Origin of the sequence: Sporosarcina aquimarina, assembly GCF_033253705.1 — a bacterium.
Taxonomy (GTDB): Bacteria; Bacillota; Bacilli; order Bacillales_A; family Planococcaceae; genus Sporosarcina; species Sporosarcina aquimarina.
Genome location: NZ_JAUBDH010000005.1, coordinates 113,156 through 228,498 on the forward strand (window position 1 = coordinate 113,156; position 115,343 = coordinate 228,498).

Sequence of the window (115,343 nt, forward strand, 5' to 3'; positions counted from 1 at the left end):
CCAATGGAGTTCCGGGTTTTACACCCGCATGAATGAAAATCGTTTCTTCTTCTTCAATATAATAAGGAAGCTGTTGAACGAAGGTTAAATGTTGATCCAGCTTTTCGGAGTGCAAAGAAGGTTTGATGAATTCTTCTTCGTCCGAGAACAAAAAGGATTCAGGACGAAAGCCATAGCTCTTCAATGTACAATCCCCGCCGTTACGGCCTGTCCAATTTCGCCATGATCGTTCATTGCCATCCACTAATGATTTAACCATCATATCTTCATGATTGCCTCTAAGTGCTATTGCACCACCATCCACCAATCCCATGACTCTATCGAGCGTTGCTTTGGAATCGGGTCCCCGGTCTATGTAATCTCCGAGCAAAAAAAGTCGATCTGATTCTGCATTGTAATTTGCTTTATTCAATAGGTCATTCAGCATTTGGAGTTCTCCGTGGATGTCACTAATGACTAGTGTACGTCTCATATCTCTCTTCCTTTCGTCTGGATGTCTAATTTAAGACTACGTCATCTATATCGATAAATCAATTTCAGATAATTGTAACGAAAAGGTAATTGGGACGTCTGATTTAGTTAAATGGAGGAGGCGGAAGAGATGAATAGAATAACACTATTTCTTTCGATGTTTTTATTGATGGGAATGATGGTTCCAAGTAATGAAGTGAAAGCGTGTTCGTGCATCGAAGCACCCCCTGTATCAGAAGCAGTTGACCAATCGGATGCCGTTTTCCTAGGAACTGTCACTTCAATTAAAGAACTAGTATCCAATCGGGAAGTGACAATTGAAGTCAAAGAATCTTGGAAAGGGGTAGAGTCGAAAACACTTACTGTCTATACCGGGTTCAACAGTGCGGATTGTGGACTGACTATCGACACCGGTGAGAAATATCTTTTCTATGCAAATAAGTCGAGTGAAGATACTGGTGATCCGATTTTGACGAGTTCGTTTTGCAGCCGCACAGCAACAGAACTCAATGCATCAGAAGATTTAAAAGTGCTGGGTGCTGGGCAAAAAGAGTTTACCGAGACAAAAGCAAGTACACCTTCTGAAGAAGATTCTAATTCTAAGAGATTGTGGGTAGTGGCAATAGGAATTGGCGTACTTGGTATTATCTTTATAGGCTCATGGATAATTCGATCTAAACGCAACTAACTTCGTATTATAAGAAAGGGACGAAACGTTGGAGGGGACTGTTTCCGGGAATCAGGCGCTCGATATCTTTTAATGAAATCGGAAAGTACGGAAACCCCCAAACATACGCAGTGATTTCATATAATTGGAAGTAGATGACGAGAGAAGAGTCAGCTAGATAGAAGTCTTGGTCTTTTCTAATTTCAGCAAATGGCGGATCGAGGAGTTCCACATCCCAATCAGCAATCTTTTTTCTGATGTGATCAGATATCGGCTTTTCAAAGTCTTGCGAGCCCATTAGGTCATAAAGTGAATATTTCTTACCAGTGAACGTGTCAAACGTCAAAGCTCTCACAACGGTCATGCCATGAGCTCCACCTGCAAAAGAATAGGCGACGAGTGTAAGACTTAATAAATTCCGTTCGTTTGTCTTGATTTCATAATAGACAGTGAGTTCGACTAATTTCGGATCATAGTAGTTTTGGTCGATTAACAGCTGGTTCAACGCGTTTTGGATTTGTGTGTTGATGCTATGTTGAATCACAGGCAAGTGTGGAAGATGTACTTCTGGGAATACAATTGAAATAGCGGGGGATGGGTTTGGTAATTGGCGTGTGGTAATTAAAACCGGAATATTTTTCAAAACGTCATCCTTTCTTCGATGTAGTATCGTATGCTTTGGCTCGTTTTCCGATGCATTCTGTATATTAAAAAAGACGGGATACGCTGTTGAGCGTATCCCGTCTTTTCACGTAGATTTACTGTTTCTTACTAAGTTCATCGTGAATCAGATCGATGTTGTAATTTAAGTACTTTACATACGTATCAATTTCTTCACCAGGATCACCTATTTCATCGGAATAGATGAACTTCTCTGCAATAGGGACACCTGTTTCTTTAGAAACTGTTTCCATCGGGCGTGTATCGACGTTGGATTCTACAAACAATACAGGAACTTTATGTTCTTGTATAAAGTGTACCAAGTCTTTTATTTGTTTAGGTGAACCGTTTTCTTCTGTGTCAATCTCCCAGATGAAAGCTTCTTTAAGGCCATAGTGGGAAGCCATGTACTGGAATGCGCGTTCACTTGTAACGAGTGTGCGGTTTTCTTCTGGAATATCATTAATTCGCTCTTCATAATCTTTGTCGATTTCTTTCAAACGGGCAATATACTCTTCTCCGCGTTCTTGTATTTTTTCACTGTCTGTAGGATGTTTGTCGATCAATACCTCTGTAATTTTTTCAGCCATTTGAACACCAACGCCTGGGTCAATAAATGCGTGAGGGTTAATCTCTTCTTCACGGCCGTCTTCATCGGTTAAGTATTGTGGTGTTACTTTTTCTGTAAGATTAAAGATGTTTTCATCTTTTTGGTGAACGGAGTCGGTCATCTTTTTGAACCAACCTTTGTCGCCGCCTTCTAAATTCAGTCCGTTAAAGAACAAAACGTCAGCGTCTGTAGCGGCTTTGATATCTTTCGGAAGTGGTTCATACTCATGAGGATCCGTTCCAGATGGTACTAAGTTATGAACTTCAATATAGTCACCGCCAATTTGCCGTGCCATGTCAGCGATAATTGTAAATGATGTAATGACTTTCATTTTTTCTTTCCCATCGGGTGCGGATGCAGCTTCATCGTCTTTTCCGCATGCTGCGAGCATGAAGACTGCCATCAATGACAATGCCATCCAAGTTACAAACTTCTTCATAATCAAAATCTTCTCCTTTGGTTTCAAAATAATATAGTAATCCCGCCTGATGAAATAGGGGAAGTGTACTCATTTTTCATGTTAAGCAGCGGCGTTATGTTTTCCGCGGGATTTGAACAGTTGCGTTATCAATCCTTGCTGTGGTGAAAATAAGAACGCCAAAATGAAAATAGCTGTTGTTGCGAGTGCAATGACCGGTCCTGAAGGCATGTTGTATAAGAAACTGAAATACAATCCGATAACTGCAGATAAGGCTCCAAAGAAAGATGCCAGCACAACCATCGTCGATAGCCGATTGGTTAACAAGTACGCTGCGGAAGCTGGTGTTATAAGCATTGAAACTACGAGAATAACCCCAACTGTTTGTAGAGAAGCGACCGTTACTAGTGTCAATAAAAACATAATCGCATAGTGAATGAACCTCGTGTTTAAGCCGTAAGCAGCCGCCATGGTTTCGTCGAAACTTGAAATAAGCAGCTCTTTGAAAAATAATACGACGACCCCGATAACAATGGCTCCAATTACAAGTGTGATCCACATATCGGAATCCCGGACGGACAATACATTACCGAAAAGTATTTGCGTCAAATCAGTTGCACTGCGTGCTTTAGTAATCAATATAATACCCAATGCGAAGAAAGCAGAGAAAACAATACCGATAGCCGAGTCACTTTTAATACGGCTGTTCTGACTGATTGCGCCAATACCGAACGCAGTCAATACGCCAGTAAGCACTGCTCCGTAGAAATAGTTGATGCTGAGCATGTAGGAAATCGCAACGCCCGGCAGAACGGCGTGGGAAATCGCATCGCCCATTAGCGCCATGCCCCTTAAAACAATAAAACTGCCAATCACACCGCAAATGATCCCCACCATTACGGATGTGATAAATGCTTTTTGCAAAAATGCATAGTTCATCAAATCATGAAAAAACTCCATTACACTTGAACCTCCAAATCATCAAACATAGTCATCGGCCGTTCATAAGCACGTGTCATATTTTTTTCACGGAATACTTGTTCAACCGGGCCTGCGTCAATTAGTTCTTTGTTCATCAAGATCAATTCATCAAAATAACTTTTCACTTTAGACAAGTCGTGGTGTACGACTAATACTGTTTTGCCTGCATCTTTTAGCTTTCTAAGAATCTCGATGATGACTTCTTCACTTGAAACGTCAATCCCGACAAACGGTTCGTCTAGAAAAAAGTAATCTGCTTTTTGTGCTAAAGCTCTTGCAAGGAAAACACGCTGTTGCTGCCCGCCGGATAATTCACCGATTTGACGATCCGCAAAATCTTGCATTCCTACTTGTTTCAGACATTCCATAGCCCAAGCTTTGTCAGCCTTACTCGGTCTATGAAACAATCCAAGTTTAGGATACGTACCAAGAAGCACTGTATCTTTTACAACAATAGGAAAGTTCCAGTCGATATTTGAACGCTGGGGAACATAGGCGATGATTTTGCGTACCTTATCGATTGGTTTTGAACCTATTTGTGTAGTGCCGCTATCTTTTCTTATCAGGCCAAGCATTGCTTTCATTAATGTCGACTTACCTGCGCCGTTCGGGCCTAGAATTCCTATTAAACTGCCGGGTGCAAATGTAAAGGACACATTTCGAACAACTTGTTTGCCCGAATAAGACACAGAAATATCACGTGCAGTAATTGATTCTGTCATTATAATTCCTCCTGAATAGATAAAGTAAAGTTTCCTTCATGCAACTTTTTACGTAATATAACATCATTTTCAAACATGGATAGTATTTAAGATAATTTTCTTCACTGTATGCACACACATACGAAAGGGTTCTTATTCATAGGATACAACAAATTGTTTCCCTCATGCAACTTTAAGTTTCCCCTGTGCAACTTTTTATAGTATAGTCTAACTATGCTTATGTGTAAAGAGAAAAACATAGATTATTTTGAGTGATTCATATCTTTGAAAAAGTTGTAATCCTGCACTCAATAGAGTGTTTGATTGATAAATCCTACCGCAGCAGGGCATCTCATTTGAGGTGTCCTGTTTGCGTTGGAGCAAAGATGAAATTTCCGGTAGACTAGAAAGTAGAGTGCTAAGAAATGAGGCGTTAAACGATGAAGATTTTTCATACAGCGGATTGGCACCTGGGGAAAGTACTCCAAGGTGTGTCTCTCATAGAAGAACAACGTTACGTTTTGGAACAGTTCATAGAAGCAGTGAAAAAAGAACAGCCGGATGTTGTCATCATTGCGGGAGACCTTTATGATCGCTCAGTTCCGCCTGCGGAAGCAGTAAGCTTATTGGATGAAGTATTGTGGAAGATAACAGTTGATAACCATACACCAGTCCTTGCGATTGCTGGCAATCACGACAGTCCTGCACGTTTGCAGTTTGGCAGCCGTCTCATGCAAGCAAACGGTCTGCATTTGATTGGTAAACCTACTGAAAAAGGGGAAGGGACTACTGTTGAACTCACAGATGAATTCGGACCCGTACAATTTCATCTGATTCCATTTGCTGATCCTTCAGTAGTACGTAATTTAACTCAAGATGAAAGCATCGACAGTCACCATCGTGCTATGCAATCAATCATTAGCTCATATGGCGAGTTCCAGACAACAACGCGTCAAGTTGCCATTGCCCACGCTTTTGTCACTGCAATGGGCGAAGCAGAAGAGAATACCAGTGATTCTGAGCGGCCGCTTGCCATAGGCGGTGCAGAATACGTCGCAGCTGACTTGTTTAAAAACTTTCATTATACTGCGCTTGGTCACTTGCATCAGGCTCATTTCACAGGTACAGAACAAGTCCGATATTCAGGGTCTCCTATGAAATATTCGATTTCGGAAGAACATCATCAAAAAGGGTTTTTAGTTATTAATCTAGATGGAGCTGGAAAAACAACGATTGAAAAAAGACCACTGGTTCAAAAAAGAGATATTCGAACAGTTACCGCGTTTATGGAAGATTTATTGAAAAATGAGCCGAATGAAGATTATGTTTTTGTAAAATTATTGGATGAAGCACCTGTACTTTTTCCAATGGAAAAAGTTCGTTCTGTGTATCCCAATGCGATGCATGTTGAGCGCGTTATAAATCGAAAACTGCCTGAACAAACTGTCTCTAAAGTTTCGACGATTGAACGATTAGACGACCAAGCACTATTTAAATCCTTTTATGAAGAAGTCACCGGCATGCCGCCCGATGAAGAAACGGAGACAATTGTGAGAGATGTATTGCAAGAATTATTAACTGGAAAGGAGGAATTCCAATGAGACCGACAAAGTTGACTATGACTGCTTTTGGACCCTATCGAAGTACGGAAACAATCGACTTTACAAAGTTAAAAGAATACGGATTATTCGCAGTATCGGGAGCTACAGGGGCAGGTAAAACGACTATTTTTGATGCAATATGTTTTGCACTATATGGTCAGGCCAGCGGAGAGGACAGAACGGATATCCGAGCACTTAGAAGCGACTTTGCATTGTCAGAACTCCAAACTTCAGTGGAGCTGGAATTCGTCATACAAAATCGTATATTCCGTGTGTTTCGGCAAGTTCCTTATACAAAAAAGGGGAATAAAAGTGAAACAAGCGGACGAATTGAGTTTTTTGAAATGACTGCTGAAGGAGAAGTGCCCGCAGTAGATCGGCAAATGGTTTCAGAAGTAAATAAGAAAATTGAAGAACTTATCGGTTTTACATTAGCTCAATTCAGCCAAATCGTGATGCTGCCCCAAGGAGAGTTCAGGAAGTTTTTAACGTCTGATACAGAGAATAAAGAAACGATTCTACGGAAAATCTTCAAGACCGAAAATTATCGTGAGATGGCAGATGTTTTGAAAAGAAGAAAAGATCATGCAGCAAGTGAGCTAACATCTTCGCGTCAGGCGATGCAGCAAATTTACCGTCAAGTACCTGCAAGTTTACCAGAGAGGGAATCTATTCTTTTTGAAGAATTGCGTTCGGATTCCATACATCCAAGTCGATTAATGGAAGGGTTGGCTCAAGAGAAGAACCATTACAGTACAGTTTCAAAAGAAAGCGATGCGCGTTACCGTACTGCGTATGCAAATCATGAAAAGGCGCAGCAATTATATTTCCATGGTGAATCAATTAATAAGTACTTTGAAGAATTAGAAGTGAAAAGGCGTGCGTTAACAGGATTGAAAACCCGAGCAGCTGAATTAAATGAAGATCGCTTGAAGTTGAAAAAGTCCGAACAGGCAGTTCAACTGGAGTCGAGCGAAAACCGCGCCATTGAAATGGAAAGTGAAGCTGGAAATCGTAAAAAGGAACTGCAGGCAGCTAATGAAAAGTTTGAACTTGCGAAAGAAGAAGCAGATAAAATTGAAGTGCTATTTAATGAGGAACTGCAAAAACAACCAATGCGTGAGCAAAATGCTAATCGGCTGATTACACTTAAAAATTACTTGCCAAATGTAAAACAAATTGATGAAAAAGAAATAAAAATTCACGCGCTGGAGGGTACGTGCAAGAACAGGATTCGTGAACTTCAAAAGATGAGAGAGTCGGAAGGACAACTAGACCAGAACGTTCAACAGTTAAAAGAGCAAACAGAAGCACTTGAAATCGAGAGTGAAGGATACGAGGAAGTTTTAGAAGAATTATCTGAAGCACGCAGCCAAACGGATCTACTCACTAGACTCAGTCATCTGACGCAAACAATTCAGCAGCTCTCACTTGAGGTGGAGCAAAAGTTGAAAACGATGGAGATAACGCGAAAACAAGCGAACGATACTGAATCCCAATGGTTAGCTAATCAGGCGTCCGTTCTCGCAGAGACATTGGAGGAAGGAGCGCCATGTCCTGTTTGTGGAAGTGCGCACCATCCGCTTGTAAAAACAGTCATGCATACTGCACCAATTACGAAAGAGCAGCTTGAAGCTGATAAACAAACCGCCGCACTGGCTTATGAAGTGTATAAGGATGCGGAAGTGCAGCTAACGAACGAACGCGCAGAAGTACATCGATTGGAACAGAAGTTAGGACAAGAATTTAAAGTGGAAGCTGTAGTCGACTCTCAAGCTATTGTTCAGGAATTAGAGCAAAAACAGCGGCAAATGAAAAGTAGCCGGGAGCGCTCAATTACTTTCAAACAGCAGTATAATGCTATGAACGAACAATTGCTTGTGCAGCGGCAAAAGATAGCAGACCAAGAGAAGTCGATCTATGCAGTTCAAGCAGAATTGAAACAAGTAACGGCAGTTCTTGAAGAATCACTTAAAACAGTTCCTGAAGAGTTCCGTATGCTTCAAACGTTACAAAATGAAATATCCAAAGTAGAAGCAACTAAACTTTTACTTGAACGTGCTTGGGAACACGTAACTTACAAGCGACAAGAAGCAAAAGAAGCTGTTTCAAATGCAAAAACTGCTGTGGACTACGCAACAAAAAATGCTGAAGAAGCGGCTGCTAAGCAACAAAAGTCTTTAGAACAATTCAAAGAGGCTCTTTCAATATCAAATTTTGAAAATGAGTCGGACTATCAGGATAGTAAATTGCTGGCTGAACAGCGAAGTGCTCTGACAAAGAAAATAAATGATTACGATATCTCGGTTCAAACAACTACACAAGCGATTGAACAGTTACAGGAGCATGTAGAAGGAAAAGAGAGAGCGGATTTAGAAACGCTCCGAAAGCAAACCGAACACTACAAACAAGCTTATGAACAAGAACTGACTGTATTTCATGCCACTGCGGAATTAGAAAAGGCAGCTGGGGAACTTCACAGGCAATTAGATGAAATAATGGGTACTCAAGGGAACCTTGAGAAGACCTGCGCGCGGTTAACCGAATTACATGATTTAGTTCGTGGGAATAACGAACGCAAGCTCTCGTTTGAACGCTATTTACAAACAGAATATTTAGAGCGTATTTTACACGCGGCAAATGGACGGCTAGGGGAATTATCAAATGGTCAATTTCAATTATTACGCAGTGAAAGACAAGAGAGCAGAGGTCGTCAAAGTGGATTGGGAATCGATGTATATGACGAATACACAGGACAAAACCGAGATGTGAAAACACTATCAGGCGGAGAGAAATTTAATGCCTCGCTCAGTTTGGCACTCGGAATGGCAGATGTGATACAAAGTTTCCAAGGTTCCATCTCAGTCGAAACGATGTTTATCGATGAAGGCTTCGGATCTTTGGACGAAGAATCGTTACAAAAAGCGATTGATACACTTGTCAGTTTACAAAAAGCAGGACGGATGATTGGAGTTATTTCTCACGTAGCAGAATTGAAGGAAGCGTTCCCGGCTGTTTTACGTGTTGAGAAAACGAAGGAAGGACACAGTTATACACGTATCGAAATACACTGATGACCATATATTACCGCCTTCAGAATGTAAAAGCAGCTTGCTTTTTTGTAAGTCGCGGTTTATGATGAGTGTCTGCAATATATCGCATATATTCACCAGTCATCTTAGGAGGTACTCGTATATGGATAAAAAATTACCATTGTCATCATTAGTCGTTATTGGAACAATGTTATTCGCTTTGTTTTTTGGAGCAGGAAATCTTATCTTTCCAGCTCAATTAGGTCAAGAAGCAGGTACGAACTTTTGGCCATCCGTCATCGGATTCTTAATCACGGGTGTAGGTCTGCCGTTTCTCGGGATATTAGCAATCGGCTTTTCGGGAAGTGCCAATTTACAAGAACTGGCTAGTAGAATTCATCCCGTCTATGCAATTCTTTTCACTTCTATGCTCTATTTAACAATTGGACCATTTTTTGCAGCGCCTAGAACAGGTGCAGTTGCATTTGATATCGGCATTGTTCCATTCTTAAATGGAGCTGACCCGTTAATTCCGAGATTTATATTTACAGCGATATTTTTTGGAATCACAATCTGGTTATCATTGAATCCTCAAAAGATTGCAGATAGAGTAGGTAAATTCTTATCTCCTGCAATTATTGTTTTGATGCTCGCTCTCTTGGCTGTAGCATTATTTTCACCAATGGGGTCCTTCCAAGCTCCATCTAGCAGTTACCTTTCAGGAGCATTTGGAAAAGGGTTTACTGAAGGCTACAATACAATGGATGCTCTTGCTTCTCTTGTGTTCGGCATTATCGTCATTTCGATTGTGCGTTCAATGGGTGTGCAGTCTAAAAAGGGAATTGTGGCGGCTACGTTTAAAACAGGAATTGTTGCTGCTGGATTTTTAGGAATTCTTTATGTAGGAATTGCTTACCTTGGAGCAAGTAGTGTGGAGTCTCTAGGAATGTTGGACTCAGGCGGAGCAGTCCTAACTTCTGTTGCAACCAATTACTTTGGACAAGCGGGCTTAGTGCTTCTTGGAGTCGTTATCTTGCTCGCCTGCTTAACAACGAGTATCGGTCTCATGACAGCATGCGGCGAGTACTTCCATACGCTTATTCCAGCACTATCCTATAAAGTGATAGTAAGTACATTCACAGTTTTCTGTTTCATCGTTTCTAATATTGGTTTGAATAATATCATTACGTATTCGGTACCCGTACTATTATTCTTGTATCCATTAGCAATCACACTTATGCTGTTAACATTCGTTTCTCCATTATTTGGTCATGCACGGATTGTTTACGTTGCAGTGACTGTTGTCGCAATGCTGATCAGTATAGTGGATGGATTAGCTGCTTTGGCTGATACATTACCGGGTGGAAAGTTAGGGAAACTCATTGAACCTCTTACTGCTTTCTACAGCAAGTTCCTTCCATTATATGATAGTGGTCTCGGCTGGCTGTTACCAACGGTGGTTGTCATCGTAGTATTCGGTGTAATTGCGAGAGTCACTGGTATGGGTTCACAGCAATCGCTCACTGCAGAAAAAGAATAGTAGTTGAAAAAACAGCGTGTCTTCCTCAGTGATGAGAAGACACGCTGTTTTTGTATATAATTATTTTTGAAATTTAATCTAACTTAGATAGTGCACCTGTGGAAGAAAGACTAGTGCATTCGTGAAAAGCGAAATGAGAGCATCCTACACACTTCTTATGGTCAATTAGCTTTATAGCTCGGGTAATCGCTTCTCCTGTATGGTCAAAAAATGAATCTTTCCCGATTTGTGCATAAAGTCCAGATTGCTCTAACGTTTGAGTCAACGAGTCAGATAGACCTGTAACAAGAATCACACCGCCTGACTTTTGAAAATGAGTGACGATTGAGCGCAAATTAGCTTCACCTGTTGCATCCATGAAAGGCACTTCCCCCATACGTAAAATAAGAACTTTCGAATGATAGTGAAGTGAATCCATAATACGCTCCTCGAAGACTTGTGCGGCGCCAAAGAACAACGGACCCTCAATCGTGTACATACTGATTTGAGGACAATCATGAAGCGCATGGACACTATCTGCTGCTACATGTTCATTTTTCAAAGAATGATCAGGAAGTACTTTTGAGACGACCAATAAATTACTCATCCTTTTTGCAAAAAGAAAAACTGCTAGAATCAGTCCTACGACAACCGCGATGGTAATACTAGCGAAAATAGTGAGCAAGAAAGTGACTGCTAGAACTAAAGAGTCGCCATTTTTCATCTTAATGACACTTGCAAATTGCCGGCGTTCGCTCATATTCCAAGCAACAAGCATAAGAACGGGGGCAATACTAGCAAGCGGGATTTTTGAAGCATATGGGGCAAGAAGAACGATGGTCAGCAGCACGAAAATGCCGTGGATAATACCTGATATAGGTGAGGTTGCACCGGACTTTATGTTCGTTGCTGTTCTCGCAATTGCACCAGTGGCAGGTATTCCGCCAAATAAGGGTGTGATAATATTAGCGATTCCTTGACCGACCAGTTCGCGGTTACTGTTATGTTTTGTATTTGTCATACCGTCAGCCACGACTGCAGATAGTAAGGACTCAATGCCGCCCAGCGCTGCGATAACAAATGCAGGGACGAGCAGTCGTTCAATACGTTCTAGCGTAATATCCGGAAATTCGAAATGGGGGAGCTCGCTTGGGATAGTTCCAAACGTTGAACCAATCGTATCAATAGAGCCAGATAAGAAGAGGGAAGCAGCTATCGTAGTGACAACTAATGCAACAAGTGAACCAGGAACTTTAGGAAACATTTTGGGAGTTAGAAGAATGATGATAAGGCTGAGAACTGCCAGTAGAATGCTGTAAACATTCAGTGTATCGAAATGGATTAAGACTTCGTACATGTTATCGATGAATTTTTCATGTTGGTTCATACCGGATAATCCGAAAAAGTTTTCTATTTGTCCAGTAAAAATCAGGACTGCGATTCCTGCAGTAAATCCAATTGTTACCGGTCGTGGAATGAACTTTATAAAAGCGCCAATTTTGAAGACACCCATGAGAACAAGCATAATTCCAGCCATAAAACCCGCGAGCAGTAAATCTGTATAGCCATACGTGATGACAATTCCGAACAAAATCGGAACAAATGCGCCAGTAGGTCCGCCAATTTGGTACTTGGATCCTCCAAATAGTGAAATTAAAATTCCTGAGATACATGCAGTGTAAATGCCGTATTCCGGTTTCACCCCAGAAGCGATTGCAAATGCCATTGCTAAAGGAATCGCGATGACGCCAACAATGACTCCTGACAACGTATCTTTTTGAAGCTTTTGTAATGAATAATTTTTAAACCTTCCCGTGAACAATCGACCCATTTTATCCCTTCTCTTTTTTATAATGAAAAACATTAACCTGTGTTAGGAATCAATCAAAGTTTTAAGGATACTTAGAAGGATTTATCCTCTTCCATTTCTTCCAGCATCGATACTGTATCAATTAAATGGTTATTGAAAATCTCACGTGCTGCATCTAACAAACGAATAATGGATGGATCTTTTAAGGAATAAATAACACTTTTCCCTTGTTTTCTGCCAATAACAATGTTTTTAGCACGTAAAATACTGAGTTGCTGCGAGACCGCGGATCCTTCACTGTTCATGGAGTCTTGCAGTTCACTTACACTTTTCTCACCAGTTGATAGCACTTCTAGAATTTGAATGCGCAATGGATGAGCAAGCGCTTTAAAGAAATCCGCTTTAAATTGTTGCATGGTTGCCATAATAAACAATCCTCCTTATGTATATACATATTCAAATGTTTGAATATGTGTAAATGAAGTATAGCTTAATGCAGGTAAAATGGCAATAGAGCGAGAGAGTCCGAGAAGGCGGGACATGAAAAAACGACTTTCCTCAGTAATTTGAGGGAAGTCGAATCTTATTTCTTTAGTGATTGGAATTCATTGATAGCACGTAACCAATTGCCCCGCATAAGGGAAGAAGCTTGATCGGCATAATTATTTTTCAACATGTCGATAATCTTATCGTGTTCTTCAATAGACTGCTCTGTCAAAATGATGGAATTATGGAAGAACAACCGTCTAACATGAGCCTGCAAGGAAGCAGTGATAGAAGAAATATAAGAGTTGGCTGCCGCGTCGACAATAACTTGGTGAAATGATTCGTCAATCTTTAACGCTGTAAAATAGTCTTCGTTCCTAACCGCATCTGCAAATTCTTGGTTAATGGTGGTTAGTTCTTCTATTATGTGGTCGGAAATCGATGGTGCAGCTAGTTCAGCAGCCAAGGCTTGTAACGCTGCTAAAGGAGGCAGCAACTCATTAATAGAATCCTTTTCCACATCGGTAACTTGTGTTGCTTTACCTGGATACATTTTAACAAATCCTTGAACTTCAAGTAATTGAAGTGATTCGCGTATTGGAGTCCGGCTTACACCAAGTGCTTGTGCGAGCTCATTGTCGATTAACTTTTCTCCGGGTTTTAAAGTACCGTCAATAATCCATTGCTGAAGCTGATTGAATGCGCTTTCTTTTGCGGTTTGACGTGCTGGTTTTGTATGATTTTGAGGTATTGGCATTACGTTCACCGTCCTGATTTGACTTTCTATGTCTACTATACATTACTTTACAGCTAGAGTGAACCACTTAACATGAATGTTTCTGACTGCCGTAATAATTACTCTTTTTTTGTAACGGGAATGGAGGTTAACTGTAATCTTTCTGTAATAATAGGCTGTTAACCTATACACAGACTTAAAAACAAGGGAGCGGAGCTTTTGAAGAAACTTATTTTTACATTCGTCTTGGCTACGGCACTTATGATCAGTGGAGCAAATGAAAGTTCAGCAGCAGCATCAACTCACAAAGTGAAAAAAGGCGATACACTATACAAAATATCTAGAATACACAATGTATCTGTGAATAACATTATGAAATGGAACGGAATGTCTTCAACAGTAATCTATCCGAACCAAACACTTAAAGTAGTAAGCACGGGTTCAACAACAGCTGCGAAAAAACCAGCTAAAGCGCCAGCGAAAAAACCTTCACGTTCTGACAACGAAATTGTGACAAAGGAATTCATGGCAAATGCTTCAGCTTACACAGCTTCTTGTAAAGGATGTTCTGGAATTACAAAAACAGGACTTAACTTGAAAAAGAATCCTGGTTTAAAAGTAATTGCAGTAGATCCTAAAGTTATTCCATTAGGTTCAAAAGTATATGTTGATGGATATGGCTATGCAGTTGCAGGAGACATTGGCGGAGCTATTAAAGGAAACCGCATCGATGTATTCATGGCATCACATAGCGCTGCTATCAAATGGGGACGTAAGAGTGTCCGCGTTAAGGTATTGAACTAATCGAATACAATTCAGACCAACCATTCGCCTGGTTGGTCTTTTTTTTACCCTTAATGGTACACTATTAATCATACAGGGGGGATATATATGGAAGTTATTATTGTAACTGGAGCGTCTAAAGGGATAGGAAGTGCATTATATTCCCAGCTTCAAGATAGAGGATCGATGGTAATTGGAATGGCTCGCAGCAATCCGAATGGGTATGACTCATTCGAGGAAATAGATTTAACAAACCGCAACACCCGCAAAGGTGTGATTGGACGGCTCCTTGAACCCTATCTAGGGAAAGCGACGTCGTTTACTCTCATTAATAATGCAGGAACGGTAGAACCTGTTGGGAAAGTTGGGGAACTTGCTGCGGATGCACTTCAAAAAGCGATTGAACTCAACTTAACAGCCCCTATCGAATTGGCGAATGAATTCATAGATGTATTGAGCGAAGTTGACGTGAAGAAACAAATCGTTAATATTTCTTCAGGTGCTGGACGAAATGCCACTGAAGGCTGGGGCATCTATTGTACAACCAAAGCAGGTCTTGACCGTTTTTCAGAAGTGGTGCGACTAGAACAAAACCGGGCCGCGTATCCAGTGGGGATTGTATCAATTGCACCTGGAATTATTGACACAGGGATGCAAGAGACAATTCGTTCTAGTGATATAGGCGGATTCCCGATGCTTGATCGGTTCATCGAGTATAAAGAACAAGGTAAACTCCGAAGCGCCGAAGAAACAGCGCGACTTTTGCTGGAGTGGATCGCTCATGAAGAGTTGACGACTACAGAAGTACTGTGTCGCCTCAGTTGAGTTATATGAAGCATGTAGCTAAATAATTATTTTACTACCCTCATAAAAGGCCCGCCAATTCCATGAGAATTAGCGGGCCTTTCTTTATTGTACAATCTTATCGCGCACGTCGGTTCGTTTTCTCTATAATCAGCAAAAATGGCGGATGGTTTTGCTGATTGACGACTTCATAGCGCACAACCTGAAATAACTTGGCATTCAGCTGCTGCACGAACTCCAAGACTGCGTCCCGTTCCTCTGGTCCACCTGGATGTCCATCATATACTGCAACCGTTATTACACCGCCAGGTTTTAGCAACTGAAGTGCTGCCTTTAGCGCTTGCACCGTAGTATCTGGTTTCGTGATGACGGCATGATCATTTTGGTTAGGCAAGAAGCCTAGGTTGAAAACAGCTGCTGAAATTCCATCTGGGACATACTGTTTGATACGCGCATGACTATCCAGTATCAATTCAGTTCGGCTGTATAGTTTGCCTAGCCGTTCCTTTGTGGCATCGAGTGCTTGTTGTTGAATATCGAATGCATATACTTTTCCAGAAGAACCTACAGCCTGCGCGAGGAAAAAAGTATCATTGCCGTTGCCCATTGTGGCATCCACTACAATGTCTCCTTCTGAAATCATTTCTGTCAGCAGCTGTTTGGAATGAGGCAAAATGCGCCTCAACCGGAAGCCGCCGCCCTTCAAAGTGGAGCGACCGCTTTCTTGTAGTGCTTGCCTTGCCAGCTGTCCCTGCGTTCCAGTTCACGGGAAATATCGTTTAATACATCCCACTTCGTAACACTCCACATCGGCCCGATAAGCAAATCGATTGGACCGTCACCAGTGATTCGATGCACAATCATTTCAGGAGGCAGCATTTCAAGCTGATCGACGACCAAGTTTACATATGTTTCCTGGTCCAGAAATTCGAGCAAGCCTTTTTCATACTGTTTCACCATTGGTGTTCCTCTTAATAAATGAAGCAAGTGAATTTTAATTCCCTGTACATCGAGTTTTGCAACTTCACTCGCTGTTTCTTTCATCATTTCCAAATCTTCACCAGGCAATCCGTTAATGATGTGGGTACAAACGTTAATATTATGGTTGCGCAGTTTTTGAACGCCTTCTTTATAAAGTTCAAAGTCATGTGCACGGTTGACGAGTTTCGCTGTTTTTTCGTGAACGGTTTGTAAGCCAAGTTCAACCCACAAATACGTACGTTCGTTCAGCTCTGCCAAATATTCGACCACATCATCAGGAAGACAATCGGGACGGGTTGCAATGGATAAGGCAACAACGCCTTCTTGTGCTAACGCAGCTTCGAATTTCTCTTTTAATTTCTCAAGCGGTGCATGAGTATTGGTATAGGCCTGGAAATACGCCATGTACTTGCCGCTTTTCCACTTCTTATGCATACGGTCCCTAATCTCAGCAAACTGCACTTCTATCGGATCTACACGATCTCCGGCGAAGTCGCCAGATCCAGCTGCACTGCAAAACGTACAGCCGCCGAACGCGACAGTGCCATCCCGATTCGGGCAGTCGAATCCTGCATCCAGTGCCACTTTAAATACTTTAAAACCGAATCGGTCTTTTAAATGACGAGACCATGTATGATAGCGTGTCCCGTCAGACGGAAACGGATAGTTGTTTTCTTCCATTAAAACCACTCCTTAAAGTGATAGTGTACCATCTTTTTGCAGACAATCATCATCTGAATAATTGAACATCATTTTTCGTCTTGTCAATTAGTAAAGATAAGCATAAAATCATACTGAGCTTGAAAGATAGGAGGCGAAATTTCTTTGCCTAAAAAAGTTTGGCTTTTGATTATTGGAATGTTTGTGAATGTAATCGGCAACTCGTTTTTGTGGCCGTTGAATACAATCTATATGCACGATTATTTAGGGAAGTCATTGTCAGTCGCGGGGTTAGTATTGATGGCGAATGCGGGAGCAGGCGTCGTTGGTAATCTACTTGGCGGTTTTTTATTTGACAAAATTGGCGGCTATAAGTCGATTATGGCCGGGACACTAATTTCAATTGGAGCGTTAGTCTGGCTAGTTATTGATCATTCCTGGGGGCCATACGTCGTGTTACTGACGGTACTCGGATTTAGTGGTGGGATTATCTTCCCAGCTTTCTATGCGATGGTAGGAACAATTTGGCCCGAAGGGGGACGACGATCATTCAACTCGATTTACTTAGCGCAAAATGTTGGAGTTGCGATTGGTCCTGCGCTTGCTGGATTTTTAGCTGCGGTCAACATTGATTACATCTTTACAGCGAATCTAGCTTTTTATGTGCTGTTTTTATTTATTGCATTCTTCTTTTACAAAAAGATGAGTATTGCACCGGAAGTACATACGTCAATTTTGAAAGAAAATACGGGCATTAAGAAAAAAGCACCTTTTATTGCGCTGTTGATTGTCATGATCGGGTACTTGTTGACATGGCTAGTCTACTCTCAATGGGCAACAACGATTTCAACTCATGCAACTTCTGTTGGTGTGACATTGACGCAATATAGCTTCATTTGGACGATTAATGGATTGCTTATCGTAATTGGACAACCGCTCATTAAACCATTAGTTAAACGTTTGGAGAACAAAGTGAAACTGCAAATTTTAGTTGGTCTTGGTATTATGCTCATCTCGTTCTTTGTGGTAAGTTTTGCGAATACGTTCAATGTTTTCATCGTTGCTATGATTATATTAACATTTGGTGAAATGATCTCATGGCCAGCATTTCCCACGCTTGCCGATCAGCTCGCACCACGTGGAAAAGAAGGATTTTACCAAGGAATTGTCAACTCTTCTGCAACAGTAGGTAAAATGATCGGACCGATAGCTGGCGGTGTGCTTGCTGACATCTATGGTGTGCAAATTGCATTATGGGTGTTAACAGGTTTAATGAGTTTAGCTGTAATCCCGACGCTTTTTTATGATGTGCCATTGAAAAGAACAGGATATGAACCGAAAAGTCGTTGAGGCTTTTCGGATTTTCTTTTGTTTAATTGCAAAATACGAAATGGTCTGATTAAATAAAGAGAGGTATGCGAAATAAAATTGCATTTGTACAGGAGGTTCGTCAGATGAAAACGATTTATAAATCAGCAAGAGAAGCCGTGGAACCGATCCAGGATGGTATGACGTTAATGGTTGGTGGATTTGGTCTGGTAGGAATTCCTGAGCAGCTTATTTTAGCTCTCGTTGAAAAAGGGGTAAAAGACTTAACGATTATTTCAAATAACTGTGGAATCGATGAATGGGGACTTGGTCTTCTATTAAAAGAAAAGCAGATTAAGAAAATGATTGCCTCCTACGTAGGAGAAAACAAAGAATTTGAACGCCAAGCACTATCAGGAGAACTTGAAGTAGAGTTAACGCCTCAAGGAACGCTCGCTGAAAAAATTAGAGCAGGCGGCGCAGGTATTCCGGCATTCTTTACGCCAGCTGGTGTAGGTACGGAAATCGCAGAAGGAAAAGAGATTCGTGAATTTAATGGCAAAGAGTATGTTTTGGAAGAATCATTAACTGCTGACTTTTCACTCGTGCGTGCTGTGAAAGCGGATACATTTGGGAATTTAATCTATAACAAAACGGCGATGAACTTTAATCCGATGATGGCGACTGCGGGTAATGTCACAATTGCAGAAGTCGAAGAAATTGTGGAAGTTGGACAGCTTGACCCTGCCTTCATCCATACGCCGAGCATTTACGTACAAGGATTATTGCAAGCTGAGCAGGAAAAACGGATTGAACGTCTGACAACTCGATAAGGAAGGGGACGAACACACATGACAACAGCGAATTCAAGAGAGTTAATAGCACGAAGAGCTGAACAGGAAATAGCAGATGGAGATTACGTAAATCTCGGGATTGGAATGCCGACACTCGTAGCGAACTACATATCCCCCGATAAGACGGTTGTGCTGCAGTCGGAAAACGGATTACTTGGGATCGGTCCATATCCTGCAGAGGACGAAGTAGATCCAGATCTTATTAATGCAGGAAAAGAAACGGTAACAGCGAGCACAGGCGCTGCATACTTTAGCAGTGCTGAATCGTTTGCCATGATTCGCGGCGGTCATATCGATGTTGCAATTCTCGGAGGTATGGAAGTGTCTGAAAAAGGGGATCTCGCAAACTGGATGATTCCAGGTAAGGTGATAAAAGGTATGGGCGGTGCAATGGATCTCGTTCACGGCGCTAAGAAGATTATCGTCATCATGGACCATGTATCGAAAAAAGGGGAACCTAAAATTAAGAAACAATGTGACTTGCCGTTAACAGGGAAGCAAGTGGTCGATAAAATCATTACTGAACGCGGATTGATAGAAGTGACGCCTGATGGCCTCGTGTTAAAAGAGGTATTTGAAGGGTATACTGTTGAAGATATTGTCGATGCAACGGGAGCCGACTTGACGATTGATGTAAAACAATAAGTCAAGTTCATGAAAAGCTTGTCAGAAATGCATCCTTCCAGTAAAATGAAGGTCAATATGGTGACGTTGAAGAAGAGTAGTAGTCGGATGAATTCCTTTTTAGAGAGCTGACGGATGGTGCAAGTCAGCAAGGAAATCTGTTGAACTCACTTCTGAGTCTGCACGTAAAGTTGAACCGTGCCGTTTAGTTCCGCGTTAAGGAGTCAAGTTGGGCAGCAATTGCTGTCAATTTGGGTGGTACCGCGGGAACCTGTCTTCACTCTCGTCCCTTATATTCGTGGGGACGGGAGTTTTTTATATTTGAATAGGAGGAACTGGATTATGAGCTACAATCATTTACAAATCGAACAAAAATGGCGTGACTTTTGGAAAGAAAACGAAACATATAAAATGACGGACGACCCTTCAAAACCGAAGTTTTATGCTTTAGATATGTTCCCATATCCTTCAGGAGCTGGACTTCACGTCGGCCACCCGCTTGGTTATATTGCAACGGATATCTTAAGTCAATTCAAGCGAAAGCAAGGCTACAATGTATTGCACCCAATGGGGTGGGATGCGTTCGGTCTTCCAGCTGAGCAATATGCGCTCGATACAGGGAATGACCCTGCTGAATTTACAGCGAAAAACATTGCGACGTTCAAACGTCAAATGGATGAACTAGGATTCTCGTACGACTGGGATCGTGAAGTGAATACGACAGATCCGAAGTACTACAAGTGGACACAGTGGATTTTCATACAACTGTATAAGCGTGGACTTGCATATATGGACGAAGTGGCTGTGAACTGGTGTCCAGCACTTGGTACAGTACTTGCGAACGAAGAAGTGATCGATGGGAAATCAGAGCGCGGCGGACATCCTGTAGAACGTCGTCCGATGCGCCAATGGGTGCTTCGTATTACGGAATATGCAGATCGCTTGCTTGAAGATTTGGATGACCTCGACTGGCCGGAGAGCTTGAAAGATATGCAGCGTAACTGGATCGGCCGTTCTGAAGGTGCTCAATTGACGTTTGCTGTTGAAGGCAGTGAGCAATCATTTGATGTCTTTACAACACGTCCGGATACAATTTTCGGCGCGACATATGCCGTCCTAGCACCTGAACACAAATTGGTCGATAAAATCACGACGCCAGAGCAGAAAGACGCGGTTGCTGCGTATTTGGATAAAGTGAAGCTGAAGAGCGATCTTGAGCGTACAGATCTTGCGAAGGAGAAAACAGGTGTATTTACTGGGGCGTATGCAGTGAACCCTGCTAGTGGAGAGAAAATGCCGATCTGGATTGCAGACTATGTCCTCGTTTCTTACGGAACAGGCGCAATCATGGCAGTTCCAGCTCACGATGAGCGGGATTATGAGTTTGCAAAAGAATTCGGATTGACCATTACTGAAGTCGTCGCAGGCGGAAATATCGAGAATGAAGCGTATACAGGCGAAGGCACGCATGTGAACTCAGGTTTCCTAGATGGCCTGGGGAAAGACGAAGCGATTGAAAAGTCGATTGCATGGTTTGTTGAAGAAGGAAAAGGTGAGAAGAAAATCACGTATCGTTTACGCGATTGGCTGTTCTCCCGTCAGCGTTATTGGGGCGAGCCGATTCCAATTATCCACTGGGAAGATGGCACAATGACTGCGGTTGACGAATCGGAATTGCCGCTGGAACTTCCTGTTACAGGCGATATCCGTCCAAGCGGAACTGGTGAATCTCCACTAGCGAACATTACAGAGTGGGTCAATGTAGTCGATCCGAAGACGGGCATGAAAGGCCGTCGAGAAACAAATACAATGCCGCAATGGGCAGGCAGCTGCTGGTATTACTTGCGCTATATCGATCCGAAAAACGATGACATGCTGATTGATCCTGAATTAGCGGAACGCTGGCTGCCGGTAGATATCTATGTTGGCGGCGCAGAGCACGCGGTTCTCCACTTGCTATATGCACGTTTCTGGCACAAAGTGCTGTACGATATCGGTGTTGTGAAGACGAAAGAGCCATTCCAGAAGTTATTCAACCAAGGAATGATTCTTGGTGAAGGTAACGTAAAAATGTCGAAATCTCTAGGCAACGTTATTAACCCGGATGATATCGTTCACTCTCATGGTGCAGATACATTGCGTATTTATGAAATGTTCATGGGGCCGCTGGAAGCTTCTAAAGAATGGTCTACTAATGGTTTAGATGGTTCACGTAAATTCCTCGATCGTATTTGGCGCTTGTTCGTCAATGAAGACGATACACTTAGCAGTAAAATCGGCGGAGAATCAGACGGAACACTCGACAAAGTATACAACCAGACAGTGAAAAAGGTTACGGAAGACTTCGAAAGCATGCACAATAACACGGCGATTTCGCAGCTTATGGTCTTCATCAATGAATGCTATAAAGCAGATCGCGTTCCTACTGAATTTGCAGAAGGCTTTGTGCTGCTTATGTCTCCAATCACTCCTCACTTGGCTGAAGAGCTTTGGGAGAAGCTGGGTCATGAAGGGTCTATCACATATGTTACTTGGCCAACATATGATGCGGACAAATTAGTGGATGATACAGTGGAAATTGCTGTTCAGATCAACGGCAAAGTCCGTGCTAAGCTGGAAGTCGATAAAGACATTACGAAAGAAGAGTTGGAAAAAGTTGCTCTTGCGAATGAAGACGTTCAAAAATGGATCGATGGCAAAGAGTTGAAGAAAGTTATCGCAATCCCAGGACGCTTGGTTAATATTGTCGCAGTTGGATAATCGGTGAAGCACGGAAGAGGGGGGATTCTCTCTTCCGTGCTTTTTTGTTGGTGGAAATTTGTATGGTGGGTAATGATGCTTTTAATTGGCAGGGAAAGTGCTCAAGTTGGTGCGGTTTCGCTCAAGAGATGAGTGAATGTGATCAAGTTGGTGCAGTTTCGCTCAAGAGATGAGTGAATGTGCTCAAGTTGGTGCAGTTTCGCTCAAGAGGATAGGCAATGTGCTCAAGCAATTGCGGATTTGTTGAAAAAGATGGTCGACCCGCCCGTTACGCACAGAAACCCGCCCGATCCCGCGGCCGACCCGCCCGTTACGCGCAGAAACCCGCTCGTTTCCGCGGCCGACCCGCCCGTTACGCGCAGAAACTCGCCCGTTTCCGCGGCCGACCCGCCCGTTCCTGCGGTCGACCCGCCCGTTACGCACAGAAACCCGCCCGTTCCTGCGGCCAACCCGCCCGATACGCACAGAAACCCGCCCGTTTCCGCGGCCAACCCACCCGTTACGCACAGAAACCCGCCCGTTTCCGCGGCCGACCCGCCCGTTACGCACAGAAACCCGCCCGTTCCTGCGGCCGACCCGCCCGTTACGCACGGGAACCCGCCCGTTTCGCACAAGAACCCGCCCACTTCCTCAAACACAAAAAAAGCCAAACCGTTTCACGAATGGAAACGGTTTAGCCTATCAGTTATCCTATCATTTTTCACTAGCCCGCAAACTTGCATTCTTACCAGCAAGTCTGCCAGTAACAAGCGCAGAAGTAATATTATAGCCACCCGTATAACCATGGATGTCTAAGATTTCTCCACAGAAATACAAGCCTGCTTTTTTACGCGATGCCATCGTCTTAGGTTCAATTTCTTTCACCGATACACCGCCGCCTGTAACAAACGCTTTTTCGATGGGCTGCGTGCCGTTCACTTTCATCTGGAAATTTTTCAGTAAAGCAGACAGTTTTCGAATCTTCTCAGAAGAAAACGTATTTGCAGGTTCATTTGCATCCATATCCGCGTATTCAAACAAAAATAAGAGCCAGCGTTCGGGCGCAATTCCTTTCAACGCATTCTTCAATGCTTTTTTCGGATCCTCTTTCAATGTTGCAGTCAGCTGCTGGAATACTTGTTCTTCGTTCAAATCCGGCATGACATCGATTTTAATAATAACGGGCTGATTTCCATTCTTCATCCGTTCCTTCACCACATATTGGCTGCATCGCAAAATCGCGGGACCGCTCAATCCGAAGTGGGTGAAAAGCATGTCCATCTGATGTGTCACCAAAGTTTTACCTTTCGTATTCAATACAGATACTGCTGCGTCACGAAGTGCGAGACCTTGCAGTTCTTTTGCGACAATGAATTTTTCGTTCGAGAGTAAAGGAACTTCTGTCGGATACAATGTCGTCACAGTATGTCCTGCTTGTTCCGCCCAGGGGTAGCCATCACCCGTACTGCCTGTGTGAGGAACCGCTTTTCCGCCAACTGCAACTACCACAGATTTTGCACGTATTTCTTCACCATCCAATAACCGGACACCCAATAGTTCGTCTTCATTCATAAGCAACTTTTTCACTTTTGTTTCCGTCCTGATTTCAACGCCAAGTCTTGCCATTTCACTTAACAGCGCGTTCACTACATCTTTCGCTTTGTTTGAAACAGGAAACATGCGGCCGTGATCTTCTTCTTTTAAGGCAACGCCAAGACCCTCGAAAAAAGCTATGATGTCTTCGTTATTAAAAACCGAAAACGGTCCATATAGAAAACGGCCGTTGCCGGGAATGTGTTTTACAATTTCTTCGACAGATAGACGATTCGTCACATTACATCTTCCGCCACCTGAAATAGCCAACTTATTTCCAAGTTTTTTCCCTTTATCAAGCAACAAGACGCGGTTTCCAGATTCTGCGGCTGCAATCGAAGCCATTAGTCCAGAAGGGCCGCCTCCAATAACTATTACATCGTACATTTCAATCACACTTTCAGTTTTTCTACAGTATACAACACTAATTGGGATAAAACATTGTGTAAACTGTTCCTGCAGAGTAAACTGTATAATAGTTTGACTAAAACTGTCGAAGCCTTTAGTGAAAAATCGTATGTTTAAAAAGGCAGCAGACTTATGGTCTTTAGAAGTACGGTTCGTTTCGAAAATAGTGGTATCTGAAAGATAGGAAGGAATAAATTCATGGCATCTAATCTCGTTAAAGGCACAGCGATTTTAACAATCGGCCTATTTTTATCGAAAGCACTCGGCCTGTTGTACGTAATTCCTTTTTACAGCATTGTCGGAGAAAAGAATGTGGGACTCTACCAATATGCATACATTCCGTATAATATCGCGCTGTCGATTGCAATTTCCGGCGCACCGCTTGCCATTTCTAAATTTGTTTCCAAGTATAATGCGTTAGGTGATTATGCTACTGGACGAAAATTATTGAGATCCAGTGTCGGCATTATGGCATTGACGGGAGTGCTGTCCTTTTTAGCACTTTACTTCATGGCGGAACCCATTGCGCACATGGTCATCAAAGATGACGAGCAAGACTTCACTGTGCAAGACATCGTTTCTGTTATCCGCTGGGTCAGTTACGCATTATTAGCTGTTCCGATTATGAGTGTTATACGCGGATTCTTACAAGGGTATCAAAAATTTGAACCGACATCAGTTTCTCAACTTATCGAACAAATTGTTCGAATTGCAGTCGTTCTGATCGGTGCTTATCTTGTCGTGGACGTATTTGGCGGATCACCAAAAACCGCAGTGAAATTTGCAGTGTTTGCAGCTTTTATTGGAGCACTTGCTAGTTTAGTTACTTTATGGTTTTACTGGAAAAAGTACAAACCTGAGATGAATGGATTACTTGCAAACAGTCCACCGGCAGGCGAACTTCCGGTTTCATCGATTTATAAAGAAATCATTACGTATATTTTGCCATTTGTATTAGTTGGAGTCATCAATCCGCTTTATCAATTTGTAGACTTGATTACTTTTAATGGAGCTATGGCTTCAATTGGATTAGCTAAAGTAACGGATACCTACTTGGCGATGCTCAACTTCTTGACACACAAAATCGTCATGATTCCTGTAATGGTGGCGACTGGGTTTTCCATGGCGCTGATCCCTGTTATGACAACTTATTATGCAAAAGGAGATCAGAAGGGAATCACGCGGTCACTTGACCAAACATACCAAATCATGCTATTCCTGACGATTCCGATGGTAGTCGGACTTATGGCTTTATCAAGCGTAACGTATCAATTCTTATATCAACAGAGTGATATTGGAGCTGACGTGCTCAGAAGTTATGCACCAGCAGCTATTCTGTTTGGAATGTACACCGTAACAGCGGCTATTCTGCAAGGAATCGATAAGCACAAATGGATTGTGTTTACATCACTCCTCGGTCTGCTGTTTAAAATGATGCTGAATATCCCGCTTATCAAAATGTTCGAAGTGAATGGTGCCATTGCGGCTACGATTATCGGATATGGTATTGCGGTCGGTGTGAACATTTTCATCATTAAAAAAGAATTGAACTATCAATCGAAAGTTGTAATACGCCGCGCGATACTGATTGTGTTCTTCAATGCAATTATGCTCGCTGCAGTATTGCTTACTCGAACCGCTCTTTATGCAATTCATATCCCGCAGGGTAAATTACAAGCATTTCTCTACTTAGGAATATGCAGCGGAGTAGGTGTCTTCGTTTACGGATTCTTGTCATTCCGAAGCGGTCTTGCACAGAAGTTATTAGGTGATAAAATTACACGTTTTTCAAAGAAACTTAAGTTGGGGAGATCATAAATGAGACTCGACAAACTGCTGGCTAATAACGGTTTTGGTACAAGAAAAGATGTTAAACAACTCATACGTAAAGGGAATGTGCGTGTCAATGGGGCGCCTGAAAAAGATCCAGGTGCTCATGTTGACACAGATGCGGATTCTGTGGATGTTTTGGGCGAACCGGTTATCCATCAGGAATTCATTTATCTGATGATGAACAAACCACCCGGCGTCCTTTCTGCTACAGAAGACAAATGGGATCAAACAGTTATCGATTTGTTGTCTGAAAACGAACAGCGATTCAATCCATTTCCAGTTGGACGTCTGGACAAAGATACCGAGGGGCTGTTGCTCATAACAAATGACGGCAAATTAGCGCATGAATTGTTGTCACCAAAGAAAGACATTCCAAAAACTTATTATGCAAAAATTGAGGGCCGTGTTACCGAAGCGGACACAGCAGCATTTTCCGAAGGCGTGACGCTAGAAGATGGATTTCATACGAAACCCGGAATCTTAAAAATTTTACATTCGGATGAAGAATCTGAAATTGAATTAACGATTACAGAAGGTAAATTTCATCAAGTGAAGCGAATGTTCGAAGCTGTAGACAAAAGAGTGCTGTTTTTAAAACGGCTGTCTATGGGGACTTTGAAGTTAGACGAAACTCTAGCACCCGGACATTTCAGGGAATTAACGGAACAAGAGGTAATCGATGTGGATCCAAGAAAAAAAGGCTGAATTGCTAGAAGCGATTCAGTCCTTTTTTTCGGGTTTTGATGCCCTTAAGATTGCGTTACGAAGGCAATTTCACTTTTCTTGCTGTCGTTGTCCATTGGCCACGAACCGGACTCGTAATGAGGTCATTATACTCTAGGACATTTAGATCCCGTTGTGCGGTACGCGCCGTGATGCTAAATTCTTGGACTACATTCTCTGTGGTGACAGTACCATTACCATGGATGTACAAGTAGACATCCTTAATACGGGTCAGCATTCGGTCTGTAGCAGGATTCAACTGTGAACCACTCCTTCATCATCAATTTCCAATTGACTTGGGTTGAGACGTGGAATTTTACGTTAGCTCTATCGAAATCGCCTTTGTTCCGCACATCCTTTCTAACAACTAAACTTGTCAGACTGTTTGTTCTGACAATATTAGTATAACGTATTTTTTACGAAATGTAAGCTGAAAAAGCTTGGAATCAAGTCGAAAGTCCCAGCAATCAATAGTTCTTTATTTTCTAAGCAGAACGTGGGAAAATGGAGAGAATTGAATAGATGAACTCTCATCACTCGCCAATTCGATTGCGCATACATAGACTGTATGTAAAGATAGAAAAATATAAGCTGATAATCGAAGGGAGCACTACTATGACAACTTATTTTAATAATGGCACATATCTTGAGAAAGAAAACATGAACGTTTCAATTGATGATAGAGGATATTATTTTGGAGATGGCGTCTATGAAGTCATTCGAGTGTATGGCGGAAAACTTTATACAGCGGAAGAGCATTTTACACGATTTTTACAAAGTGCAAAAAAGATCCGGATTGATTTACCTTACTCTATTCAAGAGTTCATCCAAATTGCTGAAAAGTTAGCGTCTGAAAATGAGATACAGGACGGGAATGTTTACATTCAAGTAACGCGAGGTGTAGCGCCGCGCATGCACAATTTCCCTGGTGAGCAAATTGAACCTATGATTACAGCATATGCAATCGAAAACCTGCGCCCGTTTACAAAGCTGGAAAGTGGTGTAGCAGTCAAAACAGTTGAGGATATCCGATGGTTGCGATGTGATATTAAAAGTTTGAATTTATTGGCAAATGTGTTGGCGAAGCAGGAGGCAGCTGAAGCAAGCTGTGCGGAAGCAGTATTTGTTCGTGATGGTATCGTGACGGAAGGCTCTTCATCCAATATCTTCGGTGTGAAAGATGGAATTTTATATACACATCCCGCTACTAATTTGATATTGAATGGAATTACTAGAAGAGTCGTTTTGAAAAGTTGTGCATTAGAGAGCATCGGAGTCATCGAAGAAACTTTTACTCTGGATGAATTATACAAAATGGATGAAGTATTCCTGACTTCTACTACTTCCGAAATTACGCCTATTATTTCAATTGATGGCCGTGAAGTTGGAAATGGGGAACCAGGTCGTCTAACCGTGCGTTTGCAAAGCGTATTTGAACAAACGATCAAACAGCTTGAACAAGAAATCAACTGAACGAGAAAGCGCAGGTGAATCGATAGATGGCACAGCTTGTCAAAATGCTCGATTACGTCTCGCGTTACGAAAATGACTTATCCCGCTATACTACACAGTTCATACGTTTAAAACGTTCTCAATGGGAACGTATGAAACGGCAATGGGACAATGGTGTAGACTTAGCAAGCTGGCAAATTGCCGCGGATGAAGAACCGCAGGATGGGGCACAAGAACGTCCGGAGGGTTCTGAAATGGAAGAGGAGAAGAAACGGTTTTTTGCGTTGTCTCGATTTCTTCCTTTTAAAAAGCAGGAGCAGTTAGAAATATCCAGCGAAGAGCAGCTTCGGGTCGAACAAGAGTTACAATTCAATCCGAATATTATTCAAGATCCGCGTTCTCTTCAACAGCTGCGTAAGCTGTATGTAAATCAGCTTTTTCACTTTCAGCTGAAATGGGCAAGTTCCACACTTTCAGAACGGTCCCGTCTGGACGGGAAATTCATGAAGGACAAGTTTCTTCATGATCTGTTGGAAACGTTGCCGGATAGTTATTTGTTATTTTACTATCCAGTGTTAAAGATAAAAAAGGCACCAATTGAACTAGAAGTTGTTTTAATGACGCCTGTGGAATGTATTTGCATCACGGTATTAAAAGGTAAGAGTGGTTCTGTATATGTTGGAAGCGGCGATCGCTTTTGGACCGAAAAGTTTGGTGAAGAAGAATCGAAATTTTTAAATCCGACAATTGCACTTAATAGAATGGGGAAAATCGTTGCTAGCTTATTTTCCGCAGCTGAACTCGACTTTCCAATTCGAAAGGTTCTGTTATCAAACACAAGTTATATAGACTTTCCAGGGATAGCCCGAGACGTTCAGTTAATCGATCGAAGAGATTATCCGGAATGGTTAGAAAAAGGAAAGAAGTCTAGTATTCCGATGAAGTCCAGGCAATTTAGAGCAGCTCAAACTGTTCTGGATGTTTGCCAAACCACTGCAGCCAGCCGGCTGTTTGAACCCGAAGACGAAAACCTGGAAACATAATAATAAGTAAACTAACATTGAAGATGGAGTGGAAGAATTATGAGATTACGTCATAAGCCATGGGCGAAAGATTATTTAGACGAACATGCAGGAATTGTCGTTAAAGAACCGCAAACCAAAAAAGGGAACTGGGCAGGCGTGTTTAGAAACGACAACCCCATCCATGTGGAAGTAGGGACCGGGAAAGGTCAATTTGTTGTTGGGATGTCATTAGCAAATCCAGATATCAATTATATCGGCATTGAGCATTTTGACAGCATTATCGTTTCGGCAGTTGAGAAAGTAGTAGACTCAGATATCCCTATGAACTTAAGGCTGATCCGTGCAAATGGTAAAGATTTAACTGAAATTTTTTCAGAAGGTGAAGTATCACGCGTGTATTTGAACTTTTCCGATCCTTGGCCAAAAACGCGGCATGCTAAGCGCAGACTCACGCACGAAGAGTTTTTAACTTTATATAAAAAAGTGATGCCGGAAGATGGAGAAATCCATTTCAAAACAGACAACCGGGGATTGTTTGAGTACTCACTCGTCTCGATGTCCGAATATGGAATGCGGTTATTGGATGTCTCTCTTGACCTGCACGCAGAAATGCCTGAAGGAAATGTCATGACTGAATATGAAGAGAAGTTTTCAGCAAAAGGGCAGCCGATTTATCGATTAGAGGCGAACTATTTAAACGAAGCGTAATACGTACAAAAGGGGATGTTTGAATGGATACATACCAATTTCACGATATGAAACTAACATGGCTTGATGGGGGCGTCAATTATCTTGATGGGGGAACGATGTTTGGTGTTGTGCCGAAAGCGATGTGGTCTAAGAAATACGCGCCTGATGAAAATAATTTAATTGAGTTGCGTACGGATCCTATTTTAGTGCAGTTCAAAGGTAAAAACTTATTGATAGACTCAGGGATCGGAAAAGGGAAGTTAGACGAAAAGAAAATGCGCAATCTTGGTATACGTGCTGAAACTCGCGTAGCAGAAAGTCTTGCGGAGCTTAGCCTCACAACTGACGATATCGATATGGTACTGATGACACATTTGCATAACGATCATGCTGCTGGTTTGACTGAATGGCGGGGTGACAAACTAGTATCAGTTTTCCCTAATGCTGCAATTTATGTTTCACAAATCGAATGGGATGAAATGAGAAACCCGAATATACGCTCTAGAAATACGTACTTTAAAGAGAACTGGGAAGCGATACAAAGTCAGGTAATTCCTTTTGAAGAGGAATGCTCTCCATTGCCTGGGATTACTATGGTTCACACGGGTGGTCACAGCAATGGTCACAGCATTATACGTCTGGAGCAAGCGGGAGAAGCTATGATTCATATGGCAGACATCATGCCTACACATGCACATAGTAATCCACTATGGGTGCTCGCGTTTGATGATTACCCGATGGCTTCTATTTTTGCGAAGGAAAAGCTGATGAAGGAAGCACGCGAAAAAAGTCATCGATTCTTCTTTTATCATGATGCGGTTTACAGAGTGGTCCGTTTTGATGAAACTGGGAAAAAAGTGGTTGAATCTCTTGCAAGATCTCACGGATAAAGTATTCACTTCATATAAAAAAAGCAGAAGCTATAGTGGCTTCTGCTTTTGCTTGTTTGAAATTAGTTTTTAACAAGTTCTACAACAGTACCAGTTTTAGCGTCTGCTGCAAATTCATATTGTTCTAAAACACCATTTTTAATGCGAGAGATACCACCGCGATAGACATTCATCGAGATTACATTATTAGTAAATGGTTCAGTTTTCATGACAATCCAAGAACCATCAATCGGTCCTTCTTTTTTAAAGGCATCTTTGACGGATTTCAATACTTGCTCAGCAGGTACCGCCGAGTTTGCACGATCCACAGCCTCTTTCACTACTAAACCAGCAGCAGCTCCGGTCAATACACCCGCAGCAAATTCTTTGAATTTCATAAGTAACAGCACTCCTTACTAATCATTTTGATAATTGTATCATACCACTATCAGTTTGCATAAGCGAGACAGACTCATTCTATTCCTTCGGGTTCCTAATTATACAATTGGTAATTTCGACAGAATTGTTTTACAATAAGTCATGAGATAAAACCAAGTGGAGGTCATACTTACATGAATACTGAAACTCTTGAAATGTTTAAAACCTTAACAGAATTACATGGTGCACCGGGTAATGAACACGCAGTGCGTAATTATTTACGCACTGAGCTTGAAAAATATTCTGATGAAATTATCCAAGATAATTTAGGCGGTATTTTTGGAGTGCGTAAAGGACCTGCAGACAGCCCTAAAATTATGGTAGCAGGCCATATGGATGAAGTAGGATTTATGGTTTCTGGAATTACAGAAAATGGGATGCTTCGTTTCCAGACGCTCGGCGGATGGTGGAACCAAGTCATGCTCGCACAACGGGTAGAAATTCTAACAGATAAAGGAATTATTCCAGGCGTCATTGGTTCCATTCCTCCACATCTATTAACAGACGAACAACGGAAGAAACCAATGGATGTTAAAAACATGTTAATTGATATTGGCGCAGATGATATGGAAGATGCAAAACGAATTGGAATTCGCCCTGGTCAGCCAGCAGTTCCAGTTTGTCCTTTCACACCGATGGCTAACGAAAAGAAAATTATGGCGAAAGCATGGGATAATCGATATGGCTGCGGTCTAGCGCTTGAACTATTAAAAGAAGTCAAAGATGCAGACCTGCCTAACCAATTGTTCTCCGGAGCAAATGTAATGGAAGAAGTCGGATTACGCGGCGCACAGGCAGCAGCTAATATGATTGACCCAGATTTGTTCTTTGCACTGGATGCAAGTCCTGCAAATGACATGTCTGGAAGTAAAACAGAATTTGGTCAGCTTGGAAAAGGAACTCTCTTAAGAATTTTAGATAGAACGATGATTACCCATCGCGGACTTCGCGAATTCATCTTGGATACAGCAGAAACGAACAATATTCCTTATCAGTACTTCATCTCCCAAGGCGGTACGGATGCGGGGAAAGTTCACATTTCAAACGAAGGAGTTCCAAGTGCAGTAATAGGAATATGCTCACGCTATATCCATACGTCTTCTTCAATTATTCACACAGATGACTATGCAGCAGCGAAGGAACTTCTCGTGAAACTTGTTAAAGCGTGTGACAAGACGACAATAGAAACGATTAAATCTAACGTTTAAGATAGAAAAGTCTCCTTTCAAACAGCTGCACTCATGCTTCGGTATGTAGACAGCTGTTTTTTTCATGGAAAGTATTAAGGTAACTTAGAAAATATGAGCTGAACGATTCTGATGGTTGCATGGACTGTATTTGACAGCTAAACTAAACGTATTGTATTGAAATGGAGGCACAAAACGTGATCAGAAAAAAATCCCTCATCATCAGCGCGTCACTTGCACTGCTTGTACTTTCTGGATGTGGCCGAACTGTTGAAGAACGAACAGATGAAGCTATGGAATCTGCAAGAGATGCTTTTGAGATGAACCACAAACAACCCAATGAGAATGTCGATGGATTGGAGTTTTATAAACCTGTGGGCTGGAAAGCGGATGTGCAAAAAGAAGAGCATGCTTTTATGATTTCGAAAAGAAGTCAAACGTATGCAGCGGACTATGATGTCAACGCAAAGCAAGACTCTCATGCGTATTATGACTTATTAATGGCCGATACGAGTAAAAAGGTAACCCAACAGGAAACCTTTGTCGATAGCGGTACTTTTGGATTTGTTGTGATGATGGAACACGGGGAGAATTCTGTTGAAGTAGTCACTGGAGCAGGGCCAGTCCAAATTACAGCGATTGTAGAACGAGAAAATCTTGTAGAATCTACAGAACGGATGATGGAAATTTCACGCTCTGTACAAGTGAATACAGACTAACAGATCGATTATTATTAGAAGAGGTGAATACGTTGAAATCAGAACAACTAGTAGCGGAACTAAAAAAACGTCTTTCCTCTCAAAACTTCGAATGGAAGTTTGATAAGAAAGCGGATCGTGTGCGTTTAGAACATGCAGAACTCAAAAAAGGGATGGACATTTCCCTTCCTGAAATTTTGTCGAAATATGAACAAAAACAAGATGCTGCCATTGACGAAGTCGTCTATACTATTCAAGAGACATTCCGCGCAATGGAAGTGGAGCAACAGGAAGGCTTTTCTTCTGATTCAGTGATTTTGCCTGTCATTCGCTCGACTTCCTTTCCAAAGGCTTCAAAAGCAGGAAGTCCCTTCATCGTTAAATCTCATACCGCTGAAACAGCGATTTACTATGCGTTAGACCAAGGGAAAACGTATAGGCTCATAGACGAAAGCATGCTTTCAATTTTAGGGAAGAGCGAAGATGAAATTACAGAAGCAGCATTATTTAATGCACGTAAACTTCCAACTGATGTTAAAGTAGATGAAGTGGCGGGAAATAAATACTACTTCCTAAATATCAATGATGGGTATGATGCAAGCCGGATTCTAAATAGTGCCTTTTTAAAGGAAATGTCCTCTCGTATAGAAGGCCATATGACTGTGTCTGTTCCTCACCAAGATGTGCTGATCATCGGTGATATTCAAAACGATACAGGATATGATGTACTTGCTCAAATGACGATGCACTTCTTTACAGTAGGCCACGTGCCGATTACATCGCTTTCATTCTTATATAACGAAGGTGAACTGGAACCTATCTTTATAATGGCTAAAAATCGTGTCGCAGAAAAAGGAGAGAAAAAGAAATGAACGTCTTTATTAACAAGCATGGTGTAGGAGATGTTTTGTTTGTTCAGCTCACAACGGAACGTCCAGAACAAACAACAATTGAAACAAAAGGTGATATTACGCTTATTAAATCGTCAGAAGATGACAAAGTTGTCGCGTTTAACGTGTTCTCAGCAACCGAGTACGTGGGCGAGTATGCTGACGGCTCCATCCCGTTAACTCCTGAATTAGTAGAGAAAATTCAAGATGCACTAAAGAAAAACGAAGTGACGCTTGAGCTTAATGTGGATTTCAGTCCGAAATTCGTAGTTGGACATGTTGTCACGAAAGAAAAGCATCCAAATGCCGATAAGCTCAATATTTGTACAGTTGACGTTGGAAATGAGACATTGCAAATCGTTTGCGGTGCACCCAATGTTGAAAGTGACCAAAAAGTGGTTGTGGCTAAAGTAGGAGCGGTCATGCCTTCTGGAATGGTGATCCGAGATGCTGAACTTCGCGGTGTCCCTTCTTCAGGAATGATCTGTTCTGCTCGTGAATTGGAACTGCCGGATGCGCCAGCTGAAAAAGGCATCCTTGTACTAGCAGCAGATGCTGAAATCGGCAGTGAGTTTACAAAATAAAATTAAAGTTGGAAAACAGAGGGATTGTAACGTTCCTCTGTTTTTTTATGTTGTCTTTGTATAGAGCTGTCTGGGATTTGTGGTGGGAAAAACTTATTTTACTATAGTTCTTTTCCACTGTGTTTGAATTTGAGCACACGAGTATTTGATTTCCCCCTTGTTTTCCTGCTAAAATAGGATGATTGAAATGAAAAGAGTGATAGAGTGAGCTGGATTAAAAAAACGATGGGCCGCTTGTTCGGCTCGGAACCTGAAGAAGATTATGAAGAAAATACAAACGTTGTATTAGAGAAAGAACAACCGCATGAAACTGACACGCCGCAGCGGCCGGCATTCCGATTTCCTATGATTACTGATGCTGAAATTTATGGATGGGATGAAGATCCCAATGAAACATTGCCAATGAAAAATGACACCACATACAAAAAAGAAACCGATGAACAAGTTAAATCTGTTCCGTTTTATAAGAATAGCAGATGGCCGGAAGAGCCTCCAAAAGGAGAAATCCATAGGGCTGGCGATCGCAAAAAGTATCAAGAAACTCCAGCGCTTGCACGTGAAACGGCTGCGACAAAAGTAAAAACGACAGAGCGTAAGACGGAAATTGTGAATCAGCGAAATAATGTGCCATTTAAACCTACAGAAGTACCTTCGCCAGTGTACGGTTTTTCTCAGCCGAAATCCAAATCGACTGCGCCGCATGTTACCGCTGAACAAGAGCGAAGTACAAGTGTAGAAATGGAATCTGTTACAAAAAAGATGCAGCCGACTAATCGTTTTCTACCTAAAGAAGTATTGCCTTCAGGTAGAAAAATAGAAACAAGTAATGCAGATCTCTTGAAGACATCTGCATTACCTAAACCTGCGTCCGTTCAGGAAAAAGAAGAACAACTAGAAGATTTAGCTGATGATGCATTCTTAAAAGCAGAGAAATTTCAAACTGAAAAAGAAAACAATCAGGATATCTTAATAGATTCTTCTCAAGATGCCGGTTACGATGTTTCGCCTTCTTATGAAGCTCCAATTGAATCGTTCAAAGAAGAGCGTACTGAACAAGAAAAGAAGAGTGTCACTAGTCACATTGCAGTCTTGGATCGCGAGGAAACGGATGAGAACGAAGACCTTGAAGTTTTAGTAGAAGCAGAGGATATAAATACAACCGAACCAGAGAATGCAACACCTTTAAATGAAGATTTTTCACCCCCTGCAAGTGAGGAGGGGACTCCATCTCCAGAAAATCAGGTAGAAAAGAAAGAAAGAATGGTTCCTTTTAATGTCGTCATGTTGAAATCCGACAAAGAGAAACATAGTTTGCGTGAAATGGCGGAAACATCCGTTACGACATCAGCGCCATCCATGCCTGTAAAAAAAGAGCAGACGTTGAGCGGTTCAATAACGGTTCCCCCTAGATATCAAGGATCTGTTCAACAACAACCTGAAGTAAAACAAGAATTAGTTCCTTCAGTGACATTAACAAACGAAGCCGCTGATCCTATCGACGAGGAACCGCTAATGCATTATGTCTATCCTTCGGTGGAAGATTTATTGCCTGCGGAAGCCCAGCAAGAAGATACAGAATGGTTAACTTCTCAATCTGAAAAACTTGTTGAGGCGCTATCACATTTTTCTGTTCAGGCGGATATTTTGGAGGCAGTTCAAGGACCTACAGTAACTCGTTTTGAGTTGACGGTTGGTATTGGAACGAAAGTCAGCAAGGTAAGAAATCTGACAGACGATCTTAAATTAGCGCTGGCTGCAGAAGATATTCGAATTCAAGCCCCGATTCCAGGAACAAGTTCAATTGGAATCGAAATCCCGAATCGTACAACACGTCCTGTTAGAATTTCAGAAGTAATCGACACGGACAAGTTTAAGAAATCGGACTCTCCGCTGGAGGCTGTACTAGGTTTAAGTTTAACGGGGGAGCCAGTCACAATTGACTTGCGTAAAATGCCTCATGGTATGATTGCAGGTGCGACAGGATCAGGTAAATCTGTTTGTATCAACTCAATTTTAGTGAGCTTGTTGTACAAAGCATCTCCGACAGAACTGAAAATGATGCTAATTGATCCAAAAATGGTTGAACTGGCACCTTTCAATGGAATTCCTCATCTGATAAGCCCTGTGATTACAGATGTTAAAGCAGCAACTGCAGCACTTAAGTGGGCAGTAGATGAGATGGAACGACGCTATGAGTTATTTGCTCACGCGGGTGCTCGTAATATAGAACGATATAATCAAATGGCAGAAGCAAATCGGCAGTTCTCTCAAAAGATGCCTTATTTGCTAATTGTTATAGATGAGCTGGCAGATTTAATGATGGTTGCGCCGAATGATGTTGAAGTGTCCATTAGCCGAATCGCACAAAAAGCGAGAGCGTGCGGAATACATCTGATCATTGCGACTCAGCGCCCTTCTGTCGATGTCATTACAGGAATTATTAAAGCGAACATTCCTACTAGGATCGCATTCGCAGTATCATCGCAAATAGATTCCCGGACGATTATAGACAGTGCGGGAGCCGACCGTCTCCTCGGCAGGGGAGACATGTTATATGTGGGCAATGGTCAGTCCGCGGCAGTAAGATTACAAGGGACATTTGTAACAGATGATGAAATTGAATGTATTATTGACCATGTGAAGTCTGAAGCATCACCAGAATATTTATTCGGCCAGGAAGACCTGTTGGCTGCTGTCGTCGAAGAAGAAGAATCAGACCCATTATTTAATCAAGCCTGCTCGTTCATTATTGAACAGGGAAGTGCGTCCACGTCTTTAATGCAAAGACATTTTAGTATTGGGTACAATCGCGCAGCCAAAATCATGGATCGTATGGAAGCTCATGGATTCATCTCCGAACAACGCGGCAGTCGTTCAAGGGATGTCTATTTAACTGATTCTGGTTTACAAGCATTTCTAAATCCAGACCATGATGCATAAGCTTAAAACATATGAAATTGTATTAGTGAAGAAAGATTTAGGGAACAGGTTTGTCCCAGGAGGTTGCACAATGACGAAATTTCATTTTACTGGTATTAAAGGATCAGGCATGAGTTCACTTGCTCAAATTTTGCATGATTCTTCAAACGAAGTCCAAGGATCTGATGTGGAAAAGTATTTCTTCACAGAAGAACCACTTCAAGATCGTTCTATAAACGTTTTCCCTTTCAGTGAAGATAACATAACTGAAGGACTTACAATAATTGCAGGTAATGCGTTCCCAGATTCTCATCCTGAATTAGTAAAAGCTAAAGAGTTAGGTTTGGAGGTAATCCGCTATCATGATTTTTTGGCTAAGTACATGAAACAATCAGTTTCTGTCGCGATTACAGGAACGCATGGTAAAACTTCTACAACAGGTTTACTCGCTCATGTCCTAGCTGGTTATGAACCACTGTCTTATTTGATAGGGGATGGTACGGGGAAAGGTGTAAAAGACAGCAAGTATTTTGTCTTCGAGTCGTGCGAATACAAACGGCATTTCCTAGCATACGAACCAGACTATGCAATCATTACTAATATCGATTATGATCATCCTGATTATTTCAGTGACATGGATGATGTATTGAATGCCTTTGGTGAAATGGCTTTGAATGTTAACAAAGCAATAATTGCGTGTGGCGATGACGCCAACTGTTTGTCAATTCAAGCTAACGTTCCGGTCGTTTTGTATGGTCTAGGTGAAGGAAATGATTTCAGTGCGTCTAACATCGTGAAGACAGCTGAAGGAACTTCTTTCGATGTGTTCGTTCGAAATGAATTCTATCATTCATTTACAATCCCAATGCCTGGCGATCATGCTATTAAAAATGCATTAGCGGTCATTGCTCTTTGTCAATACGAGGATCTGGACCCTTCAGTGGTAGAAGCGCAGTTAAAGAGCTTTATGGGTGTCAAACGGCGGTTTACGGAAATCAAAACAGATGATGCGATTTTAATAGACGATTATGCACATCATCCGACTGAAATCCGTGCAACGCTGCAGTCTGCAAAACAGAAGTATCCGGGTAGAGAAGTTATTGCAGTCTTTCAACCCCATACTTTTACACGTACAGCTGCTTTACTCGATGAATTTGCAGAAAGTCTGGCAGAAGCTGACCAGGTATATCTATGTGACATATTCGGCTCAGCTCGAGAAAAGACGGGCAGCTTAACCGTAGATGATCTGGCTGACAAAATACCGGGAGCTGCGCACATTACGGTCGATTCTATCGATTGCCTTGACGCCCATGAAGATGCAGTCTTTTTATTCATGGGAGCTGGAGATGTCCAGAAGTACTTAACGGCCTATCAGCAACATCTTACAGAAAAGAAAACCGTCTGATCATTTTATGATCGGCGGTTTTCTTTTTACTAAAGAACTTTCTAAATAGAAGAAGGAAATGTTTCACTATTGTCGAACATGATAAATATAAGCAGAGTTTAGCCTTGCTTACGGCAGGGTAAAAGTATTCATAAGGTACAGTAGACTAAGGAGGAGTGAACAACTTTATTCTGTGATACATAACGCAGTGTCGATGAACAGAATAATTTCACCGATAGCAACCGAGCGTATCAACAGAAGAAAAATTCAATTTTACTATAACCCACTATAGTCACTACATTCTAAGGAGGAATTCGCATGAGCGAAAACTACAACAAATCTAAAACAAACCAAGACATCAATTTTAACGGAACTTATGAAAATTCATATGGTGAGCCATCTCAGCTTCCGATGAACTATAACTACTTCCCGACAGATACAGATCGTTTCTATGAGGATGACAGTTCAGGATCAGGCAGTTTCTTAATGGGCGCCTTAGTCGGCGGAGTAATAGGAGCTGCAGCTGCACTTTTCTTAGCTCCTAAAACAGGTAAGGAAATGCGTGAAGATTTATCTACTCAAGCTGTTCAGATTAAGAACAAGAGTATCGAACTGAGTTCGACGGCAAAAGACAAAGCAGTTGACTTTACTGCAACAGCAAAAGATAAAGCAGCTGACCTTTCTTCAACTGCGAAAGACAAAGCTGCTGAATTCTCTGCTGTAGCTAAAGAAAAAACAGACGATCTGAAAAAGAACGTCCAAGAACAAACGGAAAATGTCACGGGAAAAGTGAAGACTATGACTTCAAAATCATCTGCCCCGCTTGACGATGGAACCGCTTCTTCAGAAGGTGAAGAACCGATTGTTAAAAAAGATGACAAAAATGCATCAAAAAAAGAATCTGCAAACAAAACTAGTGGTAAAAAAGAAGCAAGCTATCAAACAACAGAAAATAGCGATGTAGCCTATGACAATTCAGAAAACATAGGTGATAATAAGATTGTGAATCAAAATGCAGTTTCGGATATTGAACCGAAAAAGAACTAATTACGAAAGAGGCCATCAGCTTTAAAGCTGATGGCCTCTTTTTAAGTTAGCAGAATTTCTAGTTCATCTCCGCCAAATATTTGGTCGTAAAATTGAATAGGCTGTTTGTTGCGCAATAATTCGTAAGAAGTCACAGATCCCATCGGAAGCTGGTAATCCACACAGGCGAATATATCGCTGAATGTGATAAGTGTTGTTTTATGAGGGGTAAACACAATCTGGTCGTCATGTGCAATGAGGGCAGAAGAATCCGCGTTTTCATTATTAATCACTATAGAAAAACGGGGCTTACGAATCGTAACCTGTTCACCATTGAAGGTGACCGTCAGTTGTTCGTATAACTCTATTCCTAGTTTCTTTACAATATCAGCAATCGTTTTAACGGCAGATTGCTCACTAATAATGTAATCCCCATCTTCTAATACGGTCGTAAGGGTTATCGGTAAACCATTCCGAGTATATCCAGCAGATTTGGATTTAAGCTGAATTCGTTTGCCATTCAAAACGACTGACTGCAGTTCATCATTCGTTTCGCTGCTCTGTAACTTGTTCAAAGCATCTCCTAATGTTAAAGAGTGTTCAATGGTGATTTTATCTCGATCTTGTATCACTGTCTGTAAGTTTTGTGGTTCGTTATTTACACGTATATCAGTAGTTAACATAACCGGCTCGCTGTCAATTTCCACTTGGATAACGTCTTTTTTAAGTTCTATAACATCTGCAATTGTAGCATGGGCAGATCGGCCATCTTCTCCTAGCAAAAGCTCTATGGAATCGTTTTGCTGAATAAAATCTTTGGCACTGGCATGAATTCCGTTTTTTAGAATGACGGATGGGGTTCCATGACTTCCAGGTAAAGTAATTTCTTGTCCGTTTAATGTGAATCGCAATGCTAAACCTGGTTTTCCATATAATTGTTTTGCTTTAACACCTGCAGCAAGAAGTGCATCTCCAATGGTCAAATCTTTTAACTCGAATAGACGAATCACTTTTTCGTTAACAGAAACAGACAAATAATGAATGGGTGCTCGTTTAGCAGCAATAGCAATTCCAATTGGTGTAACAAAAGCGGGTGAAGATTGAATGTGGTCTGCTAATGTTACGTCTGCCAGTGCATCTAATCCACGAACCGCAATGCGTTGTAAAGGAAGGTCAAGTGCACCGCTTAACTGAGCGGACAAGCCAGGTGTGAGACTGCCGCCGCCCACAAGCATAACCGCTTGGGGAGGTTTATTGTTTAGTCGTTTAATTTCATGTGCGATAGCCTGTGCAAGCCGATCTGTAGCTTCTGAAAGAGATTCTGCTATCTCTGTCACGGCAATCGATTGCTCGAAACCGAGAATATCTGTCAGTACTACAGATTCACTGTCATGCAATGAACGTTTTACACGTTCTGCCTCAGGGAAGTCGAGCAGATAGGCAGAGCTCAAAACTTCTGTCACTTCATCTCCAGCTATTGGAACCATCCCGAAAGCCGTTACTGTATTATGATTCGTTATTGCAATATCAGAAGTTCCTGCACCGATATCGACGAGCGCGACATTTAAGCGGCGCATCGATTGTGGAATCAATACGTTAATTGCCGCAATCGGTTCAAGAGTCAGCGCTTCCATTTCTAAATCTGCTCGTTTAAGTGCAGATAATAACGATTCAACAACGACACGGGGCAGGAAAGTAGCAATAACTTCCACTGATGCAGTTCGTCCAGTCTGCTCAATTAGACTGCCGATCTTTTCATCATCTAAATAGTAATGTAAAACAGAATATCCGACACAATAATATTGGTTATCGGAGGATATGGAATCAGATGACAGGAGTTCTTGCTGTGCAATTTGGACAGCACCTAATTCCAGACGGTTAATATCTTCAGAATGGATCAATGAGTTCGCTGTAATATCAACCGTCATTTTACCTTCAGCAGTTTTTAAAGCACGTCCAGCAGCTGCAACGCTAACTTTTTTCAAGGGTCCATGCCGTTCTTCTAATAATGTTTTCATTTGTTCAATAACAGAAGCGACACTAATAATGTTATGTATTTGGCCATCAATCATTGAACGCTCTTTGTGTTCAATCACTTCTAAATCGATGACATGATATCTTTGGTTCACTTCCTCTAATATGATTCCAACAACGGAACGAGTTCCGATATCCAGGGCAAATATAGGTGCCACAAACGTACCTCCTTGGCTAAACTAATATATTACATGCAATAATTTAGCGAAATAGCGTGACTTTTCAACTGAGGTTCATTATACTAGGTCTATTCTTATAAAATGTACCATAGATTCACTGTTCAGAAAAGGTGAGGATATGAGTGGGGAGGAGAATGACAGATGCGCCAAAATGACTTAGAAGACCTTCGGTCTCAGGTAACTGGACTGAATAGTAAAATTTTGGATTTGATTAACGATCGTACTGCTGTTGTACAAGAAATTGGTAAAGTAAAAGAGAAGCAAGGTGTAAATCGTTATGACCCTGTTCGAGAAAGAGAAATGCTGGACTTGTTGAAAAGTGAAAACAAAGGTCCACTTCCAAATGGAGTACTTGAACAAATCTTTAAAGGCATCTTCATGTCCGCACTCGAGATACAAGAAGATGAGCAACGGAATGCTTTACTCGTTTCACGTAAACGTAAAGCAGAGGATACTATCGTTGACGTGAATGGTGAAAAAATTGGTAATGGAACACCGTCGTTTGTATTCGGACCGTGTGCGGTTGAGTCTTATGAACAGGTGTTAGCAGTAGCCAAGTCCATTAAAGCAAAAGGTCTTACGATGATGCGAGGCGGAGCTTATAAACCACGTACATCGCCTTATGATTTCCAAGGTTTAGGATTGGAAGGATTGAAAATTTTGAAGCGGGTTTCCGATGAGACCGGGCTGTCGATTGTGACAGAGATAATTACACCGGGTCACTTGGAAGAAGCGCTTGAGTATATTGATGTCATTCAAATTGGTGCACGGAATATGCAAAACTTCGAACTGCTGAAAGAGGCAGGGAAAACGAATAAGCCGGTCTTGCTAAAACGTGGTCTATCTGCAACTATTGATGAATTCATCAATGCAGCTGAATACATCATTTCTAAAGGAAATAGCCAAATTATGCTTTGTGAACGAGGAATTCGTACATATGAACGAGCCACTCGTAATACATTAGACATTTCAGCTGTTCCAATTTTAAAACAAGAAACACACCTCCCTGTATTTGTAGATGTTACACACTCTACAGGCAGAAGAGACCTTCTAATTCCTACTGCTAAAGCAGCAATTGCTGTTGGAGCGGACGGTGTAATGGCTGAAGTACATCCGGATCCTGCAGTTGCTTTGTCAGATGCAGCCCAGCAAATGAACATTCCTCAATTTGATGAGTTCTACGAAGAAATGCAACGCTTCATGAATACTCACCAAATTGTATAATTTTTAGGCCGGAGCATACATGGCTCCGGCTTTTTGGTATAATGAAAACGGAAGATAGAGTGGACGAGGAAAGGGGAGGTCAGTATGGCGGTAACAATATATGACGTGGCTCGAGAAGCGAACGTCTCAATGGCTACTGTATCACGAGTGGTCAACGGAAATCCCAACGTGAAGCCAGCTACACGTAAGAAGGTAACGGCATGCATTGAACGGCTCGGCTATCGGCCAAATGCCGTAGCACGCGGCCTCGCCAGCAGAAAAACAACGACTGTCGGTGTGATTGTTCCGGATATATCTAAAAGTTATTATGCGGAGCTTTCAAGAGGAATTGCGGATGTTGCGACGATGTACGAGTACAACATCATCTTGTCCAATTCGGACAAACGTCCTTTACGGGAAATTGAATTGATAGAAGATCATTTAGGAAAGCAAGTGGACGGTCTGATTTTCATGAGTGACTCCATTTCTGAAGATGTACGAAAAGAAATGATTTCTGCAAATGTTCCCATTGTTCTTGCGGGTACACACGATACAGAATTGGATTTCCCAACTGTAAACATTGAAAACAAAAAGGCCGCTTATCATGCGGTTAATGAACTGATTGCAAATGATCACAAGCGTATTGCTTTCATCTCCGGACCATTTAGCCGCGACATTAATCGTCTCGCTAAAAAGACTGGATATGAAGAGGCGATGTCAGAAGCTGGATTATCGATTCCAGAAGGGTATATCGTAGAAACGGATAATACATACGATGATGCTTATGAAGTTTGGAATCGCTTACGCAAGCTGCCGGAGCCTCCTACAGCAATTTTTGCCGGGAATGATGAAATTGCGGTCGGTCTAATGAATGGCATTCGTGATGCAGGGTTGACTGTTCCAGATGATATAGAAATGATTTGTTTCCAGCACTCACTCCTGGCACGAGCTGTTCGGCCACAGTTAACTGCGATTCGGGTCCCTCTATATGACCTGGGCGCAGTGTCTATGAGACTGTTGACGAAGTTAATGAATGGCGAAGAAGTGGACCAGCAACAAGTAGTTTTACCTTATCAAGTGGAAGAAAGAGATTCAGTGCGGAAAAAATAGTCCATGTCTTCTATCGTATTTCTTCACTATCCAAAAAAGGCAGAGCAGCGAATTTCGCTGCTCTGCCTTTTACATATTCAACTAACGGGGCTGTTGCTCACTTCGTATGTAGTGTAGTGAACGATCCATCACTTGTGCATTTTTTTCTTCAATCTCTAGCTTCCGTGGAATGGGTTTATATAATGGATTGGGATCCTCCCAAGTTTCAATCAAAGGAACTGGAGCTTCTGACTGCCATTTGTTTAACCATGCTTCGGGCAATCTGCCTGTTGGTGCAGGAAGTTGTTTCATGGCATACCAAATGTGTGACCATGCACGAGGAACGACTCGCCAAATGTCATAACCGCCTCCACCGACAGCGATCCAACGTCCCTCACAATATTCTTCAGCAAGTTCACGTGCCAGTCGGGGGATTTCCTTGTAAATCTCCATAGTGCCATATAAATGCGTTAATGGATCAAAATAGTGGGCATCAGCTCCGTTTTGCGTAAGAATGACATCTGGTTTAAACCACTCTGCAACTTCACGGAAAGCGGTTTCATAAATGGATAAGAAAGACTCATCCTCTGTAAAGGCATCAATCGGGAAGTTAAATGAAGTTCCATATCCTTTTCCGTTACCTCGTTCTGTGACATGACCTGTACCAGGGAACAAATAACGGCCAGTCTCATGGATCGAAAGGGTACATACATCAGGGTCATCATAAAATGTCCATTGCACTCCATCGCCATGATGCGCATCTGTATCAATGTATAATACACTGGCATTGTAATTTTTCTGCAAATATCGAATCGCAACAGAACTATCATTATATACACAGAACCCAGAAGCTTTTCCTTGGAATCCATGATGGAGCCCTCCGCCGAGGTTCAGTGCGTACCGCGCTCTATTTTGCATTACCTCGTCAACAGCAGTCAACGTGCCGCCCACGAGCATAGCGCTTGCTTCATGCATGTTGGAGAAAATGGGTGTATCTTCTGTTCCAATTCCATAGACACTTCCTACTTCCGGTCCAACTTCACCTTTACCTGCCTGCTTCACAATCTCTACAAACTTCGGCTCATGCACTAACAGCAATTCCTCATCCGTTGCAATACGGGGCGCGACAATATCTTTATCATGAATCGCATGCATATTTTTAAGTAAATCAAGCGTTAAAACAATTCTTTTTTGATTGAATGGATGTGTATCAGAAAATGAGTATCCGAGCTGTTCTTCGGAAAAGATAAACACTGCATCTTTTTTCATAGAGCTGCTCCTGGAAAGTTAGGCCATAGAACGTCAAATCCACGTCCTTTTAATCCTTCAATAATTGCAATAGGATTCATGGTTTTAATGCGAATAACAAGTATTTTGTTGGCCTCATTTTCTTTGTCAGGATACACAAGAACGCTTTGGACATTCGTTTGAAATTCATTAAAAACTTTAGAAACTTCATATAGAATTCCAGGTATGTTAGGAACCCGAACCTCGATTTGAGACCCTGGCTGATGGGCGCCGGTTAATTCAATGTATTTATACAGCAGGTCTGTACCCGTAATGATGCCGACAAGCTTATGGTTGGAAACGATAGGCAGACATCCGATTTGATTGTGATAAAAAACAAGTGCTGATTCTTCAACAAAATCCATCGGATGACCAGTAATCGGTTCCTTCGTCATACAATCACTAAGCTGCATGTCGTATATTTTTGAAATTTCTTCCTCGGGCTTATTTCCATATGGAATAATTTCTTTTAAGTCACGATCCGTAATGATCCCAACAAGCTTATACTCTGAGTCGACGATTGGAAGGTGACGGATATGATTTTCTCTCATAAGAGACGCCGCTTCCCGGACTGTTTGATCCGGAGTAAGTGTAAAGACTTCAGTTCTCATAATTTCTTCGATTAACATACGATCCCTTCTTTCTTAATACAAAAATCTGTTTTTTAATCTTAAAGCATCAAATCGCTGAACATCTTCTTGTTCAATCCGTTTTCCAATTCGGGCCATTAAACAGTTCGCAGGGTGTGAACAAATTTCAGGATCATCCGTTGCAAAGTATTCAAGTCCGCCATTTTGCATCATTTTCTCCATAACTTTTCGATACTCCCATACGTTAAGTTTTGTCCCTTTTAAGTCCCAATGCCAATAATATTCGGTTGTAATGACAATATAATCTTCCATTGCATCATCCATCATTGAAACTTCGAGCATCGCTTTCCCGACACCGCCACCACGGAACTTCGAAATGACCTCGATGGCTCCGAGTTCTATCAAATTATCCATTTTTCCTTCAGACCAGCGTTCTAATGGATCAGGATACAAATAAGTGACATAACCAACAATTTGGTCCTGGTCCCGAGCAATAATAATACGGCCTTCCGGCAATTTTGAGATACCGATAAGCGCTTTGTGCTGCTGAGCAGGAGGTCTAAAAGCTACTAAACCTTCATGAAAAGAATAACTTTCAATGTCAGACGTACGAATGGGTCCTTCGATAATTAAGTCGCCATTTTTATGCTTCAATTCCAAAGCATTATACGTTTTGATATGTTCCACAACTTCACCGCCTTAAGCTGATAATCCATCTGCTACCAGTATACAACAAAACAATAGTGTTTTTGATAAGATTTCTTACAAAACAAAGAACAGTCGGAAAAATATTATTTGTTTGCTAATTTAGAATGTCTTCATGTAGAATAAAAATGTTAGTACATATTTAAGGGGGTACTTTTATGGTTTTAAAAACAATTCCAGCGTTACAGTCTGATTATCAAATGCAAGATTATGAAAAATTAGTAGCTGAGTTCGATTGGAAGGAAGCTGAGAAAGCCTTTAGTTGGTATGAAACAGGAAAGGTCAATATTGCGCACGAAGCAGTAGATCGACATGCGGAATCTTTTCGTAAAAACAAAGTTGCACTTTACTATAAAGATGGCAATCGAAATGAAACTTATACGTTTGGCGATTTGAAGAAGTACTCAAATAAAGCAGCTAATGTTTTAAAAAATTGTTCTACATTAGAAAAAGGGGATCGCATATTTGTCTTTATGCCCCGTTCGCCTGAGCTCTACTTTGCACTGCTTGGCGCATTAAAAATCGGTGCGATTGTTGGTCCGCTATTTGAAGCATTTATGGAAGGCGCTGTGTATGATCGCTTAGACGACAGCGATGCAAAGGCAATCGTTACGACTCCTGAATTAGTGGATCGGATTCCTGTAGACCGTTTACCGAATCTGGAGACTGTGTTCGTTGTAGGTGATGGTGTCACTGAAGAAGGAAAAGTGATCAGTTTTAATAAGCACTTTGAGAAAGCATCAAAAGAATTTGAAGTGGAGTGGTTAGAACGTGAATCACCGACATTGCTCCATTATACTTCTGGGTCTACCGGCAAACCTAAAGGTGTTTTGCATGTACAAGAAGCTATGGTTCAGCAGCTTCAAACTGCAAAATGGGTGCTCGATCTTCGCGAAGAAGATGTATTCTGGTGTACTGCAGACCCAGGATGGGTAACGGGAACTGCATACGGAATCTTTGGACCGCTGCTGGCAGGAACTACTAATCTAGTTGTGGGAGGACGTTTCTCTACAGAGGCTTGGTATGGAGCGGTTGAAGAATTTGGAGTCAGCGTTTGGTACAGTGCGCCTACAGCGTTCCGTATGTTAATGGGAGCTGGAGCGGCTGCGATGGAAGGTCATGATCTATCGTCACTCCGTCATATTTTGTCAGTAGGGGAACCTTTAAATCCTGAAGTAGTGCGATGGGGCATGGAGACTTTCAACATGCGGATCCATGACACATGGTGGATGACAGAAACAGGTGCCCAAATGATCTGTAATTTCGGATCAATGCCGTTGAAGCCGGGCTCCATGGGTAAACCGGTTCCTGGTATTGAAGCAGCAATTGTGGATGACAAAGGAAACATCCTTCCTCCTAATCGAATGGGGAATTTAGCATTGAAAAAAGGCTGGCCAGCAATGATGAGAGCCATTTGGAATAATCCCGAAAAATACGATTCTTACTTCTTGAACGATGAATGGTATGTCTCTGGAGATTCTGCCTACATGGACGAAGACGGTTACTTCTTCTTCCAAGGTCGAGTAGATGATGTAATCATGACAAGCGGCGAGCGTGTCGGACCGTTTGAAATTGAGAGCAAACTTCTAGAGCACCCTGCAATTGTTGAAGCAGGAGTAATCGGTAAACCGGATCCTGTCCGCGGTGAGATCATTAAAGCATTCATCGCCTTACAGGAAGGTGTCGAGCCGACAGATGAACTGAAAGAAGAAATCCGTCAATTCGTCAAGAAAGAATTAGCGGGTCACGCGGCTCCTAGGGAAATCGAATTTAAAGACAAACTTCCAAAGACACGAAGCGGTAAAATCATGAGACGTGTGCTGAAAGCATGGGAACTTGATTTACCGACAGGTGATCTATCGACTATGGAAGATTAAAAGAAGACAAAAAAGCTGGACAGGTGCCGATTACAGGCGCTTGTCCAGCTTTTTTATAAGGAAGGAGAAAGACGGTACCATTAGTCACCGTCAGAATCGCTTCCGCCATCGCCGCCGTTAGCAGGCGGTTTCGGTTTCTTATCTCCCTCAGGTTTTTTATCTCCTTCAGGTTTCTTATCTCCTTCGGGCTTCTTATCTCCTTCAGGTTTCTTGTCAGCGTCCGGTTTTTTATCGGAATCTGGTTTTTTATCAGTATCTGGTTTGGCGTCAGGTTTTGTAGCGCCATCTTCTTTTTTGTCGCCTTGGTCCTGATCAGAATCAGCAGGCGGTGTAGTTTCAGGCTTTGGTGCAGCGACATTCGCAACTGCGTTCGAAGGACCTGAAGTTAAACCAGTAATATCTACCGCTCTGACGGTATACGTTCCGCTTCCGATTGGGAATGACAACGATTGACCATCACGGACAGTCCCGACGCGTGTTCCTCCATTGTAGATGTAATATCCAATGACATCGTTGGATGGTGAAGCGCTCCATGTTAAAGTTGAACCATTTTGCGATGCAGATACACCCGCAGGTGCAGCGCTGTCAGCCGGGAAGACAGAACCGGATACAATTCTAGATGTGAACGAAGAATTAGCTGGGAATAACTTAGAAGCATCGCCACCTAAAGGTCCAAGCATCCGTTTAATGAATTCCAAGTTAACACCTGTTCCACCAGCAGTAATGAATTCCCCCGGAGTAGAAGGCAGTGCCGCATAGCGCGTGCCTTTAACAGAAACTGATGAAGACGAAATGATACTGTCATCTGGTTTGTTCGGAAGCATTACATTGGCATTGAATAGATCTGAACGGACTAAACCAGCAGCTGAACATGCAGCTGAAGGAGCTAAGCCGGAAATTCCGCAGAACGAACGATTCACAACGCCTTTTGGCCGTTGGAAACGGGATTCTTTTCCAATAGTATCAGGTCGAGCTTGGTTTGCAGCATTCATAAATCTTGCATATAAGTCATTGGTTCTTGAACTGGAGGTACCATATTGAGCATTCGGTGAGCTCTGCAATTGGTACTTCTGATATTTGTATCCAATCCATACACCTAAAGAGACATTCGGATTGTATCCAAGCAGCCATCCATCACTGTACGAGTTCGTTGTACCACTCTTTGCAGCAATATCCATGCCGAAGTTTAACTTGCTCTTCATCACTTGTGCAGTACCGCTTGTTGCCACGTCACGAAGCATGTCCGTCACGATATACGCTGTTTCGGGACTGAAAACTTGTACAGGCTTCACTTCATGCTGGTACACGACTTTTCCATCTCTATCTAAAATCTTATCGATAATGTACGGCTCAACATGTTTTCCGCCATTGGCGAGTGTAGCATATGCGCCTGTATTCTCTTGTACAGTACCGCCTTTACTCAAGCCACCTAATGCAGCAGATGGATTGTGGTAATCTCCTTCTATTAAGCTAGAGAATCCCATTTTCTTTAAATAATCTGCGGGACGCCGGTCTATAATTTGCATATACAAGCGAACAGCTGCTAAGTTCTGTGAAGTGGTCAGTGCTTGACGAGCGGGTATGATTCCTAGCTCTTGGTTAGCTAAGAAGTTGTTAGGTTCCCAACCTTTGTAATTGAATTTCACATCCACCACCGGACTGCCGGCTCCAATCACGCCATACTCGATAGCAGGCGCATATACAAGCAACGGCTTGATTGTCGAACCTGGTTGACGGGTTGCTTGTGTTGCGTGATTGACAGATGTTATTTCGTGATCACGTCCGCCTACGAATGCTAAAACTTTTCCGGTTTTATTGTCCAATAGGGAAGCGCCGATTTGAACTGGAAGTTTCTCTAGAGTTTTCTCGCCGGATTCTTTATCTGTCGTTTCTTGCGTGTAGGTATATCCATATCGAGTATAATTTTCTGCAACTTCGTTCAATGCGTTATATAACGGTAAATCTACTGTTGAATAAATTTTGTATCCGTCATTTCTCATAGAACGTTCTGCTAGAATTTCATATTTCTCTTTAAGCTTTCCATCTTCTTCTAATCGACTAGCATCGATCTTATCTTTTTCAGCAAGGACTCCCGCAAGCTTCTTTATAGTCTCGCGTTGAATTTCATCCGTTAAATATTCGTCTTTGCCTTTAGCCGCTGGAGCTGCTTTTCTGAAATCTTTTGTAATATCATAAGCAACGGCCTCGTTGTATTCTTGTTCAGTAATGTATTCCGTTTCTCTCATTCGGAATAATACGGTTTTCATTCGATTTATACCGGGGTTCAGTCCTTCCGGATCTTTTAGACCGCTATTCCCGTTATAGAAAGGGGTATAAGCAAAAGGAGCTTGAGGTATACCCGCAATATAAGCTGCCTGAGCTAAATTCAAATCGCTTGCCTTCTTGTTGAAAATCCCTTCAGCTGCCGCTTCAATACCGGCAACGTTGCCGCCATTTGAATTTCTGCCATAAGGTATAATATTCAAATACGCTTCTAAAATTTCGTCTTTTGTCATAAAGTGTTCGAGGCGCATAGCAAGCAATAACTCTTTTGCTTTCCGCTCGTACGAAATTTCATTCGTTAAAATCTGGTTCTTAATAAGCTGCTGGGTTAGTGTAGATCCGCCTGTCTGACTGTCAGAGTTTGTGACGTCTTGGAAGAGTCCGCGGAATACAGCTTTCGGAACAATTCCGTTATGTGTGTTGAAGTATTCATCTTCCGTAGCGTAGACTGCATTAATGACGTGAGGTGATACGTCTTTTAGTTTGACTTCTTTGCGATCGATGTCGGATCGAACTTTCCTTAGGTATTTACCATTTGTATATATTTCGGATGTTTCTTCATAGCTGAAGATTTCACTGCGCATTTCATCTTTTGGACGAAGCGGTTCTTTCGAAACAAGAGAAGCAAAATAGCCTGCTCCAACAGATGCGCCGAATACTGTCAAGGTTAATCCGATAACTAGGAAGAGCAAAAGGAGATTCCAGACGACGCCAGAAGCGATTCTGGAGTTTTTCGCCCATTTGGTTTTCTTCATTGATTCGAATTTATCTTCAAGTTCGTTCAGACGTTTTTTGTCATGTTTGGTCAATTCGTTCCCCCCTAAAAATCTCATTAATTATATCATATTCTATCGAAGGTTGACGGAATAAGTTTGACAAATTTCCAATTTAGACTACAATTATGGATAGTTACTCTTCACAGTGAAGAAGCCGCAGTAGTGGCAGGCAATCCGTATAGAGAGGCAGCGGTTGGTGAAAGCTGCTCGGTAACCTGTTTACGAATTACAGCTTTTGAGTGTTGCGCGGATAGCGGCGTTATTGCTAATAAAGCGGAGATAATTATCTCAAGCTGGGTGGTACCGCGCTTACATGTACAATTAGCGTCCCTGCATGATCTATTTCGGATCGTGTGGGGACTTTTTGTGTTTGTGAAGCAAAAATGGAGGGGGAAGTTACATGACGGAAAACTTATTGGATGATTTAAAATGGCGAGGGTTGCTTTACCAGCAAACGGATGAGGAAGGGATGGCAAAGCTTCTAAACGAGCAGAAGGTATCTCTTTACTGTGGTGTCGATCCAACAGCCGACAGTATGCACATTGGTCACATCGTTCCGCTTCTTACGCTGCGTCGATTCCAGCTTCATGGACATCGTCCGATTCTACTTATTGGCGGTGCGACAGGGATGATTGGCGATCCTTCGTTCCGTGCAGACGAACGTCAACTTCAGACGGAAGCGCAAGTGGATGATAATGTAAAAGGACTGAAGGTTCAGCTTGAGCGGTTGTTCGATTTTGCTGATGAAAACGGCGCTCGTCTTGTCAACAACAAAGACTGGATGGGACCAATGAGTGCAATCGGGTTTTTACGTGATTATGGAAAACTATTGAATGTGAATTACATGCTGGGCAAAGAAAACGTATCTTCTCGTTTGGAAACGGGTCTTTCATTCACAGAATTCACATACATGCTCATTCAAGGAATTGACTTCAATCACTTGTACGATCATTATGGCTGTCGTGTTCAAATCGGCGGATCGGATCAGTGGGGGAATATCACAACGGGTCTGGAAATCATTCGCAAAACACATGAAGAAGAGACGAAAGCATTCGGTATTACGATTCCGCTTGTGACGAAATCAGATGGCACGAAGTTTGGTAAGACTGCGGGCGGAGCGGTATGGCTGGATGCTGCGAAAACATCCCCTTATGAATTTTATCAATTCTGGTTGAACGCTGCAGATGCAGATGTTGTTCACTACTTGAAAATCTTCACGTTCTTAGATCGTTCTGAAATTGATGAACTGGAACGTTCTGTTTCAGAGGAAGCGCACTTACGCAAAGCCCAGAAGCGACTTGCAGAAGAAATGACACGGCTCATTCACGGTCAAGAGTCTCTTGACCAAGCGATCCGGATTTCTGCAGCGCTGTTCAGCGGAGACCTGAAAAAGTTGACGGCTTCTGAGATGAAGGATGCATTCAAAGACGTCCCAACTTTCGAAATGAATAAGGAAAATCATAATATCGTTGAATTGCTAGTTGCTGCCGGTATTTCACCATCGAAACGTCAAGCCCGCGAAGACGTGACGAATGGCGCGATTTCATTGAATGGCGATAAAGTGACGGACACAGCTTATGAAGTGAACAGCGATGACCGCTTGGAAGATGCATTTACGATTGTGCGCCGCGGTAAGAAAAAATATACAATGATTCAGTTTAACTGATCGAGTTGGCTACAGAGAGAAGGGGCGGTGTCCCTTCTCTCTGTTTTTTCAGTTTTGACGAAAAATTGAAATGAAAAGAGGCTGCACAAGTGATGGGAATGATCATAAATCGCGGGAAGTGCTCATAACTCGCGGATTTCGCTCATAAAGCTAAGGAAGTGCTCATAACTCGCGGAATCCGCTCATAAAGCTAAGGAAGTGCTCATAACTCGCGGAATCCGCTCATAAAGCTAGAAAAGTGATCATAAAACGCGAATTCCGCTCATAAAGCTAAGGAAGTGCTCATAACTCGCGGAATGTGCTCATAAAGCTAAGGAAGTGCTCATAAATCGCGGAATGTGCTCATAAAGCTAGGAAAGTGATCATAACTCGAGGATTTCGCTCATAAATCTAAGGAAGTGCTCATAACTCGCGGAATGTGCTCATAAAACTAGAAAAGTGATCATAAACCTCCAAAAGATACTCTTTACTACAAGCCCTGCTGTACTACCTTATCAATACAAACAAAAAATCCCTTCCGGAAAATCCGGAAGGGATGTGAAATCACTATTAACGAGAGTAGAATTCAACGATAAGAGCTTCGTTGATTTCAGCAGCAAGTTCGCTGCGCTCTGGAAGACGTACGAATGAACCGACTTTAGTGTCAGCATTGAATGATACGAATTCAGGCACGTAGCTGTTGATTTCGATTGATTCGTTAACGATATCAAGGTTTTGTGATTTTTCACGAAGAGAAATCTCTTGACCAGGCTTCACGCTGTAAGATGGGATATCTACGCGCTTGCCATCAACCATGATGTGACCGTGGTTTACTAACTGGCGAGCTGCACGACGAGTGCGAGCAAGACCAAGACGGTAAACGATGTTGTCCAAGCGAGTTTCAAGAAGAATCATGAAGTTCTCACCATGGATACCTTGCATTTTACCTGCTTTGTTGAACAATGTGCGGAACTGACGCTCATTCACACCGTACATGAAGCGAAGTTTTTGTTTCTCTTGTTGTTGAAGACCGTATTCAGAAAGTTTTTTACGCTGGTTCGGGCCGTGTTGACCTGGAGCGTAAGGGCGCTTTTCGATTTCTTTACCAGTGCCGCTTAGTGAGATACCAAGACGACGAGATTGTTTCCAAGATGGACCTGTATAACGAGCCATGAATGACTCCTCCTCTGTTGGTTTTATTTTGTTGTAAAATAAGACCAGATGCGTTCAATCTCTACGACATTCTGTTTTCATGTATCTTCACCTCTGCAGCCAAGGGTTACAGGATACACCTCAAATTGAGGAACAGACTGAGCAATAAAGAACACACAACTGCTGCAATTATTTTACACAACGATTATCATACCAATATTGGACAAACACGTCAAGTTATTGTTATTAAACTACAATGAACTATGTTTTTATGTTATCGAAATAGTTACAAAGAACCAGAATTAAGATTGTGTTATTTGGGTAATTAGTATAGAGTTGTTGTTAGTTAGTATGACTGAAAGAGGGACACTAAATGAAAACGAATGAACAGATTTTTGAGTCAATCAAAGGCAATTTGTTCAACCTTTTAATAGATATACTTAAAGAACCAGACTATCAAGAATTACTTAATCAGCTCGGAGACCTGTTCAAGACTTACTTTAAAGTTGAAATAGTCGATTTATACTTTTATGAGGAAAACCAATTTAACTCAGTTTCTAATTTTAAGAGAATTGAAAACAACCAGGATCCGTCCAATATTATAAACGATAGCTTGATGATTCGAGATTCTGAGCAAAATCCGGTTGCGCTTCTTCTAGTTAAATCAACAGAAGCCTGGAATAGTTTTGCTGTAAGCGACTATATACACGAACTGCAATTGCTTATGGGGAAATTTCTAACTGCATTTAAAGATTCTGAAGCAAGAAAAATCCAATCTGACAGCAATCATCATCTACTTTATGCAATGAAAAAATTTAATTCAACATTAGAGACAAGCGTTATTTTCGAACAGCTTATCAATACAGTAACTCATAATTTACCTGATGTATCTGTGGAATTGATACTTTCACATGAAGAATTACATGAAAATAGTGACTATCGATTGTTCAATTACGCGAACGAATCAGACTCAACAGTTACCGCATTCCTCACGGGTGAGCTGAATATTGATGAACATTTAAAATGCGGAACAAAAGTATTGAATGCACCGGTAAAAGGTAAACAAGGAACTTATGGGATTTTGCAATTAAGTGCACCTGCTGATTATCTGTTTAATGGTATAGTGAAAAACTTTGTTGCCAATATTTCTGAAAGTGCGGGTTATGCAGTGGAAAACTCAAGTTTATACGCCCAATCTTCTCGACTTATCCGCGATTTACAGTTGGTGAATGAAGTCTCAAAAAAACTGACCGGTCGGCTGGAACGGCAGGAAATGATTACTTATATAAATGAAAAATTAATTGGAACTTTTGACCATGAAGAGATTGCGTTTGTATCCCTTCGTGATGGCATTCGAATAATGGCAAAAGAAACTTCAAACTTTTTCTATACTCCAGCTGGAATCCGTTATTTGGATTACGTAGAACAGTATATTAAAAAAAATCTCGATGCCACCTACATTCCAGATTTGAATCACAGCGAAAACAATGAGTTAACTGTGTATCGTTCATTAATTATGACCCCAATGATACTCGCTGATAATTTTGTCGGTTATTTTTTAATGATGCACACTAAGAAATACAAGTATTCATTGGACGATTTCAAATTGGCAAAAGCTATTGTCAGTCACTTTTCTTTAGCGTTATCCAATTTGAATCTACGTGAAGAATTACAAAACTTAGCTGATAAAGATCAGCTTACAGGTTTGTTTTCCAGAAGGTACTTAGATAATAATATGTCCCGTTCGTATCAAAATGGTATAGGCGGAGCATTTCTTCTATTGGATATTGATAATTTCAAATTAGTGAACGACAGATATGGTCATGCTATCGGCGACCAAGTATTAAAACAAACTGCAGAAGTCCTACAAATGCATACTAAAGAAAACGGAATAGCTGGTAGATGGGGCGGTGAAGAATTTGCTATCTATTTACCTTCTGCATCTTTAAGTAAAGGAAAGGAAGTTGCGAAAAGTATTTTACAGCAAGTGCCGCTTGCAACAGAGCCTCCTGTCACCATTTCAATAGGAGTAAATTTCTGGAATCCTTCAACTAACCGTAAAACGTACCAGCAACTATTCCAAGAAACTGACAAAGCTCTTTATAATGCAAAAAATAAAGGTAAAAATCAATTCATAACCTGCGATGCTTTCTGAGTAATCAGTGAGCATCGTTTTTAGTTTGAATAAAGCGAATTGAAAGCATACAATGAATGTAAGCGTTTACTATGTACGAGAAAGGTGGAGGAATCCCATTGAATAACAAATTTCACAAAGATACTGAAACAATCCACACAGGTTATGAAAGCAGCTCTCATCACGGAAGTTTAGCAGTTCCGTTATATCAAACTTCTACATTTGCGTTTGAAACAGCTGAACAGGGTGAAAGAAGATTTGCTGGAGAGGAAGAAGGAGGAATCTATTCCCGTTTAGGCAACCCGACTGTAAGAGTTTTAGAAGAGAGAATGACTGCGCTAGAAAAAGGGGAGGGGACTCTCGCTTTTGGTTCTGGAATGGCGGCGGTAAGTGCAATTTTAACGCATTTAACTAAAACAGGTGATCATATTGTCTGTTCAAGAGGGATTTATGGATGTACTTTTGGACTTCTTACTGTTATGGAACAAAAGTATAATATTACCCACACGCTCACTTCGATGGGAACGGAAGAAGAGATTGAAGCAGCCATTACACCAGAGACTGTGTGCATTTACATTGAGTCCCCCATTAATCCAACGATGGAGCTTGCAGACCTTAAGGCGGTTTCAGCAGTCGCGAAACGACATTCGTTAAAAATTGTGGTGGATAACACATTTGCTTCCCCATATTTACAAAATCCAATCGACTTCGGTGCCGATTTTGTTCTTCACAGTGCTACAAAGTATATTAATGGACATGGAGATGTCATTGCAGGATTACTAGTAGGAAGAAATAAAGAGGACATTGACCAGATCCGTGGAAGTGTTCAAAAGGATTATGGCGGAATCATGTCTCCCTTCGATGCATGGTTACTCATTCGCGGTCTAAAAACGTTATCGGTCAGGATGCAAAGGCATTCCGAAAACGCAGAAAAGTTCACAGAGTATTTAAAAACTCAAGATATGGTAGATGCGGTATTTTATCCGTTCGATGAAAGTAATCCACAAGTCAGCATTGCCAAAAACCAGATGACTGTGGGCGGGGGACTTGTGTCATTTACTATTAAAGGCGGCCAGCAAGCTGCACAAACGTTCATGAATGAATTGAAATTGATTAAAATCGCTGTGAGTTTAGGTGATGCAGAGACACTCATCCAGCACCCGACTACTATGACCCATTCGGGAGTTCCCGAGACAGATCGCTTGAAGATGGGAATCGATGATGGACTTCTGCGTCTTTCAGCGGGCTTAGAGCACGCTGACGATTTAATAGCTGATTTAGAGCAGGCCTTTCAGAACGTTGCAGAACAACACAAGACCTTGTCTTGAATATATGCACACCAACAAAAAAGCAGCGAGGTCTTAATAACCTCAGCTGCTTTTTATGACATTGCTAACTTAAAGGTGACGCAAGAGTACTTCAGCAAACTTTTCAAGACCGACACGATCTTCTTCAGAAAAACGACTCTTTTCCGGACTGTCGATATCTAACACGCCAATAAGAATATTGTCTTTTACAAGCGGGATTACAATTTCAGAATTAGATGCAGAGTCACATGCAATATGGCCGTCAAACGCATTGACATCATCTACTACGAGTGTTTCTCTCTTTTTAGCAGCTGTACCGCACACGCCCCTTCCCATTGGAATGCGAATACACGCGGGGAGTCCTTGGAAGGGGCCTAATACTAGCTCGTCGTCTTCGAGTAAGTAAAACCCTGTCCAGTTTGTACGGTCCAAGAAATTGCTAAGCAGTGCCGATGCGTTGCTTAAATTTGCGATTCGGTTTTTTTCTCCTTCTAACAAAAGATGGAGTTGGTCTGCCACTTGTTGGTAGCTCTCAGTTAGATCTTTAGAATATTCAATTCCCATAAACATGACATTCACTCATTTCTGTGTATTTAGATTCTATAAAAATGAAGGTATCTACTTTAAATCATACATTTTTCGACCTGGTTCACACAAGTAAACAACTTTTCGAGCAAGATTCGCCCTTTTTCAACACGAAAATTCTTTAAACGTGTTACTATATAAGGTATTATCAATTGTAGAGTCGTTGCGGAATAGGGGGATGGGCCATGGTGAACTATTTCATCATTCCAATCATCATAGTGATTGTGCTAGCTGTAGCAATATTTTTGTTAAGACGTAAGCATATCCAAGAAATCAGCAAGCTGGAACATGAAAAGCTTCAAATCCAGCATGAGCCGATCTTTGAGGAAATGACAAAAGTGAAACAGCTCAATATGACAGGTGAGACAGAAGAAAAATTTGAACGCTGGCGCAACGAATGGACAGAAGTGGTCGATGTGCTCGTTCCTAAAATTGATTCTTCTTTATTTGATACTGAAGAAGCAGTGGATCGGTTCCGTTTTAAAAAGGCAACCGGTATTGAAAAAGATATTAAAGAACAGCTCGAAGTTTGTGACCAACGAAAAGAGTCAATCTTAAAAGAGTTGAATGAGCTGATCGGCAGTGAAGAAAAGAACCGATTGGAAATGGAAACATTGAGAGATGAATTCCGTGAAGCGAGGAAATCAGTGCTAGCGCATCCGTATTCTTACGGAAAGGCGGTCCCGTCGTTAGAGAAAGAGCTAGAATATTTTCAACCTGCATTTGAAGAGTATGATAATTTGACGAATAATGGGAATTACCTGAAAGCAAGAGAAAATGTGATTGCAGTTGCTTCAAAAGCAGACGCACTGTTCCCTTTGTTTAAAGAAATTCCTATAGTATTGAACGAATTGCAAAATAAGCTGCCTGCAACACTTCGAGAACTGCGGAATGGTATTGATGAAATGGTTGAAGATGGATATTACTTAAACCACTTAAACTTAAAATCATCATTAGCTTCTATTGAACAGGAGACAGAGGAATTATTGGTGAAAGTCGCTATTCTTGATGTAGAACCTGTTCAAGATCGTTTAGGAGAGATAGAAGAAAATATTGACTCTTATTACGATGCGTTAGAAGAAGAAGTGGTGGAACGTCAATACATGGAGCAAACATACGGAGCCATTTCCCGACAGCTAAAAGACGTCAAAATGTTTGCTAAAGAAATTGCAGATGAAACATTATTTGTTCAACAAAGTTATCGACTTGATGAAAAAGAAGCTGAAATTCCAAAAGCGTTCCTTTTAGAACTCGCGGATGCTTCAAAACGGTTCGATCTGCTAACAAGTCAAGGTGAAAATGGAGAATCTCCATATTCCATTCTTGCACAAGACTTGCGTGACGTAGGAGAGACGTTAGATCGTGTTGAGATGGAGACGAATTCCTTCCAAGAACGCATTAAAAACTTGCGAACAGATGAAGTGAAAGTACGAGAGCGGCTTGAAGTATTAACTCGTCAATTGCTGTTCACAGAACGTAAACTTCAAAAAGCAAACATACCAGGAATTCCGGATGAAATTGAAGTTCGTTTAGAAGAAGCAGATGAACATCTCTTCATTGTTAAAAATGGTTTAGAGGAAGTGCCGTTGAATATGGCACTAGTCGAAGATTATATTAACAGTGCTGAAAATGAGGTTTCAGAAGTCGTTGTAAAAGTTGAAGAAATGTTAGATGATGCATTACTCACAGAACAAATCATTCAGTATGGAAATCGATACCGTGCTTCACATCCAGCGATGCATGCCCGTTTGTTGGAAGCTGAGATGGCATTCCGTCAATTCCGATATGCTAAAGCGTTGGAAGAAGCGGCGACAGCTGTTGAAGAAGTTGAACCTGGAGCCATGAAACGTATTGAAGAACTGCTGCAAGGACAAGTACAGTAAGCACTACTCTAAGCCACCCGCACATCTAGTGTCGGTGGCTTTGTGCTGACTGAAGTGCCTGAAAGGAAGTATTAGGATGATTTATTTAGATAATTGTGCAACGACTTTGCCAGATGAAGAAGTTTTAAACGCATTTACTACGGTCAATCGTACTTATTTCGCAAATCCCGCTTCACTCCATCAAGCTGGCAGCAAAGCTGAACAGCTGTTGGAGTCTGCTAGAAAGCAAATTGCTGAACTTGCGGGGGATCCTGAAAGCACAGTTATTTTTACATCTGGCGGTACAGAAGCCGATAATTTAGCGATAGTTGGTTATGCGAGAAGTCTTAGACATCGTGGAAATCATATTATCACTTCAGAAATTGAGCATGATGCTGTTCGGAATGCTTGCTTATATTTAGAAAAAGAAGGATTTGAAGTTGACTGGCTGACCGTCAATGAAAAAGGTGAAGTCTCTCCTGAAGAATTAAAACAGAAGCTGAGAAAAGATACGATATTAGTGAGCATCATGCATGTGAACAATGAGATCGGCACGATTCAGCCGATTGAAGCGTGTTCGAAAGTGATTCGAGCACATTCCCGGGCATTATTCCACTCTGATTGCGTTCAAAGTATTGGAAAACTGCCCTTACCTTTCCCCGAATGGACCGATGCGATTTCCTTGTCTGCACACAAAATTCATGGACTGAAAGGAACAGGATGTTTAGTTTCCAAGAAATTTAAAACACCTGAAGCAATTTCCTATGGCGGAGGTCAAGAAAGTGGTTTTCGGAGTGGGACTGCAAATGTAGCAGGTGCAGTTGCTTTTGCGAAAGCGATGCGATTGGCGGTCCGAAATAGTGAATCCTCCATGTATAAACGTTGGAATGAACGATTACGTGAACAACTTATTCCTGAAAAAATGGTGCGGATTTGTTCTCCCGTTACTGGTGCTCCACACATATTGACGCTTGCATTCAAAGGGATAACAGGTGAAATAGCGGTTAACTTCTTTCAAGAAAAAGACATCATCGTGTCCACATCGAGCGCGTGTTCATCGAAAGCGAAAAATGTCAGTCATGTGATAGAAGCAATTCGGATCCCAGATGATTATCGAAAAGGAGTTATCCGAATCAGTTTTGGCAAAACGAATACAGATGAGGAAATTGAAGTTTTTACAAAAACAATGCAAGAATTTTTAGAGACAATCAAGAAAGGGATGAAACAGCATGATATGGAATGAACTTTTAATTAGATACGGAGAGATGTCGTTAAAAGGCCGTAACCGTAAAGTATTTATACAAAAGTTAACTGCTAATATTAAACGGACTCTTCATGATTTACCTACTGTAAAGTTAAAAGCAGAACGGGATCGAATGTTTTTATATGCGGACAGTAAGGATCTTAAAGAGGCAATTGAACGGCTTTCTGAGGTTGCGGGTATTCAATCGTACAGCCCGATTGCTAAATGTGAGTCGACCGTTGAAGCCATAAAAGAAACAGCGCTGGCTATTTTTGAGCAAGAAACGACGGAAGACAAAACATTTAAAGTGGAAGTGCGAAGAACGGATAAGTCATTCCCGTTAGTCACTGGAGAATTGCAAAAAGAAATCGGTGGAACCGTTTTAAGAGCGCATCCTAATTTAAAGGTGAATGTAAAGAAACCGGATATTTTACTTCATATTGATATTAGACAAGATGGATCATTTCTTTCTGCACAAGTTTACAAAGGAGCCGGAGGGATGCCGGTTGGCTCAAATGGAAAATCACTTTTAATGTTGTCTGGCGGAATCGACAGCCCGGTTGCTGGTTACCTGATGATGAAGCGCGGGCTGACTATAGAAGCAATCCATTTTGCAAGCCCTCCATTTACAAGTGAAAAAGCTCAAGAAAAAGTAATTGAACTTGGAAGAAAGATCAGTGCCTATGGAGGTACTTTAAAAGTGCATGTCATTCCATTCACAGAAGTTCAACAAGCGATTGTAAAGCAAGTACCAGAAAACGTATCCATTACTTCAACCAGAAGGTTAATGATGCAAATTGCAGACAGAGTACGAAGTGAAATAGGCGCGCTTGCCTTGATAACGGGTGAAAGCCTAGGTCAAGTCGCAAGTCAGACATTGGAAAGCTTCACTGCTATCAATGCGGTGACTTCTACACCGATTCTTCGGCCTTTAATTGCAACTGACAAATTAGAGATCATTGAAATTGCAAAAAAGATCGGCACTTACGAGACATCCATTCAGCCATTTGAAGATTGCTGTACTGTATTTACACCGTCTAGCCCAAAAACAAAGCCGCGGTTAGAAAAAATCGAGTTCTATGAAAGTTTTATCGATTTTGAACCTATGATCGCTGAAGCGATTCAAAATCGCCAAATCATTGAATGTACTCCTGAAGAAACCGTTGAAGAGTTCAGCGATCTTCTTTAATAAGACGAGCAGCTGTTTATTATTTTAATGCTGTGATACCTAGTGGTGGTTTAACAACTATAAGCGAATATGCCTTCGTTCATCTTCCTTTCGACAATAAGAAAAAGATACCAATTCTTTTTTGTGCATGAATTTACTGAAACGGTACATTCTATAGTCACAAGGAGGTGAGACAGACATGGCAAACTCAAACAGCGGCAACTCAAACCAACTTTTAGTACCAGGTGTACAACAAGCGCTTGACCAAATGAAGAACGAAATCGCTTCAGAATTTGGCGTTCAGCTTGGAGCAGACTCTACATCGCGTGCCAACGGATCCGTAGGCGGAGAAATCACTAAGCGATTGGTACGTCAAGCTCAACAACAAATGAACGGTTATCAGAAATAACATGTAAGTTGAACTGCCCCAAAAATGGGGCAGTTTTTTTAGTATGTCTGACAGGCTCTGATTCATGCAGATTGAACCTTTTGAATTGACGGAATTTTAGTTGTATACTGATTACATTGTAAATCTAAGGGGGATTATTATGAATCGAGAAGAATTACTGGCGCCTGAGCAGTACAACATTGTATCGGAAATTGAGAAGTATGCGGACGGAACGAATAAAAATGCATTGATTTACATCGATTCAGAGGGGAATCAAAAAGAGTATACATATGATCAGCTGATGGAGGATGCTAACCGGGCGGCATCTGTCTACGAAGCAAACGGATTGAAAAAGGGAGACATCGTGCTTGTCATGGTTCCGCGATTGATTGAAGCATATGTCGCTTATATTGGGGCACTGAAAGCGCGAATTGCAGTGATCCCTTCTTCAGAAATGCTGCGCGCATCTGATATTGAATATCGTTTAGCCCATAGTGGCGCAAAAGCAATCATCGCCTATGATGCATTCACAGGTCAGCTGCATGAAGTTCGGGGAATTGAAAAAATCACGTTGTTTGTTATTGGGGAAGCACCAAATGGAAGTGTCTCTTTAACTGATGAAATGAAACAGGCATCTTCTGAATATGAAGCGGCTCATACACAAGCAAATGACATGGCATTTCTGTCCTACACTTCTGGTACTACTGGGAAACCTAAAGGAGTCGTCCATACACATGGATGGGGATATGCACATTTGCGGACAACAGGAGAAAATTGGTTAGGTATTCATGAAGGCGATATGGTTTGGGCAACTGCTGCGCCTGGATGGCAGAAGTGGATTTGGACACCATTCCTAGCTGTTCTAGGCAGTGGTGCAACGGGTCTGGTCTATAATGGGAAGTTTGACGTGAAAACTTATTTAAATATGATTAAAACCTATCAAGTGAATGTCTTATGCTGCACGCCAACGGAATATCGATTCATGGCAAAAGCTGATGATTTAAGCTCGTATGATCTATCTTCTATAAGAAGCGCAGTCTCTGCAGGTGAACCGTTAAACAAAGAAGTGATTGATCGTTTCGAGCAAGTTTTCTCTCTTCAAGTTCGGGATGGTTATGGCCAAACAGAGAATACCTTATTAGTTGGAACCATGGTTGGAATGGATGCCAGACCTGGATCAATGGGGAAACCCACCCCAGGAAATCGCGTGGAAATCATCAATGATGAAGGAGAACTTGCTGCGGTAGGAGAAGTGGGTGATATTGCAGTCCATAATGATACGCCTGCACTTTTTAAAGAATACTTGAAAGATCCGGAGCGAACCTCCATGCAATTCCGAGGTGACTATTACATTACAGGAGATCGTGCTAAAAAAGATGAAGACGGCTACTTTTGGTTTGAAGGCCGTGGTGATGACATCATTATTAGTTCGGGCTACACAATCGGACCATTTGAAGTAGAAGATGCGTTAACTAACCATCCCGCAGTTCGTGAGTGTGCTGTAGTGGCGAGCCCCGATGAAGTGCGCGGAAGTGTAGTGAAAGCATTCATCGTGTTGAAAGATTCTTCAAAAACGGAGGATACGGAGTTAGTTAAGGAGCTGCAAAACCACGTGAAAGAAAAAACGGCACCTTATAAGTACCCGAGAAAAATCGAATTCGTAGAAGAACTGCCGAAAACTGCGTCAGGTAAAATAATGCGGGTCCAACTGCGAAAGCAAGAAAACGAATAAGCGAAAGAGCTGAGATAATGACTATCTCAGCTCTTATATTTTTTAATCCTTTACCTTGCTAACAAGCCGGCTTATAATGAAGAGATATTTCGAGCAGCTAAATGCTGTAAATTGGGGGCTAGCGGGTGCAAACTCAACAACAAGGGGCATTCTGGGTTTTTACTGCATATTTCCTCTGGGGATTCATGCCGATTTACTGGAAGAGCCTAAATCATGTAGGCAGTAGTGAAATTTTAGTGAACCGAATTATATGGGCATTTATATTAACTGTTCTTGCATTGCTTATAATCGGTCAAGGTAAGAAGATTTTATCGGACGTGAAGGAACTATGGAAAACACCGCGTCAATTTTGGGGATTATGCTTAGCTTCATTCCTTGTAACTGCTAACTGGGGAACGTATATCTGGGCAGTTAATAATGACTTCATCGTACAGGCGAGTTTAGGGTATTACATGAATCCTCTTGTATCGGTTCTGTTAGGAATTATCTTCTTAAAGGAGTCGTTGGATCGCAGTCAAAAAGGAGCATTCCTGCTGGCGGCAATTGGAGTTACAGTTTTAACGTTCCATTACGGTGTGTTCCCGTGGGTATCCTTCTTATTGGCATTTTCATTTGCTCTTTACGGACTTATTAAAAAGCACATAAAATTGAATGCGTTCAGAGGTCTGGCGATCGAAACAGCGTTTACAGTTCCATTTGCCTTAATGGCATACGGATATCTGATTTCGTCGGGCAAGGCTGTTGTTTTTCATACAACGCCATGGACTGTAGTATTGTTAATCTTGACAGGTATTGCAACGGCTCTACCACTAATTTTCTTCTCGAAAGGTGTAGTTTCCATCCCGTTGTATGTTTCAGGATTCTTACAGTATATTGCTCCGACACTGATGCTCATTATTGGCGTATCCTTGTACGGAGAAAAATTCGGGAAATTCGAATGGGTGAGTTTTGCATTTATTTGGGCGGCTTTACTTCTGTTCACAATCCCACAGCTGCTGCGTTATGTAAAAAGCAGACGAGCACTGTCTCAGTTGCAGAAACAAAACTAATTTCACTGTTTACGACGAAAACGAAACATTCTGTTGTCCTGTACGTAAACATAGTATGAATTGGAGGAGGAATGGAAATGACGACTAAACGATGGATTGCAGTCATTGCAGCTGCGGCCTTGGTAATTGTCTCGATAGGGGTTAACTCACTATCGTACATATTCACGAGAGATTTAAGCGCTCTATTTGACGAAAACTTTGCAATGGGTGGACCAACGTATGAAGAAACAGTTTTAGAAAGCGGTGATTCTACAGAGCGAATTGCAGTATTGGATGTAAGTGGTGTTATACAAGACACTGGGCCGGCCTCGCCATTTGCCGCTGTTGGGTATAATCATCAATCGTTCATGAATCAGCTGGCAGATGTACGGGAGGATGAAACCGTAAAAGGCATTGTGCTTCATGTCGATTCTCCAGGTGGCGGTGTTTTAGAATCATCAGATATTTACGATGAGTTAGTGGCCATCAAAGAAAGCCGGGATATTCCAATGTACGTTTCAATGGGATCGATGGCAGCATCAGGCGGCTATTACATTTCGGCGCCTTCGGACAAAATTTTTGTTCATCCGGAAACGATTACTGGATCTATCGGTGTCATTATGGAGAGCTTGAACTATGCGGAGCTTGCCGACAATATCGGGATTGACTTCAACACCATTAAAACAGGACCATATAAAGATATGATGAGTCCTAATCGGGAGATGACTCAGACAGAACGGGATATGTTACAAGAGATGATTAACGACTCTTATGAACGTTTTGTAGGAATTGTCGCCGATGGCCGCGGTATGTCTGTTGATGCAGTGAAAAAAGTGGCGGATGGACGAATTATGAATGGCCGTCAAGCGATTGAAGCGGGATTAGCAGATGATTACGGTAAGTTACCTGATGTTGTTGAAGCGATGAAAACTGATCAGAATCTTAAAAACCCTACTGTTTTTGAATATAGTTCATCGGATAGTCTTTCTTCCTTATTTGGGATGAACTTGTCGGGGATGTTTAAGAAAAATGCAGAATCAGAATTGATTCAAAAACTTCTAACTGATTATCAAGCACCACGCATGATGTATCTTTACGGTGAACGATAAGGGAGGGATAGAAGCATGTCTGAACAAATTGAACAGCCAGGACAACTGGAAGAAGAAACTTTCGACGTTCAGGAACAAGCAGTCCGTGAACAATCTGTGGTAATCGAAAAAAGTTATTTTAGAAAGCCAGCTGGTTTCTGGATTCGCTTTTGGGCTTATCTAATTGACATAATCATTGTTGGTGCAATTAGCGGTTTAGTTGTAAAACCGATTTTTCGAGTGATTGACTATCCGATATCTGACCCGATCTTTTTATTGTACAGCCCATACAAACTGATCATGCTAGCCCTGTTTTTAGCCTATTTCTTACTGATGACTAAATACTTTGGTCAAACTGTCGGGAAGATGATTACAGGGATCCGTGTTATTAAAAAAACAGGAGAACCGCTTGGATGGAAAACGCTTCTATTTCGTGAAGTGATCGGCCGTTATATCTCGAAAACACTGCTGATCCCTTACTTGCTTGTTATCTTCATGCCGCGCAAAGAGGCACTGCATGATCTGTTTGCGGATACTGAAGTGGTACACGAACAAGTTTATGAAAAAGCAAATGACGTTCCAGCTGCCCCGGTAAATGAGAGCCGTCGGTTGCAAGGCGGACAGCGTATCTAGTAAGATAGATGAATAACGAAAGGAGAATCTTAATGACACCAATTACATTCAAGAATAATCCTGTTACTTTGAACGGAAAGCAACTGAACGCTGGGGATCCAGCGCCCAATTTTACTGTTCTGGCAAATGATTTAGAGCCAGTGACACTAAATGATTCAAAAGGAAAGATTCGTTTAATAAGTGTAGTTCCTTCAATTGATACTGGAGTGTGTTCCAAACAGACACACAGATTCAACGAAGAAGCGGCTAACTTAGGTGACGATGTCGAAGTGATGACAATCTCTGTGGACTTACCGTTTGCCCAATCGCGTTATCGTTCAGTAGAAGAGATTGGGAATATCCAAATCCTTTCAGATCATCGCGATCTATCCTTTGGCGAAGCTTATGGTGTTGCCATTAAAGAACTCCGTCTATTAGCGCGCGCCATTTTTGTTGTCGATAAAGACGATAAAATTATCTACTCTGAATACGTAAGTGAAGTAACGGATCATCCTGACTACCAGGAAGCATTGGAAGCAGTTGAAAAAGCAAAAGCATAAGTGGCAGGCAACGATTCACTTCGTGAAACCCATCCGGTATTCGGATGGGTTTTTCACGGCGATTCATAGGTGTTCAGTGATTTTAATGCAGGAAGAAGAGGGATTATGATGAAAACAAATACAGAACAGATTTTTTCTTATTTAGATGAAACGGCGAGTGAAGGAGATGCTCTCTACTTAGAGGGAGTAATTGCCGCTAGCCAAAAATGGGCGGAAGGTACAGCATCCCCAGAACTAACGGGTGAGGTGACGAAAGAAGAAATACGTCGTGGATTACAGCTAGCCATTTTAAAAGGGATGCGGCAGAATGTCCAGCCGCATCACCAAATGACACCGGATGCTATTGGGATGTTAATCGCTCGAATTGCCAATTTGCTAATCCCGCAAAACGAAGAAGTCCAGCTGTTTGACCCGGCTGCAGGAACAGGAAATCTTCTGTTAACGGTTATGAATACAATCGAAGCAGATGCAACTTCAGTTGCGGTTGAAATTGATGAGCTGTTGGCGAGACTCATTGTTGCAGGAGCAAATGTTTTAGAGCAAAATATCCGTATCTATGTACAAGATGCATTGCGTCCGTTATTAGTAGATCCTGTTGACCTAGCTGTTTGCGATTTGCCGGTTGGTTATTACCCAGATGATGAAAATGCACTGAACTTTGAAATGATGCCTGCAGAAGGACATGCATATGCACATCATTTATTCATAGAGCAAACAATTCATCACTTGAAGCCTTCAGGATACGGGATATTCATCGTACCTTCAAATCTATTCGAATCCGCTCAATCAGGGGAATTGCATACGTATTTAAAGAAACACACTGTGATTCGCGGAATCTTACAGCTGCCACAAACTCTGTTTAAAAATGCAGCGCAATCGAAAAGCATACTGATTTTACAAAAGCCTTCAGATGAATCTGCACCTACGCCAGATGTGCTTCTTGCAAATGTTCCAGATATGACAAACAAACAGGCTATGATTTCTTTCTTCAAGAAGTTGGAAAACTGGTCGGAAGAAAACAAATAATGAAATGTAAAAGCGTCCTTCTCAATTATGAGTAGGACGCTTTTACATTTGTGCTTATGCTTCGTCTTCAGGTGTACGAACAACTAGAACGTCACATTTAGCAGAACGAACTATGTTCTCTGAAACACTGCCGATCAGGAAACGTTCTACTGGGTTAAGACCAGTAGCACCGCAGATGATTAAGTCTGCTTCAATTTTTTTAGGGATTTCACGGGGAATCATTGTTTTTGGCGACCCATATTCCACAATGACATTTATATGAGTTAAACCAGCAGCGACTGCCTGTTCTTTATACCCCTCGAGTAAGTCTACGGCATACGATTGGGCACGTTCTGCAATCGAACGATCATATGCTTCAACGGCAGAGTACGAACGAGTATCAATAATATTCACCAAGTTAAGGTTTGCGTCGTTTCTTTTGGCAATTGCTACCGCTTTTTTGAACGCCCACTCAGACTCTTTAGATCCGTCTACTGCGACAATGATTTGGTTATACACTAATGACATCGTTACCACACTCCTACATTTAAATTATCTTTCTATCTATAGTATACGCCAAATCTATAAGGATTTCCTGCATTTCGAGAAATTGAAGTTGCCAATCATGTAAAAAAGACGGCATAAATTGACACAATCTGCTACACTTATTGTGAGCAGGTCTGAACAGTAATTACTGAACAGCCGGATACATTCATCGAGGAGGATTTAACTATGCGTATTGGGGTTCCTAAAGAGGTAAAGAACAATGAAAATCGCGTTGCAATGACACCAGCAGGAGTATTCAATTTGAAAACCGCAGGTCACGAAGTGTTAATTGAAACAGGAGCAGGTATTGGTTCTAGTTTCAAAGACGAAGAGTATCGTGAAGCAGGGGCAGTCATCGTAGAAACAGCTACTGAAGCTTGGGCTGCTGAGATGGTCATGAAAGTTAAAGAACCGGTTTCTTCTGAATTCGGGTACTTCCGTGAAGGCCTGATTTTGTTCACATACTTACACTTAGCACCAGAAGTTGAGCTAACGAAAGCGTTACTTGATAACAAAGTAATCGGTATTGCGTATGAAACGGTTCAATTACCAAATAATTCACTTCCATTACTTGCACCAATGAGCGAAGTTGCAGGACGTATGGCAACGCAAATAGGTGCTCAATACTTAGAGAAAATGGAAGGCGGAAAAGGTATCCTTCTTTCTGGCGTACCTGGCGTTCAGCGCGGTAATGTAACAGTTATTGGCGGAGGACAAGCTGGAACGAATGCGGCACGTATTGCAATCGGAATGGGAGCCCGTGTTACAGTTTTAGATCTTTCCGTAGAACGTCTTCGTCAATTGGATGAACAATTTGGTAATGATATTCAAACATTAGTATCGAATCCATTCAACATTGCGACTGCTGTTCAGGAATCAGATTTAGTAATCGGCTGTGTACTAATTCCAGGCGCACGCGCACCGAAATTGGTAAGCGAAGAAATGGTGAAGTCAATGTCTCCAGGTGCTGTTTTAGTAGATATTGCAATCGACCAAGGCGGTATTTTCGAAACATCGGATCGTATAACGACACACGATGAGCCAACTTACGAGAAACATGGTGTGGTCCATTATGCGGTTGCGAATATGCCAGGTGCTGTTCCGCGCACTTCTACGATGGCGCTTACAAACGTAACAGTTCCTTACGCGCTGCAAATCGCAAACAAAGGGTACAAACAAGCGTGCTTGGATAATTCAGCATTGCAAAAAGGTGTCAACACGATGGAAGGCTATGTCACTTACAAGGCTGTAGCAGATGCACAATCTATTGAATATGTCTCAGCAGAATCGCTGTTAAGTAAATAAGACAATCAAACAAAAAAGAAGCAAAAGCCATTTGGCTTTTGCTTCTTTTTAGTGGTATGAATTGACTTACTTAATGATTTTAAGTTCTTTCGGGAATTTTGTCATCACTTCAACGCCGTCCTTTGTGACTACTACGTCATCTTCGATCCGGACACCCGTGATTTCAGAATTATAGATACCTGGTTCAATTGTGAAAACCATTCCTTCTTCCAACTGGAAATCATTCGCGCCATGAATCGATGGGAATTCATGAACAGAAATTCCAAGTCCATGACCGAGTCGGTGAGTGAAATACTCTCCGTAACCTGCTTTTGTAATTACTTCCCGTGCTGCATAATCCAGCTCACTTGCACGAACACCTGGCTTCACAAGGTCAATTGCCGCTTGGTTAGCAAAACGAACTGCTTCGTAAATGCTTAACTGCTCAGCTGAAGGGTCACCGAATGAGACAGTACGTGTAATATCAGAACAATACCCTTTATGAACAACACCGAGATCCATTAAAACAAAATCACCTTTTTGAATTTTTCGATCACCTGGTGTTCCGTGAGGAGATGCAGTTTTAGTGCCAGACAATACAGTCGTATCGAACGACATTTTTTGAACGCCTCTCTTCTTAAGCGCAAGTTCAATCGCGGTTTGAAGTTCTAACTCGCTTACACCTTCAGCAATATTTTCACATGCCACTTCGATTGCATAATCTGCAAGAGCTGCTGCTTCACGCAGTAATGTCAGTTCGTTCTCGTCTTTAATATTTCTCATCGCATTAAGCTGTTCATCCAATCGTGAAATTCCTGCGTTTGAGAAAAGCTCTTCAATTTTCTCTAGACGTTCAACTGTTAAATGGGACTTTTCAATTGCAAGGGATTTCAAATCGCTTAGTTTACGGTCTGTTGCTGTTTTAACAAATTCCCAAGCATCGTCAGTGTCTTCGTATCCTACAGTTTCAAACTTCCAACCAGCCGCTTTTACATCTGGCACTTCCATTAGCGGACAGACTATGAAAGGTTCTGCGTCTTTAAAAATCATAACCCCGAGAAGACGCTCATGTGGATCACTGCTAAATCCAGATAAGTAAAAAATGTTGTCTGGAGTTGTTACAAATGCTGCATCAGTTTGGTGATCTGTTAGATACTGCTGAATGGTTTCGAGTTTTTTCATAATATATTCCTCCTCTATGCATGTATCATCATATCAAAAAAGAAGGTTTGTAGCAGGTTTCACGAATTAGGATAACGGTTAGAACTATTAGTGGAGGTGTCGGAAAAATGGAAATATCTTATCATGGACACTCAATTGTCAAGATTAAAACAGAGAATCACGTCATTTTAATAGATCCTTATATTACAGGAAATGACTTGACGGATTTGCAAGCAGCAACCGAAAAACCGGATGTGATTCTTTTAACTCATGGTCATAATGATCATGTTGGAGACACAGTTGAGATTGCAAAAGCTAATAACGCGCTAGTTATAGCACCAAACGAATTAGCTGTCTGGCTCGGATGGCAAGGTCTGAATACACACGGCATGAATATTGGCGGAGCAAAGGAATTCGATTTTGGTACAGTGAAATACACAAAAGCTTTTCACAGTTCCTCTTATACGACAGAAGATCAGCAGATCATTTACACGGGGATGCCCGCAGGTATTTTGTTCATGGCAGAAGGAAAAACGATTTACCATGCTGGTGATACTTCTCTCTTCGGGGATATGGAGATGATTGGCAAACGGCATCCGATAGATGTCGCATTTCTGCCGATTGGCGATAATTTCACGATGGGACCTGAAGATGCCGCTTATGCAGTGGAGTTACTTTCTCCGAAACTGACTGTGCCAGTACATTACAATACATTTCCACCAATTGTACAAGATCCGGAAGACTTTAAAAAGTTGGTGAACGTACACGAAGTACTTATCATGAAAGCTGGAGATAAGATCACCCCATGACGAACTGGGCTGAGTGAGGTAAATCTCTCTCAGCTCGGTTTTTTTTCATCAATATATGGTAAACTGATATGCAAGGCTTACATAGAAAAGGTGAATGCATTGTCGACGAAGCATGAACAAATTTTACGCCACATTGAAGACCTCCCTGTTGGTGAGAAAATTTCAGTACGGCAAATTGCAAGAGCGCTCACAGTAAGTGAGGGAACAGCTTACCGTGCCATTAAAGAAGCAGAAAATAATAAGCTCGTAAATACCATAGAGCGTGTGGGAACCGTACGAATTGAAAAAAAGAAAAAAGAAAATATAGAAAGACTAACCTTCGCAGAAGTCGTTAATATTGTAGATGGAGGGGTTCTTTGCGGAAGTGGCGGGCTACATAAAACACTCACTAAGTTTGTTATAGGTGCCATGCAGCTTGATGACATGAGACGTTATATAGATGCCGGCAGCTTGCTGATCGTAGGGAACCGTCAAAAGGCTCATCATTTGGCTATTAGCGAAGGTGCAGCGGTATTAGTTACAGGTGGGTTTGACACGACAGACGAAGTGAAGGAGTTAGCAAATTCACTTGAATTGCCAGTCATATCGACAACCTATGATTCTTTCACTGTTGCAACCATGTTAAACCGTGCGATTTCGGATCAGATGATTGAAAAAGATATATTGCTTGTGGAAGACATTCAACATACCCTTGTCAATACAGTAACTCTTTCCAGTCAAGATACTGTCGGTCATTTCAACGAAATGAGCCGTAAAACAACTCACTCTGCTTTCCCAGTAATCGAACGAAGCGGCAAAGTGGTTGGAATGGTGACTTCTAAAGACATCGTAGGGAAATCTGAAACTGAACCTCTAGGGAAAGTGATGACCGCTTCACCAATAACCGCTACTGGCAAGATGAGTGTTGCTTCTGCAGGACATATTATGGTTTGGGAGGGCATAGATTTATTACCCGTTGTGACAGAATCAGGAATGTTGGATGGTGTAATCAGCAGACAAGATGTTTTAAAAGCATTCCAATTAGCTCAGCGACAGCCACAACACGGTCAAACAATTGACGATATCATTAAAAACCAAATGCACTCGGATCCTGAAAATCCTCAAAACGTGATTTTCGAAGTTGTTCCTCAGATGACCAACCAACTAGGTTCGCTGTCATATGGTGCATTGACGACATTGCTGGCTGAAACAGGTAATCGTGCGATTAAATTGTACAAGCGGGGAGAGAGTGTACCTGAAAACCTATCCATCTATTTCATGCGCCATGTTCAGCTGGGTAGCGAGGTCACTGTCAAACCTGAAATTATGCATATGAGCCGCAGAGTTGTGAAAATGGATATTGCGATGTTTTCAGAAGGGGAAATGATAGGGAAAGCACTTGTGACGTATCAATTATTAGAACGATAAAAAAGCTGATGCAAATTGCATCAGCGAGTGTTCAAATTGGTTTCTTCATCCACGAATTGTTTATAATGTTGAGTTGCTTTTCCATTAAAGATGGCCACATAGCCACCAAATACTATGAAAACACCAGCGATTACATAAGTCAAAGTTCCGTTAAACAGCAAAAGCTGATTAACCCCGAATGAAATCAGTAATGTCCCTAGAAACAATCCTGCTTTTGAGGCAAACATCTTTTTGCGAATTGGAAAGACGTGACTCGTACGGAACTGGCGAGTTTTAAAGTAAAAGTAAAACACCGCAGATGCGATAATCAAAAATACAAGCACAAAATTTAGAAACTCCATAGCTTTAGCCCTCCAAAAGAATACAGCACTTCTTCTATTGTAGCGGCTTTCAATATAAAAATCGACCGGAATTCTTTAATATACGGAGGAATTGGAAAATGAAAAGACAAATCATTGACACAATTGAACAATATTCAACCATAATTATACACAGACATGTACGGCCAGATCCGGATGCATTCGGTTCTCAAGTAGGATTGAAGAAACTTATCGAACAAAATTATCCCGATAAAAAAGTGTATGCGACTGGAAGTGACGATGGACAACTTGCGTTTTTAGCCCAACAAGATGCAGTGACGGATTCGATGTATGAAGGAGCGCTTGTCATCGTGACAGATACAGCCAATACAGCGCGAGTCGATGGACAAAGTTTTAACAAAGGCAGTTTTATAGTGAAGATTGACCACCATCCTAATGTGGATCCTTATGGAGACATCCTGTGGGTGGATACAGATGCAAGTTCTTGTTCAGAGATGATCTATGAATTATTTGCTGAAGGCAGAGAAGCAAAAGGATGGAAGCTGTCAGACGAATCTGCACGCTTGTTGTTCGCTGGAATTGTCGGGGATACTGGACGTTTTATGTATCCAAGTGCTACTGGCAGAACGTTCGAGGTTGCCAGTGAATTGATCAAGCATGATTTTGATCGACAGCAAATTTTCGCAGGAATGTATGAAGTAGAACGATGCTTATTGAATTTGCAAGGTTATGTCTATCAAAACTTCTCCATTGACGAAAATGGTGCGGCCTATATTAAACTCACTCAAGAAGTCTTGACCCAATTTAACGTAAAGGCTGAGGAAACTTCTTCGCTTGTCAGTTCACTCGGAGATGTCAAAGGAATCTGTGCATGGCTCATTTTTGTGGAAGAAAGCGATCAGATACGCGTGAGACTTCGGTCAAAGAAAGTTGTGATCAATGAGTTAGCAGCTGAATACGGAGGAGGCGGACACCCGTTAGCTGCAGGCGCTTCCGTCAAAACGTGGCAAGAAGCAGATGAAGTGATTCAAAAAGTACAATCGTTATGTGCAGGTAACTAGTGAATGGAGGGATAGACAATGAAGCTTGTTTATCCGCAAATTATTACAGGGGCCGATTTCCTAAACGGCATTATAAAACTAGATCGGCTGGCTCCTCTTCTTCAAAGAAGAGGGGCTGTTTCAGCTGCAATTGTGAATTCAACTCTTTCTGGTGTCCGGTCTTTTTGGAAGGTAATGACGAAGTATGGCATCCATCCTGTCATTGGTCTATCCGTCAGTATTTTAAGGCCGACAGGAGAGACACCGTTATGTTACATATATGCAAAAAATGAAGCAGGATTTCGTCAGTTATTAAAACTGAGCAGTGCGACAGCGACGAGAGACACAAACGACCTGCCCGAAAAATGGCTGAAATCTTATACCGAAAACTGCATTGTCGTTTTCCCTCTCACCGATTCTTCATGGAATGACATCAGAACGCAGGAAACGGTACAAGACTTAAAAAAACAATGTTCGACACACGAGATATTTATTGGTGTTGCAAGAGCTAGTGGTTTTATCCATCCGGATGAACAAGAAATCGAACGGATTGCTGCCGCAGAAAATCTGGAAATCACCGCATGCAGTGAAGCCAGATTCATTAACCCCGAGGACGCATTCAGTTATGAAGCCGCTCAAGCAATTCGAGAAGGATATAAATTAAACGATCCAGCTCGTCCGAAAAGCCATCATGAGGACGCATATGTGCCTGAACAGCAAGAACTTGAAAAGTGGTTTGACGGAAAAGAACAATGGCTTCAAACGACTGTGGACTTGCTGTCGATGTGCGATGTTCAACTACCCGAAAAGCATTTGCTCATGCCTAAGTTTCCAGTTGACACTCATGAAACTGCGCCAGAGTTATTAGAACGAAATTGCCGGCGGGGGCTGCAAAAAAGAATAGGTGAATTGAATCCCGCTTATGAGGAGCGTCTTCAATACGAATTAGAAGTTATTGTGGAAATGGGATATGCAGACTACTTTTTAATCGTTGAGGATTTCATCGCCTATGCTAAACGTCAAAACATTGAAGTGGGCCCTGGCCGTGGCTCGTCTGCAGGTTCCCTCGTTGCATTTTCACTTGGAATCACAGCAGTCGATCCGTTGAAATATGGCTTGATTTTTGAGCGATTTTTAAATATAAGCCGAGTTACGATGCCGGATATTGACGTAGATTTTGCGGATACACGTCGAATGGAAGTAGTCGATTATGTCGCACAGAAGTATGGTAAAGCACACGTTGCACAAATCATCACATTTGGAACTCTGACTGCCAAATCAGTCGCTCGTAATACAGCGAGAGTATTTGGGTTTACAAATGATGAGATGACCTTAGTTTCTAAATTACTTTCCAATTCAGACGGGAAGTCGCTTCAAGAAAAAGTGGATCATTCACCGCAACTTCAAAAATGGATCGATCAAGACGAAAGCAGAGCCAAATGGTTCACAGCATCTCTTGCATTAGAAGGACTGCCGCGGAATGCCTCCACTCATGCTGCCGGAGTAATTCTGTCACCAACCCCACTCGTTAATACTGTCCCGTTACAAAGCGGAGGAGACGGGATTTACTTGACGCAGTGGGCGATGGGAGATGCAGAAGAATCAGGGTTGTTAAAAATGGACTTCCTTGGGCTCCGAAATCTTACACTTCTCGATAGAATCCGGAAAATGATTCGGTATGAATCTGGAACCGAGTTTTCGCTCGACACAATTTCTCTTCAAGATGACCGTACATTCGACTTGTTCCGCAGTGGAGACATGCTGGGCATATTCCAATTTGAATCTCCAGGAATGCGTAAAGCACTGCAAGTGATTTCCCCAGATACGTTTGAGGACATCTACGCAATCAATGCACTATATCGTCCAGGCCCAATGGAAAATATCCCTTTATACAGTAAAAGAAAAAAAGGACAAGAACCGATCCATTATTTACATCCGGCTTTGGAGCCGATTTTAAAAGAAACATATGGCATTATTGTGTACCAGGAACAAATCATGCAAATCGCTGTGCAAATTGCTGGATTTACTATGGGCGAAGCGGATTTGTTAAGGCGTGCAATCAGCAAGAAGAAACGCGATATTTTGTTAGAAGAACGAGCTCACTTTACGGCAAGTGCAAAACAACATGGTTTTCCTGAAAATATAGCAGGAGCTATATATGAATTGATAGTTAAGTTTGCGGATTATGGGTTTCCGAAAAGTCATGCCGTTGCCTATTCTCTAATTTCCTATCAGTTAGCTTACATGAAAGCAAACAAACCAGAACACTTTTACGCGGCTTGCTTAACTGTGCTCGCCGGTTCTCCTGAAAAAACGATGGAATATATACGAGAAATGCAAAACAAAGGAATTCAAGTTCTAGGACCATCCATCACGAAAAGTAAATGGTCTGCGATTACAGAGGATGGTGCGATTCGTTTAGGACTAGGTGCGGTAAAAGGAATCAGTTATTCTTTTTATACAACATTGAAACAAGCTCGTGAACAGCGTGTATCACTGGATTCACTTTTCGATTTATCTGTTGCTGTTGGAGCGGAGAATTTTACTGACAAGACCATTCCGCCGCTAGTAAAATCAGGTGCACTCGATGACTTTGGTCAAACGCGTGAAGTATTGCTGGCATCAATAGAAGCGGCCAGAAAACATGCCCTCTTTGTTAACCCTTCCAATGGTGAAGATTTATTTGCAGATATGATGAAAGGAATGGCCAGTCCTAAATATAGTCCTGGCGGAACAATGTCTGATATGCAGCGTCTCGAATATGAAAAGGAAACGCTTGGTTTTTATTTATCTGAACATCCAGCTGGTGCTTATAAAAAGACCCTTTCGGAAAGCATCGTCTCACTAGCTGATGCCTATCATAAAACTGCGAAGACAAAAGTTTCTGTAGCAGGATTGTTAATGGATGTTAAACGCATTCGGACAAAAAAAGGAGAAGCCATGGCGTTTCTCGAATTACAAGACGAGACAGGTGATATTTCGTGTACGATATTTCCTAAAGAATATGCTTTGCTGAGCAGTGAATTGAAAACTCAATCCATACTGGGGATTAAAGGGACTGTCGAAATAAGAAATGGGCAGCCGCAAATTATCGTACAAGAAATGATTCGCCCAAACTCAGTGAAGTAATAAGTTTAAGATTATCGAAATGAAATAGAAGCCGATGTGAAACTTCTGTAACTGAACAAAGGATTCTATATATCACTTTACGGAACGCCTCCTTTTTTGTATGCTTATACAGGGTAGTGGTCTGACCACTCAAGAATGTAGCATAAAAGGAGTTTGAATATGGAAAACTCTCGTCCTTCATCGAAACGATTTCTAGATATTGTTTCGGATCTGCGTACAATCTTTAAAGAAGAAGGTGCGGGAATAGGTGATAAGTTACCTTCTGAACGGGTACTTGCAGATCGACTGCAAGTTGGCAGATCTACAATACGAGAAGCGCTTAGAAGTCTGGAACTACTTGGATTGATAGAAACTAGAAGGGGCGAAGGAACATTTCTAGCTGACTATAAAAAGCATCAGCTCGTGGAAATTCTTTCAACTTTCATTATGCAGCATCCTCAATCTATCCGGGATGTGGATCGGACACGCAAAATCCATGAAGTTGCAGCCATAGAATTGGTGGCAAATCATGCTGAACTTAGAGCGCTGCCGGTTTGGGAGAGCTTTTTAAGTAAGTTAGAAGAAGCGGAACCCGTGATACGGGAAGATTTGCTGCAAGAAATTCTAGTAGTCGCGGGGAATCGTTTGTCATTAAAAATATGGTTTTTATTGAAACAATACAGCCGTGTTCCTTTTCATGAAGCTATGACAGAGAACGAAAGAGAAATGGCATCCAACTTACTAAAGAATATGAGAGCTGGCAATGGCCAACAAGCAGTTGCAGACTACGCAGGCTGGCTTGAACTTGTTAATGAGGAAAGAAGGGGCGAACTAGAATGTTAAGGGACTTATTTACAGGAGCAAAAAAACAGAACGCGATTATGCCAAATGCAAAATCTAAAAATGATGTACCAGAAGGAATCATGACTAAATGTCCACAGTGTAAGCACGTCGAGCCGACAAAGGAATTAGCGAAGCAACTAAAAGTTTGTCCTAAATGTGATTTCCACTATAAAATGACAGCTCAAGAACGAATCGATTCATTAGTTGACGAAGGTACATTTGTATCAATGGATGACCATCTTGTTACTGAAAACCCACTGGAATTTCCCTCTTATGCTGCCAAAGTTAAAAAAGATGCAGAGAAAACTGGATTAAACGAAGCTGTTTTGACAGGTACGGGTAAAATCGATGGGAACGACGTAGCAATCGCAGTTATGGATCCACATTTTAGAATGGGATCTATGGGTTCTGTAGTTGGTGAAAAAATTACAAGAGCGGTTGAAAAAGCGACTGAACTCGGTATTCCTATGCTTATTTTTTCAGCAAGCGGCGGTGCACGTATGCAGGAAGGTGTCCTTTCACTTATGCAAATGGCAAAAACGAGTGTTGCGCTTAACCGTCATTCAGAGAAAGGGCTGCTTTATATTTCTATTATGACCTATCCTACAACGGGTGGAGTTTCGGCAAGCTTTGCTTCCGTAGGAGATATTAATCTTGCAGAGCCGAAAGCACTTATTGGTTTCGCGGGTCGCCGTGTTATTGAACAAACTGTTCGGGAGAAATTACCGGAAGACTTTCAAACAGCTGAATTTTTACTTGACCATGGTCAGTTAGATGCAGTCGTCCACCGTGTGGATCTGCAGGATATGCTATCTCGCATCATCCGACTTCATACGGAAGGGAAGGCAGCACAATGAAAAAAACAATGTCATTTGAAGAACCGATTATAAAGTTGCGTGAAAAAATTCAAGAGTTGACGGAGTTTACTGAAACGAACGAAGTTGACTTGTCTGCGGAAATTCATAATTTAAATGATCGTCTTGCAAAACTGGAAGATGATATCTATGGCAATATGGATACATGGGAACGTGTGCAGGTAGCGCGTCATCCTGAACGTCCAACGACATACGATTATATAGGGGCGTTATTTGAAGACTTTATAGAACTGCATGGAGATCGTTGTTTCGGGGATGACGCAGCGATTGTTGGCGGTATTGGCACCTTTAACGGGAAGCCAGTGACTATTATTGGTCACCAGCGAGGGAAAGATACGAAGGAAAATGTGAAGCGTACTTTTGGAATGCCGCACCCTGAAGGGTACCGAAAAGCACTGCGCCTTATGAAACAGGCTGAAAAGTTCAAGAGACCGATTATTTGTTTAATCGATACGAAGGGTGCTTATCCAGGACGTGCTGCTGAAGAGCGCGGTCAAAGTGAAGCAATTGCACGTAACCTCGTGGAAATGGCAGGACTGACCGTACCGGTTATCTCAATTGTTATTGGAGAAGGCGGAAGTGGAGGAGCACTCGCATTGGGCGTTGCAAACCGCATCTATATGCTCGAACACTCTACGTATTCCGTTATTTCACCTGAAGGTGCCGCGTCAATTCTTTGGAAAGATGCCGCATACGCAAAAGAAGCAGCAGAAGCTATGAAAATTACAGCTCCTGATTTGCTTAAAATGGAGATTATCGATGAAATAATTCCTGAAGTATTGGGTGGCGGGCATCGTAATCCAAAAGTTCAAGCGGAATATATGAAAAATGTGTTAGTTAAATCATTAGATGAACTAGGAAAGCTTGATGAAAATGCACTTATCCAAGATCGGTATGAAAAGTTCAGAAAAATAGGTGTGTTTTCAGTGAAGTAAGTTCCGTTTTGACTTAACTGTGAGGAGGAGTCTATTTATGAAAAAGATTGCTGTATTAACTAGTGGCGGAGACGCACCTGGTATGAATGCTGCCGTGCGGGCTGTTGTTCGTAAAGCAATATACGAGGGGCTTGAAGTTGCGGGTGTCTATAACGGATACCAAGGTTTGATAGACGGGAAAATTGAGCTTCTGCAGCTGGGTTCTGTCGGAGACATTATTCAGCGCGGGGGTACTAAGCTGCGTTCTGCCCGCTGTCCGGAATTCAAGACAGAAGAGGGAAGAGAAAAAGCGTTAAAACAAATTAAGTTGAATGGAATTGAAGGCATCGTTGTAATTGGCGGGGACGGGTCCTTCAGAGGTGCTCTTGAGCTTTCTAAACTAGGAATTCCATGCGCATGTGTTCCAGCAACAATTGACAACGATATTAACGGGACTGATTTCACAATTGGTTTTGATACGGCTTTAAATACGGTAATTGACGCCATCGACAAAATTAGAGATACAGCTACATCACACGAGCGGACATTCATTGTAGAAGTGATGGGGCGCAACGCAGGCGATTTAGCCCTGTGGGCAGGACTTGCGGGTGGTGCGGAAACGATTCTAATACCTGAAGAAACGTATGATATGCCAGATATCCTTGAACGGTTAAGAAGAGGTACCGACCGCGGGAAAAAGCATAGTATCATAATTGTTGCCGAAGGAGTTATGTCTGCGTCTTCACTTGCAGAAAAACTTATTGCTGAAGAATCTATTGATACACGAGTATCGGTTCTTGGTCACATACAACGAGGCGGCTCTCCATCAGCACGTGACCGCGTTCTAGCAAGTCAGTTTGGTGCCAGAGCTGTAGAAGCACTTAAAAGCGGAAATCGAACTGTTGCGATTGGAATGAAGAATCATCAAGTGGTAGAGTATGACTTAGAGAACGTATTTGAAGGCGGCTCCGAGTTTGACAAAGAAATGTATACTTTATCTAAAGAATTATCTATCTGATGAAACTCAAGAAAAAGGAAGTGCTTTCACACAATGAGAAAAACTAAAATCGTCTGTACAATAGGTCCAGCAAGTGAATCGCCAGAGTTACTGGAACAGCTTATTGATGCAGGCATGAACGTGGCACGACTGAATTTTTCCCACGGAGATCACGATGAGCATTTGAATCGTATTAAAGCAATTCGTAGAGCCGCTGCTAAAAAACAGAAAACAGTGGGAATACTGCTTGATACGAAAGGGCCGGAAATTCGGACCCATACAATGGAAAATGGGATCGTTGACTTGACAGCCGGACAGCATATTGATGTATCCATGAAAGAAGTTGTAGGGACAAACGAACGTTTTTCAATTACTTACGACCAATTGATCGATGACGTGGATGCTGATGATACGATTCTTTTAGATGACGGTTTGGTTATGTTGAAAGTAATCGGTAAAGATACGGCAGAGGGCTTAATTCATACAGAAGTAATGAACGCCGGTGAGCTTAAAAATAAAAAAGGTGTCAATGTACCTGGTGTTTCTGTACAGCTTCCAGGAATCACTGAAAAAGACAAACAAGATATCTTGTTCGGCATTGAGCATGAAGTTGACTTCATAGCGGCGTCATTCGTCCGCCGTCCTGAAGACGTACTTGAAATTAGAGAACTGTTAGAGAAAAATAATGGTTCAGCGATTCACATCATTCCTAAAATCGAAAACCAAGAAGGTGTTGATAACATTGACCCGATTATCGAGGTATCCGATGGACTGATGGTTGCACGAGGAGATCTTGGTGTGGAAATTCCGCCAGAAGAAGTACCGGTCATTCAAAAACAGCTTATTGAGAAATGTAACCAAGCGGGTAAACCGGTCATTACAGCTACTCAAATGCTCGACTCTATGCAGCGCAATCCGCGTCCAACACGTGCGGAAGCTAGTGATGTTGCCAATGCCATTTTTGATGGATCGGATGCAATCATGCTTTCGGGAGAAACTGCAGCCGGATTATATCCTGTAGAATCTGTTGAAACCATGGATCGTATTGCGAACAAAATTGAAGAGTCCTTTGACTATCGTTCTTTCATCTCTACTCGCAGAAGAGAAAAGCACGGCAATATGACAGATGCGATTGGACAAGCTGCCGCGTATACAGCTATCAACTTAAAAGTAAAAGCAGTCATTGCTCCAACTGAAAGCGGTACAACTGCTCGTATGATTTCTAAGTATCGTCCAGGCTGCCCGATTATAGCAGTTACTTCTTCTGAATCAGTTGCTCGCAGACTGACACTTGTATGGGGAGCGTATCCGGTTGTTGGAAGTCGTGTTAGTTCTATTGACTCCATCCTTGACGAATCAGTCGAGCAAAGTGTGAAACAACAGTACGTGACACATGGTGATGTAGTTATCATTACAGCGGGTGTTCCAGTTGGTGAAGCAGGTTCAACTAACTTGATGAAAATTCACGTTATTGGAGATATGCTTGCCAAGGGACAAGGAATTGGTAAATCAGTCGCCTACGGTCGTGCAATCGTTGCACGCAGTGCAGCTGAAGCGGAGGCTTTCGATACAGAAGGTGCAATCCTTGTGACTCAGTCTACAGACCGTGATATGCTACCAGTACTTGAAAAGTGTGCGGGCCTCATCACTGAAGAGGGCGGACTTACTAGTCATGGTGCGATTGTCGGTTTGAACTTAGGAATCCCAGTCATTGTAGGCGTGAAAAACGCTACAGAAGTAATTAAGCATGACAAAGAAATAACTATGGACGCTGAAACAGGCGTTGTTTATAAAGGTCACGCCAAAGTACTATAAACAAAAACCGCATTCCTACCTAAGGATTGCGGTTTTTCTCGAAAGAGGGGTGTATTGAATGAAATGGTTACTGCTTCTTTTCTTACTGGTTCCAGCAAGTGAACTAACCGTATTACTATATGCCGGAAACCAAATGGGCGTCATGCCAACACTTGCTATAATCCTAATAACGGGAATTGGCGGAGCTTATTTAGCGAAGCGGCAAGGATTTAAGGCGTTTGTTAACTTTAGAGAAAGAATGGCCGCTGGTGACGCGCCTGGACCTGCCTTGATAGACGGTCTGTGTATATTAGCAGGAGGTCTTTTGTTACTCGTTCCTGGTTTCATAACAGATATCATTGGTTTGCTGTTACTTTTCAGTTGGCCGCGAAAACTAATCCGTCCTCTCATTATTCAGCAAATCTATAAGAAGATGAAAAAAGGCACATTAATCATTCGATGAATTTCGGATGATTTCTTATTTTCATCGCAGTAAACAATAGGAAAGGTGTTAGTAAAATACCTGGCAAGCCAAATAAGTAAAATGAACTCGCTGTTATTAAAAATGCGTGCACTGGCTTTACTCGGAAAGTAGATGCCCATAAGTAAGATTCAGCAATTTGGCGACTCACTAACGTTAAGATGTAAAGCAGAAGAATCGCTGACCCGAACAAATAGTTTCCAGTATAAAAGTAGAAAATAATCATGGGAAGCAGAAACAATCCAGTGCCTAAAAGCGGCAGACTGTCCGCCAAGGAGATGACAAATGCTGTTCCAATGGGTGAAGAGAAAGAGAGCAGGAAAAATCCTGTGCATAGTAAAAGAAACGTTAAGCAAAAGAGTCGAGCCTCAATTGATAGGAAGTGACCAATCAGTTCTCCCGCTTTTTTAAACAGACGATGTGCCTGGCGGCGCATGGATGCTGGAAAGTAGACGAGAAACCAGAATCGGTCTTTTTCACTTTCACGCAGTGCAAAGAAAAAAGCCACTAAGAAAATGAAAAGTGTAAGTACTTGCTGAAATAGTAAGCCCGTAAACGTCACGGTGTGTTCAACGAGTGAGTGACCCGCTGTAAGTATATTCTCTTTCAGAAATGTGATTGCGACACCAGACCAATCCTGATTACCAATATAAGGTTCTATATGATGTTCGACAATAGGCAATGTATCTATTAAACCTTGTGTTGCCATTACAAATACGCCCGCGACTATACCGATGATGAATAACATAGAAAGCAGCGTAGAGAGTGTTCTCGGCAATCCAAAAACGTGATGTACAAATTTCACAACAGGTGCTGCGAAATAAGCGATAATGATTGCAATTGCTGCAGGAGGTACTAGGAATAAAAAAACACCTCCAACTAAAGCGGGTATAAGCGGTGCCAAGTTGGCGTTAAAAAACTTGTAAGCTCCTGAATTTTTAATAGGTGAGCCCTCCAATTCGCTAGAATATCTGGAAATCGTGTGCATTTATATTCACAAAACGGACAAAGTTGATTATAATGAGTTTTGTAAGCGTTTTTAGACGGAATAATATTAGCAGATCAGCCGACTGTCCCAACCGGCAGGTAAAACGGATGGCTGGACGGCTGCTGACTGAAGGAGAGAGTTTCATGACATCTACTAAAGGTTTAGAAGGAATTGTAGCGACACAGTCCGCAATCAGTTCAATCATCGATGATACCCTTACATACGTCGGGTACGACATTGACGATCTTGCAAACAATGCAAGTTTTGAGGAAGTCGTCTATCTACTTTGGCACTTGCGTTTGCCAAAAGAGGATGAGCTCACTGAATTGAAGCAGCAGTTGGCGGATAACATGTCCGTGCCTCAAGAAGTGCTAGCACACTTCAAAACGTATCCTATTAAAGACGTACATCCTATGGCAGCATTGCGTACAGCAATCTCCCTTCTAGGGTTATATGATGACAAAGCAGAAGATATGTCCAAAGAAGAGAACTACTTGAAGGCAATTAAGCTGCAAGCAAAAATTGCAACTGTAGTTACTGCTTTTGCGCGTACTCGTAAGGGTCTAGAGCCAGTAGCCCCTGATACGTCGCTTGGATATGCAGCGAACTTCCTATACATGCTGAATGGTGAAAAACCAGAACCAATTGAAGAGGAAGCATTTAACAAAGCGCTTGTATTGCATGCAGACCACGAGCTGAACGCATCAACGTTCACAGCACGCGTTTGTGTTGCAACACTTTCAGATATGTATTCAGGTGTTACTGCAGCAATTGGAGCCCTTAAAGGACCATTGCATGGTGGCGCAAACGAACAAGTTATGAAAATGCTAATGGATATTGGCAGTGAAGACAAAGTGGACGAGTATATCCATAACAAATTGGATAACAAAGAAAAAATCATGGGCTTCGGACACCGTGTTTATCGTCAAGGCGACCCGCGTGCGAAGCATCTTCGTGAAATGTCAGAAAAACTGACGGAGCTTCGTGGCGAAGGCAAGTATTTCCGTATGTCTGAAGCAATCGAGAAAATCGTTACAGGTGAGAAAAAATTACCGCCAAATGTTGATTTTTATTCAGCATCGGTATATCATTCACTTGGGATTGATCATGATTTATTTACTCCGATTTTTGCAGTTTCCCGGATTTCCGGATGGATTGCACACATTCTAGAGCAGTACGATAACAACCGACTGATCCGTCCGCGTGCCGAGTATATCGGACCGGACATGCAGAAGTATGTGCCAATCGAACAGCGTTAACAAGCAAAAATCTCTGGGGGGGTATGCAATCATACCCGCCCTATACTTATGACTTTAGGAGGAATTTTAATGGCTAACGAAGGTAAAATCACAGTATCAAACGGTGTTTTAAACGTACCAGATCACGCAACAATTCCATACATCATCGGTGACGGAACAGGTCCTGACATTTGGTATGCGGCTTCACGCGTTCTTGAAAGCGCAGTAGACAAAGCTTACGATGGAAAACGTAAACTTGAGTGGAAAGAAGTATTAGCTGGAGAAAAAGCATTCAATGAAACTGGCGAATGGCTTCCACAAGCGACTCTTGACACAATTGAAGAGTACTTGATTGCGATTAAAGGACCTTTGACTACACCAATCGGCGGAGGATTCCGTTCATTGAACGTAGCACTTCGTCAAGAACTAGACCTATACACTTGCCTGCGTCCAGTTCGTTACTTCGAGGGCGTTCCTTCACCGGTTAAGCATCCTGAAGACTGCGACATGGTCATCTTCCGCGAGAACACAGAAGATATCTATGCAGGTATTGAGTATAAAGAAGGTTCCGATGAAGTTAAAAAAGTAATCGACTTCTTACAAAATGAAATGGGCGCTAAAAACATCCGCTTCCCAGAAACATCTGGAATCGGCATTAAGCCTGTTTCTGAAGAAGGAACAAAGCGTCTTGTACGCGGTGCATTGAACTATGCAATCACTGAAGGCCGTAAATCAGTGACACTTGTTCACAAAGGAAACATCATGAAGTTTACAGAAGGCGCATTCAAGAACTGGGGATATGAAGTAGCTGAGCAGGAATTCGGCGACAAAGTATTCACATGGAACGAATACGACCGCATTAAGGACGAGCAGGGAACAGATGCTGCAAACAAAGCGCAATCAGACGCTGAAGCTGCAGGCAAAATCATCGTTAAAGATTCAATTGCTGATATCTTCCTTCAGCAAATCTTGACACGTCCAAAAGAATTCGACGTTGTAGCAACAATGAACTTGAACGGTGATTATATTTCTGACGCACTCGCTGCACAAGTTGGCGGAATCGGTATCGCACCAGGTGCGAACATTAACTACGATTCAGGACATGCAATCTTCGAAGCGACTCACGGTACTGCACCGAAGTATGCTGGTCTAGACAAAGTAAACCCATCTTCACTTCTTCTTTCAGGTGTACTAATGCTTGAGCATCTTGGATGGAACGAAGCAGCTGAAATGATCACGAAGTCAATCGAAAAGACAATCGCTTCTAAAGTGGTTACTTATGACTTTGCACGTCTAATGGAAGGCGCAACTGAAGTGAAAACTTCTGAGTTCGCCGACGAGCTGATCAAAAACCTATAAGTTTACGAATCGTATTCGACAGGTACTAAATAAGTAAGGGACAAAAAGCAGAGCTCGAATCGCAGCCTCTGCTTTTTGTTTATAATAAAACAGGTTGGCAGTGTTGGTTTTTAAGAACTTTTGTTAGAAATGGTGCCTTATTAAATAGAATAGCAGTTGAATCATTATCCAATTCGGAAAGGGAGTTTTGTAATGTCTATGTCTCGTAAAAAAGTATCGGTTATTGGTTCTGGATTTACTGGAGCGACAACAGCATTTTTGCTCGCTCAGAAAGAATTGTGTGACGTGGTGTTGGTGGATATCCCGAACATGGAGAGCGCCACGAAAGGAAAAGCTCTTGATATGTTAGAAGCAAGTCCTGTTCAAGGGTTTGACGCGTCCATTACTGGCACTTCAGACTACGGCGACACTCGAGGTTCAGATGTAGTCATCATCACAGCGGGGATAGCCCGCAAACCGGGTATGAGCCGAGATGACCTTGTTCAAACGAATCAAAAGGTTATGAAGTCCGTAACTGCGGAAATCGTAAAGCATTCACCTGAGACAACCATCATTGTTCTTACAAACCCTGTAGATGCCATGACATACACAGTTTATAAAGAATCGGGACTCCCGAAAAGTCGCGTCATTGGACAGTCAGGTGTTCTGGACACAGCGCGATTCCGGACATTTGTTGCACAGGAGCTGAATGTTTCAGTGAAAGATGTTTCTGGATTCGTTCTCGGCGGCCATGGGGATGATATGGTTCCGCTTGTCCGTTATTCTGCTGCTGGCGGTGTTCCGCTGGAGAAGTTGATTTCAGAAGAACGGATTGAAGAAATTGTCCAGCGCACCCGTAAAGGCGGTGCGGAAATCGTGAATCTGCTTGGAAATGGTTCAGCCTATTATGCACCAGCTGCTGCCTTAGTCGAAATGGCGGAAGCAATCTTGAAAGATCAGAAACGTATTATTCCCGCAATTGCTTATTTAGAGGGTGAATTCGGTATGGATGGTATTTATATGGGAGTACCGACTGTTCTTGGTAAAGACGGGATTGAAAAAATCATTGAGCTTGAATTGACAGACGATGAAAAACAAGCGTTATCCAAATCTGCAGATTCCGTAAAAGCAGTGATGAAAATATTAGTGTAATCTCACAAAAATCGAGTAGCGCAAGATGAAGCTACTCGATTTAATTTTGTTTTGTGATAGACTTTAAAGTAGAAAGCTAACACCTACTAAGGGGGACTTTTTTTGATACTTGGTAAAAAAAGAAGAGTCGGCAGAGGAATTGAAGAAATTAAGGTTGGCGAAAAACTTAAATTGACTGAAAAAATTGAAGATAGGGACCTGCTTCTCTATTTAGGGCTGACAAACGATCCTAATCCAATTTATATTCAACACGATTTTGCATCTCAAACAGATGTGCAAAAGCCAATTGTACCAACACTTATGTTAACGGGGTTCATCACGTCAGCGATTTCAAAATACTTACCTGGCCCTGGTTCATATGTACTCGCTCAACATTTAGAGTTCCCGAATCCAGTGTATCACTACGAAACGATTACGATTACACTTGAAGTTACAGCAGTGGACATCGAAGCCAATCAGGTGAAAATCACGGTTACAGCTTTAAATGAGACGAGCGAACAAACGGTTCAAGGCTACGTACTGGTAGCAGCACCTTCTGTTAAAAATCGACAACTAACTTCACAAACAATGGATAACTTCTGATATGGAGACTATGGAAGCATTTCAAACTAAAACGGTGTTGATAGTAGAAGATGATCCTTCGATTTGTACGCTGCTTGAATACAATTTAAAACAGAATGGATATCGTACGTTAGTTGCAACGAACGGCATAGATGCATTAGAGACAGCTATCGCTAGCAAACCGGATTTGATAGTACTGGATATTATGCTGCCTGGAATGGACGGCATCGATGTTTGTCAAAATCTGCGCCAACAAAAAATAGATACTCCCATCATCATGTTAACGGCTAGGGGCGAAGAGACAGATAAAGTGCTTGGATTGGAAATCGGTGCGGATGATTATATGACGAAACCGTTCAGCCCGCGAGAGTTAACAGCACGCGTTAAAGCTGTGCTGCGACGTACAAATGGTCCAAAACAGCCTAGTGAAAGTATTAGTATTAACGGTTTGACTGTATACCTTGAGCGATACCAAACAGAATTGAATGGAGAGTTACTGGAATTCACTCCAAAAGAATTTGAACTGCTCGTTCATCTCATGAAACATAAAAACCGCGTGCTTTCACGAGATCAGTTACTTCAAGCTGTCTGGAACTATGACTTCAGTGGAGATACACGCATTGTAGACGTTCATATTAGTCATCTCCGGGATAAGATTGAAGCGGATTCTAAAAAGCCCCGTTCCATTAAAACTGTCCGCGGAATTGGTTATAAATTTGAGGAGTTTTCATGAAAAGTAAAGGCCACTCCTCCCGAATCCTACTCACAACTAGTGCTACACTAGTTGTCTTTTCAATTGTTCTCTGGATTGTAATTAGTCAATTTTTCAACGTAGTCGATGCACCTGTCGATTCATCATTAGAAAAGACTTTTTTGTATTACATCACAATTGTAATTATCCTATTTCTCGTTCTCAGCTTGTTTACGGTATCCAGAGTGATTTATCACTTTACGAAACCCGTGGATGAAATAACGAGAGTAGCAGGGAAATTAGCTATAGGTGATTATAAAGCTCGTGCCAGTGTTAGTGAATTCAGGGACTTAGGAAATCTCGCTACGTACATCAACAAGATTGCACAGCACGCACAAGAAACCCAAGTTGTTCGTTCTATGGAAAAAGAAAGACTTAAAACACTTATCGAAAGCATCGGCAGCAGTCTGATCATGCTTGGCCGGGGTGGTACTGTGAACTTGATGAATGGAGTTTTTGCTCAAACCTTTAACGCTTCTTCTGCTGATTCTATTGGGAAACCCTATAAAGAAATCGGATTACCGGCGGCAGTTGAACAATTAATTGAGAATGTGTTTTTGACTGAACAAGTCCATGAGCGTCAAATTCGACTGGAGCGACAAATCGACACGTTGAATTTAACGGTATACGGCGCGCCTGTTATCGGAAGACATGGAAACTGGTTGGGAATCATAGTAGTGTTTCATGATATTACGCAAATCATTCAGCTTGAAGAGGTGCGAAAAGACTTTGTTGCGAACGTTTCACACGAATTAAGAACCCCAGTAACATCTATAAAAGGATTTGCGGAAACGTTACTGGACGGAGCGATAGAGGATCCTGTCATATCAAGAGATTTTGTTAGCATTATTGAGAAAGAAAGTGGCCGGTTACATTCGCTTGTTTCGGATCTATTAGAGTTATCGGGGATTGAACAACAAGGGTTCATCCTCAATCTTACAGAAGTGGATGCAGCGATTACGATACGGGAAGCTGTCGAATTGGTTTCTGTAAAACTTGCCGAAAAAGAAATGAGAATTGAAATCGAAGACCCAGGTGAGTTAAAGCTGGAAGCGGATGGCGGACGCTTAATGCAAGTCATTGTCAATTTACTTATCAATGCAATTTCGTATTCAAAACCCAAAACAGTTATAACCATTAAAGCGAAAACGGTTGATGAATTTGTTGTTATTTCGATTGCGGATGAAGGCATAGGAATTGAAAAGGAAAAACTGACTAGAGTATTTGAACGTTTTTATCGTGCAGATTTAGCGAGAAGCCGTGATTCAGGCGGTACGGGTCTAGGTCTTGCGATTGTAAAGCATCTAATCGATGTCCATCATGGAAGTATATGGGTGGAAAGTGAGATTGACAAAGGATCTGAGTTCTTCATTAAATTGCCAATCAGCCAACATTCGAATTCTGCTGGTTAAAGTGAACCACGTCGTTTTCTTTTCATCCTGCCTACGTGGTAAGATGAAGGAAGACGACGTTTTTTTTTTACGAAGGAGTGGACGAGCTACGTGACGACTAAAAAAATTGTGTTATTAGATGGAAATAGCCTTGCTTATCGTGCTTTCTTTGCTTTGCCGTTACTAACGAATGACAGCGGAATTCATACGAATGCAGTGTATGGCTTTACAATGATGCTTCAAAACATACTAAAAGAAGAGCAGCCGACGCATCTTCTCGTTGCTTGGGATGCGGGGAAGACTACATTCCGACACAGTACATTTAGTGAATACAAGGGGGGACGTCAAAAGACGCCGCCGGAACTATCCGAACAATTTCCATACTTACGTAAACTATTGACTGCATATAACATCCCACAATACGAATTGGAGAATTTTGAGGCCGATGATATTATCGGTACACTAAGTCGAACTGCAAGCGCGGAATCAGCTGAAACGGTTGTCATTTCAGGTGACAAAGACTTAACACAGCTCGCGACCGAATCGACGACAGTTTGTATAACTCGCAAAGGAATAACCGATATGGAGATGTATACTCCTGAGCATATCGAAGAGAAGTATGGAATTGAACCACTCCAAATTATTGATATGAAAGGCTTAATGGGTGATGCTTCAGACAATATCCCTGGTGTGCCGGGGGTTGGTGAAAAAACAGCATTAAAGCTTTTGAAAGAATATGGATCTGTGGAAAAAGTATATGAGTCCTTAGATGCGATTAGCGGTAAGAAGTTAAAGGAGAACTTAACGAACAACGAAGAGCAAGCATTCATGAGTAAGCAGCTTGCAACGATTGAAGTTAATGCTCCCCTGACGATAGGGTTACAAGATCTGTCTTATAGTGGTCCGAACGAAGAGCAGCTTACTGCACTGTTTAAAGAACTCAAATTCACCACACTGCTTGAGAAAATGGGTGTAGAAGCCGAAGCACCTGAACCTGTTGAAGAGATTGAAGTAGTAACGAAGCACAAAGTCACGAATGCCGACTTATCGGATCAAATGGCCGTCCACTTGGAAATGATGGACGATAACTATTTGACTTCGGATTTATTCGGTATTGCTATGACAAACGGTGAAACAGTATTTTACGTACCTATGAGTGATGTGAAAGAAGACGAAGAATTAAAGACATGGCTTGCAAATCCGGAAAAACAGAAGCTCACAACAGACGCTAAGGCACTCTACGCTGCGCTTGCTGCAATCGATATCCCCGTATCGGGAATCGATTTCGATTTGACACTAGCTGCGTATATTGTCAATCCTTCACTTTCATTTGATGATGTATCTGAAGCAGCAGAATCAATTGGGTGGAACGGTATCCAAAAAGATGCATCTGTCTATGGGAAAGGTGCGAAAAAAGCAGTTCCAGCAGAGGACATAATCGCTCAGCATGCGGGAACTAAAGCAGTTGCGGTTTGGAACTTACAGGAAACTGTATCTGAAAAACTAAAGCAGAATGAGCAATATGAGTTGTATCATAACTTGGAATTACCGCTTGCAAAGATACTCGGAAAAATGGAATCCACTGGTGTGAAGACCGATTTGGATATCTTGCAAAAGATTGGTACAGAATTATCAGGCAGACTGGAATTTCTCGAATCAACGATTTACGAAATTGCGGGTCAGTCATTCAACATCAATTCACCTAAGCAGCTGGGCGTCATTCTATTTGAAAAGATTGGCCTAACACCTATCAAAAAGACGAAAACAGGCTATTCAACAGCAGCAGATGTGCTTGAGAAGTTAGCGCCGGAGCACGAGATTATTGAGCATATTTTGTTATACCGTCAGCTTGGAAAGTTGAAATCTACGTATATCGATGGATTGTCTAAAGAAATCCACGAAGATGGTAAAGTTCACACACGGTTCCAGCAGGCGCTTACACAAACTGGACGACTTAGCTCGATTAATCCGAATTTGCAAAATATCCCGATCCGACTGGAAGAAGGGCGTAAAATTCGTGCCGCTTTTGTCCCCTCAGAACCAGATTGGATTATGTTTGCTGCGGACTACTCACAAATCGAACTTCGCGTGCTTGCCCACATCTCGCAAGATGAAAAGTTGATAGAAGCATTCCGTGCAGGTGCGGACATTCATACGAAGACAGCAATGGATGTGTTTGGAGTTGCAAAAGAAGATGTGACGTCTAATATGCGCCGGGCTGCGAAAGCGGTCAATTTTGGAATTGTTTACGGTATAAGTGATTATGGGTTATCTCAAAGTTTGGATATCCCTAGGAAAGAAGCTGCGGAATTCATCGAAACCTATTTAAAGAGTTTCCCCGGTGTTAAACAATACATGGACGATATTATACAAGACGCAAAACAACGTGGATTTGTCTCCACGATGATGAACCGCAGACGGTATTTACCCGACATTACAAGTTCGAATTTCAACCTGCGTGGATTCGCTGAGCGCACTGCGATGAATACACCAATCCAAGGTACAGCTGCAGACATTATTAAAAAAGCGATGATTGACATGGATCATCGTCTGGAAAAAGAAGATCTTCAAGCACGCATGCTGTTACAGGTACACGATGAACTGATTTTTGAAGCGCCGCCTGAAGAGTTGGAACAGCTAAAGAAAATTGTGCCGGAAGTGATGGAGTCCGCTCTGGAACTGAATGTTCCGTTAAAAGTGGATTCTGCTTATGGAGCAAGCTGGTACGATACGAAGTGAGGGATTGCGATGCCAGAACTACCAGAAGTTGAAGGAGTTGTACGCTCATTAGCCCCTGCGGCAAGCGGACGTACAATTCAAAAGGTAACAGTTTCTGAAACGGTAACGGCTTCAAAAGCTGCAGGAAAAGAAGCGATTGTAAAAGGTCATGATGTAGATTACTTTGCTGAAGAGCTGAAAGGATTTACGATTGAAGCGGTTACCCGCCGCAGTAAATATATTTACTTTCATCTTGTGAAAAACAATACCTGCCGCTTGCTTGTCAGTCATTTAGGAATGACAGGCGCGTGGTTTGTCGTAAATACGATTCAAGATATTCGTGAACAAAAGTTCCGCAATCATATTCACGCCATCTTCCAGCTTGAAGATGGCGGTCTTCTTGTCTATTCAGATATTCGCCGTTTTGGGGAACTGCGATTACTGACGTGTGAAGAAGACTATATACCGCTTACTTTAATGGCCCCTGAACCATTCGCTGAAGATGCATTGGAATTTTTCCTGACGAAATCTGTAGAAGAGAAATATGCTCGAAAACCGATTAAAGAAGTGATAATGGATGGGCAAGTCATTTCAGGCTGCGGAAATATATATGCAACAGAGGCATTGTTCAGAGTAGGCATTCATCCAAAGCGGGCAACAGGAAGAATCAGTCATGCCAGAAAACAACAGCTTTTCCGCGAAATTGTTGCCGTACTCGATGAAAGTATACAAGCTGGCGGCAGTTCAATATCAGATTATCGCAATACGAACGGTGAAGCGGGCTCCATGCAAAATCGTTTAAAAATGTACGGAAAGAAAGTGTGTCCGAATTGCGGAACTGCAACTGCTTCTATCCAAATTGCAAATCGGACATCCACCTACTGTAAAAAGTGCCAACATTGAAAGGGGAATTTGCATGATTATCGGACTTACCGGCAGCATTGCCAGTGGAAAGAGCACTGTTGCCAAAATGTTGAAAGAACGTAACCTGCCTGTAGTAGATGCAGATCAGATTGCCAGGCTCGTAGTGAAGCCGGGCACTCCTGTCTTGAAGAGTATAGAAGAAGTTTTTGGTCCTGAGGCTTTAAAAGAAGATGGAACAATGGACCGTGCAGCAGTAGGAAAGATGATTTTTGAAGACTCTGCAAAACGCGAAAAATTGAATGCAATCATTCATCCAGCTATCCGAAAAGAGTTAGTTGCTCAAAAAGAGGCACACCTTGCTGCGGGTGCAAAAACAGTCGTTTTGGACATTCCATTATTGTTTGAGAACAAGTTACATGATTATGTAGAGAAAATACTTGTCGTATCCGTTACTCCCGAAGTTCAAAAAGACCGATTGATGAATCGTAATCAGTTGTCTGAACAAGAGGCGGTTACCAGAATCGATTCTCAACTTCCGATAGCTGTGAAAGAAAAAGGTGCTGATGCAGTGATCTTCAATAATGGAACAATTGAAGAAACGGAAAGACAAGTGGCAGATGTATTGAAAAAATGGAATGTGTAATATATTATCTGAAAAAACAATCATTGTTCAATGTTGCACAAACTCTTTCCACATGATGAAAATGTGTTATACTAATTAAGAATATTTGAGTAAACAGTATAACATCATACATACGGGAGGACTTATTCATGACAACATCAGTAGCGATTAATGGTTTTGGTCGAATTGGCCGCATGGTATTCAGGCAGTTGATAGTAGAGGAAGAGGTTACCGCTATAGCCATTAATGCCGTTTATCCGCCAGAAACATTAGCACACTTGATTAAGTATGACACAACTCACGGAACGTTCGACGGAGAAGTGATTGTTGAAAAAGATGCGCTTCTTGTGAACGGCAAGCGAGTTGAACTCGTTGCTGAACGTGACCCATCCAAACTCCCTTGGAAAAAACTTGGCGTAGACATCGTCATTGAAGCAACTGGTGTGTTTAACGCACGTGAAAAAGCCGCTTTGCACTTGGATGCTGGCGCAAAGAAAGTTATCCTATCTGCTCCAGGAAAAAACGAAGACATTACAATTGTGATGGGTGTCAACGATGAAAAACTGGATATTGAAAAACATGATGTGATATCGAATGCAAGCTGTACAACGAACTGTTTAGCACCTGTAGCGAAAGTTTTAAATGACGAATTTGGCATTGAAAATGGGCTGATGACTACTGTACATGCCTATACAAATGATCAAAAGAACTTAGATAATCCACACAAAGACTTGCGCCGCGCACGTTCTTGCGGGCAATCCATTATTCCAACGTCAACAGGCGCAGCAAAAGCACTTTCATTAGTGCTTCCTGAACTTGAAGGTAAGATTCATGGAATGGCATTACGAGTACCGACTCCAAACGTTTCTCTAGTCGATCTAGTAGTAGACGTGAAGCAAGATGTGACAGCAGAACAAGTTAACGAAGCGTTCAAGAAAGCGATGGAAGGTCCGATGAAAGGCATTCTTAGCCTGACTATGGAGCCCCTCGTTTCTATTGATTTCAATAACACATCAGACTCAGCAATCATTGATGGTCTATCAACGATGGTTATCGGCAATCGTAAAGTGAAAGTTCTGGCTTGGTACGATAACGAATGGGGTTATTCAGCTCGCGTTGTTGACTTGACGAAAAAAGTGGCAAAAGAACTTCGTACAGCTATCAAAGCTTAATTGTTAGTATCAAACTGTCTTCTCACCTGCGGATATGCAGGGAAGAAGGCAGTTTTTTAAATGGTTTGAACGAGACGACAGCAGAAAAGTCAACGCGGGTGTTACGAAAACCCTCTCTCTGTTATAATAGATGAACTACAGAAAACCGGAGGAACAAATTATGAAATGTCCAGCTTGCAAATTTAACGGAACGCGTGTTGTCGACTCTAGACCAGCCGAAGAGAACAGCTCCATCCGCAGACGCAGAGAATGCGAGCAATGTAATTACCGGTTTACAACTTTTGAAAAAGTAGAGGAAGCGCCGCTTGTTGTTGTAAAAAAGGAAGGTACTCGCGAAGAATTCACAGGTGAAAAAGTTCTCAGAGGACTTATTCGAGCATGTGAAAAACGTCCAGTACCGCTTGAAGACTTAAAGAATATTGTCGATTCTATCGAAAAGGAATTAAAAAGCAGAGGGATATCTGAAATTGACTCTCACGATGTAGGTGAAATGGTCATGGAACGTCTTGCAGATGTCGATGAAGTTGCTTATGTTAGATTCTCCTCTGTGTATCGTGACTATCAAAATATTACCATGTTCATTGAAGAATTGAAAAATTTGCAAATAGGACCTCTTCGTGAAAAGAATGGTTCTGAAGAGCCATCTGAGGAGTAGGAGGTAGAACGAACATGCTTTTCCAGGAATTACAGCCGGTCGATACGTATTCACTGAAATTATCGGTCCCATTTTCTGATTATGATCGCCAGCTTCTCACGCTTTTTTATCAACCTTTAACGGGGCCTGAAGCGATGAGTTTGTATTTAACTTTATGGGCAGATGCAGACCCTCAAGAAAATCGATTTTTTACACATTACCATTTGATGAATATTTTAACGATGCCGCTTCAGGCTGTGTTCCAAGCAAGAATCTCTTTAGAAGCAATTGGGCTGCTGCGTACATATACGAAGACAGAGGATGACCGTCGTTCGTTTGTTTACCAATTATTACCTCCTCTCGATGCTCAAAACTTTTTCCACGACCCTTTACTGGCAACTTTTTTGTTCAGCAAAATCGGTGAACAAGCATATCGCGATTTGCGTGGCCGTTTTGTCACCGAGACATCTAACACAACTGGATACAAAGAAATATCAAGAAATTTTTTAGACGTATACACGCCTGTAAATGGGAATGCCCATGAACTTCAAAACGAACAACAGTTGGCGGCACGGGAACCTGCACATGGAGTTCCCTTTGACCATAGTGGTTTTGACTTTGACTTGCTGATGAGCGGTCTATCGGAACAAATGGTTCCACGCGCAGCATTAGCTGGAATTTCCCGTGAACTTATTGCGAAATTGGCATTCATGTACGATTTGAATCCATTGGACATGCAGAAAGTAATTATGATGGCACTGAATGAAAACTTGGAAGTTCCAGAAGAACGGCTTCGTAAATCATCAGCCGACTTCTATAAGATGAACATTTCAAAATCAGCTCCGAAACTTGAAAAAGTCTATAATGTGAAGCCGGCACCTGAAGTATATGACGGTCCGCAAACGAAAGAACGTGACCAGATTAACTATCTAACTCAGATCTCGCCACGGGAAATGCTTCGCGATATTATGGGGAAAGAGCCTGTCTCTGTCGATATACAGCTGGCCGAGCGCCTGGTCAATGTACACGGCTTGGAAATACCGGTTGTGAATGTACTGCTGCAATATATTCTCTTACGAAATGATATGAAGATTACATCAAGTTTTGCTGAAAGAATTGCTTCTCATTGGAAGATGAAAAAAGTGGATACTGCTGAAAAAGCGATGGAATATGCTCGGAAAGAACATGACCAATATACGAAGTGGCTGAATGAAGGCGGAAAATCAGGCGGTAGAACCCAAAAGCCAATACGCGAAGAGCAAGTTCCTGATTGGTTCTACAAAAAAGATGAAAAGGACAAGCCAGCAAAACCGGTTTCCGCTGAAAGCAAGGCAGAGATTGATGAAAAACGAAAACAATTACTGGCTAAATTAGAAACTATGAGAAAAGGGGTGAAGTAAAATGGAGCGAATCGGAGATGCTATGAAACGGGTCATCAATGCACCGAAACTTGCCGCACGTTACGATGAATTGAGAAATGAAGTTCTTTCCAATGATAAGGTTCAGCTATTCATAGAGGAGCATTCAGAAGAGATTGACAAACAAGTTATCGAAAGAAGTCTTAATAAGTTATACGAATATACAACGGCTTCGCACCAATGTGAAAAATGCACGAATCTTGAAGGATGCATCAATGTCATGAAGGGCTTCGAGCCGAAGTTGATCATGAACCAAGGGCTGATCGATGTGACTTATATCCGTTGTCCGCGTAAAGAAATAGATGATGAAAAGCGGGCAGTTAACAAGATGCTGGACAGCTTATATATGCCGAAAGATGTTATGGCCGCAACTTTACCAGACGTGGATATCTTTTATGATGACAGTCGGATAGAACTTGTAGACATGGCGGAACAGTTCATCACCCAATTCGAGGAGACAGGAGAAGTTCCCGAAAAAGGATTATATATCTACGGGGAATTTGGAACAGGAAAGTCCTTTATTCTCGGTGCCCTCGCAAATGAACTTGCCAGTCGTCAAATACGAACGGTGGTTGTATACTTACCGGAGTTTTTACGTGAAATCAAACAATCCATTTCAGATAACTCCCATAACGAAAAAATTGAATTTGTTAAAAAGGCAAAAGTGCTCATGATCGATGACATCGGTGCAGAATCGATGACAGCTTGGGCTCGGGATGAAGTTCTTGGGACAATATTGCAATATCGAATGGCTGACCAGCTTCCGACATTCTTCACTTCTAATTTTACGCTGGACCAATTACAAAACCATTTGACGTTTTCTCAACGCGGGGAAAAAGAACCGGTCAAAGCAGCTCGAGTTATGGAACGCATTAAAATGATAAGTGATCCTGTCGAGCTGAAAGGTAATAATCGAAGAGTAAAGAAAAAAGAGTAATTGTTTATCGGATTCTCTTGCATTTTTTGACGACATTCACTATACTAATCACAATACATCGAACAAATGCTTAGACAAGGACAACAATTGATTGAACGACCTACAGAGAGCAAGGGGAATGCTGAGAACCTTGCAGGAAACGGCAGCCAATTTACCACCTTTGAGCAGCAGCAGGGAACTACTGAGTACCTGTTGACGGCCCCGGCCCGTTAGCCGTTTGAAGCTTCATCATTCCGGTTTTTTAGGATTGAAGGAAGAAGGGTGGAACCGCGAGCACAAGTCTCGTCCCTTTATGGGATGGGGCTTTTTTGTGTCTAAAAATAGAAAAGGGAGTGCATTTACATGTCAGATTCAATTCATTTAAAATTTCCAGACGGTGCGGTAAAGGAGTTTCCTGCTGGCACTACGACTGAAGACGTTGCAATGTCGATTAGTCCAGGGCTTCGTAAAAATGCACTAGCCGGTAAGCTTGGGGAGCAGCTCATCGACTTGAAAGCGCCAATCCAGCATGATGGAGATATCGCGATCATTACTCAGCAGTCTCCAGAAGCCTTAGAAATATTACGCCATAGCACAGCACATTTGCTGGCTCAAGCTGTTAAACGCAAATTCCCTGATGCAAAACTTGGAGTAGGACCAGCGATTGACAATGGATTCTATTATGATATTGATTCCCCGACGCCGATTACAGCTGATGACCTTCCCGAAATTGAAAAAGAAATGAAACGGATTATCGGTGAGAACCTTGAAATTGTTCGTCATGACGTAACACGTGCAGAAGCACAGCGCCGCTTTAAAGAAATTGATGATGAGTATAAATTGGAATTACTTGAAGCAATCCCGGAGGATGAGCAAGTTTCAATTTACGAACAAGGCGAGTTCTTTGACCTATGCCGCGGCGTCCACGTTCCCTACACAGGTAAACTGAAAGAATTTAAGCTGTTAAGTATTGCGGGAGCATACTGGCGCGGGAATTCTGACAACAAAATGCTTCAACGTATTTACGGAACTGCGTTCTTCAAGAAAGATGAACTTCAAGCGCATTTGAAAATGTTGGAAGAAGCAAAAGAACGGGATCACCGTAAAATCGGAAAAGAATTGGACTTGTTCATGAACTCACAAAAAGTGGGTCAGGGATTGCCGCTTTGGTTGCCAAAAGGCGCGACAATTCGTCGGGTGATTGAACGGTATATCGTAGACAAAGAAGAGCGTCTAGGGTATGACCACGTTTATACACCAGTTCTAGGCAGTGTAGAGCTTTATAAAACGTCTGGACATTGGGATCATTATCAAGATGGCATGTTCCCAGTTATGAGTATGGACAATGAAGACTTAGTGCTTCGTCCGATGAACTGCCCGCATCACATGATGATTTACAAAAATGGCATCCACTCTTACAGAAACTTACCGATTCGTATCGCAGAACTCGGAACGATGCACCGTTATGAAATGTCAGGAGCGCTTTCAGGCCTTCAACGAGTTCGCGGAATGACATTGAATGATGCACATATCTTTGTCCGTCCCGACCAAATCAAAGACGAGTTCCAACGCACAGTTCAGCTGATTATTGACGTATACAAAGACTTCAATATTACAGACTACTCGTTCCGTCTTTCATACCGGGATCCTGCTGATACTGAAAAATACTTTGACGATGATGCAATGTGGGAACGCGCGCAGCTGATGATCAAAGACGCCATGGATGATATGGAATTGGATTATACAGAAGCGATTGGAGAAGCAGCCTTCTACGGTCCTAAACTCGACGTGCAAGTGAAAACAGCAATTGGAATGGAAGAAACACTTTCAACAGTTCAACTGGACTTCCTTCTTCCGGAACGCTTTGACCTCACTTACGTTGGTCAAGACGGCAACCATCATCGTCCAGTCGTTATTCATAGAGGCGTTGTTTCAACAATGGAACGGTTCGTCGCATTCCTCATCGAAGAATACAAAGGTGCATTCCCAACTTGGCTCGCGCCAATCCAAATCGAAGTCATCCCGGTTTCACCTGAAGCACACTTTGACTATGCAGACAAAGTACGGGAACAACTCGTTGCTGCTGGATTCCGCGTGGATCTCGACAGTCGAGAAGAAAAAATCGGTTATAAAATCCGCGAAGCCCAAGTACAAAAAGTACCTTACATGCTCGTACTAGGTGACAAGGAAATCGAGTCAGGCAACGTCAACGTACGTAAATACGGAGAACAAAAATCCGAATCCATGAGTTTCGATGCATTCCTGGAACTATTGAAAAGTGACGTAGCTCACTAATTCTTTTTGTTAATCGCTTGATTATTTTGTAGAACAGCAAGTTTTAGTACAACACCGTTGATTGAAGCGGAAGATGGCGACTCCGGAGGGACCAGCGCAGGTTGAAGACCCCGCAGGGAGCGAAGCGAACCGAGGAGGCTGAAACCAAGCCCCTCGGAAAGCGTCCATCTGTAGCGGAAATCAACATGCTGTTTTCTATTTTATATTTTTAATCCTTGACACTATCTCTATAAGATGGTAAAGTAGATAAGGTTAAAGAATACAGTTTGTGATACAAGAAGGAGCTGCCCGCTTCTCACCTGATCGACGCCAATTGGCAGTTGTTGAGGTTAGCACAGTAGTGAAGCCGCGTGTGTACTATACGTGTGCGATTGCGGGTAGACAAATCATTCATTTGTCTGCTTTTTTTATTGCCTCATTACCTGAAGGCGCTGAATGCTGAAAGGTTTTGCAAGCTGTGCCGAACGGTGCAGACTGCTCAAACGGTGTATTCGCGAGATAATATTCGGAGGTGGATTACGATTAGCAAAGATATGTATGTGAACGAAGGAATTCGTGCCCGTGAACTACGACTTATCGACCACAATGGAGATCAGCTCGGCATTAAAACCCGTACTGAAGCACTTGAAATTGCTGCACGTGCTAATTTGGACGTAGTCCTGGTAGCACCAACAGCTAAACCGCCTGTAGCTCGTATTATGGACTATGGAAAGTTTAAATTCGAGCAGCAGAAAAAAGAGCGGGAAGTCCGTAAGAACCAAAAGATCATCCAGGTTAAAGAAGTACGTCTTAGCCCAACTATCGATGAGCACGATTTTCAAACAAAGCTTCGTAACGGAATTAAATTCCTTGAAGCGGGTGACAAAGTAAAAGCATCTATCCGTTTCCGCGGACGTGCAATTACTCACAAAGAGATTGGACAGCGTGTTCTTGACAAGTTTGCAGAAGCTTGTAAAGAAGTTGGAACTGTCGAAGTTCGACCTAAGATGGAAGGCCGCAGCATGTTCTTGATGCTTGCGCCAGTTAACGAGAAAAAGTAAGCCGAACAAACGATTTAGGAGGAACAGATCATGCCAAAAATGAAAACTCACCGCGGTTCCGCGAAACGTTTCAAAAAAACAGGAAGCGGTAAAGTGAAGCGCGGACGCGCTAAAACTAGCCACCTTTTTGCTAACAAGTCGACAAAAGCTAAGCGTCACTTGCGCAAAGGATCACTCATTTCTTCAGGCGACTACAAGCGTATTCGTGAAATGATTACGTACATGAAGTAATAGCTCCATCCCGGTTATGCGGATCCAGCAGGGATCACGAACCGATTGAATTCAAATCTAATATATTCTTACAGGAATAGCAGGAGGTAATGAACTATGCCACGCGTAAAAGGTGGAACAGTGACGCGCAAGCGTCGTAATCGAGTATTGAAATTAGCAAAAGGGTATTTTGGTTCTAAACACCGTCTCTACCGAGTAGCAAACCAACAAGTCATGAAGTCATTGAACTATGCTTACCGTGACCGTCGCCAGAAGAAACGGGATTTCCGCAGACTTTGGATCACACGTATCAACGCGGCTGCTCGTGTAAATGGTATGTCTTACAGCACACTTATGCACGGTCTTAAAGTTGCTGGTATCGACGTTAACCGTAAGATGCTTGCTGATCTTGCAGTAACTGATGCAGCAGCATTTGCTCAATTTGCTGAGACAGCTAAGAAATCACTGTCTAAATAATTGATTTTCCAACGTCGCGATTCCGAATTTATTCGGGTCGTGACGTTTTTTTATTGGAAAACTTCATGAATCCAGTAAAAAGTGAAAAGAACATGCCGAAAGTAAAAGTGAGGAGAGATGGGATGGAGATGTTAGGAATCGAATGGATTGTTTTTATGTCGATTTGGTCATTTGTCACAATGGGCTACGACAAAAGACAAGCAAAACAAAAGAATCGCCGCATTCCTGAAAAACATCTTTGGATACTGGCAATTGCAGGTGGTGGGATTGGTGCTTACTTTGGGATGCAAGTGTTCCGACATAAGACGCGGCATACCTCATTCCGAGTCGGCTTTCTTATGCTTGCTTTACTAGACGCTGTACTTGTTTTGTACTTATTAGGATTACGGATGCCAAGCATGCCGTCATTATTTTAATTAGAAGTTTTTTAAAAGGAGCAATCAGCAAATATGGATATGAAGAAGTTATTTAACATGCAGCTGGAGCTGGATACATACATTCAGGCACAACATGGACTTTCAGACCAAAATCTTTTTGAAGACAAAGTGCTCGCATTGCTCGTTGAACTCTCAGAGTTGGCAAATGAAACAAGATGCTTTAAATTTTGGAGTACGAAGGGACCTTCAGAACGATCCGTCATTTTAGAAGAATATGTAGATTCCATTCACTTTCTGTTATCCCTTGGAATTATCAAAGAACTAACTGCGTTTAATGACTGGAGGAGCATTCCTTCCGACGAGTCCTTGACCGCCACTTTCATTAAAACAAACCATGCTGTATTAGTATTTAACCAGCATCCAAATATGCAGTCATACATAGGCCTTTGGGATTACTACGGAATACTAGCTGAACAACTCGGATTTTCTACAAAAGAAATTGTTGAAGCGTATATAGAAAAAAATGAGAAGAATTATGAGAGACAAAAATCAGGTTATTAATTGACAATAGTACTTAAGCAAGCCTTAATTGCATATACAATTTTATTAATAAATAAAAGATTGACAAACACGTTAAAATGAAAAATAATAGTAGTAATAGATTTGTAGAGGAGGACTACTTGTGAACGACTGGAGTAAAGAGGGATTTGGTATTAGGTTAAAGGAACTAAGAGAACAAAGAGGATTGTCAATGATGGCATTCGGTGCAGCAATCGGGACATCCGCTAGCCGTATCAAAGACTGGGAAAAAGGCAAGAACGCACCATCTGCAGCATGGGTTGCTAAAATTTCCGAACGTTTCAACATTTCCACAGATGAACTGATTCTTGGAGATTCGAAAAAAACTCCTGCTTTTAAACAATCCAATACAACAAATGCTGAATCATTATATGAACGTTTACGTGAGACGATTACAGTTGATGGCTTCGATGATGAGTTGGACGAAGAAACTGAAGAACTATATGATCAGTTAGATGGATCCAACAAAATGAGATATCGAAGCGGTAAAGGCAGACGTCTGGCAGAACGGGAAATCCTTCACTTGCTAACTGGGCTGCCTAAGAAAGACGTTCTTGAAATTTTGGAACTGGCTAAAATTAAGTGCCGTATGCAAAAAACTGCGGAAACAAAATAATACGCGTTACACACAATGGATTGCAAATCTATTGTGTTTTTATTTGGGAATTTTCATGGTGTACGCTATGATAAGAGAAAGCGGAAGATTCAAGCAAATTCAAGTATAGAGAGGAAGAGGGAAATGAAAGCAATTATTCATGGCGATGCAGGACTTCGACTAGGAGAAATGCCGCTGCCGAAAGCTGGAAAAGGAGAAGTTGTAGTTGCCATTAAGACCGCTGGATTGAATCGAAGGGACTTATACATACCAGACCGAAGAGGACAAAAAGGCGAAGATCTGATTTTAGGTTCAGATGGAGCAGGAACGATTGAAGCAGTTGGGGAAGGTGTTACACAATGGTCTGTAGGTGATGAGGTAGTCATTAACCCTTCTTTGGATTGGCGCGAAGAAAGTGATACGTCCCCTGAAGGCTTCAGACCGTTAGGAGTTCCTGATAACGGCACATTCGCTGAAAAAATTGTACTTTCTGCCGAACAGATTGAACCTCGTCCCGCTCACTTATCGTGGGAAGAGTCTGCTTGTATCGGTCTCGCTGGACTCACGGGCTATCGCGCACTGGTGACTAGAGGGCAAGTGAAGAAAGGCGACACGGTATTCGTCCCTGGAGCTGGAAGTGGAGTAGTGACCTTCATTATACAATTTGCGAAAGCAGCTGGTGCGAGAGTTATCGTAACCTCTCGTAAAGAAGATAAGCTCAAGCATGCGTTAAAGCTTGGTGCAGATCGTGCAATTGACACTAACGCGGATTGGGAACAAGAGTTGAAGGATGAAACGATAGACCTTGTGATTGAAAGTGTAGGAAAAGCGACGTTCAACCGGTCACTAGGTGTATTGAAGCCCGGAGGCAGGCTGGTCGTATTTGGTGCAACGACAGACGATGTAGTAGATATCGATTTACGTGCACTTTTTAATAACCAACAAGAGATTGTCGGATCTATGATGGGTAGTCGTGAAGAACTAAGAGAAATGCTCGCATTCTCTGAAAAACATACCATCCGGCCTGTGATTGACCGAACACTTCCATTAACGGATGCTTTAGAAGGTTTCAAAATGCTGGAGGACAGCACCCAATTCGGGAAAATCGTATACACAATTTAAAAACAGCTCACTATCATCCGGAATAGGAGATAGTGAGCTGTTTTTTTGTATATATTCAAAGTAGGTAATTAAAGAGCTTTATCATCTACTGAATCTAGCCAGTCTTCAATTGTCCCGACAACTGATTCAACACAGCCATCTTCAAACGGTGAAATCAGGTTTGCTTCGTTCACTAATTCTGTAAATGATTTAGATCCTCCAAGTTTACAAAGGTGTACATAATCATTCCATGCCGACTCATGATCTTCTCGGTCTTTTTTCCAGAATTGGAACGCACAGATCTGTGCCAGTGTATAGTCGATATAATAGAATGGAATTTCATAAATATGAGCTTGGCGCTGCCAAATTCCACCGCTCTCTAAGTAAGCATTACCGTCATAATCACGTTTTGGTAAGTAAATGCCTTCAATACGCTTCCAAGCTGCTTTCCGTTCTGCAGGCGTCATTTGTGGATTGTTATAAACCTCATGCTGGAATTCGTCAACAGCCACCCCATAAGGTAAGAATAAAAGCCCGCTGCTTAGGTGAGAGAACTTATATTTATCGGTTTGCTCTTTAAAGAACAATTCCATCCATGGCCAAGTGAAAAATTCCATACTCATCGAGTGAACTTCTGCACCTTCACTTGTTGGCCAAACGTATTCAGGGATTCCAATGTTACGGCTGGAATACACTTGGAACGCATGTCCAGCTTCGTGCGTTAACACGTCAATGTCACCAGAAGTTCCGTTGAAGTTTGAAAAGATGAACGGTGAATCATAGTTATCGATGAACGTACAATATCCGCCCGCTTCTTTCCCTTTTTTGGCGACAAGGTCAAGTAAATTCTTTTCGGTCATGTACGTAAAGAATTCGTCTGTTTCATGAGACAACTCCTTATACATTTCTTTTCCTTGTTCGATAATCCAATCAGGGGAGCCTTGAGGTATCGCATTGCCTGTTAAGAAATCCAGCGACTGATCATAAAACTTAAAATCATCAACACCAATTCGCGCGGCTTGACGATCATACAGTTTGTTTGCAACCGGAACAATATAATCTCTTACTTGATCACGGAATTTCTTAACCATATTTGCATCATAGCCAATACGGGACATTCTTACATATCCAAGTTCAGTGAAAGTGGAAAAGCCAAGTTTCTTAGCGATTTCATCACGCAATTTAACAAGACGATCGTAGATGTCATCGAATTTGTCATCATTTTTTTCATAAAATGAATATTGAGCAGTCATTGCTTCTTTTCGTACAGTCCGATCTGTTGACTCCATATAAGGTCCAAGCTGTGCGAGTGTTAACTCTTTACCATCAAATTCAATTTGTGCAGAAGCAACAAGCTTTGCATACTCAGAAGTGAGCTTATTCTCTTGTTGAAGAAGAGGCATTACTTCTGGCGAGAAGGAACGTATTTCGTTTTCAGCAAGTGCGAATAGCTGCGCACCCCATTTTTCTTCTAATTGTTCTCTGAACTTGGAACTTATAAGAGCTTTATAGAACTCAGTAGAGAGTCCTTGGAACTCCGGACTAATCTCATCGAAGTAATCACGCTCTTTTTGATAGTAATCATCATTGGTATCAATAGAAGAACGAATATACGCAAGGTTCATTTGGGTTGAATAGTCATTCCCGATTTCATTAATTTTCCCGATAATTGCATTTTGTGTTTCATATGAATCCGCTTCATGGAACTTTGTCAGCAAGTCGTTGAATTCTTTTTTTATATCTTCCATCTCTGGACGTGCATATTGGTATTCGTCAAAAGTAATCATAATCTTCCTCCACTCATCTAATAGGTAAAGTACTGCATCTCTATTGTTCCTGAAAATCCAAAAAAAAGCAAAAGGTATCGTGTCGGAAGTGCAATTATTTTGAAAAGAGTGTATAAGTGTCAACTGCATGAAACTCATGGTATGATGAGGGCATGTACGTAAAGACTCGTAAATTGAAAGATGAAGGGAAACCAACCTACTTATGAATATTACTCAATATGCTGTATCAGAATTAAAAGATCCTACTGGAATTTTGACAGGGGAACGCTATGAATTCAGAATCTACTTAGATTTTGAAGAAGATGATGAGTTGCTAGAAGAAGACGCAGCTGGTTTGCGCACAATTTATGTAGTAGATGGTGAATCAGATAAAATAACTGCTACATACTTCTTTAAAAAAGGAACAGAACAAGCTTTGGATTTTGAACTTGAAGACGAGGAAATTGAGGAAGTACTGGAATTTTGCAGAGCTAATGTAGAAAAAACGTCATAATAGTACCGAAAAATTGCCGATTGCGGACAAAATAAGTGAAATTTCAACTTGAATGGTGGATAATATAGCTATAAACGAATGGTAGGACCTTTATTTGTTAAAACATCCGGAAGTCCTACAAAATTTTTTAGTAATGGAGTGTTTACTATGGATCGAGAAATCGTCGACATTACAATAATAGGCGGAGGCCCAACTGGTCTTTTCGCTTCTTTTTATGCAGGCATGCGGGAAATGTCAGTAAAAATTATGGATAGCCTGCCTCAGCTTGGCGGACAGTTAATTGAACTGTATCCCGATAAGTATATTTATGACGTTGGTGGATTTCCAAAAATTCTCGCTAAAGATCTAGTGGCGAATTTAGTAACGCAGGCTCATCATTCTAACCCTGAAATCCTTCTTGGAGAAGCGGCTCTTTCAGCAACTCGTGAAGGAGATCACTTCGTTTTGAAGACTGATAAGGGTGAGCATTTAACAAGAACTATTCTGTTAACAGCTGGAATTGGTGCGTTTCAACCGCGTAAAATTGGGATAGAAGAAGAAATACATTTTGAAAACAAGAGCTTGCATTACGGCATTAAAGATTTAGCTTTGTTCAAAGACCATAATGTACTGGTTTGTGGTGGCGGAGATTCTGCAGTAGACTGGGCACTTATGCTTGAAGACATCGCATCGAATGTAACTCTTGTGCATAGACGCGAGCGTTTTACTGCGCACGAAACAAGTGTAAACCAGTTGATGGAATCGAAAGTCAATGTGATGACGTCTCGTTCTGTTAAATCATTACGTGGTGAAGATGGTAAAGTACATGAAGTACAAATCGTTCATAAAGATGGTACTGAAGAAATTTTACCGATGGATCATGTAATTGTTAACTACGGAAATATTTCTTCATTAGGACCTATTAAAGAGTGGGGTCTTGAAATGGAGAAAAACTCTATCGTAGTCAATACACGAATGGAAACGAACATTGAAGGTATTTATGCAGCTGGGGACGTTACCAATTACGATGGTAAAGTGAAGTTGATAGCTGTTGGACTTGGAGAAGCGCCAATCGCAGTCAATAATGCGAAAGCTTATTTAGATCCTAAGGCTCGTGTACAGCCATTGCATAGTACAAGCGTATTTTCATAATGATATAAAAAACTGTCCCCCGAGTCACGATTGACTCGGGGGACAGTTTTATTTACTTTTTAACGGATTCTGCTTCAGGTGGGCTAAACAAATTAGATACAAGGAGCCCCATGATCAGTGCAACACTGCTCATTAAAAATGGAGTTCCGCTTTCTGGAATTCCTGGATAGATGACAAAGACAGAACCGACGATTAAACCAATAATAATTGCGAATGTTAATGTCGCATGTTGATTAAGTAAGAAGTGTATAATTTTACTGCTAATCACGAATCCAAGAATAACACCCAATCCAATTACAATCATAATCGGAATGTTAAAATCAGACAATGCCGAAATGGCGGTTGAATACATACCGAGAAGTAACAAAACAAAAGAACCGCTAATTCCAGGCAGTAACATTGCTGTACTCGCAGCCCATCCTGACAAAAATAAGACAAGGGTTGAAGTTGGTGTTAATGATGTAATTACAGTGCTATCTGCTGGAGATATGAAAGCTGTCATAGCAAGCAAAACTCCGACGATTAGTAACACAATGTAGTGATGGAATTTAAAAGTTGTCTTAACTTTTGCTTGTTTAGCCATGAAGGGAAGTATCCCAATTATCAAGCCGATAAAGAAGAACTGAGTCGGTGCAAAGTAATTCGCTAATAGAAACTTAATGACACGGCTAAAAAGTACAAGTGTCAATCCCATTCCAACCGCGAGAGGAAATAAGAATCCTATATGTTTTTTCCATTCTTTACTGAATAGTCCACTGATTGAAGTGAGTAAGCGATCGTAAATACCTAACAAGAAAGCAATTGTGCCACCACTCACTCCAGGTATTAAATCACTGATCCCCATTAAAAATCCTCGGTAAATATTTCTCCATTCCATTCGTATATCCTCCAATTTAAGGCTTGAATCTTTGACGTATCCAACTAGAAAATGTTCCATTAGAATTTTACATCTAGAAAAATCCAAGCATAGAAAAACGCATAGCCGGATGGTGCCGTCTATGCGCCATTTCAGTCATTAAGAAACGTGTGTTGCATTTCGATGGGCTTCAATTTTTGCTAACTGGTCATTGAACTCATCTTTTGTCATTTCGTGCTCAACGAAATAACGGTTGCGTGGATGAGTACGGCATTCGTCTGAACAGCTGCGCATATAGAAATGCTCATTTTCCTCCGAAGCCAAGATCTTTGCATTACATTCAGGATTCGCACAGTTGACATAACGCTCACATGGGGTACCGTCAAAGTGGTCACGACCAACAACTACATGCTCGACTTGGTTGACTGGTACTGCAATTCGCTCATCAAACACATAACATTGACCGTCCCACAGCTGGCCTTTCGCAATAGGATCTTTGCCGTACGTAACAATTCCGCCATGCAATTGTCCTACATTATCAAAACCTTCACGTTTTAACCATCCTGTAAATTTCTCACATCGAATACCACCCGTACAATAAGCAAGGACTTGTTTACCTTCGAGCTGTTCCTTGTTTTCTTGGACCCATTCGGGAAGATCACGGAAGTTTTCAATATCGGGACGAATCGCACCGCGGAAATGACCTAAATCGTATTCATAATCATTACGCGCGTCGATTACTACTGTATTCTCTTCTTGCATTTTTTCTAGGAACTGTGCAGGATCCAAATAAGTTCCTGTTGTCTCAAGTGGATTCACGTCGTCTTCCAGGCTTAAATTGACGATTTCTTTACGAGGACGAACGTGCATCTTTTTAAATGCATGTCCTTCTGATTCATCTATTTTAAACCAAAGATCGGCAAAGCGTTCATCGTTTTTCATATGCTCCATATACGCATCTGTTTGAGCAATTGTACCAGAACAGGTTCCGTTGATGCCTTCTTCACCTACTAAAATACGGCCTTTTAATCCAGTTTCATTACAAAATTGCAGATGTTCTGCTGCAAAAGTTTCTGGATCGTCAATGTGGACGTACTTGTAAAACAGTAAAACTCGATAATTTTCTTTTTCCATGGGTTTAACCACCTTCTGTTTTTTCACTTTGCAATAGGGTAAAACAGTCGGCCCGGTGCAATTACAGTTTTTTACACATAAAAGCAACCCGCATTTGCAAAATCCGGGACTAGCTCAGTATATCATAAAACACCAACCTAAAAAAGTGAACAGAAATTGTCTGTAAAACAATTGTAATCTATTAATATATGTACTACTATTTGGAGTAGACAAAGTTCCAAAAATTTGGCATGGGCAAATTATCTATTTCGCTTTTAATCGACAAAATTGGAGCACTTATTATAGAGGGGTCTTGAATTATGAAAAAAAGATTTGCAAATGGTAAGTTCAAATTGATAGATGTACTCTTAACCACAATCATTGTTTTTTTGGGACTCACAGCTATTTTACTGATCTTTTCGAAAGGCAGCTCAGAGACTGAACTGAAATCAGCTTCGAGTTCACCAAAAAAAGATGACGGTGTCGTTGTAGACAAGTCTGACTCTAAATATAAAGGAATAAAAATTGTAACTGAAACCTCAAATAATCCTTTAGGGAAGTATGCAATCCAATATCCGCAAAGTAACAACGAAGCGTTTAACGATCGTGTCTCATCATACATAAACAAGGCAAAGAAAAATTATTTGACTGCCATAAGAAAATTGAAAGTTGAAGATAATAAGAAAAAAAGCGAACTGAACATTTCATTCGAAACGTATGTAGACAAAAAAGGAAATTATTCGTTTGTACTTTTAAATAATGAGAGGATGCAAGAAAAAAAGAGACTTTCTGAAATCGAATCATTCCACTTGAATTCAACTAATGGTGAACAACTTTCTATTCAAACTGTTTTTAAATCAGATGAAGGCATTTTGGAGAAGGTAACTGAACGTGTTCGAAACAAAATTCATCGTACAGAGAAATTGCGTAATGGAATTGTGACACATAATATGCAAATCAGAACAGAACCTAAATGGGAGAACTTTGAGAACTTTGCAATCACAAAGGATTCTATGTATTTCTATTTTGAGAGTGGTTCTTTAAAGGAAGAAGAAGCAGGTCCGCAAATTGTGAAAATCTCCATCGGAAAAATGAATGACTTATTAAAACCAGAATTTCAAGTGACAATTAATTCATCAGATTCAAATGAAAAAATAGGCAAACCTGATGGTTCGGAAGCGGATGAAAACAATTCCGAAAAAGGGAAAGTCGAAGATTCAAAAGATGATTCGTCCAATGAAGATTCTTCTCAAAAGAAAGAAGAGAACAAAGGGACAGCTGCTGAAAGTGAAAATTCTCAAAAAGAGGAACAGCCTGGAGAAAAACTAGTGGCGCTTACATTTGATGATGGACCGGATCCGAAATCCACGATTCAAATACTTGAGATATTGAAAAAGTATGATGCGAAAGCGACGTTCTTCATGTTAGGCAGCCGTGTTGAATATTATCCCGATGCTGCTAAAGCTGTTAAGTCAGAAGGACATGAGATTGGAAACCATTCGTGGAACCACCCGGATCTTAGCAAAATGCCTTTAGCGAATGCGTTAGAAGAGATCAATAGAACGAGAGATATTATCCAAAAAGTTACAGGGGAAAAGCCGACGGTGTTCCGTCCTCCATATGGAGCTTTTACTAACCAATTGAGTAAGCAAACGATTCCTCCGATAGTATTATGGAATGTGGATACATTAGATTGGAAATACCGCAGCGCTCCAAAATTATTGGAAGAAGTAAAAAAATCCACACATGATGGCAGTACGGTGTTAATGCATGATATCCACCAGTCAACAGCAGACGGATTAGAGGATGTAATGGCATATTTGCAAAGCCAGGGGTATAAGTTCGTAACAGTTTCCGAGTTAAACTAAACAAAAGGGCCGCACAGAACTCAGTGCGGCCCTTTTTTATTGAGTTTTTTAGTCGACAAGCACATCGGTCATAGGAATACCTAATGCGTTGGCTACTCCTTCGCCATATGCAGGATCAGCGCTATAGCAGTGTTTGATGTGGCGAAGTTTGATTTCTTTAGGCGCATCGCCCATGTTATTAGCTGTATTGCGGAATAACAGTTGTTTCTGCTCGTCGTCCATTAGGTTGAACAACTTACCTGGCTGTGTGAAGTAGTCATCGTCATCTTCACGGAAGTTCCAGTGATCAGCTGCACCTTCAAGTTTCAACGGCGGCTCTCTGAAATCAGGCTGTTCTTGCCATTCTCCTACACTATTCGGTTCGTAAGATGTCCGACTGCCGT

Annotated in this window: 103 protein-coding genes and 3 other annotated features (2 of these 106 running past the window's edge); of the genes, 75 read left to right on the top strand and 28 right to left on the bottom strand. The window is 41.7% G+C overall.

The features are described from left to right. Nucleotides 1-472: the 5' portion of a metallophosphoesterase family protein gene (locus QT716_RS09705; RefSeq protein WP_317935846.1), read on the bottom strand. It extends 245 nt beyond the left edge of the window; the window shows 472 of its 717 coding nt (coding positions 1-472); its start codon is at nucleotides 470-472; its stop codon lies off the left edge, out of view. A 129-nt stretch (nucleotides 473-601) separates the two neighbouring features. Between QT716_RS09705 and QT716_RS09710 the strand changes: the two genes are divergently transcribed. Next, on the top strand, nucleotides 602-1,159 hold the full coding sequence (locus QT716_RS09710) for a hypothetical protein (RefSeq protein WP_317935847.1): 558 nt from the start codon (nucleotides 602-604) through the stop codon (nucleotides 1,157-1,159). A 7-nt stretch (nucleotides 1,160-1,166) separates the two neighbouring features. On the opposite strand, the gene QT716_RS09715 is transcribed toward QT716_RS09710, so the two are convergent. From QT716_RS09715 to QT716_RS09730, 4 genes are all read right to left on the bottom strand, one after another. Further along, nucleotides 1,167-1,781 (bottom strand): DUF3298 and DUF4163 domain-containing protein, encoded by a 615-nt coding sequence (locus QT716_RS09715; protein ID WP_317935848.1) that lies wholly within the window; start codon nucleotides 1,779-1,781, stop codon nucleotides 1,167-1,169. A 115-nt stretch (nucleotides 1,782-1,896) separates the two neighbouring features. Continuing rightward, nucleotides 1,897-2,847, bottom strand: coding sequence for a metal ABC transporter solute-binding protein, Zn/Mn family (locus QT716_RS09720; RefSeq protein ID WP_317935849.1), 951 nt, complete (start codon nucleotides 2,845-2,847; stop codon nucleotides 1,897-1,899). Between the two features lie 81 nt (nucleotides 2,848-2,928). Then, nucleotides 2,929-3,786 (bottom strand): metal ABC transporter permease, encoded by an 858-nt coding sequence (locus QT716_RS09725; protein WP_317935850.1) that lies wholly within the window; start codon nucleotides 3,784-3,786, stop codon nucleotides 2,929-2,931. Then, nucleotides 3,786-4,529: a metal ABC transporter ATP-binding protein gene (locus QT716_RS09730; protein ID WP_317935851.1), complete on the bottom strand. Its 744-nt coding sequence runs from the start codon at nucleotides 4,527-4,529 to the stop codon at nucleotides 3,786-3,788. Before QT716_RS09730 ends, QT716_RS09725 begins: the two co-directional genes overlap by 1 nt. A gap of 419 nt (nucleotides 4,530-4,948) precedes the next feature. Between QT716_RS09730 and QT716_RS09735 the strand changes: the two genes are divergently transcribed. The 3 genes from QT716_RS09735 to brnQ all read left to right on the top strand — a co-directional run bounded on the left by QT716_RS09735 (nucleotide 4,949) and on the right by brnQ (nucleotide 10,681). Beyond that, nucleotides 4,949-6,109, top strand: coding sequence for an exonuclease SbcCD subunit D (locus tag QT716_RS09735; RefSeq protein WP_317935852.1), 1,161 nt, complete (start codon nucleotides 4,949-4,951; stop codon nucleotides 6,107-6,109). Continuing rightward, nucleotides 6,106-9,183, top strand: a complete 3,078-nt coding sequence (locus tag QT716_RS09740) for an SMC family ATPase (RefSeq protein ID WP_317935853.1) — start codon at nucleotides 6,106-6,108, stop codon at nucleotides 9,181-9,183. The genes QT716_RS09735 and QT716_RS09740 overlap by 4 nt, the downstream gene beginning before the upstream one ends. A 121-nt stretch (nucleotides 9,184-9,304) precedes the next feature. Further along, nucleotides 9,305-10,681 carry a branched-chain amino acid transport system II carrier protein gene (gene brnQ, locus QT716_RS09745; protein WP_317935854.1) on the top strand — a complete coding sequence of 459 codons (1,377 nt, stop codon included), beginning with the start codon at nucleotides 9,305-9,307 and terminating at the stop codon, nucleotides 10,679-10,681. Between the two features lie 73 nt (nucleotides 10,682-10,754). Here the strand turns inward: brnQ and QT716_RS09750 are convergent, their stop codons facing one another. The 3 genes from QT716_RS09750 to QT716_RS09760 form a co-directional block, all read right to left on the bottom strand. Next, nucleotides 10,755-12,491 (bottom strand): SulP family inorganic anion transporter, encoded by a 1,737-nt coding sequence (locus QT716_RS09750; protein WP_317935855.1) that lies wholly within the window; start codon nucleotides 12,489-12,491, stop codon nucleotides 10,755-10,757. Nucleotides 12,492-12,562: 71 nt separating this feature from the next. Further along, the gene (locus QT716_RS09755; protein ID WP_398293056.1) at nucleotides 12,563-12,895 is read right to left on the bottom strand and encodes an ArsR/SmtB family transcription factor; all 333 of its coding nucleotides are present in this window, start codon (nucleotides 12,893-12,895) and stop codon (nucleotides 12,563-12,565) included. Nucleotides 12,896-13,053: 158 nt separating this feature from the next. Beyond that, the gene (locus tag QT716_RS09760) at nucleotides 13,054-13,713 is read right to left on the bottom strand and encodes a GntR family transcriptional regulator (RefSeq protein ID WP_317935856.1); all 660 of its coding nucleotides are present in this window, start codon (nucleotides 13,711-13,713) and stop codon (nucleotides 13,054-13,056) included. A 198-nt stretch (nucleotides 13,714-13,911) separates the two neighbouring features. Here QT716_RS09760 and QT716_RS09765 point away from each other — a divergent pair, with 198 nt between their 5' ends. Continuing rightward, nucleotides 13,912-14,496 carry a 3D domain-containing protein gene (locus QT716_RS09765; protein WP_317935857.1) on the top strand — a complete coding sequence of 195 codons (585 nt, stop codon included), beginning with the start codon at nucleotides 13,912-13,914 and terminating at the stop codon, nucleotides 14,494-14,496. Between the two features lie 87 nt (nucleotides 14,497-14,583). Continuing rightward, a complete protein-coding gene (locus tag QT716_RS09770) occupies nucleotides 14,584-15,300 on the top strand; it encodes an SDR family NAD(P)-dependent oxidoreductase (RefSeq protein WP_317935858.1) in 717 nt (238 codons plus the stop codon). A 97-nt stretch (nucleotides 15,301-15,397) separates the two neighbouring features. Here the strand turns inward: QT716_RS09770 and QT716_RS09775 are convergent, their stop codons facing one another. Together QT716_RS09775 and QT716_RS09780 are read right to left on the bottom strand one after the other, a co-directional pair. Then, nucleotides 15,398-15,964: a tRNA (mnm(5)s(2)U34)-methyltransferase gene (locus QT716_RS09775; protein ID WP_317935859.1), complete on the bottom strand. Its 567-nt coding sequence runs from the start codon at nucleotides 15,962-15,964 to the stop codon at nucleotides 15,398-15,400. A gap of 17 nt (nucleotides 15,965-15,981) precedes the next feature. Beyond that, nucleotides 15,982-16,941 carry a TIGR01212 family radical SAM protein gene (locus QT716_RS09780; RefSeq protein ID WP_317935860.1) on the bottom strand — a complete coding sequence of 320 codons (960 nt, stop codon included), beginning with the start codon at nucleotides 16,939-16,941 and terminating at the stop codon, nucleotides 15,982-15,984. Nucleotides 16,942-17,085: 144 nt separating this feature from the next. On the opposite strand from QT716_RS09780, the gene QT716_RS09785 reads away from it, so the two are divergent. The 4 genes from QT716_RS09785 to leuS all read left to right on the top strand — a co-directional run bounded on the left by QT716_RS09785 (nucleotide 17,086) and on the right by leuS (nucleotide 22,466). Continuing rightward, nucleotides 17,086-18,270 (top strand): MDR family MFS transporter, encoded by a 1,185-nt coding sequence (locus tag QT716_RS09785; RefSeq protein WP_317935861.1) that lies wholly within the window; start codon nucleotides 17,086-17,088, stop codon nucleotides 18,268-18,270. A 104-nt stretch (nucleotides 18,271-18,374) separates the two neighbouring features. Next, nucleotides 18,375-19,061 carry a CoA transferase subunit A gene (locus tag QT716_RS09790; RefSeq protein WP_317935862.1) on the top strand — a complete coding sequence of 229 codons (687 nt, stop codon included), beginning with the start codon at nucleotides 18,375-18,377 and terminating at the stop codon, nucleotides 19,059-19,061. Between the two features lie 18 nt (nucleotides 19,062-19,079). Further along, the gene (locus tag QT716_RS09795) at nucleotides 19,080-19,727 is read left to right on the top strand and encodes a 3-oxoacid CoA-transferase subunit B (protein WP_317935863.1); all 648 of its coding nucleotides are present in this window, start codon (nucleotides 19,080-19,082) and stop codon (nucleotides 19,725-19,727) included. Between the two features lie 57 nt (nucleotides 19,728-19,784). Continuing rightward, nucleotides 19,785-20,000 (top strand) — a binding site (T-box leader). 48 nt (nucleotides 20,001-20,048) lie between these two features. Continuing rightward, a complete protein-coding gene (gene leuS / locus QT716_RS09800; protein WP_317935864.1) occupies nucleotides 20,049-22,466 on the top strand; it encodes a leucine--tRNA ligase in 2,418 nt (805 codons plus the stop codon). Between the two features lie 693 nt (nucleotides 22,467-23,159). Here leuS and QT716_RS09805 read toward each other — a convergent pair. Next, nucleotides 23,160-24,425 carry a BaiN/RdsA family NAD(P)/FAD-dependent oxidoreductase gene (locus tag QT716_RS09805; protein WP_317935865.1) on the bottom strand — a complete coding sequence of 422 codons (1,266 nt, stop codon included), beginning with the start codon at nucleotides 24,423-24,425 and terminating at the stop codon, nucleotides 23,160-23,162. 219 nt (nucleotides 24,426-24,644) lie between these two features. On the opposite strand from QT716_RS09805, the gene QT716_RS09810 reads away from it, so the two are divergent. Further along, a complete protein-coding gene (locus tag QT716_RS09810) occupies nucleotides 24,645-26,264 on the top strand; it encodes a putative polysaccharide biosynthesis protein (RefSeq protein WP_317935866.1) in 1,620 nt (539 codons plus the stop codon). After that, nucleotides 26,265-26,984: a pseudouridine synthase gene (locus QT716_RS09815; protein ID WP_317935867.1), complete on the top strand. Its 720-nt coding sequence runs from the start codon at nucleotides 26,265-26,267 to the stop codon at nucleotides 26,982-26,984. Between the two features lie 55 nt (nucleotides 26,985-27,039). On the opposite strand, the gene QT716_RS09820 is transcribed toward QT716_RS09815, so the two are convergent. Continuing rightward, nucleotides 27,040-27,261, bottom strand: coding sequence for a DeoR family transcriptional regulator (locus tag QT716_RS09820; RefSeq protein ID WP_317935868.1), 222 nt, complete (start codon nucleotides 27,259-27,261; stop codon nucleotides 27,040-27,042). Between the two features lie 356 nt (nucleotides 27,262-27,617). Here QT716_RS09820 and dat point away from each other — a divergent pair, with 356 nt between their 5' ends. From dat to QT716_RS09840, 4 genes are read left to right on the top strand one after another with little or no spacing between them, the layout of a single operon-like run. Next, nucleotides 27,618-28,475 carry a D-amino-acid transaminase gene (gene dat / locus QT716_RS09825; protein WP_317935869.1) on the top strand — a complete coding sequence of 286 codons (858 nt, stop codon included), beginning with the start codon at nucleotides 27,618-27,620 and terminating at the stop codon, nucleotides 28,473-28,475. A gap of 26 nt (nucleotides 28,476-28,501) precedes the next feature. After that, the gene (locus tag QT716_RS09830; RefSeq protein ID WP_317935871.1) at nucleotides 28,502-29,497 is read left to right on the top strand and encodes an NERD domain-containing protein; all 996 of its coding nucleotides are present in this window, start codon (nucleotides 28,502-28,504) and stop codon (nucleotides 29,495-29,497) included. Between the two features lie 39 nt (nucleotides 29,498-29,536). Continuing rightward, nucleotides 29,537-30,187 carry a tRNA (guanosine(46)-N7)-methyltransferase TrmB gene (gene trmB / locus QT716_RS09835; protein WP_317935872.1) on the top strand — a complete coding sequence of 217 codons (651 nt, stop codon included), beginning with the start codon at nucleotides 29,537-29,539 and terminating at the stop codon, nucleotides 30,185-30,187. Between the two features lie 23 nt (nucleotides 30,188-30,210). Next, nucleotides 30,211-31,059, top strand: a complete 849-nt coding sequence (locus tag QT716_RS09840) for a YtnP family quorum-quenching lactonase (RefSeq protein WP_317935873.1) — start codon at nucleotides 30,211-30,213, stop codon at nucleotides 31,057-31,059. Between the two features lie 62 nt (nucleotides 31,060-31,121). Here QT716_RS09840 and QT716_RS09845 read toward each other — a convergent pair whose 3' ends face one another. Next, nucleotides 31,122-31,436 (bottom strand): PepSY domain-containing protein, encoded by a 315-nt coding sequence (locus tag QT716_RS09845; protein ID WP_317935874.1) that lies wholly within the window; start codon nucleotides 31,434-31,436, stop codon nucleotides 31,122-31,124. Between the two features lie 174 nt (nucleotides 31,437-31,610). On the opposite strand from QT716_RS09845, the gene QT716_RS09850 reads away from it, so the two are divergent. From QT716_RS09850 to QT716_RS09880, 7 genes are all read left to right on the top strand, one after another. After that, nucleotides 31,611-32,684 carry a M42 family metallopeptidase gene (locus QT716_RS09850; RefSeq protein ID WP_317935875.1) on the top strand — a complete coding sequence of 358 codons (1,074 nt, stop codon included), beginning with the start codon at nucleotides 31,611-31,613 and terminating at the stop codon, nucleotides 32,682-32,684. 176 nt (nucleotides 32,685-32,860) lie between these two features. Beyond that, nucleotides 32,861-33,382, top strand: a complete 522-nt coding sequence (locus QT716_RS09855) for a hypothetical protein (RefSeq protein ID WP_317935876.1) — start codon at nucleotides 32,861-32,863, stop codon at nucleotides 33,380-33,382. A gap of 32 nt (nucleotides 33,383-33,414) precedes the next feature. After that, a complete protein-coding gene (locus QT716_RS09860) occupies nucleotides 33,415-34,233 on the top strand; it encodes a DUF1444 domain-containing protein (RefSeq protein WP_317935877.1) in 819 nt (272 codons plus the stop codon). After that, nucleotides 34,230-34,835, top strand: a complete 606-nt coding sequence (gene ytpR, locus QT716_RS09865; RefSeq protein WP_317935878.1) for a YtpR family tRNA-binding protein — start codon at nucleotides 34,230-34,232, stop codon at nucleotides 34,833-34,835. Before QT716_RS09860 ends, ytpR begins: the two co-directional genes overlap by 4 nt. A gap of 204 nt (nucleotides 34,836-35,039) precedes the next feature. Beyond that, the gene (locus QT716_RS09870) at nucleotides 35,040-37,775 is read left to right on the top strand and encodes a DNA translocase FtsK (RefSeq protein WP_317935879.1); all 2,736 of its coding nucleotides are present in this window, start codon (nucleotides 35,040-35,042) and stop codon (nucleotides 37,773-37,775) included. A 70-nt stretch (nucleotides 37,776-37,845) separates the two neighbouring features. Beyond that, entirely contained in the window at nucleotides 37,846-39,159 is a 1,314-nt protein-coding gene (murC, locus tag QT716_RS09875; protein ID WP_317935880.1) for a UDP-N-acetylmuramate--L-alanine ligase, read from the top strand. Between the two features lie 297 nt (nucleotides 39,160-39,456). Continuing rightward, nucleotides 39,457-40,185 (top strand): YtxH domain-containing protein, encoded by a 729-nt coding sequence (locus tag QT716_RS09880; RefSeq protein WP_317935881.1) that lies wholly within the window; start codon nucleotides 39,457-39,459, stop codon nucleotides 40,183-40,185. 41 nt (nucleotides 40,186-40,226) lie between these two features. On the opposite strand, the gene QT716_RS09885 is transcribed toward QT716_RS09880, so the two are convergent. Continuing rightward, nucleotides 40,227-42,356: a cell division protein FtsA gene (locus QT716_RS09885; protein WP_317935883.1), complete on the bottom strand. Its 2,130-nt coding sequence runs from the start codon at nucleotides 42,354-42,356 to the stop codon at nucleotides 40,227-40,229. A 162-nt stretch (nucleotides 42,357-42,518) separates the two neighbouring features. Between QT716_RS09885 and QT716_RS09890 the strand changes: the two genes are divergently transcribed. Together QT716_RS09890 and ccpA are read left to right on the top strand one after the other, a co-directional pair. Further along, nucleotides 42,519-43,601, top strand: a complete 1,083-nt coding sequence (locus QT716_RS09890; protein WP_317935884.1) for a bifunctional 3-deoxy-7-phosphoheptulonate synthase/chorismate mutase — start codon at nucleotides 42,519-42,521, stop codon at nucleotides 43,599-43,601. An 84-nt stretch (nucleotides 43,602-43,685) separates the two neighbouring features. Next, nucleotides 43,686-44,690: a catabolite control protein A gene (ccpA, locus tag QT716_RS09895; protein WP_317935885.1), complete on the top strand. Its 1,005-nt coding sequence runs from the start codon at nucleotides 43,686-43,688 to the stop codon at nucleotides 44,688-44,690. Nucleotides 44,691-44,771: 81 nt separating this feature from the next. Here the strand turns inward: ccpA and QT716_RS09900 are convergent, their stop codons facing one another. The 3 genes from QT716_RS09900 to QT716_RS09910 are packed head-to-tail and all read right to left on the bottom strand — an operon-like array spanning nucleotide 44,772 to nucleotide 47,233. Further along, nucleotides 44,772-45,938, bottom strand: coding sequence for an acetoin utilization protein AcuC (locus QT716_RS09900; RefSeq protein ID WP_317935886.1), 1,167 nt, complete (start codon nucleotides 45,936-45,938; stop codon nucleotides 44,772-44,774). Further along, entirely contained in the window at nucleotides 45,935-46,585 is a 651-nt protein-coding gene (locus QT716_RS09905; RefSeq protein WP_317935887.1) for an acetoin utilization AcuB family protein, read from the bottom strand. Before QT716_RS09905 ends, QT716_RS09900 begins: the two co-directional genes overlap by 4 nt. A gap of 15 nt (nucleotides 46,586-46,600) precedes the next feature. Beyond that, nucleotides 46,601-47,233, bottom strand: a complete 633-nt coding sequence (locus tag QT716_RS09910) for a GNAT family N-acetyltransferase (RefSeq protein WP_317935888.1) — start codon at nucleotides 47,231-47,233, stop codon at nucleotides 46,601-46,603. A gap of 176 nt (nucleotides 47,234-47,409) precedes the next feature. On the opposite strand from QT716_RS09910, the gene acsA reads away from it, so the two are divergent. Next, nucleotides 47,410-49,128: an acetate--CoA ligase gene (gene acsA, locus QT716_RS09915; RefSeq protein WP_317935889.1), complete on the top strand. Its 1,719-nt coding sequence runs from the start codon at nucleotides 47,410-47,412 to the stop codon at nucleotides 49,126-49,128. Between the two features lie 80 nt (nucleotides 49,129-49,208). Here acsA and QT716_RS09920 read toward each other — a convergent pair whose 3' ends face one another. Next, on the bottom strand, nucleotides 49,209-52,220 hold the full coding sequence (locus QT716_RS09920; protein WP_317935890.1) for a transglycosylase domain-containing protein: 3,012 nt from the start codon (nucleotides 52,218-52,220) through the stop codon (nucleotides 49,209-49,211). Nucleotides 52,221-52,323: 103 nt separating this feature from the next. Beyond that, nucleotides 52,324-52,522: a binding site (T-box leader), on the top strand. Nucleotides 52,523-52,587: 65 nt separating this feature from the next. Here QT716_RS09920 and tyrS point away from each other — a divergent pair. Beyond that, entirely contained in the window at nucleotides 52,588-53,853 is a 1,266-nt protein-coding gene (gene tyrS, locus QT716_RS09925) for a tyrosine--tRNA ligase (RefSeq protein ID WP_317935892.1), read from the top strand. A gap of 549 nt (nucleotides 53,854-54,402) precedes the next feature. Here the strand turns inward: tyrS and rpsD are convergent. Further along, nucleotides 54,403-55,005 (bottom strand): 30S ribosomal protein S4, encoded by a 603-nt coding sequence (gene rpsD, locus QT716_RS09930; RefSeq protein ID WP_317935893.1) that lies wholly within the window; start codon nucleotides 55,003-55,005, stop codon nucleotides 54,403-54,405. A gap of 352 nt (nucleotides 55,006-55,357) precedes the next feature. Here rpsD and QT716_RS09935 point away from each other — a divergent pair, with 352 nt between their 5' ends. Together QT716_RS09935 and megL are read left to right on the top strand one after the other, a co-directional pair. Next, nucleotides 55,358-57,139 carry a sensor domain-containing diguanylate cyclase gene (locus QT716_RS09935; RefSeq protein ID WP_317935894.1) on the top strand — a complete coding sequence of 594 codons (1,782 nt, stop codon included), beginning with the start codon at nucleotides 55,358-55,360 and terminating at the stop codon, nucleotides 57,137-57,139. A gap of 71 nt (nucleotides 57,140-57,210) precedes the next feature. Beyond that, the gene (gene megL, locus QT716_RS09940; protein WP_398293082.1) at nucleotides 57,211-58,446 is read left to right on the top strand and encodes a methionine gamma-lyase; all 1,236 of its coding nucleotides are present in this window, start codon (nucleotides 57,211-57,213) and stop codon (nucleotides 58,444-58,446) included. A gap of 69 nt (nucleotides 58,447-58,515) precedes the next feature. Here megL and QT716_RS09945 read toward each other — a convergent pair whose 3' ends face one another. Continuing rightward, the gene (locus tag QT716_RS09945; RefSeq protein ID WP_317935896.1) at nucleotides 58,516-58,995 is read right to left on the bottom strand and encodes a GAF domain-containing protein; all 480 of its coding nucleotides are present in this window, start codon (nucleotides 58,993-58,995) and stop codon (nucleotides 58,516-58,518) included. A gap of 200 nt (nucleotides 58,996-59,195) precedes the next feature. Here QT716_RS09945 and ezrA point away from each other — a divergent pair, with 200 nt between their 5' ends. The 10 genes from ezrA (at nucleotide 59,196) to QT716_RS09995 (ending at nucleotide 69,717) form a co-directional block, all read left to right on the top strand. Next, a complete protein-coding gene (ezrA, locus tag QT716_RS09950) occupies nucleotides 59,196-60,893 on the top strand; it encodes a septation ring formation regulator EzrA (protein ID WP_317935897.1) in 1,698 nt (565 codons plus the stop codon). A gap of 76 nt (nucleotides 60,894-60,969) precedes the next feature. Then, nucleotides 60,970-62,115, top strand: a complete 1,146-nt coding sequence (locus QT716_RS09955) for a cysteine desulfurase family protein (RefSeq protein ID WP_317935898.1) — start codon at nucleotides 60,970-60,972, stop codon at nucleotides 62,113-62,115. Continuing rightward, the gene (gene thiI, locus QT716_RS09960; protein ID WP_317935899.1) at nucleotides 62,102-63,304 is read left to right on the top strand and encodes a tRNA uracil 4-sulfurtransferase ThiI; all 1,203 of its coding nucleotides are present in this window, start codon (nucleotides 62,102-62,104) and stop codon (nucleotides 63,302-63,304) included. Before QT716_RS09955 ends, thiI begins: the two co-directional genes overlap by 14 nt. 178 nt (nucleotides 63,305-63,482) lie before the next feature. Beyond that, nucleotides 63,483-63,692, top strand: coding sequence for an alpha/beta-type small acid-soluble spore protein (locus QT716_RS09965; protein WP_317935900.1), 210 nt, complete (start codon nucleotides 63,483-63,485; stop codon nucleotides 63,690-63,692). 139 nt (nucleotides 63,693-63,831) lie between these two features. Continuing rightward, nucleotides 63,832-65,403, top strand: a complete 1,572-nt coding sequence (mbcS, locus tag QT716_RS09970; protein ID WP_317935901.1) for an acyl-CoA synthetase MbcS — start codon at nucleotides 63,832-63,834, stop codon at nucleotides 65,401-65,403. A 125-nt stretch (nucleotides 65,404-65,528) separates the two neighbouring features. Beyond that, the gene (rarD, locus tag QT716_RS09975; RefSeq protein WP_317935902.1) at nucleotides 65,529-66,452 is read left to right on the top strand and encodes an EamA family transporter RarD; all 924 of its coding nucleotides are present in this window, start codon (nucleotides 65,529-65,531) and stop codon (nucleotides 66,450-66,452) included. 77 nt (nucleotides 66,453-66,529) lie between these two features. After that, on the top strand, nucleotides 66,530-67,540 hold the full coding sequence (gene sppA / locus QT716_RS09980) for a signal peptide peptidase SppA (RefSeq protein WP_317935903.1): 1,011 nt from the start codon (nucleotides 66,530-66,532) through the stop codon (nucleotides 67,538-67,540). Between the two features lie 15 nt (nucleotides 67,541-67,555). Next, the gene (locus QT716_RS09985) at nucleotides 67,556-68,152 is read left to right on the top strand and encodes an RDD family protein (protein ID WP_317935904.1); all 597 of its coding nucleotides are present in this window, start codon (nucleotides 67,556-67,558) and stop codon (nucleotides 68,150-68,152) included. Nucleotides 68,153-68,184: 32 nt separating this feature from the next. After that, nucleotides 68,185-68,691, top strand: a complete 507-nt coding sequence (gene tpx / locus QT716_RS09990) for a thiol peroxidase (RefSeq protein ID WP_317935905.1) — start codon at nucleotides 68,185-68,187, stop codon at nucleotides 68,689-68,691. A 108-nt stretch (nucleotides 68,692-68,799) separates the two neighbouring features. After that, nucleotides 68,800-69,717 (top strand): class I SAM-dependent methyltransferase, encoded by a 918-nt coding sequence (locus QT716_RS09995; protein ID WP_317935906.1) that lies wholly within the window; start codon nucleotides 68,800-68,802, stop codon nucleotides 69,715-69,717. Between the two features lie 54 nt (nucleotides 69,718-69,771). On the opposite strand, the gene QT716_RS10000 is transcribed toward QT716_RS09995, so the two are convergent. Beyond that, nucleotides 69,772-70,224 carry a universal stress protein gene (locus QT716_RS10000; RefSeq protein WP_317935907.1) on the bottom strand — a complete coding sequence of 151 codons (453 nt, stop codon included), beginning with the start codon at nucleotides 70,222-70,224 and terminating at the stop codon, nucleotides 69,772-69,774. 204 nt (nucleotides 70,225-70,428) lie between these two features. Between QT716_RS10000 and ald the strand changes: the two genes are divergently transcribed. Continuing rightward, entirely contained in the window at nucleotides 70,429-71,547 is a 1,119-nt protein-coding gene (gene ald, locus QT716_RS10005; protein WP_317935908.1) for an alanine dehydrogenase, read from the top strand. 66 nt (nucleotides 71,548-71,613) lie between these two features. Here ald and QT716_RS10010 read toward each other — a convergent pair whose 3' ends face one another. Then, on the bottom strand, nucleotides 71,614-72,708 hold the full coding sequence (locus QT716_RS10010) for a M24 family metallopeptidase (protein WP_317935909.1): 1,095 nt from the start codon (nucleotides 72,706-72,708) through the stop codon (nucleotides 71,614-71,616). Between the two features lie 107 nt (nucleotides 72,709-72,815). Here QT716_RS10010 and QT716_RS10015 point away from each other — a divergent pair, with 107 nt between their 5' ends. Beyond that, complete coding sequence (locus QT716_RS10015; RefSeq protein WP_317935910.1) at nucleotides 72,816-73,496, top strand: metal-dependent hydrolase; 681 nt, start codon at nucleotides 72,816-72,818, stop codon at nucleotides 73,494-73,496. A 99-nt stretch (nucleotides 73,497-73,595) separates the two neighbouring features. Next, nucleotides 73,596-74,903, top strand: coding sequence for a DRTGG domain-containing protein (locus QT716_RS10020; RefSeq protein WP_317936020.1), 1,308 nt, complete (start codon nucleotides 73,596-73,598; stop codon nucleotides 74,901-74,903). Nucleotides 74,904-74,923: 20 nt separating this feature from the next. On the opposite strand, the gene QT716_RS10025 is transcribed toward QT716_RS10020, so the two are convergent. Then, nucleotides 74,924-75,244, bottom strand: a complete 321-nt coding sequence (locus QT716_RS10025; protein WP_317935911.1) for a YtpI family protein — start codon at nucleotides 75,242-75,244, stop codon at nucleotides 74,924-74,926. Nucleotides 75,245-75,342: 98 nt separating this feature from the next. On the opposite strand from QT716_RS10025, the gene QT716_RS10030 reads away from it, so the two are divergent. The 8 genes from QT716_RS10030 to QT716_RS10065 all read left to right on the top strand — a co-directional run bounded on the left by QT716_RS10030 (nucleotide 75,343) and on the right by QT716_RS10065 (nucleotide 85,257). Further along, nucleotides 75,343-76,284 carry a DHH family phosphoesterase gene (locus tag QT716_RS10030; protein ID WP_317935912.1) on the top strand — a complete coding sequence of 314 codons (942 nt, stop codon included), beginning with the start codon at nucleotides 75,343-75,345 and terminating at the stop codon, nucleotides 76,282-76,284. A gap of 18 nt (nucleotides 76,285-76,302) precedes the next feature. Further along, complete coding sequence (locus tag QT716_RS10035) at nucleotides 76,303-79,392, top strand: DNA polymerase III subunit alpha (protein ID WP_317935913.1); 3,090 nt, start codon at nucleotides 76,303-76,305, stop codon at nucleotides 79,390-79,392. 159 nt (nucleotides 79,393-79,551) lie between these two features. Then, nucleotides 79,552-80,214, top strand: coding sequence for a FadR/GntR family transcriptional regulator (locus tag QT716_RS10040; protein WP_317935914.1), 663 nt, complete (start codon nucleotides 79,552-79,554; stop codon nucleotides 80,212-80,214). Then, on the top strand, nucleotides 80,208-81,071 hold the full coding sequence (gene accD / locus QT716_RS10045; protein ID WP_398293096.1) for an acetyl-CoA carboxylase, carboxyltransferase subunit beta: 864 nt from the start codon (nucleotides 80,208-80,210) through the stop codon (nucleotides 81,069-81,071). Before QT716_RS10040 ends, accD begins: the two co-directional genes overlap by 7 nt. Continuing rightward, complete coding sequence (locus QT716_RS10050; RefSeq protein WP_317935915.1) at nucleotides 81,068-82,024, top strand: acetyl-CoA carboxylase carboxyltransferase subunit alpha; 957 nt, start codon at nucleotides 81,068-81,070, stop codon at nucleotides 82,022-82,024. Before accD ends, QT716_RS10050 begins: the two co-directional genes overlap by 4 nt. Before the next feature lie 37 nt (nucleotides 82,025-82,061). Then, complete coding sequence (gene pfkA / locus QT716_RS10055; RefSeq protein ID WP_317935916.1) at nucleotides 82,062-83,021, top strand: 6-phosphofructokinase; 960 nt, start codon at nucleotides 82,062-82,064, stop codon at nucleotides 83,019-83,021. A 33-nt stretch (nucleotides 83,022-83,054) separates the two neighbouring features. Beyond that, the gene (pyk, locus tag QT716_RS10060; RefSeq protein ID WP_317935917.1) at nucleotides 83,055-84,815 is read left to right on the top strand and encodes a pyruvate kinase; all 1,761 of its coding nucleotides are present in this window, start codon (nucleotides 83,055-83,057) and stop codon (nucleotides 84,813-84,815) included. A gap of 58 nt (nucleotides 84,816-84,873) precedes the next feature. After that, nucleotides 84,874-85,257, top strand: coding sequence for an FxsA family protein (locus QT716_RS10065; protein WP_317935918.1), 384 nt, complete (start codon nucleotides 84,874-84,876; stop codon nucleotides 85,255-85,257). Here the strand turns inward: QT716_RS10065 and QT716_RS10070 are convergent. Further along, a complete protein-coding gene (locus QT716_RS10070; RefSeq protein WP_317935919.1) occupies nucleotides 85,247-86,233 on the bottom strand; it encodes an AI-2E family transporter in 987 nt (328 codons plus the stop codon). The genes QT716_RS10065 and QT716_RS10070 overlap by 11 nt on opposite strands. A 173-nt stretch (nucleotides 86,234-86,406) precedes the next feature. Here QT716_RS10070 and citZ point away from each other — a divergent pair, with 173 nt between their 5' ends. The 22 genes from citZ to QT716_RS10180 all read left to right on the top strand — a co-directional run bounded on the left by citZ (nucleotide 86,407) and on the right by QT716_RS10180 (nucleotide 107,733). Next, nucleotides 86,407-87,522: a citrate synthase gene (gene citZ, locus QT716_RS10075; protein ID WP_317935920.1), complete on the top strand. Its 1,116-nt coding sequence runs from the start codon at nucleotides 86,407-86,409 to the stop codon at nucleotides 87,520-87,522. A gap of 69 nt (nucleotides 87,523-87,591) precedes the next feature. After that, nucleotides 87,592-88,860, top strand: a complete 1,269-nt coding sequence (gene icd / locus QT716_RS10080; protein WP_317935921.1) for an NADP-dependent isocitrate dehydrogenase — start codon at nucleotides 87,592-87,594, stop codon at nucleotides 88,858-88,860. Between the two features lie 192 nt (nucleotides 88,861-89,052). After that, on the top strand, nucleotides 89,053-89,991 hold the full coding sequence (mdh, locus tag QT716_RS10085) for a malate dehydrogenase (protein WP_317935922.1): 939 nt from the start codon (nucleotides 89,053-89,055) through the stop codon (nucleotides 89,989-89,991). 102 nt (nucleotides 89,992-90,093) lie between these two features. Continuing rightward, on the top strand, nucleotides 90,094-90,573 hold the full coding sequence (locus QT716_RS10090; RefSeq protein ID WP_317935923.1) for a MaoC/PaaZ C-terminal domain-containing protein: 480 nt from the start codon (nucleotides 90,094-90,096) through the stop codon (nucleotides 90,571-90,573). 10 nt (nucleotides 90,574-90,583) lie between these two features. Continuing rightward, nucleotides 90,584-91,285, top strand: a complete 702-nt coding sequence (locus QT716_RS10095) for a response regulator transcription factor (RefSeq protein ID WP_317935924.1) — start codon at nucleotides 90,584-90,586, stop codon at nucleotides 91,283-91,285. After that, nucleotides 91,282-92,715 carry a two-component system histidine kinase PnpS gene (pnpS, locus tag QT716_RS10100; protein ID WP_317935925.1) on the top strand — a complete coding sequence of 478 codons (1,434 nt, stop codon included), beginning with the start codon at nucleotides 91,282-91,284 and terminating at the stop codon, nucleotides 92,713-92,715. The genes QT716_RS10095 and pnpS overlap by 4 nt, the downstream gene beginning before the upstream one ends. A gap of 90 nt (nucleotides 92,716-92,805) precedes the next feature. Then, nucleotides 92,806-95,433 carry a DNA polymerase I gene (gene polA, locus QT716_RS10105; protein ID WP_317935926.1) on the top strand — a complete coding sequence of 876 codons (2,628 nt, stop codon included), beginning with the start codon at nucleotides 92,806-92,808 and terminating at the stop codon, nucleotides 95,431-95,433. Nucleotides 95,434-95,442: 9 nt separating this feature from the next. After that, nucleotides 95,443-96,315, top strand: coding sequence for a bifunctional DNA-formamidopyrimidine glycosylase/DNA-(apurinic or apyrimidinic site) lyase (gene mutM / locus QT716_RS10110; RefSeq protein WP_317935927.1), 873 nt, complete (start codon nucleotides 95,443-95,445; stop codon nucleotides 96,313-96,315). Between the two features lie 13 nt (nucleotides 96,316-96,328). Further along, entirely contained in the window at nucleotides 96,329-96,919 is a 591-nt protein-coding gene (gene coaE / locus QT716_RS10115) for a dephospho-CoA kinase (protein WP_317935928.1), read from the top strand. 128 nt (nucleotides 96,920-97,047) lie between these two features. After that, nucleotides 97,048-98,070: a glyceraldehyde-3-phosphate dehydrogenase gene (locus tag QT716_RS10120; RefSeq protein WP_317935929.1), complete on the top strand. Its 1,023-nt coding sequence runs from the start codon at nucleotides 97,048-97,050 to the stop codon at nucleotides 98,068-98,070. Between the two features lie 160 nt (nucleotides 98,071-98,230). Further along, nucleotides 98,231-98,725, top strand: coding sequence for a transcriptional regulator NrdR (nrdR, locus tag QT716_RS10125; protein WP_317935930.1), 495 nt, complete (start codon nucleotides 98,231-98,233; stop codon nucleotides 98,723-98,725). Nucleotides 98,726-98,739: 14 nt separating this feature from the next. Further along, nucleotides 98,740-100,104, top strand: a complete 1,365-nt coding sequence (locus QT716_RS10130) for a replication initiation and membrane attachment family protein (RefSeq protein WP_317935931.1) — start codon at nucleotides 98,740-98,742, stop codon at nucleotides 100,102-100,104. 1 nt (nucleotide 100,105) lies between these two features. Then, nucleotides 100,106-101,059, top strand: a complete 954-nt coding sequence (dnaI, locus tag QT716_RS10135; protein WP_317935932.1) for a primosomal protein DnaI — start codon at nucleotides 100,106-100,108, stop codon at nucleotides 101,057-101,059. A gap of 62 nt (nucleotides 101,060-101,121) precedes the next feature. Next, nucleotides 101,122-101,352 (top strand) — a binding site (T-box leader). Between the two features lie 49 nt (nucleotides 101,353-101,401). After that, nucleotides 101,402-103,333 carry a threonine--tRNA ligase gene (gene thrS / locus QT716_RS10140; protein WP_317935933.1) on the top strand — a complete coding sequence of 644 codons (1,932 nt, stop codon included), beginning with the start codon at nucleotides 101,402-101,404 and terminating at the stop codon, nucleotides 103,331-103,333. 268 nt (nucleotides 103,334-103,601) lie between these two features. Then, on the top strand, nucleotides 103,602-103,775 hold the full coding sequence (locus QT716_RS10145) for a hypothetical protein (RefSeq protein WP_317935934.1): 174 nt from the start codon (nucleotides 103,602-103,604) through the stop codon (nucleotides 103,773-103,775). A gap of 91 nt (nucleotides 103,776-103,866) precedes the next feature. Further along, nucleotides 103,867-104,373, top strand: a complete 507-nt coding sequence (gene infC, locus QT716_RS10150) for a translation initiation factor IF-3 (protein ID WP_317936022.1) — start codon at nucleotides 103,867-103,869, stop codon at nucleotides 104,371-104,373. A 30-nt stretch (nucleotides 104,374-104,403) separates the two neighbouring features. Continuing rightward, nucleotides 104,404-104,604 (top strand): 50S ribosomal protein L35, encoded by a 201-nt coding sequence (rpmI, locus tag QT716_RS10155; RefSeq protein ID WP_025783745.1) that lies wholly within the window; start codon nucleotides 104,404-104,406, stop codon nucleotides 104,602-104,604. A 96-nt stretch (nucleotides 104,605-104,700) separates the two neighbouring features. After that, nucleotides 104,701-105,060, top strand: a complete 360-nt coding sequence (rplT, locus tag QT716_RS10160) for a 50S ribosomal protein L20 (protein WP_025783744.1) — start codon at nucleotides 104,701-104,703, stop codon at nucleotides 105,058-105,060. A 122-nt stretch (nucleotides 105,061-105,182) separates the two neighbouring features. Further along, the gene (locus QT716_RS10165) at nucleotides 105,183-105,476 is read left to right on the top strand and encodes a DUF1294 domain-containing protein (protein WP_317935935.1); all 294 of its coding nucleotides are present in this window, start codon (nucleotides 105,183-105,185) and stop codon (nucleotides 105,474-105,476) included. 33 nt (nucleotides 105,477-105,509) lie between these two features. Then, complete coding sequence (locus QT716_RS10170; protein ID WP_317935936.1) at nucleotides 105,510-105,998, top strand: dUTP diphosphatase; 489 nt, start codon at nucleotides 105,510-105,512, stop codon at nucleotides 105,996-105,998. A gap of 121 nt (nucleotides 105,999-106,119) precedes the next feature. Beyond that, nucleotides 106,120-106,632, top strand: a complete 513-nt coding sequence (locus QT716_RS10175; RefSeq protein ID WP_317935937.1) for a helix-turn-helix domain-containing protein — start codon at nucleotides 106,120-106,122, stop codon at nucleotides 106,630-106,632. 123 nt (nucleotides 106,633-106,755) lie between these two features. Continuing rightward, nucleotides 106,756-107,733 carry a zinc-binding dehydrogenase gene (locus QT716_RS10180; protein ID WP_317935938.1) on the top strand — a complete coding sequence of 326 codons (978 nt, stop codon included), beginning with the start codon at nucleotides 106,756-106,758 and terminating at the stop codon, nucleotides 107,731-107,733. 68 nt (nucleotides 107,734-107,801) lie between these two features. Here the strand turns inward: QT716_RS10180 and QT716_RS10185 are convergent, their stop codons facing one another. Next, nucleotides 107,802-109,499 carry a M3 family oligoendopeptidase gene (locus QT716_RS10185; RefSeq protein ID WP_317935939.1) on the bottom strand — a complete coding sequence of 566 codons (1,698 nt, stop codon included), beginning with the start codon at nucleotides 109,497-109,499 and terminating at the stop codon, nucleotides 107,802-107,804. 202 nt (nucleotides 109,500-109,701) lie between these two features. Here QT716_RS10185 and QT716_RS10190 point away from each other — a divergent pair, with 202 nt between their 5' ends. After that, nucleotides 109,702-109,992: a DUF6509 family protein gene (locus QT716_RS10190; protein ID WP_317935940.1), complete on the top strand. Its 291-nt coding sequence runs from the start codon at nucleotides 109,702-109,704 to the stop codon at nucleotides 109,990-109,992. Nucleotides 109,993-110,139: 147 nt separating this feature from the next. Next, nucleotides 110,140-111,123: an NAD(P)/FAD-dependent oxidoreductase gene (locus tag QT716_RS10195; protein WP_317935941.1), complete on the top strand. Its 984-nt coding sequence runs from the start codon at nucleotides 110,140-110,142 to the stop codon at nucleotides 111,121-111,123. A 52-nt stretch (nucleotides 111,124-111,175) separates the two neighbouring features. Here the strand turns inward: QT716_RS10195 and QT716_RS10200 are convergent, their stop codons facing one another. Beyond that, on the bottom strand, nucleotides 111,176-112,000 hold the full coding sequence (locus QT716_RS10200) for a DUF368 domain-containing protein (protein ID WP_317935942.1): 825 nt from the start codon (nucleotides 111,998-112,000) through the stop codon (nucleotides 111,176-111,178). A gap of 138 nt (nucleotides 112,001-112,138) precedes the next feature. After that, nucleotides 112,139-113,113, bottom strand: coding sequence for an oxygen-dependent tRNA uridine(34) hydroxylase TrhO (trhO, locus tag QT716_RS10205; RefSeq protein WP_317935943.1), 975 nt, complete (start codon nucleotides 113,111-113,113; stop codon nucleotides 112,139-112,141). Between the two features lie 299 nt (nucleotides 113,114-113,412). On the opposite strand from trhO, the gene QT716_RS10210 reads away from it, so the two are divergent. Then, nucleotides 113,413-114,960 (top strand): polysaccharide deacetylase family protein, encoded by a 1,548-nt coding sequence (locus QT716_RS10210; RefSeq protein ID WP_317935944.1) that lies wholly within the window; start codon nucleotides 113,413-113,415, stop codon nucleotides 114,958-114,960. A 48-nt stretch (nucleotides 114,961-115,008) separates the two neighbouring features. On the opposite strand, the gene QT716_RS10215 is transcribed toward QT716_RS10210, so the two are convergent. Continuing rightward, nucleotides 115,009-115,343, bottom strand: partial view of a catalase gene (locus QT716_RS10215; protein ID WP_317935945.1) — the end only. It continues 1,144 nt past the right edge of the window; the window shows 335 of its 1,479 coding nt (coding positions 1,145-1,479); its start codon lies off the right edge, out of view; its stop codon occupies nucleotides 115,009-115,011.

Coding starts and splice junctions, on each gene's coding strand:
- dat (WP_317935869.1), top strand. CDS start 27,618: ATGACAACTTATTTTAATAATGGCACATATCTTGAGAAAGAAAACATG.
- rplT (WP_025783744.1), top strand. CDS start 104,701: ATGCCACGCGTAAAAGGTGGAACAGTGACGCGCAAGCGTCGTAATCGA.
- pfkA (WP_317935916.1), top strand. CDS start 82,062: ATGAAAAAGATTGCTGTATTAACTAGTGGCGGAGACGCACCTGGTATG.
- QT716_RS09805 (WP_317935865.1), bottom strand. CDS start 24,425: ATGTACGATGTAATAGTTATTGGAGGCGGCCCTTCTGGACTAATGGCT.
- dnaI (WP_317935932.1), top strand. CDS start 100,106: ATGGAGCGAATCGGAGATGCTATGAAACGGGTCATCAATGCACCGAAA.
- QT716_RS10165 (WP_317935935.1), top strand. CDS start 105,183: ATGGAGATGTTAGGAATCGAATGGATTGTTTTTATGTCGATTTGGTCA.
- acsA (WP_317935889.1), top strand. CDS start 47,410: ATGGTTTTAAAAACAATTCCAGCGTTACAGTCTGATTATCAAATGCAA.
- QT716_RS09900 (WP_317935886.1), bottom strand. CDS start 45,938: ATGAAAAAAGATGCAGTGTTTATCTTTTCCGAAGAACAGCTCGGATAC.
- icd (WP_317935921.1), top strand. CDS start 87,592: ATGGCTAACGAAGGTAAAATCACAGTATCAAACGGTGTTTTAAACGTA.
- QT716_RS09830 (WP_317935871.1), top strand. CDS start 28,502: ATGGCACAGCTTGTCAAAATGCTCGATTACGTCTCGCGTTACGAAAAT.
- thiI (WP_317935899.1), top strand. CDS start 62,102: ATGATATGGAATGAACTTTTAATTAGATACGGAGAGATGTCGTTAAAA.
- QT716_RS10035 (WP_317935913.1), top strand. CDS start 76,303: ATGAAGCTTGTTTATCCGCAAATTATTACAGGGGCCGATTTCCTAAAC.
- coaE (WP_317935928.1), top strand. CDS start 96,329: ATGATTATCGGACTTACCGGCAGCATTGCCAGTGGAAAGAGCACTGTT.
- brnQ (WP_317935854.1), top strand. CDS start 9,305: ATGGATAAAAAATTACCATTGTCATCATTAGTCGTTATTGGAACAATG.
- QT716_RS09740 (WP_317935853.1), top strand. CDS start 6,106: ATGAGACCGACAAAGTTGACTATGACTGCTTTTGGACCCTATCGAAGT.
- QT716_RS10170 (WP_317935936.1), top strand. CDS start 105,510: ATGGATATGAAGAAGTTATTTAACATGCAGCTGGAGCTGGATACATAC.
- QT716_RS09965 (WP_317935900.1), top strand. CDS start 63,483: ATGGCAAACTCAAACAGCGGCAACTCAAACCAACTTTTAGTACCAGGT.
- QT716_RS10190 (WP_317935940.1), top strand. CDS start 109,702: ATGAATATTACTCAATATGCTGTATCAGAATTAAAAGATCCTACTGGA.
- QT716_RS09880 (WP_317935881.1), top strand. CDS start 39,457: ATGAGCGAAAACTACAACAAATCTAAAACAAACCAAGACATCAATTTT.
- QT716_RS09760 (WP_317935856.1), bottom strand. CDS start 13,713: ATGCCAATACCTCAAAATCATACAAAACCAGCACGTCAAACCGCAAAA.
- ezrA (WP_317935897.1), top strand. CDS start 59,196: ATGGTGAACTATTTCATCATTCCAATCATCATAGTGATTGTGCTAGCT.
- QT716_RS10185 (WP_317935939.1), bottom strand. CDS start 109,499: ATGATTACTTTTGACGAATACCAATATGCACGTCCAGAGATGGAAGAT.
- QT716_RS10030 (WP_317935912.1), top strand. CDS start 75,343: ATGAAAAGACAAATCATTGACACAATTGAACAATATTCAACCATAATT.
- QT716_RS10000 (WP_317935907.1), bottom strand. CDS start 70,224: ATGTCATTAGTGTATAACCAAATCATTGTCGCAGTAGACGGATCTAAA.
- ytpR (WP_317935878.1), top strand. CDS start 34,230: ATGAACGTCTTTATTAACAAGCATGGTGTAGGAGATGTTTTGTTTGTT.
- QT716_RS09755 (WP_398293056.1), bottom strand. CDS start 12,895: ATGGCAACCATGCAACAATTTAAAGCGGATTTCTTTAAAGCGCTTGCT.
- QT716_RS09750 (WP_317935855.1), bottom strand. CDS start 12,491: ATGGGTCGATTGTTCACGGGAAGGTTTAAAAATTATTCATTACAAAAG.
- QT716_RS10050 (WP_317935915.1), top strand. CDS start 81,068: ATGAAAAAAACAATGTCATTTGAAGAACCGATTATAAAGTTGCGTGAA.
- QT716_RS09945 (WP_317935896.1), bottom strand. CDS start 58,995: ATGTTTATGGGAATTGAATATTCTAAAGATCTAACTGAGAGCTACCAA.
- QT716_RS09985 (WP_317935904.1), top strand. CDS start 67,556: ATGTCTGAACAAATTGAACAGCCAGGACAACTGGAAGAAGAAACTTTC.
- rpmI (WP_025783745.1), top strand. CDS start 104,404: ATGCCAAAAATGAAAACTCACCGCGGTTCCGCGAAACGTTTCAAAAAA.
- QT716_RS10065 (WP_317935918.1), top strand. CDS start 84,874: ATGAAATGGTTACTGCTTCTTTTCTTACTGGTTCCAGCAAGTGAACTA.
- QT716_RS09710 (WP_317935847.1), top strand. CDS start 602: ATGAATAGAATAACACTATTTCTTTCGATGTTTTTATTGATGGGAATG.
- QT716_RS10015 (WP_317935910.1), top strand. CDS start 72,816: ATGGAAATATCTTATCATGGACACTCAATTGTCAAGATTAAAACAGAG.
- QT716_RS10195 (WP_317935941.1), top strand. CDS start 110,140: ATGGATCGAGAAATCGTCGACATTACAATAATAGGCGGAGGCCCAACT.
- QT716_RS09810 (WP_317935866.1), top strand. CDS start 24,645: ATGGCATCTAATCTCGTTAAAGGCACAGCGATTTTAACAATCGGCCTA.
- tyrS (WP_317935892.1), top strand. CDS start 52,588: ATGACGGAAAACTTATTGGATGATTTAAAATGGCGAGGGTTGCTTTAC.
- QT716_RS09815 (WP_317935867.1), top strand. CDS start 26,265: ATGAGACTCGACAAACTGCTGGCTAATAACGGTTTTGGTACAAGAAAA.
- rpsD (WP_317935893.1), bottom strand. CDS start 55,005: ATGGCTCGTTATACAGGTCCATCTTGGAAACAATCTCGTCGTCTTGGT.
- thrS (WP_317935933.1), top strand. CDS start 101,402: ATGTCAGATTCAATTCATTTAAAATTTCCAGACGGTGCGGTAAAGGAG.
- mbcS (WP_317935901.1), top strand. CDS start 63,832: ATGAATCGAGAAGAATTACTGGCGCCTGAGCAGTACAACATTGTATCG.
- QT716_RS10200 (WP_317935942.1), bottom strand. CDS start 112,000: ATGGAATGGAGAAATATTTACCGAGGATTTTTAATGGGGATCAGTGAT.
- pyk (WP_317935917.1), top strand. CDS start 83,055: ATGAGAAAAACTAAAATCGTCTGTACAATAGGTCCAGCAAGTGAATCG.
- megL (WP_398293082.1), top strand. CDS start 57,211: ATGTACGAGAAAGGTGGAGGAATCCCATTGAATAACAAATTTCACAAA.
- QT716_RS09780 (WP_317935860.1), bottom strand. CDS start 16,941: ATGGAAGAAAACAACTATCCGTTTCCGTCTGACGGGACACGCTATCAT.
- pnpS (WP_317935925.1), top strand. CDS start 91,282: ATGAAAAGTAAAGGCCACTCCTCCCGAATCCTACTCACAACTAGTGCT.
- mutM (WP_317935927.1), top strand. CDS start 95,443: ATGCCAGAACTACCAGAAGTTGAAGGAGTTGTACGCTCATTAGCCCCT.
- QT716_RS10010 (WP_317935909.1), bottom strand. CDS start 72,708: ATGAAAAAACTCGAAACCATTCAGCAGTATCTAACAGATCACCAAACT.
- QT716_RS09995 (WP_317935906.1), top strand. CDS start 68,800: ATGAAAACAAATACAGAACAGATTTTTTCTTATTTAGATGAAACGGCG.
- QT716_RS09890 (WP_317935884.1), top strand. CDS start 42,519: ATGCGCCAAAATGACTTAGAAGACCTTCGGTCTCAGGTAACTGGACTG.
- nrdR (WP_317935930.1), top strand. CDS start 98,231: ATGAAATGTCCAGCTTGCAAATTTAACGGAACGCGTGTTGTCGACTCT.
- trmB (WP_317935872.1), top strand. CDS start 29,537: ATGAGATTACGTCATAAGCCATGGGCGAAAGATTATTTAGACGAACAT.
- QT716_RS09845 (WP_317935874.1), bottom strand. CDS start 31,436: ATGAAATTCAAAGAATTTGCTGCGGGTGTATTGACCGGAGCTGCTGCT.
- QT716_RS09725 (WP_317935850.1), bottom strand. CDS start 3,786: ATGGAGTTTTTTCATGATTTGATGAACTATGCATTTTTGCAAAAAGCA.
- QT716_RS10180 (WP_317935938.1), top strand. CDS start 106,756: ATGAAAGCAATTATTCATGGCGATGCAGGACTTCGACTAGGAGAAATG.
- infC (WP_317936022.1), top strand. CDS start 103,867: ATGTATGTGAACGAAGGAATTCGTGCCCGTGAACTACGACTTATCGAC.
- QT716_RS10095 (WP_317935924.1), top strand. CDS start 90,584: ATGGAAGCATTTCAAACTAAAACGGTGTTGATAGTAGAAGATGATCCT.
- QT716_RS09730 (WP_317935851.1), bottom strand. CDS start 4,529: ATGACAGAATCAATTACTGCACGTGATATTTCTGTGTCTTATTCGGGC.
- QT716_RS10210 (WP_317935944.1), top strand. CDS start 113,413: ATGAAAAAAAGATTTGCAAATGGTAAGTTCAAATTGATAGATGTACTC.
- sppA (WP_317935903.1), top strand. CDS start 66,530: ATGACGACTAAACGATGGATTGCAGTCATTGCAGCTGCGGCCTTGGTA.
- QT716_RS09840 (WP_317935873.1), top strand. CDS start 30,211: ATGGATACATACCAATTTCACGATATGAAACTAACATGGCTTGATGGG.
- QT716_RS09720 (WP_317935849.1), bottom strand. CDS start 2,847: ATGAAGAAGTTTGTAACTTGGATGGCATTGTCATTGATGGCAGTCTTC.
- accD (WP_398293096.1), top strand. CDS start 80,208: ATGTTAAGGGACTTATTTACAGGAGCAAAAAAACAGAACGCGATTATG.
- ald (WP_317935908.1), top strand. CDS start 70,429: ATGCGTATTGGGGTTCCTAAAGAGGTAAAGAACAATGAAAATCGCGTT.
- QT716_RS10025 (WP_317935911.1), bottom strand. CDS start 75,244: ATGGAGTTTCTAAATTTTGTGCTTGTATTTTTGATTATCGCATCTGCG.
- QT716_RS10040 (WP_317935914.1), top strand. CDS start 79,552: ATGGAAAACTCTCGTCCTTCATCGAAACGATTTCTAGATATTGTTTCG.
- tpx (WP_317935905.1), top strand. CDS start 68,185: ATGACACCAATTACATTCAAGAATAATCCTGTTACTTTGAACGGAAAG.
- mdh (WP_317935922.1), top strand. CDS start 89,053: ATGTCTATGTCTCGTAAAAAAGTATCGGTTATTGGTTCTGGATTTACT.
- citZ (WP_317935920.1), top strand. CDS start 86,407: ATGACATCTACTAAAGGTTTAGAAGGAATTGTAGCGACACAGTCCGCA.
- QT716_RS09955 (WP_317935898.1), top strand. CDS start 60,970: ATGATTTATTTAGATAATTGTGCAACGACTTTGCCAGATGAAGAAGTT.
- QT716_RS10120 (WP_317935929.1), top strand. CDS start 97,048: ATGACAACATCAGTAGCGATTAATGGTTTTGGTCGAATTGGCCGCATG.
- ccpA (WP_317935885.1), top strand. CDS start 43,686: ATGGCGGTAACAATATATGACGTGGCTCGAGAAGCGAACGTCTCAATG.
- QT716_RS09795 (WP_317935863.1), top strand. CDS start 19,080: ATGACAACAGCGAATTCAAGAGAGTTAATAGCACGAAGAGCTGAACAG.
- QT716_RS09905 (WP_317935887.1), bottom strand. CDS start 46,585: ATGTTAATCGAAGAAATTATGAGAACTGAAGTCTTTACACTTACTCCG.
- QT716_RS09735 (WP_317935852.1), top strand. CDS start 4,949: ATGAAGATTTTTCATACAGCGGATTGGCACCTGGGGAAAGTACTCCAA.
- QT716_RS09790 (WP_317935862.1), top strand. CDS start 18,375: ATGAAAACGATTTATAAATCAGCAAGAGAAGCCGTGGAACCGATCCAG.
- QT716_RS09935 (WP_317935894.1), top strand. CDS start 55,358: ATGAAAACGAATGAACAGATTTTTGAGTCAATCAAAGGCAATTTGTTC.
- QT716_RS09850 (WP_317935875.1), top strand. CDS start 31,611: ATGAATACTGAAACTCTTGAAATGTTTAAAACCTTAACAGAATTACAT.
- QT716_RS09770 (WP_317935858.1), top strand. CDS start 14,584: ATGGAAGTTATTATTGTAACTGGAGCGTCTAAAGGGATAGGAAGTGCA.
- QT716_RS10130 (WP_317935931.1), top strand. CDS start 98,740: ATGCTTTTCCAGGAATTACAGCCGGTCGATACGTATTCACTGAAATTA.
- leuS (WP_317935864.1), top strand. CDS start 20,049: ATGAGCTACAATCATTTACAAATCGAACAAAAATGGCGTGACTTTTGG.
- trhO (WP_317935943.1), bottom strand. CDS start 113,113: ATGGAAAAAGAAAATTATCGAGTTTTACTGTTTTACAAGTACGTCCAC.
- murC (WP_317935880.1), top strand. CDS start 37,846: ATGACGAAATTTCATTTTACTGGTATTAAAGGATCAGGCATGAGTTCA.